Below are 115,343 nucleotides of genomic sequence, written 5' to 3' on the forward strand. Positions count from 1 at the left end.
GCCACTCGCTACGACAAGACCACCGAGTCCTACCAGGCCGCCGTCACCCTCGCCTCGCTCCTGATGTGGGCGTGACATTTGAAGACATCTCCTAGCTCAGCCCCGCGCTCCGGGCGCGTTCGACCACCGGGCCGATGGCCTGGGCCAGCGCCGTCACGTCCTCGCTCGTGGAGGTGTGCCCCAGGGAGAAGCGCAGCGTGCCGCGCGCCAGGTCGGCGGACATGCCCGTGGCCAGCAGGACGTGGCTGGGCTGGGCGACGCCGGCGGTGCAGGCGGAGCCGGTGGAGCAGGCGATGCCCTGGGCGTCCAGGAGGAGCAGCAGGGAGTCGCCCTCGCAGCCGGGGAAGGAGAAGTGCGCGTTGGCGGGCAGCCGGCCGGCCGGGTCCGGGTCGCCGCCGAGGACGGCGTCCGGGGCGGCCGCCCGCACCGCCTTGATCAGGTCGTCGCGCAGCGCGCCGATGTCCCGGGCGAAGTCCGCGCGGTGCGCCACGGCGTGCCGGCCGGCGGCGGCGAAGGCCGCGATGGCGGGGGTGTCGAGGGTGCCGGAGCGGACGTGCCGCTCCTGGCCGCCACCGTGCAGCACCGGCACCGGGGCGTACTCGCGGCCCAGCAGCAGAGCGCCGATGCCGTACGGGCCGCCGATCTTGTGCCCGGAGACCGTCATCGCGGCGAGCCCGGAGGCGGCGAAGTCGACCTCCAGCTGGCCCACCGCCTGCACCGCGTCGGCGTGCAGCGGGATCTCGAACTCCCTTGCCACCTCCGCGAGTTCACGGACCGGCTGGATGGTGCCGATCTCGTTGTTGGCCCACATGACGGTGGCCAGCGCGACATCGGCGGGGTTGCGGACGATCGCCTCGCGCAGCGCCTCGGCGTGCACCCGGCCGTAGGAGTCGACCGGCAGCCACTCGACGCGGGCGCCTTCCTGCTCGGCGAGCCATTCCACGGCGTCGAGGACGGCGTGGTGCTCCACCGGGCTGGCGAGCACCCGGTCGCGGGCCGGGTCGGCCGCCCGGCGCGCCCAGTACAGGCCCTTGACCGCGAGGTTGTCGGCCTCGGTGCCGCCCGCCGTGAAGACGATCTCACTCGGACGTGCGCCGAGCGAGGCGGCGAGGGATTCCCGCGCCTCCTCAACGGTGCGGCGGGCCCGCCGGCCGTCGGCGTGCAGCGAGGACGCATTCCCCGTGACGGTCAGCTGGGCGGTCATCGCCTGCACCGCCTCCGGGAGCATCGGGGTGGTGGCGGCGTGGTCGAGGTAAACCATGGTGCCCCGATTCTACGAGGCACCCCCGGGGCGCACGCCCGGCGCGGGGGCGCATGCCCTTCCGCGGAGCTCGCACCTGCCCTCGACACCGCTGTAAGGAGTGAATACCCTTACGGTCATGACAGAGTGGCTGCTGGATCGCACGTTCCGCACGGCGTCGGGGGACGAGGTGCGGTGGGCCGCCCTCGGGGAGTGGTCGGACGGCGCGCCGCCGGTGGTGCTGCTGCACGGCACGCCGTTCTCGTCGTACGTCTGGCGGGGGATCGCGCGGGCGCTCGCCGCGCACCACCGGGTGTTCGTCTGGGACATGCCCGGCTACGGCGCCTCCGCGCAGCGGGACGGCCAGGACGTCTCGCTCGCCGCGCAGGCCCGGGTGTTCGGCGAGCTGCTGGCGCACTGGGAGCTGGACCGGGAGGCGTCCCGGCCGGCCGTGGTCGCCCATGACTTCGGCGGCTGCGTCGCCCTGCGGGCCCATCTGCTGCACGGCGCGCGGTACGAACGGCTGGCGCTGGTCGACCCCGTGGCCCTGGCGCCCTGGGGCTCGCCCACCTACCGGCTGCTGGGCGCCCACCCCGGCGTCTTCGGGCAGCTGCCGCCCGAGCTGCACCGGGCGCTGGTGCGGGCCTACGTCTCCTCCGCGAGCCGTCCGGGCCTGCCGTCGGACGTCCTCGACCGGCTGGTGGAGCCGTGGTGCACGGACGCGGGCCAACCGGCGTTCTACCGGCAGATCCAGCAGAACGACCAGCGGTTCACCGACGAGATCCAGGGCCGTTACGGCGAACTCGACCTGCCGACGCTGATCTGCTGGGGCGCCGAGGACACCTGGATCCCGGCCGGGAAGGGCCACGAGCTGGCGGCCCGCATCCCCGGTGCCCGGCTGCACCTCATCGAGGGCGCGGGCCACCTCGTCCAGGAGGACGCACCCGCCGAACTCACCGCGGCGCTGGCGGACTTCCTGCGTCCGGGCGGCCCGGCCACGGCGCGAGACGGCGGCTGAGGTCACGGACCGCACCGGCCGCGTCGGCCGCACCGGCCCCCCGCTCCCCCGGCACCGCGGCGGACACCGCCGACTCCAGCTCGGCCCGCAGCCGGCCGAGCTCGGCCCGCCGCACCCGGCTCGTCCGCTCGAAGTCCGCGATGAGGCCGGTGAGTTCCGGGGCCGCACCGCCCCCGCGCGCACTTTTGCGTCACTCTCCGACCTCTCGTACCGGTGGCCACCTGCGGAAAGTCGCTTCCGGAGAGGGCGGCGCGGTATCTCGCGGGCGCGGCCGCGCCGACGTGGCGGATCAGCCCACTCCGAGGGCCCGCGCCAGTTGGCGTGATTGCGCCACCAGCCGGTCCTCCGCGTCCCACACTTCCGCGTCCTCCTCAAGGAACCCGCCGGCCAGATTGCGGGTGGTGATGGCGACCCGCAGCGGCCCGGGGGCCGGGCGGTGCCGGACGTGGACGGTGAGTTCGACGGTGGGGACCCAGCCGGACAGCCCCATCTCGAACGCGGTGGGCGGCAGCGCGTCGACGGTCAGCAGGAGGGACAGCGGGTCGGGGTCCCGGCCGTCGGCGAGCCCGAACCAGGCGCGCATCTCGCCCCGGCCGGACGGTGCGCCGACCGCCCAGCCCGCGGTCGCCGGGTCCAGCCGGAGGTCGAGCCGCTCGGCGATGGCGGTGCTGCCGGGGATGGCCGGGGCCCCGCCGGGGGCACTGTCGGTGCCCAGGCAGTGCTCGTACGGCGGGATGGCGGGCGGCTTGGCCGTCGTGCGGACGTCGTCGGGCAGCGCGCCGAGGTCGCCGTACGCGGCGAGCACCCGCAGCCGCTCGACCTCGCTGCCGTCCTCCTCGAACTGGACGAGGGTCGCGGTCCCGGTCGACATGGTGCGGCCGGTGCGCACCACGTCGGTGCGGATGACGGCCGGGCCGGGAACGGAGGCGGTGAGGTAGTGCGCGGTGACCGACAGCGGGTCGGGGTGCGGCAGGGCGTCGCCGAGGGCGCGGCCCATGAGGGCGAGGAGGTAGCCGCCGTTGACCGCCTGGATGATCGTCCAGCCCGCGGAAAGCTGGGCTTCGTAGATGCCGGTTGCGCGGCGGGTGACCGCGGTGTCGCGGTCGAACTCACTGTTGCCTGAGGTGACCAGAGCCATGGCGGCACGGTACACGGATAAATTACCGACCGGTAGGGTCGGCTTTCCCGGACGCAAGCGGAGAGCGCCGTTCCGGCCCTGCCATGATGACGCCATGCTTCACGTCCTCTACCTGGCCGGCGTCGCGGCCTTCGCGGCGAGCGGGGTGCTGGCCGCCTACCGCGCCAACATGGACCCCTTCGGCGGCCTGGTGCTGGCCTTCGCCGCGTCCATCTCCGGCGGCACGATGCGCGACCTCATCCTCGACCGGCGGCCGCTGTACTGGACGCACGACTGGGTGCTGCTCACCGTGATCATCTGCGTCGGCGTCGGCACCATCGTCTATCTGCGGTTCTGGTCACTGCCCCGGAAATCGCTGCTGGTGGTCGACGCGGTCGGCCTGTCCGTGGTCACCGTGATCGGCGCCCGGGCCGCCATCGCGGCGGGCGCCACCCCGCTCGCCGTGATCATCCTGGCGGTGCTCACCGGCGTCGCCGGCGAGGTCATCCGCGACGTGCTGTGCGGCGAGTTCCCCCCGCTGCTGCTGCGCGAGGACGTCTACGCCATCGCCGCCCTGGCCGGGGCCGGCTGCCTGCTGCTGCTGCACCACCTCGGCGCCCGGCCCACCCCCGCCGCGGCGATCTCGGCGGGGGTGGTGTTCGCCCTGCGCATGGGCGCGGTCTACCTGGGGCTGCACCTGCCGCGCCCCCAGCACCTGCGCCCCCGGCCGGGCCGCCGGCCGGACGCCGACTGACCCGCCCGGTACCGGCGGCCTACTTGGCGGACAGCGCCGGCTTGCTCTCCGTGTACAGCCAGGTGTCGAAGAAGTCCCCCAGCTTCTGCCCGGAGACCTTCTCGGCCAGCGCGACGAACTGGGCGGTCTCCGCGTTGCCGTAGCGGTGGGCCGCGGTCCAGGCCGGCAGCAGCTTGAAGAACGCCGTGTCACCGATGCGCTCGCGGAGCGCCTGGAGAGTCATCGCACCCCGCGTGTAGACCGCGCCGGAGAACATCGTGTCGCGCTGCGGGTCGGCGATCTTCTGCTTCCAGAAGCCGTCGTCGGCGGGGATCGCGTCGTACGCCTTGCGGAAGGAATCGTGCGCGCTGACCGTGCCGCGGTGCTCGTTCCACAGCCACTGCGCGTAGCTGGCGAAGCCCTCGTTGAGCCAGATGTCCTTCCACTGCCGGACCGACACCGAGTCGCCGAACCACTGGTGGGCCAGCTCGTGGACGATCGTGGACTCGCTGCGCACCGCCGAGTAGACCGGCTTGGACTGCACCTCCAGCGAGAAGCCGGCCTGCGGCATGTCGTCGACGATCGCGCCGGTCTCCTCGAACGGGTACTTCCCGAAGACCTTCGACCAGTAGTCGGTGGCCTCCGAGGTGATGCCGTACACGTCCACCTTGCCGGTCGGCAGGGTCGGGTCGGTGGCCACGTAGACCGGGATGCCGCCGGGGGTGGTGCCGGTACGGACGTCGAACTTCCCGATGGTGGCGGTGGCGAGGTAGGTCGCCATCGGGCGGGACTCGCGCCAGTGGGCGTACGCGCGGCCGTGCGCCTCCCCGGAGGCGATCAGCCGGCCGTTGGAGACCCCGGTCAGGCCCTTGGGGGCGTCGATGCGGATGTCGTACGTCGCCTTGTCGCTCGGGTGGTCGCTGGAGGGGAACCACGTCGAGGCCGCGTTCGGCTCGCAGGCGACGAACACCCCGTCCTTGGTCTTCATCCAGCCGTAGTCCGAGCCGAACACGATCGGGCCGCTCAGCGGCTTGGGGACGCCGTGGTAGGCGACGGTGACGGTGAACTTCCCGCCGCGGCGCAGCGGGAAGGACGGGTGGACGGTTATCTCGTCGCCGGATCTCGCGAAGTGCGCCCGCCGGCCGTTCACCCGCACCGAGTCGACGGTCAGCTTCTGCAGGTCGAGGTCGAAGGCGGAGAGGCTCTGGGTGGCCCGGGCGGTGAGCGTGGTGCGGCCGTCGAGCCGGCCGCTGTCGGGGTGGTAGCTGACGCCGAGGTCGTAGTGCAGGGCGTCGAAACCGCCGTTGCCCAGTTCGGGGAAGTACGGGTCGCCGGCGCCGGGTGCGCCGGGGGTCGCCGCGGGAGCGGCGGCGATGGTGGCGGCCGAGGCCACCGCGGTGGCCAGGGCCAGCCAGCGGGAGGTGCGGCGCGCGGAGCGGGAGAGTGCCATGAGCCATCCCTTCGGACACACGGATGAAGGCCGATCGAAGATCGAACAACCGTGCTGACTCTGCACCCTCCCGCCGCGTTCCACCCGCGACTTTGCCAAGTCGTCAGGTGTTACTGATCACTTGATGCCTTACCGGCCGGCCCGCCGGCCGCCGCGGGCGGCGCGTTCTCCGCGTTCTCCGGGTGGTGGCAGGCCACTTGGTGCCCGGTCCGCAGCGCGACCAGCGGCGGCTCAGTGGTGGCGCACACCTCGGTCGCCTTCCAGCAGCGAGTCCGGAACCGGCAGCCGGAGGGCGGGTTGATCGGCGAGGGCACATCGCCCTTGAGCAGGATCCGGTCCCGCTGGGTGCGCCGCTTGGGGTCGGGCACCGGCACCGCGGACAGCAGCGCCTTGGTGTACGGGTGCATCGGCGTCTCGTAGAGCGAGGTGCGGTCGGCCAGCTCCACGATCTTGCCGAGGTACATCACCGCGATCCGGTCCGAGACGTGCCGGATGACCGAGAGGTCGTGGGCGATGATGACGTAGGTCAGGCCCAGCTCCTCCTGGAGGTCGTCCATCAGGTTGACGACCTGCGCCTGGATCGACACGTCCAGCGCGGAGACCGGCTCGTCGGCGACCACCAGCTTCGGCTTGAGCGCCAGCGCCCGGGCGATGCCGATGCGCTGCCGCTGCCCGCCGGAGAACTCGTGCGGATAGCGGTTGTAGTGCTCGGGGCTCAGGCCCACCAGCTCCAGCAGCCGCTGCACCTCCTTCTTCACCCCGCCCTCCGGCTCGACGCCCTGGAGACGGAAGGGGGTGGAGACGATGCCGCCGATGGTGTGCCGCGGGTTCAGCGAACCGTACGGGTCCTGGAAGATCATCTGGACGTCGCGGCGCATCGGCCGCAGCCGGCCCGTCGACAGATGGGTGATGTCGGTGCCCTGGAACTCGATCGAGCCGCCGGTGGGCTCATCGAGCCGGGTGATCAGCCGGCCCATCGTCGACTTGCCGCAGCCGGACTCGCCGACGACGCCGAGTGTCTCCCCCGGCCGTACGTCGAAGTCGATGCCGTCGACCGCCTGCACCGCGCCGACCTGCCGCTTGAGCAGGCCCTTGGTGATCGGGAAGTGCCGCACCAGCCCGCGCACCCGCAGCAGCGGCTCGGCGTCGTCCCCGGACCCGGCCGGTGCCGCGTCCGCCGACTTCTGGAGCGGGATCGTGGTGTTCTCGTCGTCAGTCGTCTCGGTCACAGCTTCGGCGCAATCTCTTCGGTCCAGATACGCTTCCGCTCCTCCGGCGCCATGTGGCAGGCGGAGAAGTGCCCGCCGCCCGCCTCGCGCAGCTCGGGGCGGACCGTACGGGTGAGGTTGTCCTTCGGGACGTCCGCGTACGGGCAGCGGGGGTTGAAGGCACAGCCGGACGGGACGTTGATCAGGCTGGGCGGGGAGCCCTTGACCGGGATCAGCCGCTCGGTCTGCTCCCGGTCGATGCGCGGCATGGAGCCGAGCAGCCCCCAGGTGTAGGGGTGCTGGGGCTCGTAGAAGACCTTCTCGGCCGGGCCGCGCTCGACGCACCGGCCGCCGTACATCACCAGCAGGTCGTCGGCGAGCTCGGCGACCACGCCCAGGTCGTGGGTGATGATGATGACCGCCGAGCCGAACTCCTTCTGCAGATCGCGGATCAGGTCCAGGATCTGCGCCTGCACGGTGACGTCCAGGGCGGTGGTCGGCTCGTCCGCGATGAGCAGCTCGGGGTTGTTGACCAGCGCCATCGCGATCATCGCGCGCTGGCGCATACCGCCGGAGAACTGGTGCGGATGGTCGTCGACCCGCTTGTCGGGCTGCGGGATGCCGACCCGGTCGAGCATCTCGACCGCCCGCTTGCGCGCGGTCTTCTTGTCCACGTCGTGGTGGACGCGGTAGGCCTCCATGATCTGCTTGCCGACCGAGTAGAACGGGTGCAGCGCGGACAGCGGGTCCTGGAAGATCATCGCCATCTCGCGGCCGCGCAGCCGGCGCACCTCGTCCGGGTCGGCGGAGACCAGCTCCTTGCCGTCCAGCCAGATCTCGCCGGACATCCGGACCTTGCTGCGCTGCTGGCGCGAGGCGCGGTGCAGGCCCATGACGGCGAGCGAGGTCACCGACTTGCCGGAGCCGGACTCGCCGACGATGCCGAGCGTCTTGCCCTTCTCCAGGCTGAAGGTCAGCCCGTCGACGGACTTCACCACGCCGTCGTCGGTGGGGAAGTGCACCTTCAGGTCGCGTACGTCGAGGAAGGCGGACGTCTGCGGTGCCGTTTTCTCGGTGGCCGCCGCGGTGGCGGTCCTGTCCTCGGAGGAGTCGGTCACGAGAGCCTCACCCGCGGGTCGACGGCGGCGTACAGAACGTCCACCACCAGGTTGCAAATGACGATGAAGAACGCGGCGAGCAGGGTGACGCCGAGGATGTTCGGCAGGTCGTTGGCGTTGATCGCCTCGACGGCGAAGGCGCCGACTCCCTTGAGCGAGAAGACCTGTTCGGTGATGAGCGCGCCGCCGAGCAGCAGGCCGAGGTCCATGCCGAAGACGGTGATGATCGGGGTGAGCGCGGCGCGCAGACCGTGCCGGACGACCACCTTGCGCTCGTGCAGGCCCTTGGCGCGGGCCGTGCGGATGAAGTCCTCGGCCAGCGTCTCCAGCATGCCGGCCCGGGTGAGCCGGGCGTAGAGCGCGGAGTAGAGGAAGGCCAGGGTGACCCAGGGCAGCACCAGGGTGCGGGCCCACAGGAACGGGTTGTCCAGCAGCGGTACGTAGTCGCTGCGTTCGAAGATCGGCCACTGGTAGGTGAACAGGGCCAGGGCCAGGGCGCCGGTGAAGAACATCGGGAGCGAGACGCCGGCCAGCGCCACGCCCATCGCCGCACGGTCGAAGAACGAACCGGGGCGCAGCGCGGAGAGCACGCCGGTGGCGACGCCGGAGACGACCCACAGCACGGCCGCGCCGGCCGCGAGCGAGAGGGTCACCGGGAGCCGGGACTGGATCTCCGGCCAGACCTCGATGTGCGTCTTGAACGAGTAGCCGAAGCACGGCACGTGGCACTTGGCCGCTTCCGGGCCGAACTTGTAGTCGACGCCGACGAAGATGCCCTTGAGGAAGTCCCAGTACTGCTCGTACACGGGCTTGTCCAGGCCGAGGTTCTTCTTCACCGCGGCGATGTCCGCGGCCGTGGGGGCCTTTCCGATGTACTGCTGGGCAAGCTGGTCGGTGCTCTGCCCGGCCAGTTTCGGCAGCAGGAAGAAGATGCCGAAAGTGACCGCGCTGACGATCAGCAGCAGGATCACTGCGCTGATCAACCTGCGGATGATGTACGAGAACACGGGGATGCGGCGTCGGCGCCGCGGGCCGGCCGGAACCGGCCCGCGGACACCAATGCCTTCACCTGCCTTCCAGGGCTGCTACTTCTTGACGCCGATGTTGAGGTAGTCGTACTGACCGCTGAAGGCCGAGGTGGACACCAGGTTGGTGGCCTTCGGCGAGCGGTACATCAGGACCTTGAAGTAGGTGAGCGGGACCAGCGCCGCCTGCTCCATCGTCTTCTTGTCGATCTCGGCGTACGCCTTCTCGCGGGCCGCCTTGTCGGTGTTGGCGATGGCCGTCTCGAGCAGCTTGTTGATCTCCGGGTCGTCCAGCTCGGACAGGTTGGTGTTGCCGGACTTGCTGATCGCCTTGCCGTTCAGGATCTGCTGCAGGTAGCCGTAGCCGGTGGGGAAGTCCGAGCCCCACTGCATCATGATCAGGCCGACGTTGTTCTTCTTGTTGAACTCCGGCACACCGGCGTAGTCCGAGAAGTACTTGCTCGTCGGGTACGACTGGATCTTGGCGGTGACGCCGATCTTCTTGAGCGACTCGATGACCGAGGTGGCCGCGTCGACCTCGTCCTGGCGGTCGTTGCGGGCCAGGATCGTGGTCGTGGCCTTGCCGGCGCCGCACTTGTCCCAGTGCTTCTTGGCCTCGGCCAGGTCGAGCTTGTCGCCGTCGTACTTCTGCGGGTACAGGTCGTACTTCTGGTAGCCGGCGATGTCGGTCGGCAGGACCGTGGAGGCCAGCTCACCGCGGATCGGGCCGCCGAGCGCGGTCTGCACGGCCTTCTTGTCGATCGCGTACTCGACCGCCTTGCGGCATTCGAGGTTGTCGAACGGCTTCACCTTGGTGTTGATCGCCGTGTAGACGAGGCGCTGGCCGAGCGCGTTGTCGGTGTTGGCCTTCTCGTCGGCGTTGGTCAGCAGCTGGGCCTGCGTCTGGCCGTCCACACCGCGGCCGGCCAGGTCGACCAGGGTGTTGCCGGACTGGAGGTCCTTGTCGATCGTCGACTGGGCGACCTTCAGGTTCAGCACGATCTTGTCCGGGAGCTGCTTGCGCAGCGGGTCGGTCTTCGCCGACCACTGCGGGTTGCGGACCAGGGTGAGCTGCTTGCCCTCCTGGTAGCTCTGGAACTTGTACGAGCCGGTGGACAGCACGGACTTCTGGTAGTCCGAGCCCTTGTCCTTGGCCTGCGGGACCGGCGCGGTCTGCGGGGCGCTGACCAGGTAGTCGAACTCGGCGAACGGCTTCTTGAGGTGGAAGACGATCGTCTGGTCGTCGGGGGTCTCGATGGACTTCAGACCGGCCTTGCTCTTGTCCTTGTACGGACCCTTGTAGCCGCCGCCGTCGTTGTCCTTGAGCAACTGCTGGAAGTAGTTCGGGCCGAGCGAGAGCACGTCACGCGCGAAGTTGGAGCGCTCCACGGCGTACTTGACGTCCTGCGAGGTGACGGTGGAACCGTCCTCGTACTTGATGCCCTTGCGGAGCTTGTACGTCCAGGTCTTGCCGCCGTCGCTGGGCTTGCCCATGGACTCGGCGAGGTCCGGGACCAGCTGGTTGCCCTTGGTGCCGGGGCCCGGCTTGAAGGTGGTGAGCGGGCGCGCGTAGAGCCGGCTGAAGTTGTAGATGAAGGCGTAGTAGGTGTTGCCCGGGTCGAACGACTCGGGGGCGTCGCTCATGGCGTAGGTGACTGTGCCGCCCTTGGCGTCCGAGGCGTTGACGACGCCCTTGGTGGCCGCGTTCGCCTCGCCGGAGCCTTCCGAGGAGCCCTTGCCCCCGCTGCAGCCGGCCAGCAAAAGGCCCGCACTGGTGATGGCCGCTATGGTCGCGACCGGAACTGACCTTCGCATGGTGGTCGGTGTCCCCTTCGTTCGGTCTTCGTACGGTCTTCGATCGGTCTTCGTTCGTCGAGAAACGTCACAACACAAAGCGCGGTGGCGGCTGGGGCGGACGCCCGCGGTGCCGTCAGCGGCTGCGCGGGTCCAGCGCGTCCCGCAGACCGTCACCGAGCAGGTTGAAAGCGAGCACGGTGACGAAGATCGCGAGGCCGGGGACGATCATGTACTGGGGGTCGACCTCGTAGTACTTGACCGCCTGGTTGAGCATGCCGCCCCAGGAGGCCTGGGGCGGCTGGATGCCGACGCCCAGGAAGCTCAGCGCGGCCTCGAAGAGGATGTTGGAGGGGATCAGCAGCGTCGAGTAGACGATGATGGGGCCCACCAGGTTGGGCAGCAGCTCCCGGAAGAGGATGAACGGTCCGCGCGCGCCCATGCCCCGGGCGGCGTCCACGAATTCCCGCTCGCGCAGTGACAGCGTCTGCGCGCGCACGATCCGTCCCATGTACGGCCAGTTGAAGAAGCCGATCACGAAGATCAGCACCGAGATGTGCAGCGGCAGGCCGTCCAGGCCGAAGGCGCCGCCCTGCAGCGAGGCGGAGATCGCGATGGCGAACAGCAGCAGCGGGAACGCCAGGAAGACGTCCATCATGCGGCTGATGAAGGCGTCCACCCGCCCGCGGTAGAAACCGGCGATCACGCCGAGCACGGTGCCGATGGCGACCGACAGCAGCGTGGCGCCGAACGCCACGATCAGCGACACCCAGGAGCCCTCCAGCACCCGGGCGAGCAGATCGCGGCCGAACTTGGGGTCCACGCCGAGCAGGTGGTCCCCGCTCATCCCGCCGAAGTCCCCCTTGGGCAGCGTGGTGTTGGGGTCGATCAGCGACTCGTTGGGCGCGTTGGGGTCCAGCCCCAGCAGGGCCTGCAGCGGACGGGAGAGCGCCGCGACGGCGATCAGCAGGATGACAACGATGGCACCGGCCACCGCGACCTTGTCCCGCCGGAAGCGCAGCCATGCGATCTGGCCGAGCGAGCGCCCTTCGATGCGCTTGCTCGACACGCCCTCCAGCACCGCTTCCGGCTGCGCCTCGGCAGCCGCCCCGGTGGTCTCGATCGGTGCGGTCACGGTGCCTTTGACCCCTCTCGGCCGACGGTGGCCGGCCCCTGCCCGCCGCGGTAGCGGCCTGGTTCACGTCAATTGGTGCACTGCGGAGCAAGTCCGGTGATCCTCGCGGGAGTTCACCTTGCGGAAGGAAGTGGTTCACACGACGCCGACCGGAATGTCGCTCGCACATAGGACCGAGGCCCTTGTTGGTTCCGGAGTCTTCATCCCCTTCGCGATCAGTCACCAGCCCTGACAGGGAAAGGATGCGCAACTGTGATGTGCTCCACGGCTTTCCGTTATACGGACACAAGTTCGGGCTGAGCGGAGCCAGGAGCTGCGGGAGAGCACCTCAACCGCAGGGCACACAGGGCGAATTCAACACAAAACCCCTGCCGGAGCGACACGCTCCGACAGGGGAGACCGGCTGTCAGTAAGGACGCGGGTAGCCGTAGCCGTACGAGGGCGCCGGCGGCTGGGCCGGCTGCTGGGTGTAGCCGTCACGGTCGAAGAACGGCCGCGCGGCGGCCCGCATCCACATGGCGACCGGGTCGTACTCGTCGTTCATCGCGACCGTGGAGACCGGCAATCCGTCCGGAACGGCACCGATCGACTGCTGGATCATCAACCGGGCGGAATCCACCGCCTGCGGGCCGGTGTCGTACAGATCCAGACCGATCGCCAGATACGGGGCGCCGAGCGCGGGCTGCACCCAGGCGCGGCGCAACGACCGTACGGCGGGCGTGCGATGGGCGTTCTGCGCCAGCAGGGCGTAGAACTGCGGGATGTCGATGACCGGTTCGGAGATCCGCAGCGGACCGGCGGGCAGCCGGTCGAGCCCGCCGGCGATCCGGCGCAGGTCGAGCCAGGGGATGCCGACCCCGCCGCCGGGAGCGTGCGGATTCAGCCACAGTCCCCAGCGGTCGGGGAAGAGCGCGGCGGCGATCTCCCGGCCGGTGACGACCTCGTGGTCGCGGTTCCAGCCGGAGGCGGCGAGTTCGGGCGCGGAGGTCACGCAGGGCGCGTAACCGAGGCCGTCGACCTCCATGTTGCCGTACTGCGCGTCGGGCGAACCGGCCCGGCCGTGCCAGAGCAGCATCCAGACCTGGCCCGCGGCGAGTGCGTGCAGCAGGGCTTCGTAGGCGTCGTAACGGCCGGGCGAGACCTGCTGCAGCAGCTGCTCCAGCTGTCCGGCCGCCGCCGGCCCCTGATGCGCACCCGCACTCACGTGGTCCGTCCCCTCTCTCGGCAGGGCACGTGTGGGTGCGCCCGCGCGTCATCCAACCAGCTTAGGGCTTGCCGATGGTCCAGGGCCGGAAGGCCGCGGCCTCCGCAACAGCGGCGAACCCTAGGAGTGCTCGCGCGAGTAGAAGGGCCGTACCCGCTCCAGCATCCAGTCGGCGACCGGGTCGCCCTGGGCGAGGTCGAGCATGACGAGCTGTACGGGCCAGGGCACCGGCACCGCGCCGAGGGCCCGCCCCAGGCCCGCGAGCACCACGTCACGGGCCGATCCGTCGTGCAGCGCCCCGGGGACCGTGGCGACCTGGACACCGACGAACAGTGCGGGCGTGTCGCCTTCCACACTGGCCAGGACACGCCGGGCAGTCAGGACAATTCCGACGCCGGAGAACTCCAGTCCGGCGGCGGCCAGGAAGTCCACCGGCTCGTCCTGCCAGTCCGGTTCGAAGAGCCGCACCCGGCCGCCGCTCGGCACGCCGCCGGTGTCCGGTTCCTGACGGCCCGAGCGGCACAATTCGGCCACCGCGGGCGGCGGCACCGGGACGCCGACCGTCCCGTCCGGATTCACCACGATCCCGATCTTCGGCGGCAGCCCGCGGGCGAACTCCCGGGCCGGCGCGACGGTGAAGGACATGTGCGAGCCGACGACCCGCAGGAACTCCTGCTCGGAGCTGTAGACCGGGACGTAGGCCAGCCCGCCGATGTCAACGGTGGGCAGGTCCAGTCCGGCGGTACCCGGGCCCGCACCCTGCGGACCGCCACCGTTGGGCAGCGGCACCCACACCCGGCTGCGGCCCAGGACCTCGACGATCCGGCCGCCGGCGCCGGGATGCCCGACCGAGGCGGCCAGCACCTCTTCCAATTCGTTCGCCGGCCAGGCCAGCTGCGGTATCCCCTGCTCCGGAAAGTTCATCTGCATCCACCCGCGTTCCACACCGCACTCCGCACTTTCTGGCCCATGACCCTAGACGAGAGAAAGCGGTGGCCGCGCCCACCGGACGGGTCGCGCTACGGCGAGCGGCCGCGCGGGCGAAGGCGCGCCGCCGGTCAGCGGAAGGTGAGGGTTTCCAGGGCGCTCGCCGCGCGGCGGTCCAGCAGCACGGCCGAGGCGAATCCCCGCGGCAACCGGGCCGCCTCCGCGCCGCCGACCAGGTGGGACACCGCCCGGCGGTGCCGGGCGAAGGCGTACCCCGACACCCCGCGGCCGCGCGCCCGCTGGCCGGCCCGGGCCACCTCCGGCGCCACGTCGAGCAGGACGAGATGCAGCCCGCGGCCGCCGCGGCCGGCCGCCCGGGCGATCCAGCGGCGCACCCACGCCAGCGTCCCGCAGTCGTGCACCACCACGCTGCGGCCGGAGCGCAGCGCCCGGCCGAGCGCCAGATAGTGCGCGGCCCGGACCAGCGGGCGGTACAGGCCGTAGGGCAGCCGGTGCAGTCGGCCGCTCTCCCAGCGCTCGCGGACGTCCTGGGAGTCGATCCGGTGCACCTCGGCCCCGCCACCGTCCAGCGGCGGTACGACCCGGTGCATCAGGGTGCTCTTGCCGCTGCCGGGCAGGCCGGAGACGACCACCAGGTCACCGGGCGGGAACCGCAGCTCGGCGGCGGTCCGGGCCCGGCCGTCGCCGCGCAGGTCCACCACCCGCGCCGCGCGCCCCGGCCGGACGACCGGGCGGGCCGGGCGCCGGGCCCGGGGTGCGGCGGCGCGGACCGTCACCGGCTCGGCGGCGCCGACCGCCGCCGGCTCTTCGGGTCCGGCCCCCGAAGTGGCCGCGAGTGCCGCGTCCCTCTGCACCGTGATCACCCTTCCCGTCCGGGTTACGGTCCGGCCCGAGGCCGGTTCCCTACCCGCAGAGTGTCAAGAAAAGGTAATGACCATCAAGGTGATTGTCCGATCCGCCCACGTCGGGGACGGTGCGCCGACCGGGCCTCCTGTATTCGGCGATCCCGTGCAATGATGTGCGCGCCACGTGCACATCTCGGTTCACCCGTGCACCGCCAACTCCATACCGGCCGCTTGAATCCGCGCGGGAGAGTCCCCGGCCGCCACGGCGGGGCGCCGAAGGAGCAAGTCCTCCCTTGAATCTCTCAGGCCCCTATACCGCGCGGGCGAGGCAGATCTGAAAAGCGAGTCCGGCCCGGCCCACGGGGCGGCTCCACCCAAGGTGCAAACCGGGCCCGTTCGCGGGCTCCCGGTGAACCTCTCAGGTTCCGATGACAGATGGGGAGAACGTCTTGTCACCCCTGCCTGGGAGCCCAGAACCATGACTGATGCCCCCCGCCGCACGGCGCTCGATGCCACGCATCGGGCACTCGGTGCGACCATGACCGACTTCGCCGGCTGGGACATGCCACTGCGTTACGGCAGCGAGCGCGACGAACACGTCGCGGTCCGCACCCGCGCCGGCCTCTTCGACCTCTCCCACATGGGCGAGATCACCGTCACCGGCCCGCAGGCCGCCGACCTCCTCGACTTCGCCCTGGTCGGCAACATCGGCGGGGTGAAGACCGGCCGCGCCCGGTACACCATGATCTGCAACGCCGAGGGCGGCATCCTCGACGACCTGATCGTTTACCGTCTGGCCGACCAGGAATACATGGTCGTCGCCAATGCCTCCAACGCCCAGGTCGTGCTGGACGCGCTGACCGCCCGGGGCGGCGGCTTCGACGCCGTGGTCCGCGACGACCGGGACGCCTACGCGCTGCTCGCGGTGCAGGGCCCGGAGTCCCCCGGCATCCTCAAGAAGCTGACGGACGCCGATCTGGACGGGCTGAAGTACTACGCCGGCCTGCCCGGCACGGTCGCCGGCGTCGAGGCGCTGATCGCCCGTACCGGCTACACCGGCGAGGACGGCTTCGAGCTGTTCGTCCGGCCGGCCGACGCGGTCGCCCTCTGGGAGGCGCTGACCGAGGCCGGCAAGGACGTGGGCCTGGTGCCGTGCGGGCTGTCCTGCCGGGACACCCTGCGCCTGGAGGCGGGCATGCCGCTGTACGGGCACGAGCTCACCACCGCCACCAACCCGTTCGACGCGGGCCTGGGCCGGGTCGTGAAGTTCGAGAAGACGACCAACAACGGCGACTTCGTCGGCCGCGCCGCGCTGGAGGTGGCCGCCGAACGCGCCGAGGCCGCCCCGCCGCGCAAGCTGGTCGGACTGATCGCCCAGGGCCGCCGGGTCCCGCGCGCGGGCTACCCGGTCGTCTCCGCCGACGGCACGGTGATCGGCGAGGTCACCTCGGGCGCCCCCTCCCCCACGCTCGGCAAGCCGATCGCCATCGCGTACGTCGACGCGGCATACGCCACACCGGGCACCGAGGGTGTCCACGTGGACATCCGTGGAAGCCATGAGCCGTACGAGGTCATCGCGCTGCCCTTCTACAAGCGGCAGAAGTAACGGTTCGTCCCGGCGGACCGGGCGGCGGCGCGCCACCACGCGTCTCACTGTGCAAGACGCTCCCCCCGGACTTCGTCCCGGGAGGTGCCCCCATTCACGATCACACCCTCGCGTACAGGAGAATCGAGCCATGAGCAACCCCCAGCAGCTGCGCTACAGCAAGGAGCACGAGTGGCTGTCGGCCGCCGAGGAAGGCGTCTCGACGGTCGGCATCACGGAGCACGCGGCGAACGCGCTCGGCGACGTCGTCTACGTGCAGCTCCCTGAGGTCGGCTCCACGGTCACGGCGGGCGAGAGCTGCGGTGAGCTGGAGTCGACCAAGTCGGTCAGCGATCTCTACGCGCCCGTGCACGGCGAGATCGTGGAGATCAACGAGGACGTCGTCAACGACCCCTCGCTGGTGAACTCCGCCCCGTTCGAGGGCGGTTGGCTGTTCAAGGTGAAGATCAGCGACGAGCCCGCCGAGCTGCTGTCGGCCGACGAGTACGCCGCGTTCATCACCGGTTGAGCCACCCCGCCCGTTGGAAGTGCTCTGCGCCCTCTGACCCCTCCAGGAAAGACCCATGTCGCTTCTGAACAGCTCCCTGCACGAGCTCGACCCCGACGTCGCCGCGGCCGTCGACGCCGAGCTGCACCGTCAGCAGTCCACCCTCGAAATGATCGCGTCGGAGAACTTCGCCCCCGTCGCCGTCATGGAGGCCCAGGGCTCCGTCCTCACCAACAAGTACGCCGAGGGTTACCCCGGCCGCCGCTACTACGGCGGCTGCGAGCACGTCGATGTCGTCGAGCAGATCGCCATCGACCGCATCAAGGCCCTCTTCGACGCCCCCTACGCCAACGTCCAGCCCCACTCCGGCGCCCAGGCCAACGCCGCCGCCATGTTCGCCCTCCTCAAGCCGGGCGACACCATCCTGGGTCTCAACCTCGCCCACGGCGGGCACCTGACCCACGGCATGAAGATCAACTTCAGCGGCAAGCTCTACAACGTCGTCCCCTACCACGTCGACGAGAAGACCAACCTGGTCGACATGGACGAGGTCGAGCGCCTGGCCAAGGAGCACCGCCCCAAGCTGATCGTCGCCGGCTGGTCGGCCTACCCCCGCCAGCTCGACTTCGCCGCCTTCCGCCGCATCGCCGACGAGGTCGGCGCGTACCTCATGGTCGACATGGCGCACTTCGCGGGCCTCGTGGCGGCCGGGCTGCACCCCTCCCCGGTGCCGCACGCCCACGTGGTGACCACCACCACCCACAAGACCCTCGGCGGCCCCCGCGGCGGCGTCATCCTCTCCGCCACCCCGGAGATCTCCAAGAAGGTCAACTCCGCGGTCTTCCCCGGCCAGCAGGGCGGCCCCCTGGAACACGTCATCGCGGCCAAGGCGGTCTCCTTCAAGGTCGCCGCGTCCGACGAGTTCAAGGAGCGCCAGCAGCGGACCCTGGAAGGCGCCAAGATCCTCGCCGAGCGCCTGGTCCAGGACGACGTCACCGAGCACGGTGTGTCGGTCCTGTCCGGCGGCACCGACGTCCACCTCGTCCTGGTCGACCTGCGCAACAGCCAGCTCGACGGCCAGCAGGCCGAGGACCGCCTCCACGAGGTCGGCATCACCGTCAACCGCAACGCCATCCCCAACGACCCCCGGCCGCCGATGGTGACCTCGGGTCTGCGGATCGGCACCCCGGCCCTGGCCACCCGCGGCTTCACCGCCGACGACTTCCGCGAGGTCGCCGACATCATCGCCGAGGCCCTCAAGCCGGACTACGACGCCGAGGCCCTCAAGGCCCGGGTCACCGCGCTCGCGGAGAAGTACCCGCTGTACCCGTCGCTGTGACGCGTCTCATGCGGTGATCCTCCGGTCCGCCGGCCTCGGCGGACGCGGGCTCAACGGGCCGTGAGCCCGGGGCCGTTGGTCCCGGGCTCGTGGTCCGCATGCCCGGCTTCCCCTCCTCCTTCGTCGATCTCGCGCGCCCTCACAGCGGAACCGGTGATTCACGGTGATTCGCGCGAAATAAGGTGTCAGCGGCATACGCAGCGGCCCTTCAACGGCGAGGGGGCATTTCCACAGCAGGACGGACGACACCACCCCATGGACATGAGCGCGGGCGACCGGAAGGGGCTCAGCCTCTTCGCCCTCATCATGATCGGCATCGGCTCGATCTTCGGCTCCGGCTGGCTCTTCGGCGCCGGTGCCGCCGCACAAGTGGCGGGCCCCGCGGCCCTGGTCGCCTGGGTGATCGGTGCCGTCTTCATCGGCATGATCGCGATGTCCTACGCGGAGGTCGGCGCCGCCTACCCGATCCCCGGCGGAATGGCCCGCTACGGCCACCTCTCGCACGGACCGGTGCTCGGCTTCCTCACCGGCTGGGCGGTGTGGATCGCGACCGCCTCGCTCATCCCGATCGAGTCGATCGCCGCCACCCAGTACATGACGTCCTGGGGCTTCGGCTGGGCGAAGGGGCTGGTCGAACCGGCCGGACACCAGCTCTCGGCGTCCGGCCTGGCCGTGGCGCTGGCCCTGACCGTCGCGCTCTGGCTGACCTGCTACTGGTCGGTGCAGCTGCTGGCCCGCGCCAACACCGCGCTCACCGTGGTGAAGTTCGCCATCCCGGTGCTCGCCGTGGCGGCGCTGGCCGCCTCCGGCTTCCACACCTCGAACTTCACCGCGCAGGGCGGCTTCGCCCCGTACGGCTGGTCGGCCGTGCTCACCGCCGTCACCACCTGCGGCGTGGTCTTCGCCTTCAACGGGTTCCAGGCCGTGGTCAACCTCGGCGGCGCCGCCCGGAACCCGGGCCGGGCCATCCCGGTCGCCCTGGTCGGCGCGCTCGCCCTGGGCCTGGTGATCTACCTGGCGCTCCAGACCGCGTACCTGGGGGCGGTGCCGCCCGGGCAGCTGGCCCGGGCCGGCGGCTGGCAGGGCGTGAACCTGGGCTCGCCCTTCGCCGACCTCGCCAAGCTGCTGATGCTGCACTGGGTGGTCACCATGCTCCAGTTCGGCGCGTTCATCTCGCCGGCCGGCTCCAACATCGCCAACGTGGCCTCGGCCGCGTACATGGTCACCAACCTGGCGGAGACCGGCTTCTTCCCGCGGAAGCTGGCGGCCGTGCACCCCCGGTACGGCACCGCCCGCCCGGCGATGTGGCTCAACCTCGGCTTCTCGGTCCTGTTGCTGCTGACCGTCGGGCGCAGCTGGCAGGCGCTGGCCGGGGTGGTCTCGGCGGCCATGGTCATCTCGTACCTGATCGGCCCGATCGCGGTGGGGGTGCTGCGCCGGACCGCGCCTGAGCTGCCCCGTCCGTTCCGGCTCCCGGCCGCCGGGGTCCTCTGCCCGGTCACCTTCGCCTTCGCGGCCTGCGCCCTGTACTGGTCGAAGTGGCCGGACACCGGCAAGGTGACCGCGCTGACGCTGGTGTCCGTGCCGGTCACGGTGCTGGTGCTGCGCCACCAGGCCGGGTCCCTCGGCGCGGCCCGGCTGCGGCGGCAGTTCGCCCCGGCCTGGTGGATGATCGCCTTCCTGCTCTGGCTGGCCGCACTGTCCGCGCTGGGCAGCCCGGACTTCGGCGGGCACGGCGTCATCCCCGGTGGCCTGGACATCGCCCTGGTCGCGCTCTCCGCGCCGGCCTTCTACTTCTGGGCCGTACGGGCCGGCGTCCGGGCCCGGGCGACCGGCCTGACCGGCCCGCCGACCGCCACCGTGGCCGCCCCGTCACCCGCTGTGCACCCGACACCTCCTGTTACGTCCACCGACCACCGCCCGACGGTTTCCGTCTGACGGCACCGCGCCGGGTCCGCGTTACGCTCGACATCCGGCGCAGAAACGTACCTCTTCGTCCGATAGCTCCACCGTCCACCACGAGCAGACAAGGGAGTCCGCCCCCGTGGCCATCTCCGTCTTCGACCTTTTCTCCATCGGCATAGGTCCCTCCAGCTCCCACACCGTCGGCCCGATGCGCGCCGCCCGGATGTTCGCCGGCCGGCTCAAGAAGGACGGTCTGCTCGCCCGGACGGCCCGCGTCCACGCCGAACTCTTCGGCTCCCTGGGCGCCACCGGCCACGGCCACGGCACCCCCAAGGCCGTCCTGCTCGGCCTGGAGGGCGACTCCCCCCGCACCGTCGACGTCGAAACCGCCGACGACCGGGTCGCGGCGATCAAGGAGTCGGGGCGGATCAGCCTGCTCGGCGCCCACGAGATCGCCTTCGACTTCGACGAGGACCTGGTCCTGCACCGCCGCAAGACCCTGCCGTACCACGCCAACGGCATGACGGTCCGGGCCCACGACGCCGACGGCGCCGAGCTGCTGAGCAAGACGTACTACTCGGTGGGCGGCGGCTTCGTCGTCGACGAGACCGTGCTGGCCGGGGAGGCGGCGGCCGGCGAGAACCCGATCGTGCCGGACGACACGGTCCTGAAGTACCCCTTCCGCACCGGCGACGAGCTGCTGCGGCTGTCCCAGCAGACCGGCCTGTCCATCTCCGCCCTGATGCTGGAGAACGAGAAGGCCTGGCGCACCGAGGACGAGATCCGCGAGGGCCTGCTGGAGATCTGGCGGGTGATGCAGGCCTGCGTGACGCGCGGCATGTCCCGTGAGGGCATCCTGCCGGGCGGCCTGAAGGTCCGCCGGCGGGCGGCCGGCTCGGCCCGCAAGCTGCGCGCCGAGGGCGACGCCACCGCCCGCGCCATGGAGTGGATCACCCTCTACGCGATGGCCGTCAACGAGGAGAACGCCGCCGGCGGCCGGGTCGTGACCGCGCCGACCAACGGCGCCGCCGGCATCATCCCGGCCGTGCTGCACTACTACATCAACTTCGTGCCCGGCGCCGACGAGGACGGCGTGGTGCGCTTCCTGCTCGCCGCCGGCGCCATCGGCATGCTCTTCAAGGAGAACGCCTCCATCTCCGGCGCCGAGGTCGGCTGCCAGGGCGAGGTCGGCTCGGCCTGCTCCATGGCCGCCGGCGGTCTGGCCGAGGTCCTGGGCGGCTCCCCCGAGCAGGTCGAGAACGCCGCCGAGATCGGCATGGAACACAACCTCGGCCTGACCTGCGACCCGGTCGGCGGCCTGGTCCAGATCCCCTGCATCGAGCGCAACGGCATGGCCGCCGTCAAGGCCGTCACCGCCGCCCGCATGGCCCTGCGCGGCGACGGCCGGCACCACGTCTCCCTGGACAAGGTCATCAAGACCATGAAGGACACCGGCGCCGACATGAGCGTCAAGTACAAGGAGACGGCCCGCGGCGGGCTCGCCGTCAACATCATCGAGTGCTGACGGCGAGGGCTGCCTGAAGACGTCGGTCCCGGCGCGCGGTTACCTGCCGATCTCCCAGGCGAAGGGCGGGAGTTCGCGCGCCCGGGAGTAGATCTCCAGGGCGTGCCGGGCCGGGACGAACGGGTGCACGCGGGCGCCTTCGAGGCCGGCCAGCAGGCGCGCGCAGTGGTGTACGCAGCCGGCCACCTCGCGGCCGTGCCGGTCGACGATGGTGGCGGCGTCGTGCGGTCCCTCGCACGGGGTGGGGTCCTTGACGGCGGCGGCCGGGCAGCGGCCGTACGGGGCCCCGGCGACGGTCTCCCGGCCGGCTGCCGGGTGCGGGGACCGGGCGTCGAACGGCTGGTTCATGGCGATCTCCCCCTGGCGGTGCGGTGCGGTGGTGCGTGCCGTGGGCGGTGGCGGGATCCGTACGGTCCCGGCGCCCAGGACAGTGGTGCTCGGCGCGGGCGGCGTCCATGCCGCCTTGGGGAAGACCTGGTCGGATCGTCAGCTATTCGTGACTCCACCCACGACTGGCGTCGCGGGCTTCCTGGGTCGCTGGCTGAGCAGCGTCACAGAGGGCCAGCCCGGCCCTGTGCAGGACGTTCAAGGCGCCCACGTGGTCCGCGTTCGCGACGAACCCGCAGGAGACGCATGCGAACATCGCTTGAGTGGTGCGGTTCTCCTTCGCGACGTGCCCGCATTCGGGGCAGGTGCGGGAGGTGTTGCGGGCGTTCACCGGGATCATGCGGCGAGCGGCACTCTCAGCCTTCTGCGCCAGGATTCCCAGGAAGATTCCCCAACCCGCGTCCAGGATGCTGCGGTGCAAGCCTGCTTTCGCTGCGGCCCCGTTCGGCAGGAAAACGCCGGGCCGGGCGGGGTCGGGCTTGGGCGCGGGTGCGTGGGCGATGCCCGCTGTGTTCAGCTTCTCGTGCACGATCATGTCGTGCTCGGCAACGAGCACGTTCGCGGCTTTGTGGTGATGGTCCAGGCGCTGACGTCGGATTTTGGCGTGCAACTTGGCCACCTTGCGCGCCGCAGCCCGGTGCTTCTTCGTGCGCCGTTTCGTGCGCCTGGGGAACGACGAAAGATGCTGCTGGGCGGCGGCCAGGTCCTCGGCGGACGATGCGAGGAAGCGCGGGTTGTGCACGTGCTCACCGTTCGATGTGGTGAGGAAGTGCGCCGCGCCCATGTCGATGCCGACAATCGACCTGATGGCCGGAAGGGGCTCGGGTGGCACCCTGTCGCAGGCAAGCACCACGTACCAGTGCTTGCCCTCACGCTTGATGCTGATCGTTTTCACCTGCCCACGCACGGGCCGGTGCTGGTGCACGCGGACATGCCCGATGCCTTGAAGGCGAACACGCGTCTGCGCATCGTTCGGGGTGGAGTCCCACCGGCAGCCGTCCCCGTCCTTGGGGAACTCCACCGTGTCGAAGTGGCCGGCGCCCTTGAAACGTGGATATCCGGGCTTCTTACCGGTCTTCACCCGGCGGAAGAACGCGGCGAAGGCCTTGTTCAGTCGCCGCAAGGTCGCCTGCTGGGAGGAGAAGGACCAGCGCCCCTGCCGCTCCGGATCGAACGTCCGGATCTCCTTGAGCTGGGCGGATTGCTGCCCGTACTGGATCGAGGTCCTTGAGCTGTGCCGGTAGGCATCGCGGCGTTCTTGGAGCGCGCCGTTGTAGAGGGAACGGTGATCGGCCAGCATCGCCCGCAAGGCGGCTTCCTGCCGGACGGTCGGCCGAAGGCGGAACTTGTACGCACGTATCATGCGTAACCTCCGCCATCCGTCGGCCAGTTGACCAAAATTTAGCACGTAGGTGCAGGTCACGTTATGTGCGCGGACACCGGTCGGCACGCCACAGGTCAGGATCGGTCCGGGCACTCCGGGCGGCCCAGGGCGCGGAAGGCCGCCGGTTCCAGGAGGAGGGCGAGGGTGAGCCAGGTGGCGGCCAGGAGCCAGCCGCCGACGACGTCGCCGAGCCAGTGGACGCCCAGATAGACCCGGGTGAGGCCGACCCCGGCGGCCCAGAGGGCGAGGACCGCGCACCAGGTGCGGGCGACGGCGGGACCGCAGCGGTGGGCGAGACCCCAGGCGAGCAGGCCGGCCGCGAGCGCGGAGGTGGTGGCGTGGCCGGAGGGGAAGGCGTATCCGGTGGCGTGCCCGGCCCAGTCGACGGCCGGTGGGCGGGCCCGGGCGAGCAGTTCCATCAGGCCGTAGCGGATCGCCTGGCCGACGGCGAGGACGACCACCGTGCAGGTCACGGCCCGGAGGCGGCCGGTCGCGCCGCGGCCGGCCAGCAGTCCGGCGAGGACGGCCATCAGGTAGGGGACGAGGCCGGTGCCGGTGGCGGTCAGGGCGCGCGCCAGGGACCGCACCGGCTCGCCGTGGTGGGCGGCGGCCCAGTGGACGGTGTCCTGTTCGGGGGCGAGCGGGGTGCCGTGCCGTACGGAGACGGTGGTCGCGGCGGCGGCGAAGAGCACCGCACAGACCGCGGCCAGGGCGCGGAGCGCGCCGGTCCCCGGCCGGGGGACGGAGCCGGGGCCCAGTTCCGGCCGCGGTTGCCGGCCCGCCACCGGCTCCCGGTCCGGCCCGGGCCCGGTCCCCGCCTCTCCTCCCGACGCGGTCACCGCGCTGCCACCAGGGGGCGCAACCGGGTCGCGCGGATCCGGGCGACGGCCGGGGCCGCGCGGTCGGCGAGCGGGGTGAGTGCCCAGGCCAGCAGGCCCCCGGTGAGCAGGCCGGCGACGGCGTCGTGCGGGTAGTGGGCCCCGATCCAGACCCGGGAGGCCGCCATCAGGACGGCGGCCGGGACGGCGATCCGGCCGAGCCGCCGGTCGCACAGGAGGAGCGCGACCGCGGCGGCCGCGGCGATGGCGGCGTGGTTGCTGGGGAAGGACCAGTCGCCGGGCCCCGGGCAGCTCTCGACGGTGAAGGTGTGCAGCGTGCGGCACGGCCGCTGCTCGTCGAAGATGCTCTTGACCAGGTCGTTCGCGAGGTAGGCGAGGACGACGGTCAGGGGGGCGGCCAGGGCCGTGGCCATCGCGCCCGGCCCGCGGCGGCGCGCCCGCCACCAGGCGAGCAGCATCAACCCGGCGAAGAGCGCCAGCCCGTAGTCGCTCCAGGCGGCGACGGCGGTGTTCAGGCCGTGCGGGGCGCGGTGCGCGAGACCGGTGATCCAGGTGTAGGCGGTGCCGTCGATCGCGGCTCCGCCGAGGGCGAGGGAGGTCATGGGCGCTGCTCCTCCGGGTCGGCCGTCGCCGGGCGCCGGCGGGCGCGGAGCACCTCCAGGGCGAGCGGGGTCAGCGACACCGCCACCACGAGGGCCACCAGCGGCAGCAGATGGCGGTCGACGTTGGGCACCGACGAGCCCAGTGCGTAGCCGGCGAGGGTGAGGCCGAGTGTCCAGACCACTCCGCCGGTGATCTGCCAGAAGGTGAAGGTGCGGGCGGGCACCCGAAGGGCCCCGGCCAGCGGGTTCAGCACGGTGCGCACGACCGGGACGAAGCGGGCGAGGACGAGGGCCTTGGCGTGGCCGTAGCGGGCGAGGTACTCCTCGGCGCGGGCGGCGCCCTCGTGCAGCTTGCGGGCGCGGCTGCGGGCCAGCAGGGCGCGGCCGCCGCGCCGGCCGAGCCAGTAGCCGGTCTGGGATCCGGCGAGCGTGCCCGCCGCGGCGGCGAGCAGCACCTGGGGCAGGGCGAGGTGCACGGCGCCGCCGGCGCCCGGTGCGCAGAGCAGTCCGGCGGTGAAGAGCAGGGAGTCGCCGGGCAGGAAGAACCCGACGAGCAGTCCGGTCTCGGCGAACAGGACGACGGCGACGCCGAGCGCGCCGAACGCGGCGAGCAGTGAGCCGGCGTCGAGCACGTCGACGGCCTGGCCCATGCCGCTCGCGTCGGCTACCACCTGCGCAAACGCAGCGGCTACGGCCATGTCGGTGGCCCCTTACATAATGGGTTGCGGGCCTGCCGTGCGACCGGCCCGACCGACTACAGTCACGTAGACGGTCTACGGAACTGTAGACGACGAGCAGGTGAAGGGCGTTCCATGTCGGAGACACCACCCGTGCAGCGGCGCCCCTCCGGCGAGCTGGAGGCGAGCGTCCTCGCCGCGCTCTGGGCGGCCGAGGGGCCGCTCAGCCCGGCCGAGGTGCAGAGCGCCCTCGGCGGCCGGCTGGCCCGTACGACCGTCACGACGATCCTGTCCCGGCTGCACGACAAGGGCGCGGTGTCCCGCTCCCGGGCGGGCCGCGGCTTCACGTACTCCCCGATACAGGACTCCGCGGGGCTGACCGCCCGGCGGATGCGCAGCGAGCTCGACAAGCAGCACGACCGCGGCACCGCGCTCGCCCGCTTCGTCTCCCAACTCACCCGCGAGGACGAGCAGTTGCTGCGCTCCCTGCTGGAGGGCGCCGCGGACGGCCCGCAGGGGGCGCCGGGGACCGGCCGCCGGCCCGCCCCGGGGGCCGCCCCGTGATCGTCGCCGTCTGGATCCCGCTGCTGATGCCGCTGCTCGCGGTGCCCGCCGCCCGCCGGCTGGCCGAGTCGCTGCCGCCGCGCGCCGCGGCCTGGCTGCTGACCGGCTGCGCCGCCCTGCTCGCCGGGTGCACGACCGCCGCGCTCGGTCTGCTGGTGGCCGCCGGGGCGCTGCGGCTGCCGCCGGTCGCCGCCCTCGATCATCTCTCCCTCCCGCTGGCCGACGGCGATCCGGCCGTCATGCTCCCCGCCGCCGGGGCCGCCGGCCTCTCGCTCGCCGTCTGCGCCCTCGCCGCCGCGCACCGCGCCCGCCGGCACCGCACCGAGCTGCGCGCGGCCCGGCGCGCCACCGCACCGCACCCGGTCTCCGGCGACCTGTGCGTGCTGCCCGACGCCGCACCCGATGCGTACGCCCTCCCGGGGCGGCCGGGCCGGGTGGTGGTCACCGCCGGGATGCTGCGGGCGCTGTCCGCCGCCGAGCGCGAGGCGCTGTTCGCCCACGAGCGTGCCCATCTCGCCGCCCGGCACCACCTCTTCCTGCTGACCGCCGCGCTCGCCGAGGTCTGCCACCCGCTGCTCCGCGGGCTGCGCGCGCCGCTGGCGTACGCCCTGGAGCGCTGGGCGGACGAAGCGGCCGCCGCCCGGGTCGGCGACCGCCGGGTCACCGCCCGCGCCATCGGCCGCGCCGCCCTGGCCGCCGGCCCGCACGCCCCGGCGCCGCACCGGCCCCGTACGGTCCTCGCCGCGACCACCGGCCCGGTGCCGCGCCGGGTCGCCGCGCTGCTCGGCTCCCAAGCGGCGGCCGGCCGCCCCCGGATACCCACCGGCCTCCGCGGCCGCCGGCTGGTCGCCGCGGCCCTGCTCACCTGCGTCACGTTCTCCGCAGCCGCCGCCCTGGACGCCGCGGCGGACCTCCACGCGTCGGTGGAGGTGGCCCAGGGCGAGACCCACTGAGGGACGGGGGGCTGAGGGACGCGGGTTGACCCGTCGGACCGAGCCACCGGACGGAGCCACCGGGCCGAGCCCCCGGGGCCCACCGGGGCGGCGCACCGGCCACCGGCCATGGGCGACCAGGGCGAGACCCGCTGAGGAACGAGAGCCGAGCGCCGAGCGCTGACCCACCGAACCGAGCCACCGGGCTGAGCCCCCGGGGCTCAGCAGCGCCGAGCGACGAGCGCTGACCCACCGGACCGGACCACCGAACCGCCCACCCGACCGACCCGCCGGACCGAGCCACCGAGCCGAGCGCCGGGGGGCCCACCAGGGCGGCACACCGGCCACCAGCCATGGGCCCAGGACGGGACCCGCAGAGGAACGAGAGCCGAGGACGAGCGCTGACCCACCGGGCCGACCCACCAGCTCACCCACCAGAGCCGGCCCACCGACCACCGCCCACCAGCTCACCCACCAGAGCCGGCCCACCGACCACCGCCCACCAGCCACCGCCCGCGGACCACCGGCCCACCGCCCACCGGCCGCGGGCAGAGAGCAGCGGGCAGCGGACCACCGCCCCCCAGCCGGCTCAGTGGGCGTACCCCCGGCCCACCGTGAAGCCCAGGACGGCTCCGCCGCCGGGGCGGGCGGCTGCGAAGGCGTGGCCGCCGTGGGCGGTGGCGATCTCCCGGACGATGGCGAGGCCGAGCCCGGAGCCGGGGAGTCCGCGGGCGGCCGCCGAGCGGTAGAAGCGGTCGAAGACGCGGGTGAGGTCGGCCTCGGCGATCCCCGGGCCCCGGTCGAGGACCTCGATCCGGGCGCCGGTGACCCGCACCTCGATCGGTTCGGTGCCGCCCGCGTCGAACTTGGCGGCGTTCTCCAGCAGATTGCCGATCGCCCGGTTCAGCGCGGCCGGCCGGCCCCAGGCCACCGCCGGGCGGAGGGTGCGTACGGTGATCTCGCGGCCGGTGCGGCGGCGGGCGGAAGCGGCCGCCTTCTCCGCGACCTCCGCCAGGCTCACCTCCGACAACGGGTCGTCGTCGCGCTGCCCGGCCGCCAGCCCGACCAGCTCGTTGACCAGATCGCTGAGTTCCCGGGCCTCGCCCGCCAGATCGGCGAGCAGCTCCTCGCGGGCGTCCGGCGGCAGGTCGTCGAACCGCTTCAGCAACGAGATGTTGGTCCGCAGCGAGGTCAGCGGGGTGCGCAGCTCGTGCCCGGCGTCCTGGACGAGGCGCTGCTGGTCCTGGACGGCGCTGGCCAGCCGCCCCAGCATGTCGTCGAAGGCCCGCCCCAGCCGGGCCACCTCGTCCCGGCCCGCCACCGGCACCGGCACGTCCAGCCGCCCGTCCTCGGCGACGCTCTCCGCGACCGACGTCAGCCGCACCAGCCGGCCGGTGATCCGGCGCGCCAGCCACCAGCCGACCGTGCCGGCCAGCGCGATGACCACCGCCGCCAGCAGGATGGTGCGCTGCTGCAGCGCCGACAGCAGGTCCTCGGTCTCGCTGAACTTCTGGGCGACCTGCACCGCGCCGCGGCCGCCGCCGAGCGCGACGGTCGCGACGTGGTACTCGTCGTCGCCGAGCTCCGCCTCCCGCTCGGCGTGCCGCCCGGCCTGCGGATCGGTGGCGATCCGCCGCTCGGCGGCACCGGCCGGCAGGGCCGGGCGCCCCAGCTCCACGATCCGGCCGCCGGCGCCCAGGATCTGCACATCGGTGCGGGTCGGCCGGGTCAGGTCGTCGCGCGGCCCGTCGTGGTCCGGGTCGGAGGCCGCGTAGTCGGCCGGCCCGAACTGCTTCTCCTGCACCTGGGTGCGCAGGTCCCGGACGACCTCGGAGAACACCGACCTCTCGTCGACCCGCACCAGGCGCGCCGCCGCGTCGTAGCTGAGGAAGCCCACGAGCACGGTGACCGCGGCAGCACCGGCGGCGAACGCCACCGCGAAGGCGGTCCGCAGACTGGCCGGCCGGCGGGTGCGCAGCCAGGCCGCGCGCCCGTGGTCCCGCCAGGCGCCGGCCCGGGACCGGAACCAGGCCCGCAGCCGGCCGGGCACGTCAGTCCTCCCGCAGGACGTAGCCGACGCCCCGCACCGTGTGGATCAGCGGGCGGCTGCCCGGGACGTCGACCTTGCGCCGCAGGTAGCCGACGTACACCGCGAGGTTCTTGGAACCCGGCCCGAAGTCGTAGCCCCAGATCCGGTCGTAGATCGTCGAGTGGTCCAGGACGATCCCGGCGTTCCGGGCGAGCAGCTCCAGCAGTTCGAACTCGGTGCGGGTCAGCTCCAGCTCGCGGTCCCCGCGCCAGGCGCGGCGCGAGGGCCCGTCGATCCGCAGGTCCGCCGCCTCGACGACCCCGCTGTCCACCGCCCGGACGTCGTACCCGCCGGCCGCCTCCTCGCCGCCCGGCCCGGAAGCCGCCGCGGGAGCGCCACCCGCCCCGGCCGCACCCTCCGTGGTCCGCCGCAGCAGCGCCCGCAGCCGGGCGAAGACCTCCTCGACCTCGAACGGCTTGACCACGTAGTCGTCCGCCCCGGCGTCCAGGCCGGCGATCCGGTCCGCGGTCTCGACCCGGGCGGTCAGCATCAGGATCGGGGTGCGGTCCTGCTCGGCCCGCAGCACCTGGCACACCTGCAGCCCGTCGATGCCCGGCATCATCACGTCCAGCAGGATCACGTCCGGCCGCTCGCGGTGCGCGGCGGCCAGTGCCTGGATGCCGTCGGCGACCGCGGTGACCCGGTAGCCCTCCAGGGTCAGGGCACGCTCCAGGGCGGTGCGGATGGGCCGGTCGTCCTCGGCGAGCAGTACGGAATGGGTCACCCGGCAAGTCTGCCAAGGTCACGGCGGGGCGGCGGCGGGCGGCCGGCCCGGCGGCGGCTTTCTTACCCGGCTCTCACCCACGGTTCTTACCGGCCTCTCACCCCCGCCACGCAGTCGGCTTACCCCTTGCCGACACGGTGGCCCCCGTGCCGGACGGGCCGGCACGGCGGGTCGGGCGCGGTGCGCGACCCGCCGGCCCCACGACGGGGCAGACCTCGGGAAGACACCACTCCGGATGAAGATCACCCTCCTGCTGCACAACGCGTACGCCATCGGCGGCACCATCCGCACCACCTTCAACCTCGCCGCCGCGCTCGCCGGCCGGCCCGGCGTCGACGAGGTCGAGATCGTTTCGATGCTGCGCCACCGCGAGGTCCCCCGGTTCACCCTCGACCCCCGTGTGCGGCTGGTGCCGCTGGTGGACACCCGGGTGGGCAGCGACGACATGGCGGACCCTCGGTTCGGCGAGCCCGCCCAGGACTTCCCGCTCGCCGAGAAGCGGCACCACCAGTACAGCCGGCTCGTCGACGTCCGCGCCGCGGAGTTCCTGCGCGGCACCGACGCCGACGTCCTGATCGGCACCCGCCCCGGCATCAACGTCTACCTGGCCCGCTTCGGCCCCCGTCGCGCGCTGCGGATCGCCCAGGAGCACCTGCGCCACGACGCGCACGGCAAGCGGCTGCGCGCCGAACTCGCCCGGCACTACCGGCACTTGGACGCGCTGGTCACCACCACCGAGGCGGACGCCGCGGTCTACCGCACCCGGATGCCGCTGCCCGGCGTACGGGTCCTGGCGGTGCCCAACATCGTGCCCGCACCGCCCGTCGCGCCCTCCGACGGCACCGCGAAGGTGGTCGCGGCGGCCGGCCGGCTGGTCCGCGGCAAGCGCTTCGACCTGCTGATCGAGGCGTTCTCCGCGGTCTCCGCCAAGCACCCGGACTGGCGGCTGCGGATACACGGCGGCGGTGCCGAACGCGACCGGCTCCAGGGACTGATCGACGGGCTCGGGCTGACCGAACGCGCCGAACTGACCGGACCGCGCTCGCCGATCGAGGCGGAGTTCGCCAAGGCGTCGATCGTGGCCTCCGCCTCGGACGCCGAGTCGTTCGGCATGACCCTCGTCGAGGCGATGCGCTGCGGTGTGCCGGTCGTCAGCACCAACTGCCCGCTGGGGCCGGCCGAGATCATCGACGACGGCACGGACGGCCTGCTGGTGCCGCCCGGCGACGGCCGGGCGCTCGCCACCGGACTGCTCGGCCTCATCGAGGACCCCGTGCGCCGCCGGACGATGGCCGAGGCCGCGCGGGAGAGCGCCCGCCGTTTCGACCCCGAGCCGATCGCCGAGCGCTACCAGCTCCTCTTCCAGGAGCTGCGCGCCACCCGGACCCGCCGCGCGGCGCACCGCACCCTCGGCCGCGTCCGGCGCCGGGCCCGCGCCGTACTGCGCCGCGCGCTGCGCCGCTGACGGGCCGTCTCCTCCCGCACCCGCTCACCGGGACAACATCCTCCGTCCGCCGGTGAACTGGCGGCCCGTGGGGAACGTACGTCCGGTCAGGAAAGGGAAGACTCAGGGAAAGGGCAGACCGAGGACGCGGGGCGCGCACGGACGCCGAACGGGCCCGGCACGGGGACGGCACGGGCCCGGCGGGCACGGAACACGCACGGCACAGCACGGCACTCGTGGCAAGGCAGTTGACGTGTCGAGCAGTTGGCGCTTCGAATCGCAGGTCCGATCGGCAGGAGGCCACTCATGCTGCACGGTGTCGATGTCAGCTCCTACAACACCTCGTATTCCGTCGAGGGGCTGGACTTCGTTTTCGTCAAGGCGACCGAAGGCCGCTCCTACATCAATCCGCACCAGAACTCCCAGGCCGCGAAGGCCCGTAAAGCGGGCTGTGTGGTGGGTTTCTACCACTTCCTGTGGCCGGGCCACATCTCCGCCCAGGCGCGGTATTTCGTGGAGAAATGCGCTTCGGTCCCGGGCGACATCCTGGCCTGCGACTGGGAGCGCACCGGCGACGGGACGGCCGCCAGCAACGCGCAGAAGGACCAGTTCCTGGTCGAGGTGCGGAAGCTCCGCCCCAAGCACCGGGTGATGCTCTACTGCAACCGCGATTTCTGGCTCCACCACGACACCACGTCCTACGTGGCCGACGGCCTGTGGATCGCCGATTACGTCGCCGCCGGTCACCCGCGGATCAAGGCGAAGTGGCGCATCCACCAGTACACCGACCAGCCGCTGGACAAGGACGTCGCGAACTTTTCCAGCCGGACCGCCCTGAAGAAGTGGGCGCACCCGGCATAAAGTTTCCTACGGCACGCGAAAAGCGCGCTCACGGCCACCGTCCGTATGCCGACGACAAGCAGAACGCGACCTCGCGCAACGCTTCGTAGGCGGAAAGACGACAACCGGTGACCGGAGCGCGCCGTGCGTGACCAGGCCCACATTCCCGAAAACGGGATCTCGCACCGAAAACGCCCGCGAGCCCGTACCGGAAACGAACCCGAGCGGAAAAGGAGCAGCCGTGACCGACCCGGCGTCCATGGCCCTGCAGCAGGAGATCGCCCGGGATCTCCAGGTAACCGCGTCCTTCGACGCCGAGCAGGAGATCGAGCGCCGGGTGGCCTTCCTCACGGAGCAGCTGACCTCCTCGGGCCTGCGCTCGCTGGTCCTGGGGATCAGCGGCGGCGTCGACTCGACCACCACCGGGCGGCTGTGCCAGCTCGCCGTGGAGCGGGCCCGGGCCAACGGCTACGAGGCGACGTTCTACGCGATGCGGCTGCCCTACGGCGTCCAGGCGGACGAGAAGGACGCCCAGCGCGCGCTGGAGTTCATCCGCGCCGACCGGGAACTGACCGTCGACGTCCGCCCGGCGAGCGACGCGGCGCTGCAGGCCGCGGTGGACGGCGGGCTGGTCTTCCGCGACGCGCACCACCAGGACTTCGTGCACGGCAACATCAAGGCCCGGCAGCGCATGATCGCGCAGTACGCGGTCGCGGGGGCGCACGACGGACTGGTCGTGGGCACCGACCACGCGGCCGAGGCGGTCTCCGGCTTCTTCACCAAGTTCGGCGACGGCGCGGCCGACGTCGTGCCGCTGACCGGTCTCACCAAGCGCCGGGTGCGCGCGGTGGCGGCGGCCCTGGGTGCCCCGCAGGAGCTGGTCACGAAGGTGCCGACGGCCGACCTGGAGACCCTCGACCCGGGCAAGCCGGACGAGGACGCCCTCGGCGTGAGCTACGACCAGATCGACGACTTCCTCGAAGGCAACCCGGTCCCGACCCCCGCCTTCGAGGCCATCATCCGCCGCTACCGCCTCACCGCCCACAAGCGGGCACTGCCGGTGGCGCCGTAGCCGCGAAGCCGGCGGCCGGACCGGCCGCCGGCGCCCTACCCCGCCCGTCATGCGCCCGCAAGGGGACGGTCACTCTTCCGGTGCTAAATCGTGGGCGTGGGCGGGCATGAATGCGGGCATGGGAAGCCGCGAAGTGCGATCGGAAGATCAACTGTCAGTGGGTCCGCCTACGCTCCAAGGCATGGGTTACGCACACCTGCGCGAACTCCAGACCGCGCTGACCACCGCCTCCGACCTGACCACCGCCCTCCAGTCCGCGCCCAACCGGCACGACGCGGACCAACTCGTCGACGTCCTCCGGCAGGCGCTGACCGCCGCCAGTTCGCTGGGCGCCGAGACCGGGCCGACCGGCTGCGCCCTGCATCCGCACGGCGCGGTCGACCCGCTGTACGGCGACCCGGAGGACCCCCTCCCGCCGGGCTACGGCAAGTGCCTGCTCTGCAACGACCGCCGGCGCCGGGCCGATGCGCACCATCCGCACATACGCCGGTTCGCCCGCCCCCATCCCCGCTGGCGCCGCCCCCTGAGCGCCTGACGCCCGGGGGCGGACGCAGCACGTACCGGCTACCGGCCCGGGGGCGGCGCCTCGCCGCCCCCGTCCTCCGGCCGCTTCTCCGGCCGGAGGGCGATGCGTCCCAGCACCCCGGCGACGACCAGTGCGGCCACGGCGATCAGGACGTAGTCGGGCACGCCGTTCCCGAGCCGGGTCGCCCATTCCTCGACGCGGAATTCGGCGTCGGCGTCGAGGATGCCGGGCAGCGCGCTGGTCCCGTTGAAGCACAGGAAGAGCACGCCGATGCCGAGGAAGAACGCCCCGGACACCACCGAGGTGGTGTGCAGCCGCAGCCGCCCCAGGGTGAACTCCCGGCCGCGCAGCCAGCCGCGGGACCCCAGCCGGAAGCGGTCCCAGAACAGCGCCAGCACGAACAGCGGCAGTGCCATGCCCAGGGCGTAGACGGCCAGCATCGAGGCGCCGTACACCGGTGAGCCGCTGACCGCCGTCACGGTCAGCACCGCGCCGAGGATCGGGCCGGCGCAGAAGCCGGCCAGGCCGTAGACGCAGCCGAGGAGGAAGGTGGTGACCGCCGACCGCGGGGTGATCCGGGCCGCCGCGGCCTGCGCGCGCCGGGAGGCGAAGCCCAGGCCGAGGATCTGCGCGAGCCCCATCGCGATGACCGTCCAGCCGCCGAGGGTGATGAGCAGGTCGCGGTGGCCGTTGAACAGCCGGCTGGCCGCCGTGCTCGCCGCGCCGAGCGGTACGAGCGTGGTGGCCAGCCCCAGGTAGAAGACCCCGGTGCGGGCGAGCAGCCGGCCGGTGCCGGTGAGCGAGTAGGCGAAGAACGCCGGCAGCAGCAGTGCGCTGCAGGGGCTGATCAGCGCCAGCACCCCGCCGAGGAAGGCCGCGAGGTAGCCGATGTCGGTCACTTCCCGGCCCCCGCACCGCCCTTGTGGGCCCGCGCCGCGGCGTCCTCGATCGCCTGCGCGAAGACCTCGGTGGGCTGGGCCCCGGCCACCGGCCGGCCGTTGATCAGGAAGGACGGCGTGGACTGCACTCCGAGCCGGTAGCCCTCGTCCTGGTCCTTCTTCAGCGCCCGGTCGGCGTCCGCGCTCTTCAGGTCGCTGCGGAACGTGTCGAGGTCCGGCACCCCGCTCTCCTCGGCCAGCTCGACGAGCTTGTCCTCGGCCAGCGCCGCGCCCTTGCGGGTCTTGGCGTACAGCAGGTCGTGCAGCTGCCAGAACTTGCCCTGCCGGCCGGCCGCCCAGGAGGCGCGGGCGGCCCGCTCGGAGTCGGCGCCGAAGACCGTGAAGTTGCGGAATTCGATGCGCAGAGTGCCGGCGTCGACGTACTTCTTGATCAGGTCGGGCTGGGTCTCGCGGGTGAAGCGGCCGCAGAACGAGCACTGGTAGTCGGCGTATTCGACCAGGACGACCGGGGCGTCCTTCTTGCCGACGGCCAGCGGGTCGCCGGCCGTGCGCCGGCTGGTCCGCCGGGCGAGGTCGTCGAACATCTTCTGCTCGGCGGGGTCCTCGTCGGGCCGGGTGGCGGCGGCGGTTCCGGGTTCGCCGCCGGCGGCGGTGTCGCGGTCGCCCTCGACGGCCTTGCCGACGGCGACACCGATGGCGACCAATGCCACGACGAGGGCCAGGACCGCGCCGAGGGCGGCCAGTTTGCGGGTGCGGGATGCGTTTGCGGGCATGCGGAAGCTCCTGACGTACGGAGAGGGAAATCGGCCGGGTGGGTGTGGCCGGCGGCCTATATCCGCAGTACGGGCAGGAGCGCGGTGGGGTCGTTGGCGGGGGCGTGGTCCGTCGGCGGACGGGCCAGCGCGAACTGTGCGGGCGCGTCGGCGGCGAGCGGCCCGGGTCCGGCGGTCGGCGCGGGGGCCAGCGGCTCACCGCGGTGCGGGACGGGCAGCGGCGCGGACTCGTCGGGGCCGGGCGCATGCCGGTCGGAGCAGCGCTTCGCCGGGTCGGCGGCGGTCGGCGGGGCGGTCAGCGGGGCGGTCAGCGGGGCGGCCGCCGGCTTTGCGGCGGGCCGCCCGCCGGTCGCGGGCACGGCCGTCGCCACGGCCGCCGACGCTGCCGTACGGCCGGCGGGGGGCACCGCTGCGAGGCCGGTCCGGCACAGCAGCGGACCGAAGGTCACCGCGAGGAGGAGCAGCATCATGCCGGCCGATCGCCGCAGCTGGTGCATGTCCCTCCTCTCCGTACCCGTCGCGCGCATGAACAGCCCATCCTACGGACCGTCACCGCGCGACCGGAGCACCGGCCGGAGAGGGGCCTTCAGCGGTCGCCGACCCGCATCTCGAACCAGGTGGTCTTGCCGCGCGGCAGCAGGTCCACGCCCCACCGGTCGGAGAGCGTGTCGACGAGGAAGAGCCCACGGCCGCTGATGTCCAGGTCATGGACGGGCATGAGACAGGGCAGCCCGCGGGACGGATCGCGTACCTCGATGCGGATCCAGCCACGGCGGCGCAGCATCCGCAGCGCCAGGGTCCGGGCACCGGTGTGGCGTACGGCGTTGCCGACGAGTTCGGAGACCAGCAGTACGGCTTGCTCGGCAAGCTGGGGCGTCAGGGACCACTGTTTCAGGAGGACGGCGGCGGTCAGCCGGCGGGCGATGCCGGCGGACTGCGGACGGGAGGGCAGCCGGACCTCGCCGAGGGTCGGCTCGGCCACCAGGTCGACGGATACCGAAACCGGACTGCCGGGAGCCGGCGCCGGGGTCCGGTCCGCACCCGGGATGCCCCATCGCGCGGCGGCCGCATCGCTCCGCGGCCGCGGCTGCTCCATTCCTTCGAGGCCCGCCATGCCCCCCATCATGGCTGTTACTTGGCGGTCGCGGGGGCGGAACCGACGGAATCCGTTGCCCGGAATCGACGGTTCCAACCCCCGACGGAGACATATGCCAGTGGCATCCGAGGTGTCGGAACCTTGCCGCTGACCTGCGACGACACCGGGCATACGAATGATCGATCCGGTGCGTCAACACGGCTGATTTAAGCGGCAGTTAAGTTTTCAGCGATTCGCCCACACGAGGCATCGGGTCCCGGCCAAACCTCAGGCGTCCCGCCAACAACGGGCGTATCAGAGGAACTTGGCCTTGCCGGGGCCCTCCTCGACGAAGCTGCGCATCCCGATCTCCCGGTCCTCGGTCGCGAACAGCCCGGCGAACCAGTTGCGTTCGACCGTCAGCCCGGTGTCGATGTCGGTCTCCAGTCCGGCGTCGACGGATTCCTTCGCGGCCCGCAGCGCCAGCGCCGGTCCGGCCGCCAGCCGCGCCGCCCAGGCGTGCGCCTGCTCGTAGACCTCGGCGGCCGGGACCACCCGGTCGACCAGTCCGATGGCGAGCGCCTCCTCGGCCTTCACCTGACGGCCGGTGAAGATCAGGTCCTTGGCCTTGGACGGGCCCACCAGCCGCGCCAGCCGCTGGGTGCCGCCGGCGCCCGGGATCAGGCCGAGCAGGATCTCCGGCTGGCCGAGCTTGGCGTTGTCGGCGGCGATCCGGAAGTCGGCGCAGAGCGCCAACTCGCAGCCGCCGCCGAGGGCGTAGCCGGTGACCGCGGCGACCACCGGCTTGGGGATCCGGGCCACGGCGGTGAACGCGTCCTGCAGCGCCTTGGACCGCACGACCATCGCCGCGTGGTCCATGACCTGCATCTCCTTGATGTCCGCGCCGGCCGCGAAGACCTTCTCGCCGCCCCAGACGACGACCGCGCGGACATCGTCGCGGCGGGTGATCTCCTCGGCCAGCTCGCGCAGCCGGTCCTGGGTGGCGATGTCCAGTGCGTTCATCGGCGGACGGTCCAGGCGGATGGTGCCGACACCCTCGGTGACCTCAAGATTCACAGTCATGCCGGAAGGTTAGTACGCGTTAACGGCGGGCGGACCGGTGCGGTCCGTCACAGTGCCCGCACCGGTCACCTTCCGGCCGTCTCCCGCCGCTCCCCGCCTGCTCCCGGCTCCCGGGCTCTCCGGCTCTCGGCTCTCAGCTCTCGGCTCTCCCGCAGGGACCTACTGACCGGCCTTCCACTTCTCCCAGGAGAGGTTCCAGTCGCTGAAGCCGTTGTCCGGCTGGATCGTTTCGTCGTGCGAGTTCTTGACGATGACGACATCGCCGACGAGGGAGTTACGGAAGAACCACGCCGCCGGGGTGGAGCCGTCGCCGCCGCCGCGCTGGTCGAACAGGCCGACACAGCCGTGGCTGGCGTTGCGGGTGCCGAACGTCGGCCCGCCCGACCAGTAGTTGCCGTGGATGAACGTCCCGGAATTGCTCAGCCGCATGGCGTGCGGGACGTCCTTGATGTCGTACTCGCCGCCGAAGCCGACCGTGTCGCCGTTCATCCGCGTCACCACGTGCTTCTCGCTGATCACCATCGTGCCGTTGTACGTCTCGGTGCCCGGCGCGCCGGCGGTGATCGGGACGGTCTTGATCTTCTTGCCGTCGCGGACCACGGTCATCGTCTTCTTCTCGGCGTCGACCGTGCTGACCTGGCTGCGGCCGACGGTGAAGGAGACCTGCTTGGCCTGGGTGCCGTAGACGCCGGGGCGGCCCTCGACGCCGTCGAGGTCGAGCTTGAGGGTGACCTTGGTGCCGGGCGCCCAGTACTTCTCGGGGCGGAAGTCCAGCCGGTCGTTGCCGAACCAGTGGCTCTCGATCGGGACCGACGGGCTGGCGGTGACCTTGATGGCGTCCGCCACCGCCTTGGGGTGGGTGATGCCGCGGGTGAAGCGGAGGGAGACCGGCATCCCGACGCCGACCTGCTGGCCGTTCTCCGGGCTGTACTGGCCGATGAAGGTGTTCTTCGGGACGAGGGTGGTGAACGTCGCGTGCTCGGCGGCCGCCCGGCCCCCGCCGTCCACCGCGACCGCGTCGACGGTGTACTTCGTCGAGGCGCCCAGATGGCCGCTCGGCTGCCACAGCGCGCCGTCGCCGGATATCTTCCCGTCGACCGCATTGCCCTTGCCGTCGGTGACCTTGACGGTCTTGAGCCGTCCCTTCCGGGCGGTCACCTTCAGCGCGCCGCTGGTGGCCACGCCGTCCGCGCCGTCCTTGGGGGCTATCGTCACGGCGGCCTGCGAGGCGGCCTTGGCGCCGCCGGCCCTGCCGGCCGCCTTCCCGTCGTCACCGTCGCCGTCGTCGCCGCCGCACGCGCTCACCAGCATCAGCGTCGCGCCGAGCAGCAACGCGAGCGGTGCGCGACCCCCGCGCGGCCACCGACGCCGGCGCGCCGGCACCCCCGGATTCGGCTGGACGTTCACCACTGGCCCCATTTCCCCTCGCACGGCCCGCACTCCCCCGCGCGCGGACGCGGAAGGGCCGCGCGCCTGGCGTTAGATAACCACACCGCACTGACATGTGAACTCCCCGCGGATGTCACCGTTTAGTCCCAAGTGCGGGGGTGAGCGGGAGCGGACGGCCGGGCGCGTCCGCCGGAGCGGCTCCGGCGCGGTCGCCCTTCGCCGTCGGCGCCGGTCAGTGCAGCGCGGAGCCGGACCGCCACTGCTCCCAGGACAGGTTCCAGCCGCCCAGGCCGTTGTCCGGTGCGACCAGCCGCTCCGGGGAGTTCTGGACGATCACGGTGTCGCCGACGATCGACTGGGCGAAGAACCAGCCGGCCGGGGTGTGCGGGCCGCCGCCCTTGATGTCCTTGAGGCCGACGCAGCCATGGCTGGTGTTGAGGCCGCCGAAGACCTCGGGCCGCGCCCAGTAGTTGCCGTGCAGAAAGGTCCCGGACCTGGTGAGGCGCATGGCGTGCGGCACGTCGGGGATGTCGTACTCGCCGCCGAAACCGACCGTGCCGCCGTCCATCCGCGTCAGCGAGTGCCGCTCCAGGATGACCATCCGTCCGTTGTACGTGGGGTTCTCGGCGTCGCCCGCGGTGACCGGCAGCACCGCGACGGTCCGTCCGTCGCGCCGCACCGTCATGGTGTGCCGCGCGGCATCGATGAAGCTGACCTGGTCCCGGCCCACCCGGTAGTGCACGGTCCGGCGCTGCGTCCCGTAGGCACCGGGTGCGGCCTTCACACCGCGCAGCCGGAGCTCCACCGTGATCCGGGTGCCCGGCCGCCAGCGGTCGCGGGGGCGGAAGTCCAGGCGACGGTGGCCGAACCAGTGGGCGGCGACCTCGACGCGGGGCCGGGCGCTCACCCGGACGGCGCGCTCGACGGCCGCGCGGTCGGCGATCGGGCGGTTGAAGACCATCGAGAAGATCAGGCCGGTGCCGACCGTGGCATCGCCCTGCGGCGAGAACGAGCCGGTGACGTGGTGGACCGGCGGGGCGGTGGTGAAGGTGGTGCGGCGGGCGGCCCGGTGGCCGGCGCCGTCCAGCGCCACCGCGTCGACGGTGTACGTCGTGCCGGGCCGCAAGGGGCCGGTGGCGGGGCGCCAGACCATGCCGTCCGGTGAGATCCGGCCGACCACCAACTGCCGGCCGGCCCCTCCGGTGCGGGTGACGTGCACCCGCTCCAGCCGCCCCTCCGGCACCCGGACCTCGAACCGCCCGTTGGCCCGTACGCCGCGCGCGCCGTTCTCCGGGACGATCCTGATCGCCTCCTCCGGGGAGCGCGGGGCGCCGCCGATGAGGGCCTCGGTGTCCCCGCAGCCGGCCAGTGCCACCGTCCCGGCGAGCCAGGCCGCGACGGCGCGGGCGACGCGGACGCGGACGTACCGGTGGTTCTTCGCTCGTCCCCCTGCACGTTCCTGCTGATGGCCGGTCATATACCGAAGTGTGCGGGATGGTGGGGAGTGACGGGGGTATGTCGCGTGCGGATCCATCCGTTTGTCCCGTCCCGGAGCGGCTCCGGGACGGCGCGCCGAGCCCCCGCGCGCGGAAACGTGCGGCAACGGCCGGTTGCGGGAAGAACAACGGGGAGGGCGGGACGTACGCGCGGCCGGGACTCCGTGCTGGGCACCGCCCGACCGAGCCATGAGCCGCAGGAGGCCGGCACGTGTCGAGCGCACCCGAACAAGAGGCGGTGGCGGACGAACCCCTCGCCCCGCCCGCGGACATCCGCCCCGGCGCCCCCACTCCCCTGGGGGCGCGCCACCGCACCGGCCCCGACGGGGTCGCCGGCACCAACTTCGCCCTGTGGGCCGGTGGCGCCGAGGCCGTGGAGCTGTGCCTGTTCGACGAGGCGGAGCAGGAGACCCGCCATCCCCTGACCGAGCTGACCCACGAGATCTGGCACGGCTTCCTGCCCGGCGTGCGCCCCGGCCAGCGGTACGGCTACCGGGTGCACGGCCGCTGGGACCCCTGGTCCGGCGCCCGCTGGAACCCGGCGAAGCTGCTGCTCGACCCGTACGCCAGGGCCGTCGACGGCGATTTCGGCCACCGTACGGAGCCGGCCGGCCCCGGGGGCGCGCTGCCCGCCCAGCTCTACGGGCACGTCCGCGACTGGCCGGACCAGCACCTCGCCGACACGGTCCGCGACAACCGGGACTCCGCGCCGTTCGTCCCCAAAGGCGTCGTGGTCGGCGGGGACGCCGGTGAGGAGGGCGACGACGAGTGGCGGGACGACCGCCGCCCGAAGACCCCCTGGCCGGATTCGGTCCTCTACGAGCTGCACGTCCGCGGTTTCACGATGCGTCACCCGGGCATTCCGGAGCGGCTGCGCGGCACGTACGCGGGGCTGGCGCACCCGGCCGCGCTGGAGCACCTGGTCCGGCTCGGCGTCACGGCCGTCGAGCTGCTGCCGGTCCACCAGTTCGCCCATGAGGACCACCTGGTGCGCCGGGGGCTGCGCAACTACTGGGGCTACAACTCCATCGGCTATTTCGCACCACACGCGGGCTACGCCGCCACCGGGACCCGCGGGCAGCAGGTCGGCGAGTTCAAGCGGATGGTGCGGGCACTGCACGACGCGGGCATCGAGGTGATCCTCGACGTGGTCTACAACCACACCGCGGAGGCCGGCGAGCTGGGCCCGACGCTCTCCCTGCGGGGCATCGACAACCGCGGCTACTACCGGCTGGCCGGCGACGCCCGCCGCTACGCCGACTACACCGGCTGCGGCAACACCCTGCACGTCGTCCAGCCACACGTGCTGCGGCTGATCACGGACTCCCTGCGCTACTGGGTCACCGAGATGGGCGTGGACGGCTTCCGCTTCGACCTCGCGGCGGCGCTGGCCCGTTCGATGCACGACGTCGACATGCTCTCCCCGTTCCTCGCCGTGATCGCCCAGGACCCCGTGCTGCGCCGGGTCAAGCTGATCGCCGAGCCGTGGGACGTCGGCTCCGGCGGCTATCAGGTGGGCGCCTTCCCACCCCTGTGGACGGAGTGGAACGACCGCTACCGCGACACTGTCCGCGACTTCTGGCGCGGCGCCCAGCACGACGTGCGGGACCTGGGCTACCGGCTCTCCGGCTCCAGCGACCTCTACGCCTGGGGCGGTCGCCGCCCGTACGCGTCGGTCAACTTCATCACCGCGCACGACGGCTTCACCCTGCGCGACCTGGTCACCTACGAGCACAAACGGAACGGCGACAACGGCGAGAACAACCGGGACGGCAACAACGACAACCGGTCCTGGAACTGCGGCGCCGAGGGCGAGACCGACGACCCCGAGGTCACCGCGCTGCGCCACCGCCAGCTGCGGAACTTCCTGACCACCCTGCTGCTGTCGACCGGCGTGCCGATGCTGGTGGCCGGCGACGAGATGGGCCGCACCCAGCACGGCAACAACAACGCCTACTGCCAGGACAACCCGACCAGTTGGCTCGACTGGTCGCTCCTGGACGACCCCCGCTGGCGGCCGCTGGCCGACCTCGCCGCCCGGCTGATCGCGCTGCGCCGCGCCCACCCCGTACTGCGCCGCCGGGCGTTCTTCTCCGGGCGGCCGCACGAGCAGGGCGGGCTGCGCGATCTGGCCTGGTTCACCGCGGACGGGACGGAGATGACCGAACAGGACTGGTACACCCCGGGGGCGACGCTCGGCATGTACCTCTCCGGCAATGACATCTCCCAGCGCGACGAACGGGGCGTCCGGGTCGTCGACGACAGCTTCCTCGCCGTCCTGCACGCCGCCGCCCGCCCCCGCCGGATCACCCTCCCCGGCCCGCCCTGGGCGCAGACCTACGAACTCCTCGTCGACACCGCCCGCGAGGAACAGCCCACCGCCGGCGAACCGCCCTGCCCGGCGGGCGGCACGCTCACGCTGGAGGGCCGGTCCCTGGTGCTGTTCCGGGCGGTGCCGGGCTGAGGCCGGGGCGGTGCGGGCCGGCGCGGGAGCGGGGCGGGGCGGCGCGGCGCGAACTGACGGGTGCCGGCCGCGGCCCGCCGAAATCCGGCTGAGCGATGTCAGTGGTGCGCCTTACGCTCGCGAGTGATGGCCGATACCACGTACGCGACGAACCCGACCGACCCGACGTCCTTGCCCGAGGTGCCCCAACCCTCCGCGGTGCGCTCGCTGTTGCGCCTGTGGCCGTTCGTGCGCCCGGTGCGGGCAAGGCTGTTCACGGCCGCGTTCGTGGCGGTGGTGGCCTCGTGCCTCAGCCTCGTCATCCCGCTGGTGCTCAAGTGGCTGGTGGACGGGCCGATCGCGGCGGGTGACCCGGACGGGGTGTGGCTGGGCGGCGGATACCTGCTGCTGCTCGGGCTCGCCGAGGCGCTGCTGTTCGGGTTCCGGCGCTGGCTGGTGGCGCGCCCGTTGTCCGGGGTGGAGGCGGCGATGCGCGCGGCGCTGTACCGCCGGCTGCAGCGGCTGCCGGTCGCCTTCCACGACCGCTGGCCGTCGGGCCAGCTGCTGTCGCGGGGCACCACCGATCTGCAGATGCTGCGCATGTTCCTCACCTTCCCCCTGACGTTCCTGCTGGTCAACGGCGTGACCATCCTGGTGGGCGGGGTGCTGCTGGTGGCCCAGCGCTGGTCGCTGGGGCTGGTGCTGCTGTCGCCGCTGCTGCCGCTGCTGGTGCTGTGCTCGGTCTTCGAGGCGAAGTACGGGCGGGCGGCCCGCGTCGTCCAGGACCAGATCGGCGATCTGACCACCGTGGTCGAGGAGTCGGTGCTCGGCATCCGGATCATCAAGGGCTTCGGGCGCCACCGCAGCCAGGCCCGGGCCTTCAAGGAGCTGACCGGCCGGCTGCGCGCCTCCGAGCTGCGCAAGGCGCGGCTGCTGGCCTGGATATGGGGGCTGAACACCACCCTCCCGGAATGTGCGCTCGGCGCCGCCCTGGTGCTCGGCGCGGTCCAGGTGGCCGACGGCGCGCTGTCCGCGGGCACGCTCGTCGCGTTCCTGTCGACGGCGCTGGCGCTGCGCTGGCCGGTGGAGTCGATCGGTTTCCTGCTGGCCATGAGCAACGAGGCGGCCACCGCCACCGACCGGTACTTCGAGGTGATGGACGAGCCGGAGGTGAGCGACGCGCCGGAGGCGGGCGGGCCGGAGGTGAGCGACGCGCCGGAGGCGGGCGGGCCGGAGGTGAGCGGCGCACCGCCGGCCGGCGGCGAGCGGTCGAGCGGGGACCGGGCCCGGCCGGTCCCCGGCGGTCTGGTCTTCTCCGGGGTCGGGTTCCACTATCCCGATGCCCCGCCGGACGCCCCGCCCACCCTCCAGGACGTCACCCTGCACATCCGCCCCGGCGAGACGATGGCCCTGGTCGGCGCGACCGGCAGCGGGAAGACCACGCTCACGGCGCTGGTGCCGCGGCTGTACGACCCGACCGCGGGCCGGATCACCCTCGACGGCCGCGATCTGGCGACGATCGGCCGCGACGAGGTCCGTTCGCTGGTCGCGGTGGCCTTCGAGGAGCCCACGCTGTTCTCCGCGACCGCGGCGGAGAACGTCCTGATGGGCGCGGCCGACGCACAGGAGGCCGATCTGCGGCGGGCGTTGCGGGTGGCACAGGCCGACGGGTTCGTCGACGCGCTGCCGCAGGGCGGCGCGACCCCGGTCGGCGAACAGGGCCTGAGCCTGTCCGGCGGACAGCGGCAGCGGCTGGCGCTGGCCCGCGCGGTGGTCGGCCGGCCCCGCTTCCTGATCCTCGACGATCCGCTGTCCGCCCTCGACGTGCACACGGAGGCCCTGGTGGAGGCGGCGCTGCGGCAGGTCCTGGCGACGACCACGGCCCTGGTCGTCGCCCACCGCCCGTCCACGGTCCTGCTCGCCGACCGGGTGGCGCTGCTCTCCGGCGGCCGGATCACCGCCGTCGGCACCCACCACCAACTCCTCCGGGACCACGCCGAATACGCCGCGCTGATGTCCGGCGAGGAAGAGGCCGCCCGATGACCACCACCACGACCGGCCGCCCCTCCGACGCCCCCGAGCCCGGCCCCGAGCCCGGCCCCGGAGCGGCCCAGCAGCCCCCCGCCGACCCGGCCCGCTCCCCGGGGCAGCCGCCGGAGGCCGACGACGCCTTCGAACGGGACCGGCTGCCCGCGCCCGGGAACGCCGCCCGGGCACTCCTCGCCTCCTTATTGGCGCCGCACCGCCGCCGCGTCGGCCTGGTCGCCGTACTGCTGCTCCTCCAGCAGGCAGCCGTGCAGGCCGGTCCGCTGCTGGTCGCCTACGCACTGGACCGGGCGGTGCCGGCGCTGCGCGCGCACGACCACGGGCCGCTGGTCGCCGTGGCGGTCGTGGCCGGTCTGTGCGCCGCGGCGTCCGGCGGGCTGCAGTGGGGCTTCATCCGGGTGTCCGCCCTGGTCAGCCAGGACGTGCTGCTGGACCTGCGGGGCCGGATCTTCCGGCACGGCCAGGCGCTCGGCCTGGACTTCCACGAGCGCTATACGTCCGGCCGGCTGATATCCCGGGCCACCACCGACGTCGAGTCGCTGCGCGAACTCCTCGACGAGGGCATCCAGGAACTGATCACCATCGCCCTGTCGTCGGTCTACATCACCGTGACCCTGCTCTTCCTGGACCCGGGCTTCGGCGTGGCCGCACTCGTCTCCGCCGCCCCGCTGGCGCTCCAGGTGCGCTCGTACCGCCGCCGCTCCCACCGGGTCTACAGCGCCAAGTCGACGGCGATGGCGGGCGTCATCGTGCAGGTCACCGAGACCCTCAACGGCATCCGCCCGGTGCAGGCGTTCCGCCGCGAGCGGTCCAACGACGCGGCCTTCGCCCGGCTCAACCACCGCCACGAGAGGGTCAACGGCGACGCGTTGCTGGAGATGGCCCGCTATGTGGTCCTCTCCCGCCTGGCCGCCAACGTCGCGATCGCCGCGATCGTCCTGTGGGGCGCCTACCGCGTCGCCACGGGCGGACTGGCGCTCGGCGTGCTGGCGGCCGCGGTGCTCTATCTGCGCCGGCTCTACGACCCCATCGACCGCCTCGGCATGTTCCTCAACGCCTATGAGAGCGCCGCCGCTTCGCTGCAGAAGATCGCCGGTCTGCTCGCCCAGCGCCCGTCGGTCCCGGAACCGTCCGCCCCCGCCGGGCTGCCGGCCGTCGCGTCCGGCCGGCCGGGCCGCGAGGTGGCGTTCCGCGGGGTCCGCTTCGCCTACCGGACCGGCGGCGAGGTGCTGCCCCGCTTCGACCTGACCCTCGCGGCGGGTTCGACCGTCGCCGTGGTGGGCGCCACCGGCGCCGGCAAGTCCACCCTCGCCAAGCTGCTGGCCCGCTTCTACGACCCCACCGAGGGCCGGGTCCTGCTCGACGGCGTCGATCTGCGCGAGCTGTCCGCGGCGGAGCTGCGCCGCGCCGTCGTGATGGTCACCCAGGAGGCGTTCCTGTTCTCCGGCACGGTCGCCGACAACATCGCCCTCGGTCGGCCGGACGCCACCCGCGCGGAGATCGAGAGCGCCGCGAAGGCCATCGGTGCCCATGACTTCATCACCGCCCTGCCGGACGGCTACGACACCGACGTGCGCAAGCGCGGCGGCCGGATATCCGCCGGCCAGCGCCAACTCGTCGGCTTCGCCCGGGCACTGCTCGCCGACCCGGCCGTGCTCATCCTCGACGAGGCGACCAGCTCCCTGGACATCCCCGGTGAACGCGCGGTCCAGCGCGCCATGGACACTGTCCTGCAAGGCCGTACGGCCGTGGTCATCGCCCACCGCCTGTCCACCGTCGAGATCGCCGACCGGGTCCTGGTCATGGCCGACGGCCGGATCGTCGAGGACGGCCCGCCGGACCGGCTCATCAAGGACCGCGGCCGGTTCGCCGCCCTGCACCGGGCGTGGCGGGACAGCGTGGGGTAGGCGGCGCGGCGCGGGCGGCCGCGCGCGGACGGACGGGGGGACGTACGGGATGAAGCAGCCGGCGGACGCGCCGCGGAGTGCGGGGCGTTATCTGTGGTGGCTGGTGGCGAGCCAGCGTGGGCGGGTGGCGGCGGGGGCGGCGTACGGGAGCCTGTGGAACGCGGGGCTGATGGTGCCGCCGTACGTGCTCTCCCGGGCGATCGACGAGGGGCTGGCACCGGGGCGGACCGCGGCGCTGGCGGGCTGGGTGGCGGTGCTGCTGGCCGTCGGCGGGCTGAACGCCTGGCTGGGCATGATGCGGCACCGCACGATGACCAGGATCCGGATGGACGCCACGTTCCGTACGGTCCGGGCGGTCATGGCGCAGACCCTGCGGCTGGGCGCGGCGCTGCCCCGGCAGGTGACGGCCGGGGAGGTCGTCACCATCGGGATCGGCGACGTCGCGGTGATCAGCCAGACCCTGACGATGACCGGGCCGGGCGTCGGCGGGGTGCTGGCGTACGGCGTCGTCGCCGTACTGCTGCTGGCCGTCTCGCCGCTGCTCGCCGCCGTGGTGCTGCTGGGCGTACCGCTGCTGGCGGTGGCGGTCGGACCGCTGCTGGGACGGCTGCAGGGCGCGGAGACCCACTACCGCGAGCGGCAGAGCGGACTGGCGGCCCAACTGGGCGATCTGGTGGGCGGGTTGCGGGTGCTCGGCGGGCTGGGCGGCAAGGAGGTGTTCGCGGGCCGCTACCGGCGCGCGTCGCAGGAGCTGTGCCGCGAGGGCTACCGGGTCGGTGCGGTGACGAGCTGGATCCAGGCGCTCGGAGTGGGTCTGCCGATCCTGTTCCTGGCCGCCGTCACCTGGCTCGCGGCCCGGATGGCGGCCCAGGGCGACCTCACCACCGGCGAGTTGGTGGCGGTCTACGGCTATACGGCGGCCTTGGTGGTGCCGGTGTCGGCCTTCATCGAGGGCGGCTACGACCTCACCCGCGGCCTGGTCGCCGCCCGGCGGGTCGTACGGTTCCTGCAACTACGGGCGGACACGGCGGATTCCGGGGACGTCACCAGCGCCGCGGATGCCGTGGCAGCGGACGGCGGGACCGTACCGCCGCGGCGGTCGGCCGGGCCCGAGCGGGTGGCCGTGCTGCGGGATCCGGAGTCGGGCGTCGAGGTGGTGCCCGGGCTGCTGACCGCGCTGGTCGCCGGCCGGCCGGCCGAATCGGCGGCGGTGGTCGACCGCCTGGGCCGGTTCGCCGACTCCGCGGCGGCCTGGGGCGCGGTCCGGCTGGACGAGATCCCGCTGACCCGGGTCCGGACCCGCATCCTGGTCGCGGACAACGAGGCGGACCTGTTCGCCGGCACCCTGCGCGAGGTGGTGAGCGGACGCCGGGACCGTACCGACGCGGCGATCGGCCGGGCCCTGCACACGGCCCTGGCCGAGGACATCGTCCGGGCGCTGCCGGCCGGGCTGGACTCGCCGGTCGCGGCGCAGGGCCGCAACCTCTCCGGCGGGCAGCGGCAGCGGCTGCGCCTGGTACGGGCCCTGCTGGCCGACCCGGAGGTGCTGCTCGCGGTCGAGCCGACCTCGGCCGTGGACGCCCATACCGAGGCGGCGGTCGCGGCCCGGCTGCACGCCGCCCGCACGGGCCGTACGACGGTCGTCACCACCGCCTCCCCGCTGCTGCTCGATCAGGCCGACGTGGTGTGCTTCCTCGTCGACGGCAAGGTCAGCGCGGTCGGCCGGCACCGCCAACTCCTCGACGACGTCCCCGCGTACCGCCGTCTGGTGGCCCGCGACGAGGACGAGGGAGAGGCAGAGGCAGAGGAAGACGACGGGGAAGCGCACGAGGACCAGGACGGAGGGGCCGCGTCATGACGTCATCGGCGGCACACACCACCTCACCCGGCGCGCACGGGCTTCCCGTGGCCGGGCCGGCCGCGACCCGGCGGGCCGCGCTGCGGCTGGTGCGCCGGGACGGCCGGGCATTCGCGCTGATGCTGGTGCTGAACGCGCTGGCGGCCGGCGCCGGGCTGGCCGGTCCGTGGTTGCTGGGGCGGATCGTGGACACGGTCCGGGACGGCGGCGGGGTGGCGGCGGTGGACCGGCTGGCGCTGGTCATCCTGGTGTGCGCGGTGGCCCAGTTGCTGCTGGCACGGCAGGCCCGGTACGTCGGCCACCGCTTCGGGGAACGGGCCGCGGCGCGGATCCGGGAGGGTTACGTCGACCGGGCGCTGGCGCTGCCGGCCGCGGTCGTGGAGCGGGCCGGGACCGGCGATCTGACGGCCCGCGGCACGACGGACGTCACGTCGGTCGGGCGGACGCTGCGGGACGCCGCGCCGGAGGTCTCGGTCGCGGCCGTCCAGGCGCTGTTCCTGCTCGGTGCCGTGGTGGTGGTCGCTCCGCTGCTCGGGCTGTGCACGCTGGGGCTGCTGGGCGGACTGCTGGCGGTCCGCTGGTATCTGCGCCGGGCGCACCGGGCGTACCTCGCGGAGGGCGCGGCGACCTCGGAACTGGCCGAGCTGCTGGCCGCCACCGCCGCGGGAGCCCGGACCGTGGAGGCGCTGGGCCTGCAGGAGCGCCGGTGGGCGGCGGGCGAGCGGGCGATCGAGGAGTGCCGCCGCACGCGGCTGCGGACGCTGTTCCTGCGCAGTGTGCTGCTGCCCGCCGTGGATGTCGGCCATGTCCTGCCGGTGGCCGGTGTGCTGCTGGCCGGCGGGGCCCTGGTGGGGCGGGACGGTGTCGGGCTGGGCGCGGTGGTCGCCGCGGCGCTGTATTTGCGGCAGCTGTCCGAGCCGCTGGACACGGTTCTGCTGTGGCTGGAGCAACTGCAGAGCAGCGGTGCGGCGTTCGCCCGCGTCGAGGGGCTGGGGACGGTGCCGGACGCCCGGGAGGCGGTCGCCGGCGCCGGTCCGGTGCCCGCCGGGGACCGGATCGAGGTCCGTGGCGTGCACTACGCCTACCCCACCGGCGGTGACGGGCCGGCCGGGGCGGCGGACCGGGGTGCCGGGGACGTCCTGCACGGCGTCACCCTCACCGTCCGCCCCGGTGAACGGCTGGCGCTGGTGGGTCCCTCCGGGGCCGGGAAGTCCACGCTGGGGCGGCTGCTGGCCGGCATCGAGGCGCCGCGCCGCGGGTCGGTGACGGTCGGCGGGGTGCCGGTCGCCGGGCTGGATCCGGAGGTGCTGCGGCAGCACGTGGTCCTGGTCACCCAGGAGCACCACGTGTTCCTGGGCAGCGTCCGCGACAACCTCCGGCTGGCCGCGCCCGGTGCCGGGGACGGCGAGCTGCGGGCCGCGCTGGCGGCCGTCGGGGCCGGCTGGGCCGGGGAGCTGCCGGCCGGCCTGGACACCGAGCTGGGTCCGGGCGGTCACCGCCTCGACGGCGCGCAGTCCCAGCAACTGGCGCTGGCCCGGGTGGTGTTGGCCGACCCGCACACGGTGATCCTGGACGAGGCGACGGCGCTGCTCGATCCGCGTACCGCGCGGCACACCGAGCGGGCGCTGGCCGCCGTGCTCGCGGGCCGTACGGTCATCGCCGTCGCGCACCGGCTGCACACCGCGCACGACGCGGACCGGGTCGCCGTCATGGAGGCCGGCCGGCTGGCCGAACTCGGCACCCACGACGAGCTGGTGGCGGCCGGTGGTGCGTATGCGGCGCTCTGGCGCTCCTGGCACGGGGGGCGGCCGTGACGGCGATCACCCCTCGTCCGGATTCCGGACGTCGATTTCGCGCAACGGACGTTTTCCGGCCAATTACTTGAACGGACCCTGACAACCAGCCAGCCGTGGTGGGACTCTTCCCCGCAGTCGCCGCACGGTCCCCACAGCACCACGCCATGCGGCAGCGGGCTTCCCCTGCACGATCCGTTCCACCAGTACGTCGCACCTCTTGCGTACGTCTCCCCCCACACGCTCCAAGTGTTCTGCCTCGATCTGCCCGGACGGCCGTTGGGTCGCCCGGTCCCCCTCGGCCGCACCGTCACGTAGCGGCCACCGCAGAAGGAGTCAGTGTGAGACGCACCCCCCATGGACGCGCCGTCGCGACCGGCGCACTGGTCGCCGTCACCGCGATGCTGGCCGTCGGAGTCCAGGCCGGCACCGGCACGGCGGCCGCCCCGCGGCCCGGCACCGCGCACGCCGTACCCGATCCGGGCGCACTGCCGGCCAAGCTGTCCCCGTCCCAGCGTGCGGAGCTGATACGGGCGGCCGGCGCCACCACCGCCAAGACGGCCCGCGAGCTCAAGCTCGGCGCCAAGGAGAAGCTGGTCGTCAAGGACGTCTCGAAGGACGCCAACGGCACGGTCCACACGCGCTACGAGCGCACCTACGCCGGACTGCCGGTGCTCGGCGGCGACCTCGTCGTGCACGAGAGCAAGGGCGGCACGCTCAAGGGCGTCACCAAGGCCGTCCGTTCGCAGCTGAAGGTCGCGAGCACCACCGCCAAGATCACTCCGGCCGCGGCCGCCGCGAAGGCCGTCTCCGCGGCGAAGACCCTCGGGTCGAAGAAGACCGCTCCGGCAAAGGCGCCCCGCAAGGTGATCTGGGTCGCCGACGGCAAGCCGCGGCTGGCCTTCGAGACCGTGGTCGGCGGGCTGCAGGACGACGGCACGCCCAACCAGCTGCACGTCGTCACGGACGCCACCACCGGCGCCGAGATCTACCGCTACCAGGGCATCGAGACCGGTATCGGCAACAGCGAGTACAGCGGCAAGGTCACCATCGGCACGTCGGGTTCGGCGCCGAACTTCTCGATGACCGACTCCACCCGCGGCAACCACAAGACCTACGACCTCAAGCACGGGTCGTCCGGCACCGGGACGCTGTTCACCGACGCGGACGACACCTGGGGCGACGGTACGCCGCAGAACACCCAGACCGCGGGCGTGGACGCCGCCTACGGCGCCCAGGAGACCTGGGACTACTACAAGAACGTGCACGGCCGCAGCGGCATCAAGGGCGACGGCGTGGGCGCCTACTCCCGCGTTCACTACGGCAACAGCTACGTCAACGCGTTCTGGGACGACGGCTGCTTCTGCATGACCTACGGCGACGGCAGCGGCAACGCGGCCCCGCTGACCGCCCTCGACGTGGCGGGCCACGAGATGTCGCACGGCGTCACCTCGAACACCGCGGGCCTCAACTACAGCGGCGAGTCCGGCGGTCTGAACGAGGCCACCTCGGACATCTTCGGCACGGCCGTGGAGTTCTACGCCAACAACCCGGCCGACCCCGGTGACTACCTCATCGGCGAGAAGATCGACATCAACGGCGACGGCACCCCGCTGCGCTACATGGACAAGCCCAGCAAGGACGGCGCCTCCGCGGACTACTGGTCGAGCGGCGTCGGCAACAAGGACGTGCACTACTCGTCCGGCGTCGCCAACCACTTCTTCTACCTGCTCTCCGAGGGCAGCGGCCCGAAGGACATCGGCGGCGTCCACTACGACAGCCCGACCTTCGACAACCTTCCGGTGCCGGGCATCGGCCGGGCCAACGCCGAGAAGGTGTGGTTCAAGGCGCTCAGCCAGTACATGACCGCCACCACCAACTACGCGGACGCCCGCACCGCCACGCTGAAGGCGGCCGCTGACCTGTTCGGCCAGGGCAGCGCCTCGTACAACACGGTCGCCAACACCTGGGCGGCGGTCAACGTCGGCTCCCGTGTCCCGGACGGCGGCGGGGTCACCGTCACCAACCCGGGCAACCAGACCAGCACCGTCGGCCAGGCCGCGAGCCTGCAGATCAAGGCCACCAGCGGCACCGCGGGCGCGCTGTCGTACGCGGCGAGCGGGCTGCCCTCCGGGCTGTCCATCAACGCGAGCACCGGTCTGATCTCCGGGACGCCGACCACGGCCGGCACGTCCAACGTGACGGTGACGGTCACCGACTCCGCGAAGAAGACCGGAACCACCTCCTTCACCTGGACGGTCAACGCGACCGGCGGCGGCAACGTCTTCGAGAACTCCGCCGATGTGCAGATCCCGGACGCGGGCGCGGCGGTCACCTCGCCGATCAGCGTCAGCCGCAGCGGCAACGCCTCCAGCACGCTGAAGGTCGGCGTGGACATCGTCCACACCTACCGCGGTGACCTGGTCATCGACCTGATCGCCCCGGACGGCACGGCCTACCGGCTGAAGAACTCCAACCCGTACGACTCCGCGGCGAACGTGAACACCACGTACACCGTCAACGCCTCCTCGAAGGCGGCGAGCGGCACCTGGAAGCTGCGCGTCCAGGACGTCTACTCGCAGGACTCCGGTTACATCAACGGCTGGAAGCTGACGTTCTGATCCGGCGAGAGCACTCAGCCGTCACCTTGGTGTGACATAGCCGGGCCGGTCGCCGGGAAGACGGGCAACTGACCTGGTGAGCAGGGAAATTGGGCGTCGTCCCCGGTAATCCGGGGGCGGCGCCCGCCTCCGTTATGCGGACACCGATCACCTCAGTGCGGACGATTTTCGGCCAACCTGTGAACAGGCTCCTGACATGCTCGCGTTCAGCTGGCAGTGTTCCGGACGCGAGTCACACCCGCATCGCTTTGCACCCCCACCACTTGGCAAAGTTGAAGGAGCACGCGTGGCCCCCCACATATCCCGCAAGACCCGTGTGACCGGTGGCGCCCTTGCGGCCGCCGCCCTGCTGGCGGCGGGCATCACCGTCGGTACGGCCGGCGCCTCGCCGGCCCCGGCCCCCCACAAGGACGCCTCCCCCCTCCAGCTCAGCGCCTCGCACCGCGCGGAACTCCTGCGCGACGCGGACGGCACCAAGGCGCAGACCGCGAAGGCCCTCGGCCTCGGCGGTCAGGAGAAGCTGGTCGTCAAGGACGTCATCAAGGACGCCGACGGCACCACCCACACCCGTTACGACCGCACCTTCGCCGGACTTCCGGTGCTGGGCGGTGACCTGGTCGTGCACACCGCCAAGGGCGGCGCGATCAAGTCGACCACCAAGTCGACGCAGAAGAGCATCAAGGTGGCCTCCACCACCGCCAGGATCGCCCCCCAGGCCGCCGCGAAGTCGGCCCAGGGCACCGCGGTGAAGTCGCTCGCCGCCAAGAAGGCCGCCACCGCGCAGACCCCGAAGAAGGTCGTCTGGGCCGCCTCCGGTTCGCCGGTCCTGGCCTACGACACCGTCGTCAAGGGCGTCCAGAAGGACGGCACCCCCAGCCGGCTGCACGTCATCACCGACGCCAACACCGGCAAGAAGCTCTTCCAGTACGACGAGATCCACACCGGCAAGGGCGAGAGCGAGTACAGCGGCAGCGTCGAGCTGGGCACCAAGAAGGAGGGCAGCGGCTTCACCCTGACCGACGACGGTCGCGGTGGCCACAAGACCTCCAACCTGGGGAACAGCGAGTCCGGTGACGGCAAGGCCTTCACGGACGACGACGACGCCTGGGGCACCGGCAAGCCCGACGACCCGCAGACCGCGGCCGTCGACGCCCACTACGGTGCGGCCCTGACCTGGGACTACTACAAGACCGTGCACGGCCGCAGCGGCATCAAGGGCGACGGCAAGGGTGCCTCGTCCCGCGTCCACTACGGCAACAGCTACGTCAACGCCTTCTGGGACGACAGCTGCTTCTGCATGACGTACGGCGACGGCGAGGGCAACAAGAAGCCGCTCACCGCCATCGACGTCGCGGCGCACGAGATGTCGCACGGTGTCACCTCCGCCACCGCCAACCTCACCTACAGCGGTGAGTCCGGCGGCCTCAACGAGGGCACCTCGGACATCTTCGGCACCTCGGTCGAGTTCTACGCCAAGAACGACAAGGACCCGGGCGACTACCTCATCGGCGAGAAGATCGACATCAACGGTGACGGCACCCCGCTGCGCTACATGGACAAGCCGTCCAAGGACGGCCAGTCGAAGGACAACTGGGACTCCAACACCGGCAACCTCGACCCGCACTACTCCTCGGGCGTCGCCAACCACTTCTTCTACCTGCTGTCCGAGGGCAGCGGCCCGAAGGAGATCGGTGGCGTCAAGTACGACAGCCCGACGGCGGACGGCAAGAAGGTCGAGGGCATCGGCCGGGACAAGGCCGAGAAGATCTGGTTCAAGGCCCTGACCGAGTACATGACCTCGAACACCGACTACAAGGCGGCCCGCGAGGCGACCATCAAGGCGGCCACCGACCTGTACAAGGCCGACAGCCCCGAGGTCAAGGGCGTCGAGGCGGCCTGGACCGGCGTCGCCGTCAAGTGACGCGACCGGCCGATGCGCACTGATCGGCCCGGGGTAACGTGACCCCGAAGCGGGCGGTGTCCGGAGACCCTCCGGACACCGCCTTCGCGCGTCCCGGGGCGATCGGCGCGCGCAACGGGGCGGAACGGGGGTCCGGATGGACGAGACGATCAGGGTGCTGCTGGCCGACGACGAGGCCCTGCTGCGGGCCGGGGTGCGCGCGATCCTCGCCACCGCGCCCGGCATCGAGGTGGTCGCGGAGGCCGGCGACGGCCGCGCGGCGGTCGACCTCGCGCTGCGGCACCGCCCCGACGTCTGCCTCCTCGACATCCGCATGCCGCGCCTGGACGGCCTGGCCGCGGCCGCCGAACTCGCCACCGCCCTCCCCGGGACCGCGGTGGTCATGCTGACCACCTTCTCGGAGGACGACCACATCGCCGGCGCGCTCGGCGCGGGCGCCGCCGGCTTCCTGCTCAAGACCGGCGATCCGCGGGAGCTCATCGCCGGGGTCCGGGCCGTCGCGGCGGGCGGCGCCTGCCTCGCCCCGTCCGTCGCCCGGCGGGTCATCTCCCATATGGCACAGGGGCAGTTGGGCCGCGGTACGGCCGCCCGGGCCCGGGTCGCCGAGCTGACCCCACGCGAACGCGAGGTGCTCGGACTGGTCGGCGCCGGGCTGTCCAACGCGGAGATCGCCCGGCGGCTCTTCCTGGTCGAGGGCACCGTCAAGGCGTACGTCAGCGCGGCCCTCGCCCGGCTGGGCGTCAAGAACCGCGTCCAGGCCGCAGTCCTCGCCTACGAGGCCGGCCTGGTCCCCACCTCGTGAGACATCTGCCGTCCCGGGCCGCACCGCGGTCCTGGACGCGGCGCACGGACGCGGGACGGCTGCGCGCCCGGCTCCCCGGCCTCGCACTGTGGCTGCTGCTGTGCGTACCGCCGCTGCTCTACGTCCTCGACGGCCTCTCAGGGCCACAGCGCTGGGCGACCCTGGCCGGCTTCCCGCTGCTCGCGCTGGCCGTGCTCGTCCGCCGGCGGGCACCGCTGGTGGCGGTCGCGGTGCCGGTCGTGCCGAGCCTGGTGCTGTCGGTGCAGCTGTTCACCGGTGCGTACTTCCTCGCCCTGGCCGTGCTCGGTCATCTCGCCGGGGTGCGGGTGGCCCGGGCCCGGCCCGCGCTGTGGTTCTTCACCGGCGTCGCGCTGGCCGGCGTACCGGTGTGCGCGCTGGCCGCCCGCACCCTGTGGCCGTGGTTCACCTTCCTGATGACGCTGCTGCTGAACGTGGTGCTGCCCTGGCTGCTGGGCCGCTACCGCCGCCAGTACGCCCAACTCGTCCGCACCGGCTGGCAGTTGGCCGACCGGATGGAGCGCGAGCAGCAGGCGGTGGCCGACCGCACCCGGCTGCGCGAACGGACCAGGATCGCCGGCGACATGCACGACTCGCTCGGCCACGAGCTGGCGCTGATCGCGCTGCGGGCCGGCGCGCTGGAGCTGGACCCGGAACTGGCCGCGGACCGCCGGGCGGCGGCCGGTGAGCTGCGGGCGGCGGCCGGTGCGGCGACCGAGCGGCTGCGGGAGATCATCGGCGTGCTGCGGACGGACGACGAGGGCGCGCCCCGGCGGTCCGCGGACGAGAGCGTGCCGGAGCTGGTGGCACGCGCCCGGGCGTCGGGGCTGACGGTGACACTGGAGCAGCCCGACGAGGCCGAGCGGCCCGACCGAGCGGAATGGCCCGACGGAGCGGAACGGCCGGGCGGGCCGGAGCAACCGGACGGGACGGAACGGGCCGGCGCGGAACAGGCCGGGGCGGCCGGCCTGCCCGGCATGACCGGACCCGCCGTGCACCGGCTCGTCCAGGAGGCGCTCACCAACGCCGCCAAGCACGCCCCGGGCGCGGCCGTCCGGGTGCGGATCGAGCGGGCGGAGGGGCAGCTTCGGGTCACCGTCACCAACGCCGCGCCGCCGCCCGGCCCCGCCCCGGCGGCGGTCTCCGGCGGCAGCGGACTGGTCGGCCTGGACGAGCGGGTACGGCTGGCGGGCGGCACCCTGCACAGCGGCCCGACCCCCGACGACGGCTTCACCGTCGCCGCCCGGCTCCCCCTCACCGGCGGCCCGCTCACCGGTTCCGACGCCGCACCCCAACCGACCGCCGCCGCCCGGGAGTTGGACCGGGCCCGGCGCCAGGTGCGGCGGCGGCTGCGCCAGACGGTGACCGTCCCGCTCGCGGTGACCGCCGCACTGCTGGTGCTGATGGGCGCCTTCGCCCTGGTCAGCACCGAGTGGACGATCCTGGACCGGGCGAGCTACGACCGGCTGCGCCCGGGCATGCCGCGCACACAGGTGGACGACCTGGTGCCGTTCTTCCACCTGGACGTCCCCCCGGAGGGCACCCCCGCGCCGCCCCACGGCTGGTCCTGCACGTACTACGGCATCGACCCCGACACCACAGCGGCCTACGAGCTGTGCTTCGCCGAGGGCCGTCTGGTCAGGAAGGCCGTGGCCCACCGCCGGGACCGCTGACACCCGGCAGCCCACCACTCCCCCATCCGGGTGTCCCGGGCGACGACCACACCGCGCACGGAGCGCCAACGCCCTTACGTGTCAAGGGAGTTGAGGAGCCCCGCGGGCCACACGCACCTCCCTACCCGCGCGTTTCCCGATATGGCCGATTCCACCCCCTCAGGCGCCCTTGTACGAGATCCCTCCTGGAGAGAGGCTGCGGTGTGGCGCCGACCGGCCGCGGCGCGACACCGGTACTTCCGCACACCGCAACTCCGCTGTGATCACACCTGAGTTGAGGAGGCGAACGCCGATCGTGTCCGCCCAGCTCCGCAGCCGTCCGCACCGAGGTGGCCGGGTGTCCGCGAGGCCGCACCGGGCCCCTGGTGACGTACCAGACGTTCACATTCCGCCCGAGTTCATGTCCGCCGGTCGAGGGAAGGCTCATCGAGTACGCCCCGGCCGGCCGTGTTCTCCGCCAGCCGGGTGAAGCGGACAGGAGCCCCACGCCCGCACCCGGTCCCCTTCCCGTGGAGCGGATACAAAGGACAAAACCCCGCAAAGCGTCACAAGCCCCCAGGTGAGCCCATGATCGGTCGCATCCCTGTTCTGGACATCCGCCCGCAGATCGATTGCGGCCGCCGCCCGGCGAAGGCCGTGGTGGGCGAGACCTTCGAGGTCTCGGCCACGGTCTTCCGCGAAGGCCATGACGCGGTCGCGGCCAATGTGGTGCTGCGCAATCCCGCCGGCCGCTGCGGACCCTGGACACCGATGCAGGAACGGGCGCCCGGCACCGACCGCTGGAGCGCCGAGGTCACCCCGGACATCGAGGGCCGCTGGACCTTCACCGTCGAGGCCTGGTCGGACCCGCTGGCCACCTGGCGCAAGCACGCCGCCGTCAAGATCCCGGCGGGCATCGACACCGAGCTGGTCCTCGCCGAGGGCGCCGAGCTGCACGAGCGGGCGGCCGCCGACGTCCCCAAGAGCGACGGCCGGGAGGCGGTGCTGGCCGCCGTGGACGCCCTGCGCGACCCGAAGCTGCCCGCCGCCACCCGGCTCGCCGCCGCGCTCGCCCCGCAGGTCGTCGAGGCCCTGGGCCGCCACCCGCTGCGCGAACTGCTCACCGTCTCGCGCCCGATGCCGCTGGTCGTCGAGCGCCGCCGGGCCCTGTACGGCTCGTGGTACGAACTCTTCCCGCGCTCCGAGGGCGCCAAGGTCACCCCGAACGGCACGGCCGTCAGCGGCACCCTGCGCACCGCCGCCGAACGCCTCCCGGCGGTGGCCGCCATGGGCTTCGACGTCGTCTACCTCCCGCCCGTCCACCCCATCGGCACGTCCTTCCGCAAGGGCCCCAACAATGCCCTGTCGGCCGGCCCGGACGACGTCGGCTCCCCCTGGGCGATCGGCTCGGCGGCCGGCGGGCACGACGCGCTCCACCCCGACCTGGGCACCTTCGAGGACTTCGAGCACTTCGTGCGCACCGCCCGCGACCTGCGGATGGAGGTCGCCCTGGACTTCGCGCTGCAGTGCTCCCCGGACCACCCCTGGGTCACCCTGCACCCGCAGTGGTTCCACCACCGCTCCGACGGCTCGATCGCGTACGCCGAGAACCCGCCGAAGAAGTACCAGGACATCTATCCGCTCGCCTTCGACGCCGACTTCCGCGGGCTGGTCCGCGAGACCGAGCGGCTGCTGCGCTTCTGGATGGGCAAGGGCGTACGGATCTTCCGGGTGGACAATCCGCACACCAAACCGGTGGCCTTCTGGGAGAAGGTCATCGGCGACATCAACCGCACCGATCCGGACGTGCTCTTCCTCGCCGAGGCGTTCACCCGCCCCGCGATGGTGCACACCCTCGCCCAGATCGGCTTCCAGCAGTCGTACACGTACTTCACCTGGCGCAACACCAAGCAGGAGCTGACCGAGTACCTCACCGAGCTGTCCGGCGGGTCCGCCGCCTATCTGCGGCCCAACTTCTTCGTCAACACCCCGGACATCCTCAACGCCTACCTCCAGGAGGGCGGCCGCCCCGCCTTCGAGATCCGTGCCGTGCTGGCCGCCACCCTGTCCCCCACCTGGGGCGTCTACGCCGGATACGAGCTCTGCGAGTCGACCCCGGTACGCCCCGGCAGCGAGGAGTACCTCGACTCGGAGAAGTACCAACTCAGGCCGCGCGACTGGGACGCGGCGGCGAAGCAGGGGCGTACCATCGCCCCGCTGATCACCGCCCTGAACCGCATCCGCCGCCGGCACCCTGCCCTGCAGCAGCTCCGCAATCTGCACTTCCATCCCGTGGACAACGACGCCGTGCTCGCGTTCTCCAAGCGCGCGGGCCACGGCGCCGGGACGGACACGGTGCTCACGGTGGTCAACCTCGACCCGCACCACACCCACGAGGCGACGGTGTCGTTGGACATGCCGGAACTCGGCCTCGGCCGGCACGAGTCCTTCCCGGTGCGCGACGAGCTCACCGGCGATACCTACCACTGGGGCAGGGACAACTATGTGCGCCTGGAGCCGGGCCGCTCGCTCGCGCCCGCCCATGTGCTGTCGCTGCGACCGTCCTCACCGATCGGAGGGTCACCCAATTGATCGTCAATGAGCCTGTCCCCGACACGTTCGAGGACACCCCGGCCAAGGACCGCGATCCCGACTGGTTCAAACGGGCCGTCTTCTACGAAGTCCTGGTGCGCTCGTTCCAGGACAGCAACGGCGACGGCATCGGTGACCTCAAGGGCCTCACCGCGAAGCTCGACTACCTGCAGTGGCTGGGGGTGGACTGCCTCTGGCTGCCCCCGTTCTTCAAATCGCCGCTGCGGGACGGTGGTTACGACGTCGCCGACTACACCGCGGTGCTCCCCGAATTCGGCGATCTGGCGGACTTCGTGGAATTCGTGGACGCCGCACACCACCGCGGCATGCGGGTCATCATCGACATGGTGATGAACCACACCAGCGACCAGCACCCGTGGTTCCAGGAATCACGCAACGACCCGAACGGCCCCTACGGCGACTATTACGTCTGGGCGGACGACGACAAGCAGTACGCCGACGCCCGGATCATCTTCGTCGACACCGAGGCCTCCAACTGGACCTTCGATCCGGTCCGCAAGCAGTACTACTGGCACCGTTTCTTCTCCCACCAGCCGGACCTCAATTACGAGAACCCGGCGGTCCAGGAGGAGATGATCTCCGCCCTGCGCTTCTGGCTGGACCTGGGCATCGACGGCTTCCGGCTCGACGCGGTGCCGTACCTCTACGCCGAGGAGGGCACCAACTGCGAGAACCTGCCCGCCTCGCACGCCTTCCTCAAGCGGGTCCGCACCGAGATCGACAAGCACTATCCGGACACCGTGCTGCTGGCCGAGGCCAATCAGTGGCCGGAGGACGTCGTCGACTACTTCGGTGATTACGGGGTCGGCGGCGACGAATGCCATATGGCGTTCCATTTCCCGGTCATGCCGCGCATCTTCATGGCGGTGCGCCGCGAATCGCGCTATCCGGTCTCGGAAATCCTCGCCAAGACCCCGGCGATCCCGTCCGGCTGCCAGTGGGGCATCTTCCTGCGCAACCACGACGAGCTGACCCTCGAAATGGTCACGGACGAAGAGCGGGACTACATGTACGCGGAGTACGCCAAGGACCCGCGGATGCGGGCCAACATCGGCATCCGCCGCCGGCTGGCCCCGCTGCTCGACAACGACCGCAACCAGATCGAGCTGTTCACCGCCCTGCTGCTGTCGCTGCCCGGTTCGCCGATCCTCTACTACGGCGACGAGATCGGCATGGGCGACAACATCTGGCTCGGCGACCGCGACGCGGTCCGCACCCCGATGCAGTGGACCCCGGACCGCAACGCCGGGTTCTCCTCCTGCGACCCGGGCCGGCTGTTCCTGCCGACCATCATGGACCCGGTCTACGGCTACCAGGTCACCAACGTCGAGGCCGCGATGAGTTCGCCGTCCTCGCTGCTGCACTGGACCCGCCGGATGATCGAGATCCGCAAGCAGAACCCGGCATTCGGCCTCGGCAGCTACACCGAGCTGTCCTCCACCAACCCGGCGGTGCTGGCCTTCCTGCGGGCCTCGAAGGGCACCGGCGGCGCGGACGACGACCTGGTGCTGTGCGTCCACAACTTCTCCCGCTTCGCCCAGCCGACCGAGCTGGACCTGCGGGCGTTCAGCGGCCGCCATCCGGTGGAACTCATCGGCGGCGTCCGTTTCCCGGCCATCGGGGAACTTCCGTACCTGCTCACCCTCGCGGGCCACGGCTTCTACTGGTTCCGGCTGCGCAGAAACGCCACCTAGTGCCCCGGCCCTGACCGGGCACGGGCACCGAGCACCCCGCCCGTACGCGGCCGTATACCGCGTACGGGCGTTTTTTGACCTTTCGCTCGGGCAGTCTCCTTACTACCGCACGGGCCGGGTGAGCCCTCGGTGGTCCCCGGTTCGAGGGGGACCGCCGCGCAGCGGACACGCGCACCGGCACGACCGCTGCCGCGATCCCGACACCCCCGCCGGGAGGATCTTCACACCCTCCGTCCGGGGGTACCGCCACCGCGCCACCGCACAGTGAAGGCCGTATTCCGGGACACTTTGCCCTACCTGTCGTGTGCCCGGGGAAAGGACGCGACGCCATGTCGGACACCGCCCCGACCCGTGCCACCCGTAACACCCCTGACCACCGTCCGCTCGTCACCGCCCCCGATCTGCTCTCCTCACTGGCACCACTGCTCGCCGAATGGGTTCCCCGCCAGCGCTGGTTCGCCGGCAAGGGACGGCTGCTCACCGGCTTCTCCCTGCTGTCCGCGACCGAGCTGCTGCCGTGCACCGGCGACGGGACCTCGCCCGGTCTGCTGCAGCTGCTGGTCCGGGCCCAGCAGAGCTCCCCGCCGAGCCGCACCCCGGCCGGCGGGGACCGCTACCAGCTGCTGCTCGGGGTGCATCCGGCGCCGCCGCCCCAGCTGGCACCGGCGGTGATCGGCCGGCCCGGCGGCGGCCCGCTGCGCGGCCGGGTGGTCTACGACGCGCTGCTGGACAACCGGCTCTGCGGGCTGCTGCTGGAACGGCTGCGGATCCCCGGGCGACTGGGGGGCCTGCGGTTCTGCCGCGAACCCGACGCGGACATCCCCTCCGGCCTGCCGGCCCGGCCGATCGCCGTCGAGCAGTCCAACTCCTCGATCGTGTACGGGGATTCGTTCATCCTGAAGGTCTTCCGGCGGGTCGAGCCGGGCATCAACCCCGATCTGGAACTGCCCCGGGCACTGGCGGACGCCAAGTGCGCCCGGGTGCCGGCGCCGGCCGCGTGGTTCGAGTCGGCGGTCGCCGAGGAGAACGGCGAGGCGACCACGCTGGGCGTGCTCCAGCCGTTCCTGCCCCGCTCGGCGGACGGCTGGCAGCTGGCGCTCAACGCGCTGGCCGTCCGCGCCGACTTCACCGGCTCGGCCCGGGCGCTCGGGCACGCGACCGCGGAGGTGCACACCGCGCTGGCCCAGACGCTGCCGACCACCGAGCTGCGCCGCCCGCAGCTCGACCTGATCGCGGCGCAGATGATCGAGCGGCTGGAGGCCACCGCCCGGGCCGTCCCCGTGCTCCAGCCCTACCGCGCGCGGCTGCGCACCGCCTTCGACGCGCTGGCCGCCGTCGGGCACGACGGCCGCAGCTGGGCCGCCCAGCGCATCCACGGCGATCTGCACCTGGGCCAGACGCTGCGCTCCGCCGACGAGGGCCGCTGGTCGCTGATCGACTTCGAGGGCGAACCGGCCCGCCCGCTGGCCGAGCGGCGCAAGCTGCAGCCCGCGGTGCGGGACGTCGCGGCGATGCTGCGGTCCTTCGACTACGCGGCGCGCAGCGGGCCGGCCGGCGCGGACCCCTGGGCGCTGGAGTGGGCCCGGCGCACCCGGGCCGCGTACTGCCTGGGCTACGCCGAGGCCGGCGGGCTCGATCCGCGCTCCGCGCCCGAGCTGATGCGGGCCTACGAGACCGACAAGGCGGTCTACGAGGTGCTCTACGAGGCCCGGCACCGTCCCGACTGGCTGTCCGTGCCGATGGCCGCCGTCCGGCGGCTGGCGGCGGGCGGCGAACCGGCCGTGGGCGTGGACGGGACCGGCCCGCCCTGACCCGGCCTCCCTGACCCGACGACGCGATCCCGCCCCGCCCGCCGACGTCCCCGACGCACCGCCGACGCCCCGCCCCCGAGGAGGCCCCGCCCGTGACCGCCGCCCCACCGCCGTCCCGCCCCACCCCTGGCGACCCCCCGTCCACGCCGGACGCGACCGCCGAGAGCGCGACCGGGGCCGCCGCCCCCGGCACCGGGACCGCGGCCCCCGGCAGCCCCGGCGCCCCGGCGTCCGGCACCCGTCCGCCCGCGCCCCGGGAGGCGGCCGCCGGTCCCGCCCGGCCGGCCGGGACCGCGTCCGGAGCGGCGCGGCAGCCCGCGCCTGCCCGGCCGGGCAGCGGCGGCCGCGGAGTACGGGCCGCCACCCCGCTGTCGGACGAGGACCGCGGCCGGCTGCTGGCCGGCGCGCACCACGACCCGCACGCGCTGCTCGGCGCCCACCCGGTGCGCGGCGGGCTGCTCGTCCGTACCCTGCGGCCCTTCGCGAGCGGTGTCACCGTCCTGGCGGACGGGCTGCGCGCCGAACTGCACCCCGAGGGCGACGGGCTGTTCGCCGGTGTGCTGCCGCTGCGCACCGTCCCGGAGTACCAGCTGCTGGTCGACTACGGCGAGAGCGCCGCGACCGTGCACGACCCGTACCGCTTCCTGCCCGCGCTGGGCGAACTCGACCTGCACCTGTTCGGCGAGGGCCGGCACGAGCAGCTCTGGCAGGCGCTGGGCGCCCACGTCATGGACCACCAGGGCGTGACCGGCACCCGCTTCACCGTGTGGGCGCCCAACGCGCAGGGCGTCCGCGTCGTCGGCAACTTCAACTACTGGGACGGCACCGGCCACCCGATGCGGTCACTGGGGTCCTGTGGTGTCTGGGAGCTGTTCCTGCCGGGCCTCGGCGAGGGGGAGCTGTACAAGTTCGAGATCACCCGGCCGGACGGCTCGCGGACGGTACGGGCCGACCCGATGGCCCGGCGGACCGAGTGCCCGCCCGCCACCGCCTCGGTCGTGCACACCTCACGGCACCGCTGGCAGGACGACGACTGGATGGCGCACCGCGGCCGACGCCCGGTCCACCAGGCGCCGTTCTCCGTCTACGAGGTGCACCTGGCGTCCTGGCGCCCCGGCCTCACCTACCGGCAGCTCGCCGCGCAGCTGCCCGCCTACGTCAAGGACCTGGGCTTCACCCACGTCGAGTTCATGCCGGTCGCCGAGCACCCCTTCGGCGGTTCCTGGGGCTACCAGGTGACCGGCTTCTACGCGCCGACGGCCAGGATGGGCACGCCCGACGACTTCAAGTTCCTGATCGACGCCCTGCACCGGGCGGGCATCGGCGTGCTGATGGACTGGGTGCCGGCGCACTTCCCGCGCGACGACTGGGCGCTGGCGGAGTTCGACGGGCGGCCGCTGTACGAGCCGCAGGACCCGTCCCGGGCCGCGCACCCCGACTGGGGCACCCTGGAGTTCGACTACGGCCGCACCGAGGTCCGTAATTTCCTGGTGGCCAACGCGGTGTACTGGTGCGAGGAGTTCCACATCGACGGGCTGCGGGTGGACGCGGTCGCCTCGATGCTCTACCTGGACTACTCCCGCGAGGACGGCGGCTGGACCCCGAACGTCAACGGCGGCCGGGAGAACCTCGACGCGGTCGCCTTCCTCCAGGAGATGAACGCCACGGTCTACCGGCGCTGCCCCGGCGTCGTCACCATCGCCGAGGAGTCCACCGCCTGGGACGGCGTCACCCGGGCCACCCACCACGTCGGGCCCGGCGGCTTCGGCGGTCTGGGCTTCGGCCTGAAGTGGAACATGGGCTGGATGCACGACTCGCTCGGTTACGTCTCCAAGGAGCCGGTGCACCGCAAGTACCACCACGGCGAGATGACCTTCTCGATGATCTACGCCTACTCCGAGAACTACGTGCTGCCGATCTCGCACGACGAGGTGGTGCACGGCAAGCAGGCGCTGGTGTCGAAGATGCCCGGGGACTGGTGGCAGCAGCGCGCCAACCACCGGGCCTACCTGGGCTTCATGTGGGCCCACCCGGGCAAGCAACTCCTCTTCATGGGACAGGAGTTCGCGCAGGGCGCGGAGTGGGCGGAGAGCCACGGCCCGGACTGGTGGCTGCTCGACCCGTCGTACGAGGCCGAGCCGGACCACCGGGGCGTGCGCGATCTGGTCCGGGACCTGAACCGGCACTACGTCGCGACCCCGGCGCTGTGGGAGCGGGACACCGAACCGGCCGGTTTCCAGTGGATCGACGGGGACGCGAGCGAGGACAACGTCTTCTCGTTCCTCCGCTTCGCCGCCGACGGTGCCCCGCTGGTGTCGGTCACCAACTTCTCGCCGGTGGTCCGGCACGCGTACCGGACCGGCGTCCCGGACGACGTCCCGGCCTGGCGCGAGGTGCTCAACACCGACGCGCCGCGCTACGGCGGCAGCGGCGTGGCCAACCCCGATCCGGTGAAGACCGAAACCGTCCCCTGGAACGGGCGGACCAGCTCCGTCTCGCTGGTGCTGCCGCCGCTGGCCACGATCTGGCTCCGGCCGGCGTAGGCATTCCTGCCGACCGCCGAAGGGCGGACGCCGCGACCGGCGTCCGCCCTTCTCGCCTTCTGGGGGTCAGACCGTGGCGGACTCCTTCGGACCGCCGTCCCGGGGGCTCGCGATGACGGCGGGCGGCGCCGGTTCCGCGGCCGGGCCGTGCGCGTCGACGGACAGCGTCTTCTCGTCGAACGGGACCCGGCCGGCCAGCACCTCGGCCGCCCGGGACTTGTCGATCTCCTTGGTCCAGGTGCCGATGAGCACGGTGGCGACCGCGTTGCCCGCGAAGTTGGTCAGCGCCCGGGCCTCGCTCATGAAGCGGTCGATGCCGACGATCAGGCCGACGCCGTCGACCAGTTCGGGGCGGTGCGACTGCAGCCCGCCGGCCAGCGTGGCCAGGCCCGCGCCGGTGACCCCGGCGGCCCCCTTGGATGCGATGATCATGAAGACCAGCAGCGAGACCTGCTGTCCGAGCGAGAGCGGCTTGCCCATCGCCTCGGCCACGAACAGCGAGGACATCGTCAGGTAGATCGCGGTGCCGTCGAGGTTGAAGCTGTAGCCGGTCGGGACGGTGATGCCGACCACCGGCTTGCTGACGCCCAGGTGCTCCATCTTCGCGATCAGCCGGGGCAGCGCCGACTCCGAGGAGGACGTCGACAGGATCAGCAGGAACTCCCGGGCGAGGTACTTCAGCAGCAGGAAGATGTTGATCCCGGCGACCAGCCGGAGCAGCGCGCCGAGCACCACGATCACGAAGAGCAGACAGGTGAGGTAGAAGCCGGCCATGATGATGGCCAGCGACTTCAGCGCGTCCAGGCCGGTCTCGCCGACCACCGCCGCGATCGCGCCGAAGGCACCCACCGGCGCCGCCCACATGATCATGGCCAGGACCCGGAAGACCAGCTTCTGCAGGTGCCCGACGCCGCGCAGCACCGGCTCGCCCGCCGAGCCCAGCGCCTGCAGCGCGAAGCCGACCAGCAGCGCCACCAGCAGGGTCTGCAGCACCTCGCCCTGGGTGAAGGCCGAGACCAGCGTCTTGGGGATCATGCCGAGCAGGAAGTCGGGCAGCGATTCGGCGCTGCCCGAGGTCTGTGCGTGGCCCGCGTGCCGTACGGACTCGGTCAGGTGCAGCCCGGACCCGGGCTCCAGGACGTTCCCGACGACCAGGCCGATGGCCAGCGCGACGGTGGACATCACCATGAAGTAGCCGAGGGCCAGTCCGCCCACCGCTCCGACCTTGGCGGCCTTACGGACCGAGCCGACGCCCAGCACGATGGTGCAGAAGATGACCGGCGAGATCATCATCTTGATCAGGTTCACGAACCCGGTACCGAGCGGCTTGAGCTCGACGGCGACACCGGGGGCTGCGAAGCCCACGATGATGCCGAGGAGCACCGCCCCGATCACGGCGATGTAGAGGAAGTGGGTCCGGTCCCGCTTCACCGGCGCGGCTTCCTCGGTGGTCCCCCCGGACGGTGGGGTCTGTGCAGCCACGGCTGCCTCCTGACGGTCTACGGTCCTGCGCCTGGTCTGCGGCTCCGGCGCTCAACGAGTCCCGGTGACTATGCAGGGCCGGTGTGGCGCCCGTCACCCTTACGTGCATTTCGTTCACGCAAAAGTGACCCGGCAGACTGTTCCGTATGCGACTCCCCCGATCCCGCGGGCCCCGGTGGCCCGGCCGGCTGCGCGGTCCGCGCAGTCTGGCCGGCCAGCTCTTCGCCATGCAGGTGGTGCTGGTCGCGGCGGTCGTCGTGGGCTGCGCCGTGTTCGCGTATCTCAGTGCCGGGCGGCAGGCGGAGGAGACGGCGCGGCGGCAGGCGACCGCCGCGGCCACCGCCGTGGCCGACTCCCCGGCCGTGGTGGCGGCGGCCCGCACCAAGGACCCGACGGCCGCGCTCCAGCCGTACGCCGAGCGGCTGCGGCGGGACGCGGGGGTGGACTTCGTGGTGGTGATGGCTCCGGACGGGACCCGCTGGACGCATCCGCAGCCGTCCGCGATCGGCGGGAAGTACCTGGGGCACATCGGTCCGGCGCTGCACGGCCGGATCTTCCCGGAGACGCACATGGGGGTGCTCGGCCCGTCCGTGCGGGTGGTCGCCCCGGTCCGCGATCCGCGGGCCGGCGGCCGGATCACCGCGCTGGTCAGCTCGGGGATCACGATCAAGACGATCAGCCGGCAGCTGCGCGAGCAGGTGCTCGCGGTGGTCGGGGTGGCCGCGGCGGCGCTGGTGCTGGGCGGTGCGGGCACGTATGTGATCAACGCCCGGCTGCGCCGGCACACCCACGGCATGAACGCCCAGGAGCTCGGCCGGATGCACGACTACCACCAGGCGGCGCTGCACGCCGTGCGCGAGGGGCTGCTGATGCTGGACGGGCGGCGCAGGGTCGCGCTGATCAACGACGGCGGGCGGGAACTGCTGGGCCTCTCCGGGGACGCGGTGGGCCGGGCGGTGACCGAGCTCGGACTGCCGGAGCCGCTGACCGAGGCACTGCTGGCGTCCGGGCCGCGGGTCGACGAGCTGCATCTGACCCGCGACCGGGTGCTGGTGGTCAACTCCGCGCCGGTCTCCGGCGGCGAGCAGCGCGGCAGCGTCGTCACCCTGCGGGACCACACCGAACTGCAGGCCCTCTCCGGCGAGTTGGACTCGGTGCGGGGCTTCGCGGAAGCACTGCGTTCGCAGGCGCACGAGGCCGCCAACCGGCTGCACACGGTGGTCTCACTGATCGAGCTGGGCCGGGCCGAGGAGGCGGTCACGTTCGCCACCGCCGAGCTGGAACTGGCGCAGGCGCTGACCGACCAGGTCGTCGGGGCGGTCGCCGAGCCGGTGCTGGCCGCACTGCTGCTGGGCAAGGCCGCCCAGGCCAACGAGCGCGGGGTGGAGCTGACGCTGACGCCGGACAGCCGGATCGACGACGGGGTGCTGCCGCCCGGGCTGCCGGCCCGGGACCTGGTGACGGTGCTGGGCAACCTCCTCGACAACGCCATCGACGCCGCGGCCCCGGGCCCGGAGCACGCCCCGGCCGAACCGCCGCAGGTGCGGGTCAGCGCCCGCGCGGACGGCGGCGAGCTGCTGCTGCGGGTGGCGGACAACGGGCCGGGGGTGGCCGCGGAGGCCGCCGAGGAGATCTTCCGGCGGGGCTGGAGCACCAAGCAGGGCGCGGCCGGCCGCGGGCTGGGGCTGGCCCTGGTGCGGCAGGCGGTGCGGCGCAACGGCGGCACCGTGGCCCTGGACCGGGCGGCCGAGGGCGGCGCGCGATTCACCGTACGGCTGCCGCTGCGGACCGGGACGACGGCATGATGCGGACAGGCGGGCCGGCCGGCCCGGCCGAGGGAGGTGGGCGGCGGTGAGACCCTCCGACATCCGGGTGCTGGTCGTCGAGGACGATCCGGTGGCCGCCGATGCGCACGCGCTGTACGTCGGGCGGGTGCCCGGCTTCACCGTGTCCGGCACCGCGCACTCCATGGGCGACGCCCGCCGCCACCTCGACCAGCACCCGGTCGATCTGCTGCTGCTGGACCTGTACCTGCCCGACGGGCACGGGCTGCAGCTGGTGCGGACGCTGCGCGCGGCCGGGCACGGCGCCGACATCATCGCGGTCACCTCGGCCCGCGATCTGACGATGGTCCGGGAGGGCGTCTCGCTGGGGGTGGTGCAGTACGTGCTGAAGCCGTTCACCTTCGCCACGCTGCGGGACCGGCTCACCCGGTACGCCGAGTTCCGCGCCACCAGCGGGGAGGCCAGCGGACAGGACGAGGTGGACCGGGCGATCGCCGCGCTGCGCGCCCCGCGGCCGGCCGCGCTGCCCAAGGGGCTGACCGCGGCCACCCTGCGGGCGGTGACCGATGTGCTGCGGGCCGCCGAGCGCGGGCTGACCGCGGCCGAGGCCGCCGCCGACGTGGGCATTTCCCGGATCACCGCGCGCCGCTATCTGGAGCATCTGGTGGACGGCGGCCGGGCGGTCCGCGCGCCGCAGTACGGCCAGGTCGGCCGGCCCGAATTGCGCTACCGCTGGTCGGGCCATTGACCCACTGTGACCGGTGACTTACGTTCAGCGGGCAGCACCCCATGGTGAGTTGACAGTGAGTTGACCGTGGTCCCGCAGGAGGTCTGCCGTGCGCCCCACCGCTCCGCTGATTCTGCTCGCCGCCGCCGTCGTGGCCGCCGGGACGCTCACCGGCTGCGGCAGCGGGTCCGGGAGCGACAAGGACACCGTCAAGGTCGCCTTCATCAAGGACACCAACGCCAAGGTCACGGTCCGGGACGACTACATCCGCCTGGTGGCCCGGAAGTTCGAGAAGAACAACCCGGGCAAGAAGGTCCGGCTGATCCCGATCCAGGCGTCGGAGAACGACTATTACGCCAAGATCGAGCAGATGATGCGCTCCCCCAGGACCGCCCCCGACCTGGTCTACGAGGACACCTTCCTGGTCAACTCCGACATCAAGGCGGGGCTGTTGCGGCCGCTGGACGCCCAGGTGAGGGCCTGGGCCGACTGGCGGCAGTTCGAGCCGGCCGCGAAGGCCGCGGCCCGCGGGCAGGACGGGAAGACGTACGGCGTCCCGGACGGTACGGACACCCGCGGGCTGTGGTTCAACAAGAAGATCTTCCGCCGGGCCGGGCTGCCGGCGAACTGGCGGCCGAGGACCTGGGACGAGGTGCTGGCCGCGGCCCGGACGGTCAAGGAGAAGGTCCCCGGGGTGATCCCGCTGAACGTCTTCACCGGCAAGGGCGCGGGCGAGGCGGCCGTGATGCAGGGCTTCGAGATGCTGCTGTACGGCACGGGGCAGGACCCGCTGTACGACCCGGCGGCCAGGAAGTGGGTCACCGGCAGCAAGGGCTTCCGGGACAGCCTGGCCTTCATCGACACCGTCTACAAGGAGAAGCTCGGCCCCGACGTCTCCGACGCGCTCAGCCCCAACATCCAGACCAATGTGGCCGCCGAGCTGCTCCCCGAGGAGAAGCTGGCGATCGACCTGGACGGCTCGTGGCTGGGCCAGCAGTGGCAGAAGACCGGCGGCGGCAACCCCTGGCCGCAGTGGTCGACGACGCTGGGCCAGGCGCCGTTCCCCACGCAGCACGGTGACCCGCCGGGCAGGGTGAGCCTGGCCGGCGGCTGGACCTGGTCGATACCGCAGCGGGCCCAACAGCCCGACCTGGCATGGAAGTTGATCCAGACCTTCCAGTCGAGGGCGAACGCCCTGGAGTGGTGCGTACGGGGCGCGCAGATCTCCGTACGGAAGGACGTCGCGGCCGATCCGCGCTATCTGAAGTCCGTCCCCGGCATCGGCTTCTTCACCTCGCTGGTGAAGGTCAGCCACTTCCGTCCCGCGCTGCCCGAGTACCCGAAGGTCGCGGCGGCGATCGGGGAGGCGATGGAGGCGGTCACCGCCGACGACTCCTCCCCGGCCGGGGCGGCCAAGGACTACGACGAGGGCCTCGGTGCGCTCGTGGACGGCCGGACCGTCGCCCGGCCGTGACCGGCACCGTCGCCGGCAGCCGGGCCGCCGCCCCCGCCCGCAGCCCGCGGGCCGTCCCGGTGCGCACCCGGCTGCTGCGCTGGTCGCCGCTGCTCCCGGCCACCGTCCTGCTGCTGCTCTTCCTGGCCGGCCCGATCGCGTACTGCGTCTACCTCGCCTTCACCGACACCCAGCTGACCGGCCAGGAGTCGGCGTCCTTCGTGGGCCTGGCCAACTTCCGGCGGGCGTTCGGCGATCCGGGGTTCCGCAACGCGGTGGTGCTGACGCTGGTGTTCACGGTGGTCTCCTCGATCCTCGGGCAGAACACCCTCGGTCTGGCGCTGGCCGGTCTGATGCGGCGCGCCTCACGTCCCGTGCGGGTGCTGACCGGCGCCGTGGTGATCACCGCCTGGGTACTCCCGGAGATCGTCGCCGGTTTCCTGCTGTACACGTTCTTCGAGCGGCGCGGCACCCTGAACGCAGTGCTCTCCTGGCTCCATCTGCCCACCCAGAACTGGCTGTTCACGCTGCCGATCCTGGCGGTGTCGTTCGCCAACGTCTGGCGCGGTACGGCGTTCTCGATGCTGATCTACTCCGCGGCGCTGTCCGCGATCCCGCCGGAGGTCACCGAGTCCGCCGAGGTGGACGGCGCGGGCGGGCTGCGCCGGCTGTGGCACATCACGCTGCCGATGATCCGCCGTTCCATCGGCACGAACCTGATGCTCAACACCCTGCAGACGCTCTCCGTCTTCGGGCTGATCTGGGCGATGACCCGGGGCGGCCCGGGCAACCGCAGCCGGACGCTGCCGGTGTTCATGTACGACCAGGCGTTCCTGAAGTCGCTGATCGGCTACGGCACCGCGGTGGCGCTGTTGTTGCTGCTGGTGGGCGCGGTGTTCGCGGCCGGCTGGCTGCGCCTGATGCGCGAGGAGGTCTGACGCCGTGCCGCTGCCGCTTCCCCGGCGGGTCGTCCGCCGGCTGGCCGCCGACGCCGGGCTGCTGGCCGTCGCGGTGGCGTTCGCCGTTCCGCTGCTGTGGCTGGTGCTGGCGTCGCTGGACGCGCACGCCACGCTGCGGGTGCGGCCGCCCACCTCCCCGACGCTGGGGAACTTCTCGGCGGTGCTGACCGACGAGATCACCTTCACGCCGATGCTCAACAGCCTGCTGATCTGCGGCGGCGCCACCCTGCTCACCGTGGTCTGCGCGGCGCTGGCCGCCTATCCGCTGTCCCGCTTCCGCTCCCGCTTCGCCCGCCCGTACCTGCTGACCATCCTGTTCTCGACGTGCCTGCCGATCACCGCGGTGATGGTGCCGGTGTACGGGCTGTTCGTGCAGATCAATCTGATCGACACCCGCTACGGCACCGCGCTGTTCCTGGCCGCGGCCCAACTCCCGTTCGCCGTCTGGCTGATGAAGAACTTCATGGACGGGGTGCCGCGGGCCCTGGAGGAGGCGGCGTGGACGGACGGCGCGTCCTGGCGGCAGACCCTGCTGCGGGTGATCCTGCCGCTGATGGGGCCCGGACTCGCGGTGGTCGCCATTTACACCTTCATCATGATGTGGGGCAATTTCTTCGTGCCGTTCATGCTGCTGCTCTCCCCCGAGCAACTGCCCGCGTCGGTCAGCATTTTCAATTTCTTCGGCAATTACGGGGCCATCGCGTTCGGTGAACTCGCGGCATTCTCCCTCCTTTACTCGACACCCGTCGTGCTGCTGTACGTCCTCATTTCCCGGCGACTCGGCGGGGGTTTCGCGCTGGGCGGCGCCGTGAAGGGGTAGTGAAGGAGCGGTGGGCCGGTCGGCGCTGGTGAGCGACCGATCGGCCGGAAATCTTCACGCCCCGGCCGACAAAAACCGACCGGCTCGGAGGTTCCTACGACTTTCATCCTTGGGTTTCCACACGATAGGTGCGAAGCCACATCGTCACTTACCGTGTGCCGGTGAACACGCACGCCGGGGAGCCGCGCAGGCCCCCTTTCGACGCCACCGCCGCCCGCCGGCTCCGCGAGGCCCTCGGCATGACCCCTGCCCATGTCGCCTACGGAATTCGCGCCGCTTATGGAATTCCGGTGTCCCCGGCCACGGTGGCGTCCTGGGAATTGGGGGAAAGCGCTCCTACGGAATCCGAACTGACCGCCCTCGCCGGTGCCCTGTGGTGTGCGCCGGGCGAACTGCTGGGTGCCCCCGGCACCCTGCGCGAGTACCGCCTCGCGGCCGGCCTCGCACCGGACGCGCTCGCCCTGCGGATCGGCATGGACCCGGCCGCGTACGAACGTCTGGAGGCGGGCGGGAGGTGGGGCGGCACCGAGCGGCAGGCCGCCGCGCTGGTCGAGGCGCTGGACCTGCCGCTGCCCGCGCTGCTCCGCTTCACCGGCCAGGACGCCAGGCTCGCCGAGCTGCTGACCAGCGCCGCCACCACCCGCTGGCAGGCGTACGTCCGGCCGGTCGGCAAGCTCGTCCCGCTGCCCAAGCAGCGGATCCAGGAGGTCCTGCAGGCGCTGCACGCCGACTACCAGGCGTCGATGGCGGCCACGCTCAACTGGGGCGGCGGCGACGGGACCGGGGAGTCGGGCGAGGCGGGGCGCGCCTTCCTCGACGACATCCTGGCCGAGTTCTGGGCCCGGGCCGGCGAGCTGCCCTGACCGCACACGGCCGCGGGCCGGTGAGGCGCGCGGCCCCGGGGCCGGCGGCGCCCGGGCGACCCTGAGGGATCCCGTCGCTCCCAGGTCGTACGGCCGTCCCCCCAGAGGAGGACACCGGAGGCCGACATCACTCTTCCGATCGGCCCGGCTTTCGGTCCCTGGGGCCGACGACCGCGGTGACCTGCGCCTTCGAGAATGGGGAGGTCGCATTTCCCGTCCCCTTTCCAGGAGTCCCCGTGTCCCACCCGGCCGCCGTCCCGGGCCTGCCCGGCTCGTTCGCACCCACCCGCACCACCGGCGCCGTCGCCGCCCGCGCCACCGACCTGAGCAAGGTCTACGGCCACGGGGAGACCCGGGTGGTGGCGCTGGACTCCGTCTCCGTGGAGTTCGGCAAGGCCCGGTTCACCGCGATCATGGGCCCCTCCGGCTCCGGCAAGTCCACGCTGATGCACTGCATGGCGGGCCTGGACAAGATCTCCGGCGGTTCGGCCCGGATCGGGGACGTCGAGCTGGGCTCGCTCAACGACAAGCAGCTGACCCGGCTCCGCCGCGACAAGATCGGCTTCATCTTCCAGGCGTTCAACCTGCTGCCCACGCTCACCGCGCTGGAGAACATCACCCTCCCGATGGACATCGCGGGCCGCAAGCCCGACCGGGAGTGGGTCAGCGCGGTCATCGAGACCGTCGGGCTGGGCGGGCGGCTGGCGCACCGGCCGGCCCAGCTCTCCGGCGGCCAGCAGCAGCGGGTCGCGGTGGCCCGGGCACTGGCCGCCCGGCCGGAGATCATCTTCGCCGACGAGCCGACCGGCAACCTCGACTCCCGCTCCGGCGCCGAGGTGCTGGGCTTCCTGCGCGAGTCGGTGCGGGCGATGGAGCAGACCGTGGTGATGGTCACCCACGACCCGGTCGCGGCCGGCTATGCGGACCGGGTGGTCTTCCTGGCCGACGGCCGGATCGTCGAGGAGCTGCACGACCCGACCGCGGACGCGGTGCTCGACCGCATGCGGCTGTTCGACGCCAAGGGCCGGACCAGCTGACCGAGGGCCGGACGAGCCGACGCGGCCCCGCCCGCCCCCTTACGTATCCCGAGCCCCCGGACCCAGGACTGACACCACCACCATGCTGCGAACCGCACTGCGCAACGTCCTTGCGCACAAAGCCCGTTTGCTGATGACCGCCCTCGCGGTACTGCTCGGCGTCGCCTTCGTCGCCGGCACCCTGATCTTCAGCGACACCGTCGGCGAGGCCGTCAAGAACGCCTCCGCCAAGAACCTCAAGGACGTGGCCGTCTCCGTCCAGGCCATCGACGACGCCCCCGAAGGCCCCGGTGCCGCCGACGCCGCCAAGGACGGCAAGCGGGCCACCGCCCTCGACGACCGGCTGGCGGACCGGATCCGCGCGCTGCCGGGCGTGGCCGCGGTACGGCCGGACGTCACCGGCCAGGCCACCCTCGCCGGCCGCGACGACCAGCCGGTCGGCAACGGCTGGCAGAACCGCGCGGTCAACTACCGCCCGGGCAAGGACGGCACCGACCCCCGCTACCCGCTCGTACGGGGCCGCGGCCCGGCGAACGGCGGCGAGATCGCGCTGGCCGAGTCCACCGCCGAGGCGGCCGGGGTCACGCTCGGCGACACCGTACGGTTCGCCACCGACGGGCCGCTGCTGAAGAAGAAGCTGGTCGGCATCGTGCGCAGCGACGACCCGCAGGTGACCGCGGGCGGCAGCCTGGCGCTCTTCGACACCGCCACCGCACAGCGGCTCTATCTGCACCCCGGCCAGTTCGACGAGCTGGTCGTGTCGGCGACGCCCGGCACCGACCAGCAGGCCCTGACCGCCAAGGTCCGTGAGCTGCTGCCGAAGGGCCGCGCCCAGGCGACCAGCGGCAGCACCCTCGCCGCCGAGCAGGCCAAGATGATCGCCCAGCAGAACAGCGCACTGAGCAAGACCCTGCTGACCTTCGCCGGAATCGCCCTGTTCGTCGGGGTGTTCATCATCGCCAACACCTTCACCATGCTGATCTCGCAGCGCAGCCGGGAGATCGCGCTGCTGCGCGCGGTGGGTGCCTCGCGGCGCCAGGTGGTGCGCTCGGTGCTCGCCGAGGCGGCGCTGCTGGGCCTGATCTCCTCGGTCGTCGGCTTCGCGCTGGGGCTGGGGATCGCGGTGGGCCTGCGGGCGGTGCTGAACGCCAACGGCGCGGGCTTCCCCGACGGCCCGGTCGTCATCGCCCCCAACACCGTGCTGGCCGCGCTGGCCGTGGGCGTCGTGGTGACCGTGCTCGCCGCCTGGCTGCCGTCCCGCAAGGCGGCCCGGATCGCGCCGGTGGAGGCGCTGACCACCGTCGAGGCGCCGCCCGCGCCGCGCAGTCTGGTCGTCCGCAACATCCTCGGTCTGCTGCTCACCGGCCTGGGCGTGGCGGTGATGCTGTACGTCTCCACCCTGAAGAGCGGCGACGACCTGCCGATCGCGATGGCCGGTTCGGCGCTGACGCTGACCGGCGTGATCGTGCTGGCGCCGCTGCTGTCCCGGCCGCTGGTCTCGCTGGCCGGGCTGGTCACCACCCGGCTGTTCGGGGTCGCCGGGAAGCTGGCCAAGGAGAACGCGCTGCGCAATCCGCGCCGTACCGCGGCGACCGGGTCCGCGCTGATGATCGGGCTCACCCTGATCACCGGCATGACCGTGGTGGGCCACTCCGCGCAGCTCGGCATGGACAAGATGGCGGCCGACGGGCTGACCGCGGACTACCGGGTCAACACCTCGACGTTCGTCGGTCTGGACCCCGAGCTGTCGAAGAAGGTGGCGAAGGTCCCGGGCGTCGAGGCGACGGCGCCGCTGCGCGGCACGGGCTTCAGCACCGACAGCGGCGGGGGCGACTTCGTCTACCTCCGCGGCACCGACCTCAGCCAGATCGACAAGGTCACCCGGCTCACGTTCACCGAGGGCTCGCTGGACGCCGTCCGGGCCGGCGGGATCGCGGTCTCGCAGACGGACGCCAAGGGGCGCGGCTGGCACGCCGGCGACACGGTGAGCGCCCGGTTCGGCGAAGAGGACGCCAAGAAGCGGCCGACCCGGCTGAAGGTCGCCGCCGTCTATCGGGACAACGAGATGCTCGGGGAGTCCTTCGCCGATGTCTCGCTGGTCGACCCGCACCTGTCCCGCGTGAAGAACGACGACCTGCTGGTGAAGGCGGCGGACGGCGCGTCCCCCGCGCTGACCAAGGAGATCCGGCACGCGCTCGGCGACAGCCCGCTGCTGAAGGTCCAGACCCGCGACGACCTGCGCAAGGAGAACGCCGGCCAGATCGACACCGTCGTCAACATGGTCTACGGACTGCTGGGCATGGCCGTGATCATCGCGGTCGTCGGTGTGGTCAACACCCTGGCGATGTCGGTGTTCGAGCGGACCCGGGAGATCGGGCTGCTGCGGGCGATCGGCCTGGCGCGGACCGGCATCAAGCAGATGGTGCGGCTGGAGTCGGTGGTCATCTCGCTGTTCGGCGCGGTGCTCGGCATCGGGGTCGGGATCTTCCTGGCCTGGGCCGGCGGCAGCCTGGTCGGCTCGTCGTTCCCGACGTACGAGATGGTGCTGCCCTGGGGCAGGCTGGCGCTGTTCGTGCTGATCGCGCTGGTGGTCGGGGTGCTGGCGGCGCTGTGGCCGGCCCGCCGGGCGGCCCGGCTGAACATGCTGGAGGCGATCGGCGCCGAGTGAGGCGGTCCACGCACGGCGGCGCGCCTTCCCCTGCCGGGGGAGGCGCGCCGCCGTGTTCACGTTCGCCGCCGTGTGGGGCCCGCCGCCGTACGGGGCGGGGCCGGCTCAGAAGACCGACTCGGCCTCGTCCATCCGCCACCCCGGCACGGTCTTGAGCTCGGTGATCGCGTCGGCCAGCGGCACCATCGTGATGTCCGTGCCGCGCAGTGCGGTCATCCTGCCGAAGTCACCGCGGTGCGCGGCCTCGACGGCGTGCCAGCCGAAGCGGGTGGCGAGCACCCGGTCGTAGGCGGTCGGGGTGCCGCCGCGCTGGACGTGACCGAGGATGACCGGCCGGGCCTCCTTGCCGAGGCGGTGCTCCAGCTCGCGGGCGAGGGCGGTGCCGATGCCCTGGAAGCGCTCGTGGCCGAACTGGTCGATGGCGCCCTTGCCGTAGTCCATGGAGCCCGGCGCCGGGTGTGCGCCCTCGGCGACGCAGATGACCGCGAACTTCTTGCCGCGGGCGAACCGCTCCTCGACCATCGCGCACAGGTCGGCCGGGTCGAAGGGGCGCTCGGGCAGGCAGATGGCGTGCGCGCCGCCGGCCATCCCGGACTCCAGCGCGATCCAGCCGGCGTGCCGGCCCATCACCTCGACGACCATGACCCGCTGGTGGGACTCCGCGGTGGTCTTGAGGCGGTCGATGGCCTCGGTCGCGACGCCGACGGCGGTGTCGAAGCCGAAGGTGCGGTCGGTGGAGGAGATGTCGTTGTCGATGGTCTTGGGGACGCCGACGACCGGCAGTCCGGCGTCCGACAGCATCCGGGCCGCGGTGAGGGTGCCCTCGCCGCCGATCGGGATCAGGACGTCGATGCCGTAGTCCTTGGAGTGGTCCTTGGCGTCCTCGCAGGCCTCTTGCAGCCGGGCGCGCTCCAGCCGGGAGGAGCCGAGGATGGTGCCGCCGCGGGCGAGGATGCCGCTGACCGCCTCCAGGTCCAGCTTGCGGAAGCGGCCGTCGAGCAGGCCGGCGAAGCCGTCCTCAAAACCTATGACCTCGTCGCCGTGGCCGGTGAGGGCGCGGTGGACGACGGAGCGGATCACAGCGTTCAGGCCAGGGCAGTCGCCGCCTGCGGTGAGGACTCCGATACGCATCGTGCTGTGTCTCCTGTGCTCGCTGTGGGTTCCTGAGCCGGTCCGATTGTTTCACGGGCCCGACGGGTCCCGGCCGCACACATCGACCCCACCCCTACTGTCCCCGCCCGGCCCCCTCAAGGGAAACTGGAGGGGCGACGTAGCCACACGCGCAGGTATTGTCAAGAGGGGCAAGCCCACCATAACGGCCAATTTTGACCTTGCGACCAACGGAATGGATCGGAGTGCACGCGTGACGCGCAGCGTATACGTGACCGGTATCGACCACGGCGACGGCCGCCAGGTCGTCGAGCTGGGAGTCATGGAACTCCTGACCCGCCACGTCGACCGGGTGGGGGTCTTCCGCCCGCTGGTCCACGACGGACCGGACCGCCTCTTCGACCTGCTGCGGGCCCGCTACCGGCTCGCCCAGGCCCCCGGGACCGTATACGGCATGGGCTACGACGAGGCCGCCGCGCTCCAGGCCGAGCGCGGCACCGACGAGCTGGTCTCCCACCTCGTCGACCGCTTCCACGCGGTGGCCCGCGACTACGAGTACGTCCTGGTCCTCGGCTCGGACTACGCCGACACCAGCCTGCCCGACGAGCTGAGCCTGAACGCCCGGCTCGCCAACGAGTTCGGCGCCTCGCTGATCGCCGTCGTCGGCGGCCAGGGCCAGGAGGCCGAGTCGGTCCGCGCCGAGGCCCGCAACGCCTACCGCGCCTTCCAGTCACTGGGCTGCGACGTGGTCTCCGTGATCGTCAACCGGGTGGCCCCCGAGCTGCGCGAGGCGGTCGTCGAGCGGCTCGCCGCCCGGCTGCCGGTGCCCTGCTACGCGCTCCCCGAGGACGGCTCGCTCTCCGCGCCGACCGTCGGCCAGATCGTGCACACCCTCGGCGCCGAGATACTCCTGGGCGACGACTCCGGCCTGGCCCGGGACGCCCGCGACTTCGTCTTCGGCGGCGCCATGCTGCCGACCTTCCTGCCCGCCCTCACCCCCGGCTGCCTCGTGGTGACCCCCGGGGACCGGGCCGACCTGGTCATCGGCTCGCTCGCCGCGCACAGCGCCGGGGCCCCGCCGATCGCCGGCGTGCTGCTCACCCTCGACGAACGGCCCGGCCCCGACATCATGGCGCTGGCCGGCCGGCTCGCCCCCGGCACCCCGGTGGTCTCCGTACCGGGCGGCTCCTTCCCGACCGCCGCCGAGCTGTTCGCCATCGAGGGCAAGCTCAACGCCGCCTCGCCGCGCAAGGCGGAGACCGCGCTGGGCCTCTTCGAGCGGCACGTGGACACCGTCGAGCTGACCAACCGGATCTCGGTGGCCCGCTCCGGCCGGGTCACCCCGATGATGTTCGAGCACGAGCTGATCGAGCGCTCCCGGTCCGCCCGCCGCCGGGTCGTCCTCCCCGAGGGCACCGAGGAGCGGGTGCTGCGCGCCGCCGACGTGCTGCTGCGCCGCGACGTGTGCGACCTGACGCTGCTGGGCGAGGAGGAGGCGATCCGCAAGCGCGCCGCCGACCTGGCCATCGACCTGGCGGACGCCCAGATCATCGACCCGCAGACCTCCGAGCTGCGCGAGCGGTTCGCCGAGCTGTACGCGAAGGCGCGCGCCCACAAGGGCGTCAGCTACGAGCTGGCCTACGACGTGGTCGCCGACGTCTCCTACTTCGGCACGCTGATGGTCCAGGAGGGCCTGGCCGACGGCATGGTCTCCGGCGCGGTGCACTCCACCGCGGCGACCATCCGCCCGGCCTTCGAGGTCATCAAGACCAAGCCGAACGCGCAGATCGTCTCGTCGGTGTTCTTCATGTGCCTGGCCGACCGGGTGCTGGTCTACGGCGACTGCGCGGTCAACCCGGACCCGAACGCCGAGCAGCTGGCCGACATCGCCATCCAGTCGGCCACCACCGCGGCCCAGTTCGGCGTCGAGCCGCGGATCGCGATGCTGTCGTACTCCACCGGCACCTCCGGCTCCGGCGCGGACGTCGACAAGGTCCGCAAGGCCACCGAGCTGGTCCGCGAGCTCCGCCCGGACCTCAAGGTCGAGGGACCGATCCAGTACGACGCGGCGGTGGACGCGGCGGTCGCGCGGACCAAGCTGCCGGACTCCGACGTGGCCGGCAAGGCGACCGTGCTGATCTTCCCGGACCTCAACACCGGCAACAACACCTACAAGGCCGTGCAGCGCTCGGCCGGTGCGGTCGCCGTCGGCCCGGTCCTGCAGGGTCTGCGCAAGCCGGTCAACGACCTCTCGCGCGGTGCGCTGGTGCAGGACATCGTCAACACCGTCGCCATCACCGCCATCCAGGCGCAGGGTGCCCGGCCCGGCGCCGGCCCCACCGCCTGAACCGCCGAACCCCTTCCCGCAACCCACCGGAAAGCACCAGATGTCTGCCACTGCCACCCGCGTCCTCGTCCTCAACTCCGGCTCGTCGTCGGTGAAGTACCAGCTGCTCGACATGGGCGCGGAGCCGGACGGCGGCTCCGCCGCGGGCACCCGGCTCGCCGTCGGGCTCGTCGAGCGGATCGGCGAGGAGAGCTCGCGCCTGGTGCACACCCCGCTGGCGGCCGGCGGTGAGAAGCGGGAGACCGAGGGCGCGATAGCCGACCACGACGCCGCGCTGAAGGCCGTCGCCGCGGAGCTGGCCGCCGACGGCCTCGGCCTGGACTCCCCCGAGCTGGCCGCGATCGGGCACCGGGTGGTGCACGGCGGGCTGAAGTTCACCGCGCCGACCGTGATCGACGACGCGGTCCTGGCGGAGATCGAGCGGCTGGTGCCGGTCGCCCCGCTGCACAACCCGGCGAACATCACCGGCATCAGGACCGCCCGGGCGCTCCGCCCCGACCTGCCGCAGGTCGCCGTCTTCGACACCGCCTTCCACACCACGATGCCGGAGCACGCGGCCCGTTACGCCATCGACGTGGCGACCGCCGACGCCCACCGCATCCGCCGGTACGGCTTCCACGGCACCTCGCACGCGTACGTCTCCCGCAAGACCGCCGAGCTGCTGGGCAAGGACCCCTCCGAGGTCAACGTCATCGTGCTGCACCTGGGCAACGGCGCCTCCGCCTCGGCGGTGGCCGGCGGCCGCTGCGTGGACACCTCGATGGGCCTGACGCCGCTGGAGGGCCTGGTCATGGGCACCCGGTCCGGCGACATCGACCCGGCGGTGACCTTCCACCTCAAGCGGGTGGCGGGGATGTCGACGGACGAGATCGACGCGCTGCTCAACAAGAAGAGCGGGCTGGTCGGGCTGTGCGGCGACAACGACATGCGGGAGATCCGCCGCCGGATCGACGAGGGCGACGAGCGGGCCCGGCTCGCCTTCGACATCTACATCCACCGGCTGAAGAAGTACATCGGCGCCTACAGCGCGGTGCTCGGCAAGGTCGACGCGGTGGCCTTCACCGCGGGCGTCGGGGAGAACGCCGCCCCGGTGCGCGAGGCCGCCGTCGCCGGTCTGGAGGAGATGGGCCTGGCCGTGGACGCCACGCTGAACGCCGTACGCTCCGGCGAGCCGCGGCTGATCTCGCCCGACTACGCCCGGGTCGCGGTCGCCGTGGTGCCCACCGACGAGGAACTGGAGATCGCCCAGCAGACATACGCCCTGGTCAACGCCTAGACGTTGGTGTTTTCGCCTACCGGAATATTCCGCTCTGAAACAAACCGATAGGATCCAAGCCATGCGCCGTTCCAAAATCGTCTGCACCCTGGGCCCCGCCGTCGACTCCTTCGAGCAGCTGAAGACGCTGATCGAGGCCGGTATGAATGTGGCCCGTTTCAACATGAGCCACGGGACCCACTCGGAGCACGAGGAGCGGTACCACCGACTCCGCAAGGCCCAGGAGGAGACCGGCCGCGCCATCGGCGTGCTGGCCGACCTCCAGGGACCCAAGATCCGTCTGGAGACCTTCGCCGACGGCCCGGTGGAGCTGGTGCGCGGCGACGAGTTCGTCATCACCACCGAGGACGTCCCCGGCGACAAGACCATCTGCGGCACGACCTACAAGGGCCTGCCCGGTGACGTCTCCAAGGGCGACCCGGTCCTGATCAACGACGGCAACGTCGCGCTGCAGGTCGTCGAGGTCGACGGCCCGCAGGTGCGCACCATCGTCATCGAGGGCGGGGTCATCTCCGACCACAAGGGCATCAACCTGCCCGGCGCCGCGGTGAACGTCCCCGCACTGTCCGAGAAGGACATCGAGGACCTGAAGTTCGCCCTGAAGATGGGCTGCGACATGGTCGCGCTGTCCTTCGTCCGGGACGCCAAGGACGTGCAGGACGTGCACCGCGTCATGGACCAGGTGGGCCGCCGGGTGCCGGTCATCGCCAAGGTGGAGAAGCCGCAGGCGGTGGCCAACATGGAGGAGGTCGTGATGGCCTTCGACGCCGTCATGGTCGCCCGTGGTGACCTGGCGGTGGAGTACCCGCTGGAGAAGGTCCCGATGGTGCAGAAGCGCCTGGTGGAGCTGTGCCGCCGGAACGCCAAGCCGGTGATCGTCGCGACCCAGATGATGGAGTCGATGATCACCAACTCCCGGCCGACCCGCGCCGAGGCGTCCGACGTCGCCAACGCCATCCTCGACGGCGCCGACGCGGTCATGCTCTCCGCGGAGTCCTCGGTCGGCCAGTACCCGATCGAGACCGTCAAGACGATGTCGAAGATCGTCGAGGCGGCCGAGGAGGAGCTGCTCTCCAAGGGCCTGCAGCCGCTGGTGCCCGGCAAGAAGCCGCGTACGCAGGGTGGTTCGGTGGCCCGGGCGGCCGCCGAGATGGCCGACTTCCTCAACGGCAAGGCGCTGGTGGCCTTCACCAAGTCCGGTGACACCGCCCGCCGGCTGTCCCGCTACCGCGCGGTCCAGCCGATCCTGGCCTTCACCACCGACGTCTCCACCCGCAACCAGCTCACGCTCAGCTGGGGCGTGGACAGCTTCGTGGTGGAGCACGTCAATAACACCGACGCCATGGTCGACCTGGTGGACGCCGAGCTGCTCAAGCTCCAGCGCTACAGCGAGGGCGACACCATGATCATCACCGCCGGTTCGCCCCCCGGCGTCCCCGGCACCACCAACATGGTCCGGGTGCACCACCTCGGCGGCGGACGCGGCTGACGCTCCCGTACGGCGAAACGGCGGTGGGCCGCCCCTCTCGGAGGGGCGGCCCACCGCCGTTTCCGCGGCTCCCGGAAAGTTCCGGCCGGGTGGTGTGCCCGGTCAGTCCTCGATGGACACGTTCATGCCCGGGACGGTGAGGTTGCCGCCGAACTGGCCCGCCTGGTCGAGCTTCACCTTGGTGAAGTACGCGTAGGAGATGTTCAGCGGCGGCGGGTGCTCCGGATCGAAGACGATCGGGATCAGTCCGAAGAGGTTGGCCTGCAGCCGCTCGGTGTACATGGTCACCTTGCCGCCGCGGATCGTGGACTTGGAGTGGGGCGTCGACCGGACGTGGTAGTGCTTGCCGGACGCCTTGTCGTCCACGATCTGGTGCAGGTCGCCGATGTCCACGCTGTCCGCGGTGAACTTCAGGGCCTGCTTGGTGTGGCCGCTCTGCGTGGTGACGTTGACGACGCCCTCGTAGTCGAGGCCGCGCAGGGTCAGACCGCTGGACTCCAGGTGCCAGGGGTCGTCGGGCAGGGTGACGGGCGTCTGCTCGTCCTTGCCCTTCTGCTTGTTCTCGACGACGCAGGGGTACGACTGCTTGCCGTCGGCGTCCTTGCCGTCCAGACCGCCGCCGGGCAGGGCGTTGTCGGCCGTGCCCACCGCGCCGTGCACGGTGTCGTTGACCGTCTTCGACCCGTTCTTGGGGTCAGCGGCCCTCTTGGCGCCGTCCGTGAGGCCGTCGACGGTGTCCTTGACCGGGTTGGTGGCCTTGTCGGTGGCGGACGCGGTGTCCTTGGCCGCGTCGCCGGACGTGGACTCCTTCGACGCCGAGGCCGACGACGAGGGGGACGGAGTCGTGCTCGGCGAGGCGGACGCCTTGTCGTCGTCCGACGAGCCCCCGCCGAGGAGACCGCCGAGCGCGTCGCCGATCCCGCCCAGCAGACCCCCGTCGTCCTTCTTCTCCTCGGAGGCCGACGGCGACGGGGTCGCGGAGCCCGAGGGCTCGTCGGTCTTCGAGGCGGAGCCGGACGGCGTGGCCTCGGGTGTCTTGTCCGCCTGCTTGCCGGCCGAGGGCGACGGCGAGACGGAGGGCTTGGCGGACGGCGTGCTGTCGTCCTTCGCCGATCCGCCGGCCTTCTTGTCCTTCGCGCCGTCCTTGGCCTTCTTGCCGTCCTGTCCGTCCACCTTGTCCGGAGCAGTGACGCACGGCCCGTCCTTGAAGGGGCTCTTGGGCGGCGCCGGCTTGGCGATCGCCATCTGGGGCGTCAGCCCCATGCCCATGAGGACGGCGGACGGCATGGCGGCGATCGCGATCGCCTTGCCCGCGGGCACGTGGAGCCGAGTCAGCAGCGGCTTTTTCGGCGCCGCGTGCCTCGGCCCGGTTCTCGCCCCGGCGGCTGCGTTCTCCTCATGCAGCTCGTCACCCGGCACGGTGCCTCCCGTTCGTTTCATTGATCGGGCTCGTTCCTGACAGGTCGTCCAGTCCGTTGCCCGACCCGCGGGCGGGATCCGTCGCGACCACCGGCCCGGCGACGTTGCGGACCGGCTCGCCCGCGTCGTCCCCGCTCTTCTCCGGTGCGCCCGGTGCCCAGGCGACGCCCAGGCCACCGCCGATCAGCCCCATCAGGAAGCCGACCACGAGACCGCCGAAGTTCGAGACGACGATGGAGACCAGGGCCAGCAGGATCGCCGCCACACCGGCGAAGACCCGCGAGGCCGGCTGGAACCACATGGTCAGCCCGAGCACGACCAGCAGAACGCCGATGATCAGCGAGCCGGCGCCGGCGGTGGTGGACATGCGGACGGTCAGGGAACCGATCGTGAGGTTCGCGTAAGGGATGTACATGATCGGCAGACCGGCCAGCAGGGTCAGCAACCCGCCCCAGAACGGGCGGTGTCCGCGCCACTCCCGGAACGAAATCCGCTTCCGGCCGACGGAATCGATCAGCCGTGGTCGCGTTTCGGCGCTCATGTCGTACAGCTCCTCGGGACTGGCAAATCGGTGGTTCTGAGCTGAGATGTCTACCAAGCGCTACCCGGCGTACGGGCACGGGGAACGGCGTGGGCCACCGCACTGGCGTGAGGCCCCGCGCCCGTACGCTCAGTGCGTCAGTAGCACTCGTTCTTGCCCTTGGCGACACTCATCTTCAGGCCGCTGAGCTTGAAGGTGCCGGCCGTCGTGGCCCACGCCGTCTGCTTGACGTGGGTGAGCACGGCCGAGTCGGCCTCCTGGGCGAACGAGCCCGGGTCGGTCTTGTCGCCCTTCTGAATGCCGGGGCCCTTGGACGTCGATCCCGCAGCAACACCGATGTTGATGTTGTTGAAGGTCGCGTCCGCGTCCAGCTGATCGAGGTCGATGTAGAGGTTCTTCGCCTCCACCGGCGTGCTGCCACCACCGGCCGACAGCTTCAGCGACACATCGCCGAAGACCGGGACCGGAACGACCACCGACTGGCACAGGTTCTTGATCTTGGCGTTGGAGAACGCCGAGACCGCCACCGGGACAGCCTTGCCGCCCTTCTGGGCGTCAATGGCTCCGTACTGAACGAAGCCGGTGCCGTCCAGACGGTCCGTCGTGACCTTGAACTGCTGGCCGGACACGCTGAACGACGCCGCAAGGGCACCCTGCGACAGGGCGACGCCGATCGCGGCGGTCGCCGCCACGCTCGGCACCATGACAACGGCGAACCGCTTCCATCTGGTCCCGCCACGAGCCAGGGACTCCATGACTTTCCTCCTTCTCGGACGTACATCTCCGGTATCTGCCGCCCGAGTTGGGACGGCGGTACCTGGGATGGGAGAAGTGCTACGTCCTCGGGAAGGAGAGCGCCCGTTCTCGGAGGCACATCGTGTTCCGAATACCGGCGATCACCCCCGAGCGACAACCACTGGCCACGCTCTCGCGCAACCTCCTGGGACAGGCTCCGCCGAAGGGCAGAGACCCCCCTGTCCACGGCCGGCGCCACTGCCGCCGACCACTCGGTGGGGACCCAAGTGCCCCGTCGCGCCGACCGGATGCCGGGCTGCGGGAATGGACCGAGCGTGGCCGATCGTGGTCCATTCACGGCCCGTGCACAAGGGGCTCGTTACTTGCGGGTAACGGGCTGATAACCACGCGACGACCGACCGACACCGGCCCGACACATACGGTCGCCACTCACCGCGAAGAGACATCGCGCAATTGCGGACACAGTGCCGCAAGGGGGTCACTCTGACTTACTCCAAGTAACAGCGGCCACGTTTACCAAGTTTAGGTAAAACGTGGCCGCTGCTTCGTTTGTTTGGTCAACGCCTGGAGGTCGTACAGGTCAGAAGCGGACGCCTGGTCAGAAGCGGACGCCTCGTAGGACAGTGGGTCAGAACAGCACCCGGGCGAGCGCGGTGCGCGCCGCCGTCACCCGCGGATCCTCCGCGCCGATGACCTCGAACAGTTCCAGCAGCCGGAGCCGCGCGGCCTCCCGGTCGTCCCCGGCGGTCCGCTTCACCGTCTGGACCAGCCGGCCGAAGGCGTCCTCGACATGCCCGCCGACCAGGTCCAGGTCCGCGGCGCGGATCTGCGCCGGCACGTCGGCCGGGTTGTCCGCGGCCTCCTTGCGCACGACCTGCGGATCGAGGTCCTGCACCCGCTGCAGGAGTTCGGCCTGCGCGAGGCCGAGCTTGGCCTCCGGGTTGGCCGGATCGTCGGACAGGACGTTCTTGTACGCCTGGACGGCACCGCCCAGATCACCGGCGTCCAGCGCCTGGCTGGCGGCCTCCAGCAGCGCGTCGTACGGACCCGGCGCGGGCGCGGGGGCCTCTTGCCTGGCCGCGGCCTGCGCGTCGACCTGGGCGCCGACGATGCCGAACTGCTGCTCGGCGGCCTGCACCAGTTGGTCCAGCACCTGCCGGATCTGTGCCTCCGGGGCCGCGCCCTGGAACAGCGGGATCGGCTGCCCGGCGACCACCGCGAAGACCGCCGGGATGCCCTGCACCCCGAACTGCTGGAACAGCATCTGGTTGGCGTCGACGTCGATCTTCGCCAGGACGAACGCACCGGCGTACTCGTTCGCGAGGCGCTCCAGCAGCGGACCCAGCTGCTTGCACGGCTCGCACCACTCGGCCCAGAAGTCGATGACCACCGGGACCTCGGTGGAGCGCTGCAGGACGTCCTGCTGGAACCCGGCCTCGTCGACGTCGTACACCAGGCGGGCCCCGCCGGCCGGCGCCCGGCCCGTACGGGCGGCCTCGGCGCGCGCCTGCTCGGCCTTCTGCTTCGCTTCCCCGGCCGCCTTCACCGCTGCGAGGTCGACGACTCCGCTCATGGACATATTGCGTGGCTGCATGGGTCCATCCTCCCCCCTGGGCGGCCCGTTCCGGAAAGCGATCCGGAAAGCGGTGCGGTCGGTCGACGTGGTCAGCGTGTCCGGCTGCCGGAGCGCCGGGGTGGTACTCGGTGGTGCGGTCGGCCTCAAGGGCCGTACAAGGCCTCGGGTCCCCACCCAGGCCGGTGGTTGTCGCTCAGGACGGATCCGCACCCGGAGGAGGGATGCCAGTCTTACGCTACGGGTCGTAGCGTAACTCGCCGTCGCCCCTGCGCGACAACCGGTTCCGGCCCCGTGCTCCGTGATCTCCCTCACGAGGCGCCCCGCCCCGGCCCGTACTGGCCGGTATGGTCGCCCGCATGCACCACTCCGCCAGCCCGAGGAAGGGCCGCACGGGCCGCCCGCGCAGCGTCGAGACCGACCACGCGATCCTCAGCGCCACCCGTGCCGCCCTCGTCGACCTCGGCTGGGGAGGGCTGACCATGAGCGCGGTGGCGGCCCGCGCCGGAGTCGCCAAAACGACGCTCTACCGCCGCTGGGCCAACAAGAACGAGCTCGTCGTGGACGCCGTGGCGGTCCTCTTCGACGAGCTCGAACTCCCCGACCGGGGCTCTTTGCAGGCGGACATCGAGGGCGTGGTGCTGCAGTTCGGCGCGCTGCTGGCCCGGCCCGAGACCAAGACGGCCCTGATGGCCGTGGTCGCCGAGTCCACCACCGACGAGGCGCTGCACGAACGGATCCGCTCGGCCATCGTCGACCGCCAGAAGCGCCTGGTCCTGCTGGGCCGGGCGCGGGCCCAGGAACGCGGCGAACTGCCCGCCGACACCCCCGGCGAGGACGGCGCGCGGACCGCCGCCCGCACCATGGACCTGATCTTCGACGTGATCGCCGGCGCGATCGTGCACCGCACCCTGGTCAGCGGCGAACCGGTGGACGCCGACTGGGGCCGGGACTTCACCGCCCTCTTCCTCGGCGGGCTGGCCGGCCTGGACGGCCGGCCCGGCCAGGCCGAACAGGCCGCCGGGCCCGGGCACCGCATGGAGACGGATCAGACCTGATAGCGGTCGGCCGCGAAGAGGTGCAGATGCTCGGCGACCCACGCCGAGGTCCGCTTCAGCCCCTCCTCCAGCGAGACCTCCGGCTGCCACCCGGACCACTCGCGCGCCCGGGAGTTGTCCGAAAGCAGCCGCTCCACCTCGCTGCCGGAGGGCCGCAGCCGCGCCGGATCGACCACCACCTCCGCCTCCCGCCCCGAGGCCGCGATCAGCGCCTCGGCGAGCGCACCGATCGCGATCTCCCGCCCGGTCCCGAGATTGACCACCTGCCCCAGCGCCCGGTCGCAGTCGGCCAGCGCCAGGAACCCGGCCGCGGTGTCCGTGACGTAGGTGAAGTCCCGGGTCGGGGTGAGCGAACCGAGCTTGACCTCCCGGGCGCCCGCGTGCAGTTGGGCCAGGATCGTGGGGATCACGGCCCGCGCGGACTGCCGGGGCCCATAGGTGTTGAACGGCCGCACCACCGTCACCGGCAGCTCGAAGGCGTGCCAGTGCGACAGCGCCATCATGTCCGCGCCGATCTTCGAGGCGGAGTACGGCGACTGCGGCTGCAGCGGGTGGTCCTCGGCGATCGGCGCGGTCCGCGCGGTCCCGTAGACCTCGCTCGTGGAGGTGTGCACCAGCCGCCGCACCGCGTGCCGCCGGCAGGCCTCCGCCACGTTCTCCGTGCCCACCACATTGGTCTGCACGTACGCGCCCGGCGAGTCGTAGCTGTACGGGATCCCGATCAGCGCGGCCAGATGGAAGACCGTGTCGCAGCCGGCGACCGCGTCCGCCACCCGGCCCGCGTCCCGTACGTCCCCCGCGACCATCTCCACCGGCCCGCCCGGCGTCAGATGGCGCGCCAGATGGCCCTTCTCCGCGTACGGCTTGTAGTGGACAAAGGCGCGTACCTCGGCGCCGGCTTCCACGAGCAGATCGACCAGGGTGGAACCGATGAACCCCTCGGCCCCGGTGACCAGGACCCGCCGCCCGGCCCACTGCCGTCCGTTGTTGCCGGGGCTGTTGCTGTTGTTCATGCCGTCTCCTTCAGGTGAGTGCTCAGGTGGTGGGGGTGGTGGCCGGCCAGCGAAAGGGCCTTGGCGGCCAGCAGGTCCGCGGCGCGCGCATGGGTGCCGGGGTCGGCGGCCGCGCCCATCGCGGCCAGTCGGGCGGGGTCCGTCAGCAGCGGGGTGACCAGCGCGTCCAGCCGCTCCGCCGTGGTCTCGGCGTCGGGCAGCAGCACCGCGGCGCCGTCGTCGGAGAGCACCCGTGCGTTGTGCGTCTGGTGGTCGCCGGGCGCATGCGGATACGGCACGAGCACCGCCGGCATCCCGATCGTGGCCAGCTCGGCGACGGTCGCCGAACCGGCCCGGCACACCACGAGGTCCGCCGCGGCGTACGCGAGGTCCATCCGGTCCAGGTAGGGCACGGCCTCGGCGACCGCCGCCCCGCCGTTCGCCGCCAGCAGGGCCCGGGTCTCCTCCAGGGCCGCGGGGCCGGTCTTGATCAGCATCCGCAGATCGGTGTGCGCCCGGTACCGGGCGGCGAGCCCCACCGCCGCCGCCGTCAGCCGGGCCGCGCCCAGACTGCCGCCGTTGACCAGCAGCAACCGGGCCCCGTCCGGGACACCCAGCGCCCGCCGGGCGGCCGGCCGCAGCGCCGTACGGTCCAGCCCGGCGAGCGGGCCCACCAGTGGCATCCCGACCGTCTCGGCGCGCTCCCCGCCCGCCAGGTGCGGCCGGCTGCGGTCGAAGGCGAGGGCGAGGTGCGGGGTCAGGCGGGCCGCGAACCGGTTCGCCCGGCCGGGCACCGCGTTGGATTCGTGGATCAGGCTGGGCAGCCCGGCCAGCCGCGCCCCGACGATCACCGGGGCGCTCGGATAGCCGCCCATCCCGACCGCCACCTGGGCGCCCTGCTCCTTGAGGATCGTCCGGACCTGGGCTCCCGAGCGCAGCAGCGCGGCCGGCAGCAGATAACGTCGGGCGCCGAGCGAGCGGTCGAAGGGGATCATGTCGACGGTGTGCAGCCGGTACCCGGCCTGCGGGATCAGCCGGGTCTCCAGCCCGCGTTCGGTCCCGACGAACGAGATCACGGCATCGGGCACGGCCCTGCGGAGCGCGTCGGCGAGGGCGAGGCCGGGGTAGATGTGACCGCCGGTGCCACCCGCCCCGATCACGACAGAGAGTGGTGTGCGCATGGCCGCCACGCTCGCCATGTGCCCTAAGAAGCTTCTAAGAGAGGTGTTTGGCAGCCTATGTCCATGCCGCCGTCCACTCCCGGGCCCGCCCCGGTCCCCAAGATCCTCGTCGTCGACGACGAACCGGAGGTGCGTGCCGCCGTGGAGGACGGCCTGTCCGTGGAGGGCTACGCGGTCCGCGGCGCCGCCGACGGCCTGGCCGCGCTCTCGGAGGTCGCCGCCTGGCAGCCGGACGCCATCGTCCTGGACGTGATGATGCCGGTGCTGGACGGGCTCGCGGTCTGCCGGCGGCTGCGCGCGCTGGACGACCGCACGCCCATCCTCGTACTGACCGCGCTGGACTCGGTCAGCGAACGCGTCGACGGGCTGGACGCCGGCGCCGACGACTACCTGGTCAAGCCCTTCGCGCTGGACGAACTGCTGGCCCGGCTACGGGCCCTGCTGCGCCGGGCGGCGTCCCCCGCCGTCGAGGACACCCGGCTCTCCTTCGACGACCTGGTCGTCGACCCGGTCAGCCGCAGCGGCCACCGCGCGGGCCGCCCGCTGGAGTTCAGCCGTACCGAATGGGCGCTGCTGGAACTGCTCCTGCTGCACCCGGGCCAGGTGCTGCCCCGCGAGATGATCCTGGAGCGCGTCTGGGGCCGCGACTTCGGCCCGGACTCCAACTCCCTTGCCGTGTACGTCGGTTACCTCCGCCGCAAACTGGAGGCCGGCGGCGAGCCCCGCCTGGTCCACACCGTGCACGGCATCGGCTACCGCCTGAGCCTCCCGGAGAACCGATGAGCGGGGAACGCGGGGAGTACGGGGAGTACGGGGAACGAGGGGCGGCGCGGGGGCCGGGGGACACGGACGGCACCCAGGGGCCAACAGATCCGGACGGCTCCCAGGATTCGGGCACTCAGGAGACGGCTCCCTGGCGGCGCCACCACTACCCCCTCCGCACCCGGCTCGCCCTGGCCGCCTCGGCCGCGGTCGCCCTGGTCGCGGTCGGTGTCTGCGCCGCCGCCTTCATGATCATCAGCTACCAGATGACCCGCCAGCTCGACCTCAACCTCGCCCAGACGGCCACCCAGAAGATCCACGAGACCCGCGACTGGGGCCCGACCGTGAGCGACGCCTCCTGCCGCTACCAGGCCGTGCCCTGCTTCCAGATCGTCCCCGCCGACCCGGCGAAGGACCCGCGCGGCGGCTACCGCGTCCTGCCGGTCTCCGACGCCACCCGCAAGGTCGCGGCCGGCCGGCACGCGCCGTACTACCGCGACCTGACGGTCGACGGGCAGCCCGTCCGGATGTACACCGCGCCGCGCCCCGGCGGGCACGAGGCGCTCCAGGTGGCGCTCCGCTCGGACACCGTCGAACGCGGCGTACGGCACGCCGCCTGGGCACTGTCCGCCGTCGGCGGCGCCGGCATCCTGCTGGCCGCCGCGCTCGGCTACGCGGTCTCCCGGGCGGGCCTCGCGCCGGTCGCCCGCCTCACCGCGACCGCGGAACGCATCGCCGCCACCCGCGACCCCCGCCACCGCATCGCGCTCCCGGCCGGCCCGACCGCCCGCGAGGACGAACTCACCCGCCTCGCCGCCACCTTCAACACCATGCTCACGGCTCTGGAACAGTCCGTCACCGCCCAGCGCCGCCTGGTCGCCGACGCCTCCCACGAACTACGCACGCCACTGACCGCGCTCCGCACCAACGCCGAACTGCTCGCCCGCGCCGGCCGCCTGACCGACGCCCAGCGCGACCGCGCCTCGGCGGCCCTGAACCGGCAGCTGCGCGAGGTCACCACCCTCGTCAACGACCTCATCGAACTCGCCCGGGACGAGGAGCCCCAGCCGCTGGTCGAACAGGTCCGCCCGGCCGCCCTCCTGGAACACGCGGTGGCCACCGCCCGCGAACACTGGCCGGAGACCACCTTCACCCTCCGCATCACCCCCGAAGCGGCCCCGGTCACCACCCCCGGCGTCCCTTCCCGCCTGACCCGACTGCTCTCCAACCTTCTCGACAACGCGGCCAAGTTCTCCCCACCGGGCGGACCGGTGGAGGCCGAACTCGACTGCGCTGCCGGTGAATTGAACCTGACGGTCCGCGACCACGGCCCGGGCATCGCCCCCGAAGACCTCCCCCACGTCTTCGACCGCTTCTACCGCGCCCACGCCGCCCGCGCCCTCCCCGGCTCGGGCCTGGGCCTCGCCATGGCCCGCCAGATCGCCCACGCCCACGCCGCCGACCTCACGGCGGAACAGGCCCCGGGCGGCGGCGCACTGTTCCGGCTGCGGATGCCGGTGCCGTCCCCCTGAGGTCGGCTACCGAGGCCGGTACGTGGCGCCGACCCCGTCCGCCTCCGCCTCCACGGCCTTCTCCTCGACCCTTGCCCGCACCGCCTGCCGGTCCTCCGGCGCCATCGCCCGCCAGCTCTCCCGCATCCCGGCGAGCCCATCGGTGAGCGCCCGGTAGCCGGACGGGTCGTCGAGCACGTCCTTGAGCTCAAGGCGTCCGCCGAGCAGCTTGCGTGCGAGGTGCTGCGCCTCGGCCGGAGCCGACGCGTTGTCCCGTACGGCCCGAAGGGACCTGGTGAGGTGCTCGTTCTGCTCCTCGGCGAGGTCCCGGTCCTCGACGGGATAGTCCCGCTCGCCGGGGTTGGTGAAGCCGTTGCCGTTGCTCATGGACGTGTTTCCTTTCAGCCGAAGGCGCTACGGGCCCGCTCGGCCTCGGCCTGGCCGCTCTCGGTGGTGGGGGCGGGGGGTGGGGTGGGAGTGGCGGCGGTACGGGATGAGGCGGCGCCGTCGCCCTCGGAGGAGGCGGTGGACTCACCCGTCCCGGAGGAGGTCGTGGAGCCACCCGCCCCGGAGGAGGCGGTCGAGCTGCCGGACCCGGACGACCCGGAACCCTCCCCGGACGAAGAGCCGGAGCCTCCCTCGGCCGAGGAGCCGGAACCGCCTTCGGACGCGCCGCCCTCGGTCGAGCTCTCGCCCTCGGCCGCCGGTTCCTTGTCCTTGTAGCGGACGCCGTGGAGTTCCCTGACTCCCTTGGCCGTCTCCTCGCGTCCGTCCCAGATCTGCTTGCCACCCTCGGCGAAGTCGCCCTGCGCGACCTTCCCGATGCCCTGACCCATGTGGTACAGGCCCGTACCGGCTTGACTAAGGTCCTTGACCTTGTCCCCGGCGAGACCGAGCCCCTTGCCGTCGAGATTCACCAGGGGCTTCAGCCCCGCCTTGCGGGCTTCCGCCCAGTCGAACCCGTCCTGCGCCCCGAAATGGCTCTTGATGCCCTGGGTCGCGATGTTCCCCCCAAGCCCCTTGGCCGCGTCCTTGGCGAAGTCCATGGCGAGTTCCTTCAGCATCTCGCCGACCTTCTTCTCCACCTTCTGGGCCAGGGCGTCCTTCACGGCCTGGACGATCTTCTGCTTCGCCTCGGTGATGATCCGGCGGACGAGGACCCGGGTCGTCACCGTGGCCGCGGCCGCACCGGCCTCGGAGGCACCCAGGGTGACCGGGGCCGCGGCCTGGGCCGCGACGAACTCGATGGCCAGTGCGATGAGTTGGGCGATCACCGCGATCTTCATCACGAGGACGATGGTGGCGACCACCTGCAGCACGATGGCGAGGGCGTCCGCGGCGTCGGCGGCCTCTTCCAAGAAGCCGCCGTCACCGCCGAACTTCTTCCAGGTGTTGTCGAATGCCTCGATGGCCTCACCGGAATTGGCGCCGTGCACGGCGTTGGAGGCAGTGACGCCCTGCGATTGGTACTGGCGGGCGGCCGCGGCGAAATTGCTCCAGCCTTCCGCGGCTTCCCGCATTTTGTCCTCGTCGACATTGGGCCATTGGAAACCCAGCAGATCGAGGATCCAGTCGAGCTCGGTCGGCAGCGTGATGGCCACGGTGAGGTGTCCCCCGAGAAACAGTGTGCGTGGGTGCGGGTGTACGGATAGGCAGGCGGAGCCGGCGGGGCGTCAGGGTGCCATGCCAGGGCTTCAGCCAGCGAAGTGCGGCCGCTGCGCCGCGTATTTGGCAAGGTGGTCGTGCTGATCCTGCTCGGTGGAGTCGTAGTGCGCGGCCATGGCTTCGAGCTTGTTGCCGATCTTGGTGATCTCCTCACCGAGGTGCGGCATGGAGTCGCAGAGCCCCTCGGCCACCGGCGCGTAGAAATTGTTGAACATGTCGAGGAAGTCGTCCTTCCCCCACGCCTCCGCGGGATCACCGCCGCACGCGGCTTTCAGCTTCTTGGCGGCCTCACCGACCCCGGAGCCGATTTCCCGGAAAACGCCGCCCTGCGTTTTCAGAACGGCCGGATCGACGTCATAACCGGCACCTGCCATGACTCCCCCTCGAAATGGCATTGACTTGCGAGCGCAAAGAACGCATTAACCGTAACGTACGGTATCCAGGGCTCGCGACCACCCGCGTGGGGGACCGGTGAAGATCCCTTTCGCATCCGGTGCAACCGCCGCCGCCCCCCTGAGAGTTACGTCATCCGCCGCGGCTCCGCCGGCAACCACGAAAGGGAATATCCGTAATGTTCCGTCTTCAGGCCCCACCTGCCGTAAAGCGCCTTCTGTGGCGGTTCGTTCCGGTGCTCGCAATTCTTGCTTTCCTTGCCATCGGCGCACTGTCCGCCCGGTCGGCATTGGCCTCTGCCGGCGCCATAGGAAAGCCCGGACACTTTGTCGTTTCGCAGTGCACCTCGATTTATCACCACTCCCGCCACGGTCATTCCTACACCGACTACGCCTGCACCGGGACCTTTCGCCCGGACGCCGGAAACTCGAATGACCCCCGAGCGGAAATGAGCTCCCTGGACGATCCCGTACCCGCGGGTGTCGAACTCCCGGCCCAGCTGACCGGCGGACACGACGCCGAGCTGGTCAATACCACCCAGGCCCTGCAGTCGTTCGTCGAAGCGTTCGCCTGCCTGCTCCCGGTGGCGTTGGCCCTGCTCGTGCTGCTCACCGACCTCATCAACAGCGGCCGCGGATTCCGTGAGACCTGGCGCGGAACGAAGGGCACCACAACCCGTGCGGTCGTCCTCGGCATCGTGGCACTGTCCGCCGTGGGCATGCTCGTCGTCAGCCCGCTCTTGGCCCTCGCACTTCGGAACTGAACCGCCCCAGCGTCCGAGCCTCCTCCCCCTCAGAAAGGTCACGTTCGTCATGTCCAAGTCCCTCCGCATGTACGGCAAGTTGTCGCCGGGTGGTTTCTGGTCCCGCGTGGCGGTCTCCGTCATTGCCCTGTTGACCGTTGCCCTGTGTGTCGTCAGGGGGCTGGCCGCCGCAGGCGTCACGGGCACGCACGGCACCTTCACCGTGAAGGAATGTGAGTCCCACCATTCCCGCACCGCCAGCTATTCGGGCCGCAGTGAATCCGGCTGCACGGGAAGCTTCCGCGGGGACGACAGCAGCCTCGTCGACAAGGCCTTCCTGCCCACTGAGATCCATTACGGCGCCGGTACCCGGCTCTCCGCCCAGTCGAATCAGGACAGCATCCTTCTTGCATTGCTGTCATCGGACTACGTTCTCGCCGGCGGCAGCGAGGCCGCCGGGGACTTCTCCGGCGCCTTCCTGGCTCTCCTGATCGCTGCCCCCGCTCTCCTCTACGGGTTCCTGACGGGTGGCACGCGCGGCACCTTCCGCGAGAAGCGCGAGGCCTGGCGCGCCGTCAAAGGCACCCGGACCCACACCGCCGTCGTGTCCACCGCCGCGGTCGCCCTCTTCGGGGTCGTCGTGGTCGGTCCGGTGCTCGGGCTCGTACTGACGCGTTGAGCCGGCCGACAGCGGTCGTCGGCCGGCTCAGCGGGAACGGAAAAGTGGGTCAGGGCGAGAAAGGTCCGCTCAGAACCCCGCCGGCTCCGTGTAGATGCCCCACTCGTCGCGCAGGGCGCCGCAGATTTCGCCCAGGGTGGCCTCGGCGCGTACCGCGTCGAGCATCGGCTCGATCATGTTGCTGCCGTCCCGAGCGGCGGCCAGCAGCGCCTTGAGGGAGGCGGACACCCGGGCGTCGTCGCGGGCGGCCTTGCGGGCGGCGAGGACGCGGACCTGTTCGCGTTCGACTTCGTGGCTGACCCGGAGAATTTCCAGGTCGCCGGTGACCGAACCTTCGTGGCAATTGACGCCCACGACCTTCTTGTCGCCCTTTTCCAGCGCCTGCTGGTAACGGAAGGCGGATTCGGCGATTTCGCCGGTGAACCAGCCGTCCTCGATGCCACGCAGAATTCCGGAGGTCATCGGACCGATGGGGTGCTGCCCGTCGGGATGCGCCCGCAGGCCCCGTTCCTTGATCTGGTCGAAGATCTTCTCCGCGTCCGCCTCGATGCGGTCCGTCAGCTGCTCGATGAACCACGAACCGCCCAGCGGATCCGCCACATTGGCGACCCCGGTCTCCTCCATCAGCACCTGCTGCGTACGCAGCGCGATTTCCGCGGCCTGCTCACTCGGCAGCGCGAGGGTTTCGTCCAGCGCGTTGGTGTGCAGGGAGTTGGTGCCGCCCAGCACCGCCGCCAACGCCTCGACGGCGGTCCGTACGACGTTGTTGTACGGCTGCTGTGCGGTCAGCGAAACACCGGCCGTCTGGGTGTGGAAGCGCAGCCACTGCGCCTTTTCGCTCGTAGCGCCGTACACCTCACGCATCCAGCGGGCCCAGATCCGGCGGGCCGCACGGAATTTGGCGATTTCCTCGAAGAAGTCGAGATGCGCGTCGAAGAAGAACGAGAGACCCGGCGCGAAGGTGTTGACGTCCAGGCCGCGGCTGAGCCCCAGTTCGACGTACCCGAAACCGTCCGCGAGGGTGTACGCCAGCTCCTGCGCGGCCGTCGCCCCGGCTTCGCGGATGTGATAGCCGGACACCGAGAGCGGCTTGTACGCGGGAATGCCGTGCGCGCAGTGCTCCATCAGGTCGCCGATGAGGCGCAGATGCGGCTCCGGCTGGAAGAGCCATTCCTTCTGGGCGATGTACTCCTTGAAGATGTCGGTCTGGAGGGTCCCGTTGAGCACCCCCGGATCGACGCCCTGCCGCTCGGCGGCGACGAGGTACATGCAGAAGACCGGCACGGCCGGGCCGCTGATCGTCATCGACGTCGTGACGTCGCCGAGCGGGATGTCCTTGAAGAGGACCTCCATGTCGGCGGCGGAGTCGATGGCCACACCGCAGTGGCCGACCTCTCCGAGCGAGCGCGGGTCGTCGGAGTCCCGTCCCATGAGCGTCGGCATGTCGAAGGCGACCGAGAGCCCGCCCCCGCCGTTGCCGAGGATCATCTTGTAGCGCTCGTTCGTCTGCTCGGCGTTGCCGAAGCCCGCGAACTGGCGGATGGTCCAGGTGCGGCCGCGGTAGCCGGTCGGGTACAGGCCACGGGTGAAGGGGTACTCGCCCGGCCATCCGATCCGCTCGAAGCCCTCGACGGAATCCCCGGGCCGGGGCCCGTACACCGGCTCGACGGGATCGCCCGAGAGCGTGCTGAAGTCCGCGTCCCGCTTGCGTGCGGCGTCATACCGGGCCTGCCAGCGACGGCGGCCTTCCTCGATCGCGTCAGCGTCCATACGATCGAATTTACTAGGACGTCCTAGTACTTGTCGACGGGAGTGGCCTTCGAGTCGCGGTGGTCACACGCCGTAGCGGGGTGGCGGGGCGAGGGCGCCGGGCGCTGACCGCGGCCCAGGCCTGGCGCGGGGCTGGGGGTGGGGCCGGGGCTGGCGCGGGGCCGGGGCGGGGGTGGCGCGAGGCTGCCCGGGGCTGGCGCGGGGCCGGGGCGGGGAAGCGGGAACGCGAAAACGCGCCCGTGCCGGTGAGGGACGGGCGCGTGACGGAGGACGGCGGACGGAGCGGGGTCAGGCCTTGACCGGCTCCGCCGCGTTCTCGGCGAGCAGCGGCTCGACCTCGCGCACCACCTGGCGCTCGACGAAGAACGCCGCGGTCGGGATCGTGCCGGAGACCAGCAGCCACAGGAGCTTGCCGAACGGCCACCGGGCCTTGGAGCCCAGATCGAAGGCGAAGATCAGGTAGATGATGTAGAGCACGCCGTGTACCTGGGCGACGACCAGGGTGAGGTCCTTGCCGATCCCGAAACCGTACTTGGCGATCATGCAGGCGCAGAGCGCCAGCAGCATCACGGCCGTGACGTAGGCCATTACCCGATAGCGGGTCAGCACGCTGGATTTCATGGATACGAGCGTAACCGCCCGGAAAATCCCCGCGGACGCGGGGAGCACGCAAGTGCCCGGGGCCGGGTGCGGAACCCTCGCGGACCCGCCCCGCGGAAGCCGGGCACAAGCATGCTGACCTGCAGGGACCCTGCCCCGCAGGCTCAGCTCCCGTCCTTGAAGTCCTCGGCCGCGACCCGCAGCGGGCGCAGCATCGCGAAGATCTCCGCGCACTCCTCGTCGTCGTACGCGCCGAGTCCGAAATCCATCGCCATCAGGTCCCGGGTCGCGGAGTCGCAGACCTCGCGGCCCTTGTCCGTGATGGAGGCGAGGGTGCCCCGCCCGTCGTTCGGGTTGGGCCGCTTGGCGACCAGGCCGGACTTCACCAGCCGGTCGACGGTGTTCGTCACCGAGGTCGGATGCACCATGAGCCGCTCGCCGATCTTGGACATCGGCAGCTCACCGGCCTTGGAGAAGGTCAGCAGCACCAGCGCCTCATAGCGGGCGAAGGTCAGCCCGTACGGCTTGACCACCGCGTCCACCTCGGACAGCAGGATCTGATGGGCGCGCATGATCGACGTGATCGCGCCCATCGACGGCACGGCTCCCCACCTCTGGCGCCACAGTTCGTCGGCGCGCGCGATGGGATCGAAAGCAAGGCTGAGCGGCTTCGGCACGTCTCCGACCCTACCCGGCGGTCATATTGTGGTCAGCCTTGTCTCAGTTTTCGGTCTCACTCAGCGGTCGCGGGAGAGCGGTCCCGCGCGCCGGGGGTCCGTCCGGGCGGCCCGGCGCGGTCCGCCGGTGGTCGGCTTGGGCGGTCCGGGGCGGTCAGTCGATGGTCGGCTTGGGCGGTCCGGGGGGTCCCTCGGTGGCCGCCGGGGGGGACGGTCCATCGGTGGTCGGCTTGGGCGGTCCGGGGCGGTCCGTCGGTGGTCGGCTTGGGCGGCCCGTCGGTGGTCGCCCGGGGGCAGTCCGTCGATGGTCGGCTTGGGCGGTCCCTCGGTGGTCGCCCGGGGGCGGTCCGTCGATGGTCGGCTTGGACGGTCCGGGGCAGTCCGTCGATGCTCGGCTTGGGCGGCCCGGGGCGGTCCGCCGGACCTCGCGGATCACGGCGAGGACGCAGAGCGCACCGAGCGCCCCCGCCGCCGGCATCACGGCCCGCAGCGGCGCGTACTCCGCCGCGAGACCGGCCGCGCCCATCGCCAGGCCCATCGCCGTCATCCGCCCCGCCTGCACCACTGTCATCCCCTGCCCCAGCAACTCCTCGGGGACCGCGGCGACGAACCACCGGTCCACCCCGAAGTTGTACGAGATGCCGGTGCCGGTCAGTACGAGGAGCAGCACCGCCCAGCCCAGCGAGGGCTGCGCGGCGAAGCCGAGGGACGGCAGGACGGCGAAGACCCCCATGGGGAAGGTGAGCCGGGACCGGGTCCGCGGCCCCAGGAGCGAGCCGACCAGGCTCTCCGCCACCACGGCGCCGATCGGCATGCTGCACATCAGCAGACCCGCACCGCCCGGGCCGGCGCCGAGCTGGTCGGCGTAGGGGACGAGCAGCGCCTCGGGGATGACCACGAAGGCCGGCGGCAGCCAGGTCAGGAGCAGCAGCGCGCGCACCCTGCGGTCCGCCAGCAGCCGCCGTACGCCGCCCAGGGAGGCACCCACCAGGGCCCCGCGCCCGTCCGCCGGGCCGCCGCCGTCCCGGGCCGGGCGGGCCCGGGTGCCGAGGCGCAGCAGCAGCGCCGAAGCGAGGAAGGTGAGGCCCGTGAGGGCGAGCACCGCCCGGGGCGTCACCACGGCCACCAGCAGCCCGCCGACGCCGAAGCCCACCAGTTGGGCACTCTGGTTCACGATGCGGATCACCGACCGGCCCAGCACGAACGGATCGCCCTCGCCGAGGATGTCGCCGAGCGTGGCGGCCCGGGTCCCGGCGAAGACCGGGGCGATGGCGGCGATCAGGCAGCGCAGGACGAGCAGCACGGCCACCGGTGTGCCCGACAGGACCATCCCGGCCGCCGCCGGCGCGCACAGCAGATCGCAGACCACCAGCACCCGGCGGGCCGGGTACCGGTCGGCGACGGCGGACAGCAGCGTCCCGCCGAGAACGTACGGCAGCAGCCCGAGCGCGAAGGTCAGCGCGCTCAACAGCGGGGAGTCGGTGCGCCGGAAGACCAGCACGGACAGCGCGATCTCGCAGACGACCACGCCGAGGGAGGACAGCAGGTGCGCGGCGAAGACCGCACGGAATTCCGACACGGCGAAGACGGAACGGTAGCGCGCCGGACGCCCTGGAGGAACGAGGCTGCTGCGGTCCTCGGGGCCGTTTTTGGGGCCGTCCTTGGGGTCCTCCTCGGGGCCGTCCTTGGGACTCTGCTCGGGACGGTCCTTGGGGCCCGGCTCGGGACCGTTCTCGGGGGCCTCCCCGGGACTCTCCTTGAGGCCCTCCCAGGGACTGTCCTTGGGGGCCTTCCCCGGACTGTCCTTGGGGCTCTGCTCGGGACCGCCCTTGGGGCCCTGCTCCGGGCGTGCGGGAGTACGGCCCGGCGGAACGGGCCCGGTGGTCGGGGACATGGCGGCAGCCTGCCGCGCGCCGCCCCCGCCCCGTAGTCTTTCGGCCCCAGCCGAATCCCGAACCCAGCCGAATCCCGGGCCCATGCCGGACCCCGGCCCCGTGCCGGGTCCCGGCCCCGTGCCGAAGCCCGGCCTCATGCCGAATCCCGGGGAGGTCCCGCGGTCATGCCGCTGCATCTGCACTTCGGCGCCGACGACCTGCTGCGCATCCGGTTCGCCATCTCGCCGCTGTGCGAGACGCACGAGGCGGTACGGACCCTGCGCCGCACCGACCGGCACGGCTACCACGCGCCGTGGTTACGGCGGATGCGCACGACGCTGGCCGGCCTGGACCTGACACAGCTGTGGCTGTTCATGCCGGCCTCGCCACCGGGCTACACCCCGGACTTCCTGGGCCGGCCCCCGGACACCCCGACGACCGGGTTCGACGAGGAACTGGCGCGGCTGCGGGCCACCGACCCGGAGCTGGCCCGGGCCGAGATGGCCAAGTCGCTGGCGTGCACGCCCCGTGGGGCCGAGTCCGCGCGCGGCCGGGCGGCACTGGCGGATCCGGCCCGCGCCGTGCAGGAGCTGGCCGACGCCACCGAACGGGCCTGGCATGCGCTGCTCGCCCCGGACTGGCCCCGGCTGCGGGCCCTGCTGGAGGCCGAAATCGCCTACCGTTCACGCCAGTTGGCGGACGGCGGGCTACGGCGGCTGTTCGCCGATCTGCATCCGCGGCTCACGTGGTCGGGCGACACCCTCACGGTCCGGACCCGCACCGACTTCCTGCAGAGCCAGGACCTGAACGGCCGCGGGGTGCTGCTGCTGCCCAGCGTCTTCGCCTGGCCGGACGTGGTGAGCGGCTTCGATCCGCCGTGGCAGCCCACCGTCATCTACCCGGCGCGCGGGATCGGCGGTCTGTGGGCCGAACCGGACGCCGGACCGGCACTGGCCCGGCTGCTGGGACCGAAGCGGGCGGCCGTACTGGCCGCACTCGACGCGCCGTCCTCCACAACGGCGCTGGCCCGCCGCCTCGGCCTCGCCCCGTCCTCCGTCTCGGCCCACCTCTCCGTCCTCCGCGCCGCCGGCCTCCTGACGTCCCGCCGCCACGGCCACGAGGTGCTATATGAGCAGACGCCACTAGGTCTGGCGCTGCTCGGGTAGCCCCCACGTACCTGGCCGTCCCGCCGCGGGTGTCGCTCGCCGTTGCGCTTTGCGGCGCCCCCGCACGTACTCGTCTGCTGCGCCGCGGGGCTCGCTCGCCGTTGCGCCTGCGGCGGGCTGGGTGGGTGTTGGGTGCGGTGACGGACCTCCGGGGCCGGTGTTTGGGACTGCTGACGCTTTACGTCCCAAACACCGGCCTCTCCGGCCCCTCCCCTCCCGTTGGGGGAGTGTGCAGGTGAGTGGGGGCGCGCGTCGTACCGCGTACACCTGACGTCGCCGATCAGCGGGAATGCCGCCCTCGCCCGTTGGGTTGTGGCCCCGCAGGGGGCCCTCGCGACCCTTACGGGATCTGTTCGACCAACCCCTACGGGTCCGCAAGCCCCCTTGTACCCCAACGCCCACCCCCACCGCCCTCTTCCCACTCCCCCAACGGGAGGGGACAGACCGGAGGACGAAGTCTGTAGGGCTGGCACCGCACCCAACACCCACCCAGCCCGCCGCAGGCGCAACGGCGAACAACACCCGCGGCGCAGCAGACAGCTACGTGCGCGGCGCCGCAAAGCGCGCAACGGCGAGAAGCCCCGCGGCCCAGGTACGTGCGGGGCGCCGCAAAGCGCAACGACGAGCAAGCCCCACGGCGGGAAAGCCAGGTACGTGGGCGGCACCGCAAAGCGCAGCGGAACGTGGGAAGTCAGCCCTCGGAGAGGTGGCGTTCCACCGTTGCCACCTTCGACGTCAGACCGTCCGTGACGCCGGGGCGGATGTCCGCCTTGAGGACCAGCGAGACCCGACCGGCGCGTGCCTCGACGGCCGCGACGGCTCGTTTGACGACGTCCATGACCTCGTCCCACTCGCCCTCGATGGACGTGAACATCGCGTCCGTCCGGTTCGGCAGGCCGGACTCGCGGACCACGCGGACCGCGTCGGCGACGTACGCGCCGACGTCCTCGCCGACGCCCAGCGGGCTCACCGAGAAAGCGACGATCATGCGTTGACGATCCCTTCCTTGCGGGCGCGGGCGGCGATCACGCCGGCCTCCTCCTCGCGCTTGAGCACCCTGTCCCCGTAGAGGCCGCCGAACGGGATGATCGCCAGCAGGAAGAAGAACGCGACGCGCTTGAAGGGCCACTTGGTGCGGTTCCACACGTCCAGCAGCAGCACCACATAGGTGATGAACAGCAGGCCGTGGATCAGGCCGAGCGGCATCACCAGGGCGTCGTAGTCGAAGGCGAGCCGGAAACCGGTGCCGAAGATCAGCAGCGCGGGGAACGAGATGGCCTCCGGAACGGAGGCCAGGCGCAGGCGGTGCAGGGCGGCGGCGGTCTTGATGTCCACGAGAACCTCGTTCGGGTGGCGGGGGGGAGGAGCTGCAGGCTTGTGCAAGGGTTCACAAGCGTCGCCCCATTGTTACAGCCGCGCCCGCGATCCCCGCGCCGGGGGGACGTGAGCCGGGCCACCCCGGGCCCGCGCCAGACCCGCCTGAGCCGGACCCGCGTGAGCGGAACCACCCCGGGCCTGAGCGGACCCGCGTGAGCCGAACCACCCCGGCCCTGAGCCGGACGCCCGGGCGCCTCAACCGAACCACCCCGAACCACCCCGACCCAACAGCGGCCCCGCAGCCGCCCAGCAGAAAAAAACCGACAGCGGTCCCCGCCCCACCCCACCCCCAGGAAGACCCCCGGGTCATATCAGGGCGCAATCCGGGCCATGTCAGGGGCAAAGACCCTGCCCCGCGCGGCCGGTGGCCGTTACCGTCTGACGCGTGGCTCAGTTTCGGCTCCAGGGGAGCAAGGTGCTCGCCGTCGACATGACGGGCGATGCCGTCAAGGCGAAAAACGGGGCGATGGTCGCGTACGACGGCCAGATGTCCTTCAAGAAGATGACCGGCGGTGGCGAGGGTCTGCGCGGCATGGTCACCCGGCGGCTCACGGGTGAGCAGATGGCCGTGATGGAGGTGAAAGGCCACGGCACCTGCTATTTTGCCGACCGCGCCAGCGAGATCAATCTCGTGCAGCTGCACGGCGAGAAGCTGCACGTGGAGGCCAGCAATCTGCTCTGCACGGACGCGGCGCTGCGCACCGGCACGACGTTCACCGGTCTGCGCGGCGCCTCCCAGGGCAACGGCCTGTTCACCACCACCGTCGAGGGCAGCGGCCAGGCGGCGATCACCTCGGACGGTCCCGCGGTGGTGCTGCGGGTCACCAAGCAGTACCCGCTCCAGGTCGACCCGGGCGCCTATGTGGCGCACACCGGCGATCTGAAGCAGCACTTCCAGTCGGGCGTGAATTTCCGCACGTTCATGGGGGAGGGCTCGGGCGAGGCGTTCCAGATCCGCTTCGAGGGCGAGGGTCTGGTCTACGTCCAGCCCAGCGAGCGGAACACCGTGGGCGGTGAGGTTTGATGCCGTTCACTGCGCTCAACTCCCGCATGGTGCAGGCCACGATCACGCCCGGGCAGCGGATGTTCAGCCAGCGCGGGGCGATGCTCGCGTACCGCGGGGAGGTCGCGTTCACCCCGAACATCCAGGGTGGTCAGGGCGGTATCGGCTCGATGATCGGGCGGCGGATCGCCGGTGAGGCGACCCCGCTGATGACCGTGGAAGGAAGCGGCACCGTGATGTTCGGCCACGGCGGTCATCACGTCCACGTCGTGGACCTGACGGGCGAGACGCTCTACGTCGAGGCCGACCGGCTGCTGGCCTTCGACGGCTCGCTCCAGCAGGGCACGATGTTCCTGGGCGCGCAGGGCGGTGTGATGGGCATGGTCCGCGGTCAGGTCACCGGCCAGGGCCTGTTCACGACGACGCTCTCGGGCGTCGGTTCGGCCGCGGTGATGGCCCACGGCGGCGTGCTGGAGCTGCCGATCACCCCGCAGCGCCCGGTGCACGTCGATCCCCAGGCGTACGTCGCGCACCGCGGCGAGGTCCGCAACAAACTGTCCACCGCGCTCGGCTGGCGCGACATGGTCGGCCGCGGCTCGGGCGAGGCCTTCCAGCTGGAGCTGTCGGGCCAGGGCACCGTCTACGTCCAGGCCTCGGAGGAGAAGCTGTGACCGGTCCCGTTGTCCACGACGTCGCCTCGCTCCCCGCCGATGACAACGTCAATCCGTACGCCTTCAGCGTCGATCTGGACGGTCAGTGGTTCCTGCAGAAGGGGAAGATGATCGCCTACTACGGGCAGATCGACTTCCAGGGCATCGGACACGGCCGGCTGGACCGGCTGATCGCCGGAAGTTTCCATTCGCCACTGCACGCCGCGGACTGGGTCGTCGCCGAGGGCCGGGGAAAGATGCTGCTCGCGGACCGTGCCTTCGACGTGAATTCCTATGACCTCGATGAGGGCAACCTCACTATTCGCTCGGGCAATCTGCTCGCGTTTCAGCCATCTCTGTCGTTGAAGCAGTCGATCATCCCGGGCTTCCTCACGCTGATCGGGACGGGGAAGTTCGTGGCCGCGTCCAACGGGCCGGTGGTCTTCATGGAGCCGCCGATCCGGGTGGACCCGCAGGCGCTCGTCGGCTGGGCCGACTGCCCGTCGCCGTGCCACCACTACGACCACCAGTACCTGCGCGGATTCCTCGGCGGGCTGCGTGCGCACACCGGTATCGGAGGGGCCTCGGGCGAGGAGCACCAGTTCGAGTTCGTGGGGGCCGGCACGGTCCTGCTGCAGTCGACGGAGCAGTTGATGCCGGAGCTGGCGACCGGCGCGGTCCCGGTGGAGGAGGGCGTTCCGGGCGGTGGCGGACACGTTCCGCAAAGTGGCTCACAACTGCCCCAGCTGCCCGGCAACCTCGGGAGCCTCCAGCGCCGCTTCGGGCTGTGAGCGGTAGTCTGCGGACGGTGACCTCGAACGTCTGACCCACATCCGGCCCCGGCCGGTCGTCGTCACCTCAACGGGGATTAATTCACTATTCAACTTTTAACAGGTAGAATTCTTCCATGACGACCGACAGCGACACTCCCTGGCTGACCGACCAGGAGCAGCGTGCCTGGCGCACCCATCTGGACGTCAGCAGACTGCTGATGCACCAACTGGAGCGCGATCTGCAACCGTTCGGCCTGACGAACAACGATTACGAGATCCTTGTCAACCTCTCCGAGGCCGAGGACCACCGGCTCCGGATGAGCGACCTGGCCGCCAGCACCCTGCAGTCCAAGAGCCGTCTCTCCCACCAGATCACCCGGATGGAGAACGCCGGCCTGGTACGCCGCGAGAGTTGCGAATCGGACCGCCGTGGCCTCTACGCCGTGCTGACGGAGGAGGGCTGGGACACCATGCGCCGGGTCGCCCCGCACCATGTCGCCTCGGTCCGCAAGCACTTCATCGACCTCTTCGCCGCCGAGGACCTCCAGGCGCTGCGGGCCTCGCTCACCCCGGTGGCCGAACACCTCCGCGCCCAGCGCGGCACGATCTGACCGCCCGGCCGCGGCCCCGCCCCGGGGCCGCGGCCGCCCCGGTTCAGCCGGCCGCCGGCAGCCGCAGCTCGAAGACCGCCCGGTCCCGTACGCCCAGCGTGCCGCCGTGCCGGACCGCCACGTCCCGTGCGATGGACAGTCCCAGCCCCGCCCCGCCGTCGTCCCGCGCCCGCGCGTCGTCGAGCCGGACGAACCGCTCGAAGATCCGCTCCCGGTCCGCCTCCGGCACCCCGGGCCCGTCGTCCTCGACCCGCAGCACCGCCCACTCCCCCGCGCGCACCACCGCGACCCGCACCTCGCCGGCCGCATGCCGCTGCGCATTGTCCAGCAGGTTCCCCAGCACCCGCCCCAACTGGCCGCGCGAACCGGCCACTTCGACGCCCGCCAGCTCACCGGTGCCGACCGGAATCCGGTCCCCGGCCCGCTGTGAGAGCTCCTCCCGCACCAGCGCCGCGAGGTCCACCCGGGCCGCGGCCGGCCGCTCCCCCGCGTCCAGCCGCGCCAGCAGCAACAGGTCCGCCGCCAGCCGCTGCAGCCGCACGGTGTCCGCCACCGCGCCCGGCACGTCCAGCAACTCGGGGTGCGCCACCCCCACTTCCAGCTGGGTGCGCAGGCTGGCGATCGGACTGCGCAACTCGTGCGAGGCATCCGCGACGAACCGCCGCTGCCGCTCCACGCTCGTCTCCAACGCGGCCAGCGTCTCGTTGGTGGTGCGCGCCAGCCGGCCGATCTCGTCCCGGGACGACGGCACCGGCACCCGCCGGCTCAGATCCGTACTGGCCGTGATCGCCGCCATCTCCGACCGGATGCCCTCCACCGGCCGCAGCGCCCGCCGGGTGACCAGCCAGGTCACCCCCGCCACCACCACGAGCAGCAGCGGCAGCCCGATCAGCATGGCGGTCCGCACCGAGCCGACCGCGGCCCGCTCCGGTGCCAGCGCCGACCCCGCCCGCACCACGGCCTTCTCGCCCCGGCCGTCCTCGGCCTCGACCACCGCGAACCGGTAGGCCGCCACCGTCCCGTCGACGTCGGCGGTCCCGTCCCGGTGGTGCACGTCCTCGTCGACCTCGCCGGGCCGCAGCCCGCCCCGGTCGTCGTCCCCGTCATCGTCGTCATCGACACCCGACCGGCCGAAGCCCGCGCCCCCACCGCCCGCCGCCGCTGCGCCCTTGACCGGCCGGCCGTCGACGGCCCGTACGTCCTCGCCGGCCGCCAGCACCCGCCCGTCCTCGTCGGTGACCACCACCGGATGGTCCTCGCCGTCCGGCAGATCGAGCTTCGGGTACGCCGTGCCGGTGGCGATCTGCGCGGCCACCTCGCGCGCCGCGACCTCCGCCTGCAGCCCGGCCTGGTCCCGCAGATTGCCGCGCAGCACCAGCAGCACGGCCGTACCGGCCGCGATCAGCGCCAGCGCCACCACCACGGTCGCACCGGCCGCCGCCCGGGCCCGTACCGACCCCAGGACCCGGCCCGCCGCCCTACGCACCGGCCACCAGCCGGTAGCCCGCGCCGCGCACCGTCACGATGTGCCCGGCGCCGAGCTTGCGCCGCAGCGCGCTCACATACACCTCGATGATGTTGACGTCGCCGTCGTAGGCGAAGTCCCACACGTGCTCCAGGATCTCCGCCTTGGACACCACCTCCCCCGCCCGCAGGGCGAGTTGCTCCAGTACGGCGAACTCCTTCGCGGTCAGCGCGACCTCGGTACCGTCCCGCTCGACCCGGCGCGCCCCCTGGTCGACGGCGAGCGCCCCCACCCGCAGCACCGGCGCGGCGCTCCGCCCCCGCCGCCGCAGCAGCGCCTTCACCCGGGCCACCAGCACCACGTACGAGAACGGCTTGGTCAGGTAGTCGTCGGCGCCGGTGTCCAGCCCCTCGGCCTCGTCGTACTCGCCGTCCTTCGCGGTCAGCATCAGGATCGGCACCTCGTTCCCGGCCGCCCGCAGCGCGGCACAGACGCGGTAGCCGTTCATGCCGGGCAGCATGATGTCCAGCACGACCAGGTCGTAGATGCCCTCGCCGGCACGGTGCAGCCCTTCGAGGCCGTCGTGCACCACGTCGACCGCGTATCCCTCGGCCCGCAGGCCCCTGGCCAGCGACAAGGCCAGCCGCTGCTCGTCCTCCACGATCAACAGGCGCATACGGGCCAGCCTGCCATCCGGAACCTGAAGAGCCCTTCAGCCGGCTTCAGCCGGGCTTCAGGTGCGTTCGGCCACTGTGACGGCACAGCATTCGCCACTACGGAGGAGAGCACATGAAGCGCCACCTCGTCATCGCCACCGCCGCCGCGGCCGCCCTGTTGGCGGGCGGTACGGTCACCGCCGTCGCGGTGAGCGGCAACGGCGCACCGGCCACGGCACCGGCGGCCGACCACGCCCGCCAGGACACCGAGGACCTCCGCGAGGCCGGTGCCGCCCGGGTGACCGCTCCGCAGGCCGCGGCCGCCGCCCTGAAGGCCGTCCCGGGCAAGGTCTCCGGCCTGGACCTCGACCAGGACCGCCCGGGCCTGGTCTGGGACGCGGACGTCCTGGGCAAGGACGGAAAGTGGCACGAGGTCACCCTCGACGCACGGACGGCACGGGTGCTGAACCAGCACGTCGACCGCGAGAACGACGACGATCACGCGCAGCAGCGCGCCGCCCTGAAGAACGCCCGCACGGACGCCGCCACCGCCGCCCGCAAGGCCGCCGCGGGGCACGGCACGGTCACCTCCGTCGAACTCGACGACGACCACCGCACCAAGGCCGCCTGGGAGGTCGAGACCATCACCAAGGACGGCACCGAGCACAAGCTCCTCATCGACCCGCACACCGGCACCCTGAGCACCGCCCCGGCACACGACGACAACGACGGCGGGGACGACTGAGCGACCCGCGGGCGGCGGCCCCCGACCTCCGCCCCCACTCACCCGCACACTCCCCCAACGGGAGGGGACGGGCCGGAGGGGCCGGTGTTGGGACGTAAAGCGCCAGCAGTCCCCAACACCGGCCCCGCAGGCCCGTCACCGCACCCACAACAAACCCGGCCCGCCGCAGGCGCAACGGCGAGACCACCCGCGGCGGGAAAGACAGCTACGTGCGGGGCGCCGCAAAGCGCGCTACGGCGACCAAGCCCCCCGGCGGGAAAGACAGCCACGTACGCGGCGCCGCAAAGCGCAACGACGACCAAGCCCCGCGGCGGGAAAGCCAACTACGTGGGAAGCCCGGCGTCAGCCCCCGTTCGTGACGCCGTCCACCAACTCGTCCGCCGCCCGGTACGGATCCGTCTCGCCGGCCACTATCCGCTCGGCCAGCGCCTCCAGCCGGCGGTCGCCGCTCAGGTCACCGATCCGCTCGCGCAGCGCCGTGACCGCGATCGTCTCGACCTCATGGGCGGCCCGGGCGCGGCGCCGTTCGGCCAGGACGCCGTGCTCCTCCATCCAGGCCCGGTGCTTCTCCAGCGCTTCGACGACCTCGTCGACGCCTTCGGAGCGGGCGGCGACCGTCTTCACGATGGGCGGCCGCCAGTCCCCGGGCGCCCGGGATTCGCCGAGGCCCAGCATGTGGTTGAGCTCCCGGGCGGTGGCGTCGGCGCCGTCCCGGTCGGCCTTGTTGACCACGTAGACGTCGCCGATCTCCAGGATTCCGGCCTTGGCGGCCTGGATGCCGTCGCCCATGCCCGGCGCGAGCAGCACCACGGAGGTGTCCGCCTGGGAGGCGATCTCCACCTCGGACTGGCCGACCCCGACCGTCTCGACGAGGATCACGTCGCAGCCGGCCCCGTCGAGGACCCGGATGGCCTGCGGAGCGGCCCAGGCCAGTCCGCCCAGATGGCCGCGGGTGGCCATCGAGCGGATGTAGACGCCGGGGTCGGAGGCGTGTTCGCTCATCCGGACCCGGTCGCCGAGCAGCGCGCCGCCGGAGAACGGCGAGGACGGGTCGACGGCGAGCACGCCGACCCGCTTGCCCGTCCTGCGGTACGCGGTGACCAGGGCCGAGGTGGTGGTGGACTTGCCCACGCCGGGTGAGCCGGTCAGCCCGACCACGTAGGCGTTGCCGGTGAGCGGCGCCAGTTCCGCCATCACCTCGCGCAGTTCCGGCGCCGCCCCCTCCACGAGGGAGATCAGCCGGGCCACCGCCCGCGGCCGGCCCTGCCGTGCCTGTTCCACCAGCTGGGGGACGTCCACCATCGCTGCTCGGCTCCTTCGGCTCGCTGGTACCCCACTCGGCAGCCCGTACGCACGCGCGTACGGGCTGTCGCTTACTTACCCGGTACGCGGATGATCAGCGCGTCGCCCTGACCGCCGCCACCGCACAGCGCGGCCGCGCCGGTCCCGCCGCCGCGCCGGCGCAGTTCCAGGGCCAGGTGCAGCACGATGCGGGCACCGGACATCCCGATCGGGTGACCCAGGGCAATCGCGCCGCCGTTGACATTCACCTTTTCCGGGGAGACCCCCAGATCCTTCATTGACTGCACGGCGACCGCCGCGAACGCCTCGTTGATCTCGATCAGGTCGAGGTCGGCGACGGTCAGGCCCTCCTTGCCCAGGGCGTGGTTGATGGCGTTGGACGGCTGGGACTGCAGCGAGTTGTCGGGGCCGGCGACATTGCCGTGCGCGCCGATCTCCGCGATCCATTCCAGGCCGAGTTCCTGGGCCTTGGCCTTGCTCATCACGACGACGGCGGCCGCGCCGTCCGAGATCTGCGAGGACGTGCCGGCGGTGATCGTGCCGTCCTTGGCGAACGCCGGGCGCAGCTTGGCCAGCGACTCCGCGGTGGTCTCCGCCCGGATGCCCTCGTCCTTGCTGAAGAGGACCGGGTCGCCCTTGCGCTGCGGGATCTCCACGGGGGTGATCTCGGCCTCGAAGAGCCCGTTCTTCTGGGCGGCGGCGGCCCGCTGGTGCGAGGCCGCGGCGATCTCGTCCTGCTCCGGACGGGCGATTCCCAGCCGGGTGTTGTGCTTCTCGGTCGACTCGCCCATGGCGATGCCCTCGAACGAGTCGGTCAGGCCGTCGTGGGCCATCGCGTCGAGCATCTCGACGGCGCCGTACTTGTAGCCCTCCCGGGACTTGGGGAGGAGGTGCGGCGCGTTGCTCATGGACTCCTGGCCGCCGGCGACGACGACGTCGAACTCACCCGCACGGATCAGCTGGTCGGCCAGCGCGATCGCGTCCAGTCCGGAGAGGCACACCTTGTTGACGGTGAGCGCGGGGACGTTCATGGGGATGCCGGCCTTGACGGCTGCCTGGCGCGCCGGGATCTGCCCCGCCCCGGCCTGCAGCACCTGGCCCATGATCACGTACTGCACCTGGTCACCGCCGATGCCCGCCCGGTCCAGCGCCGCCTTGATGGCGAAGCCGCCCAGATCGGCGCCCGAGAAGGTCCGCAGGGATCCGAGGAGCCGCCCCATGGGGGTGCGGGCTCCCGCCACGATTACTGAGGTGGTGCCGTTCGTGCCGTTGGTTTCAGACATGCGATGCGGCCTTCCTTTGCAGGGAAGTTAACGAGGGTTCCCGTCAATGTACTGAGCGGTACCCGTCGGGTCACCGGCCAGCAGGTGTGATCGCGCGCACGTTGCGTAACCAGCCGTGAGAGGGGTGCACTGGAACCATGCTGACGCGAATCGACCACATCGGGATCGCCTGTTTCGACCTCGACAAGACTGTCGAGTTCTACCGTGCCACGTACGGCTTCGAGGTGTTCCACACCGAGGTCAACGAGGAGCAGGGTGTCCGGGAGGCCATGCTGAAGATCAACGAGACCTCGGACGGCGGGGCCTCCTACCTCCAGCTCCTGGAGCCCACCCGCGAGGACTCCGCGGTGGGCAAATGGCTGGCCAAGAACGGCGAGGGCGTCCACCACATCGCCTTCGGCACCGCGGACGTCGACGGTGATTCCGACGCCATCCGCGGCAAGGGCGTCCGGGTGCTCTACGACGAGCCCCGGACGGGTTCGATGGGCTCGCGGATCACCTTCCTGCACCCCAAGGACTGCCACGGCGTGCTCACCGAACTCGTCACCGCCGCACCCCCCGCCACCACGGACCACTGACCTTCACGTTCCCCGGCCGGTAGAGTGCAGCTTCGGCCGGGGTACGGGAGTGGGGCTCGGTCCATACTCTGCCGATGATCTGACACCATTTCTTCGGAGAAGGGTCAGCTCCAACGGGTGCCAGTCGAGTACGACGTGACGTGTACGGGACGAGCACCGCAGGACCGGAGCCGGCCGCCACCATGACCAGGGGACGGATGGGACCGCGCAGTGCGGGGCAACGAGCGCCAGGAGCGTAAGTGGGCTGAGGACGACCACCTCTCGCAGTTCGAAGCCGAGATGGAGCGGCTGAAGACCGAGCGGGACAAGGCCGTCCAGCACGCCGACGACCTCGGCTACCAGGTCGAGGTGCTGCGCGCCAAGCTGCACGAGGCGCGTCGCAATCTCGCGACCCGTCCTGCCTACGACAACGTCAGCCACCAGGCCGAACAACTGCTGCGCAATGCGCAGATCCAGGCCGATCAGCTGCGGTCGGACGCCGAGCGGGAGCTGCGCGAGGCACGGGCGCAGACCCAGCGGCTGCTGCAGGAGCAGGCCGAGCGGCAGGCCCGGCTGGAGGCCGAGCTGCACGCCGAGGCGGTCAGCCGCCGCCAGCGGCTCGACGAGGAGCTCAACGAGCGCCGGCAGACCGTCGAATCGCACGTCAACGAGAACGTCGCCTGGGCCGAACAGCTGCGCGCCCGCACCGAGTCGCAGGCCCGCCGGCTGATGGAGGAGTCCCGGGCGGAGGCCGAAGCGGCCCTGGCGTCCGCGCGCGCCGAGGCCCAGCGGCTGATCGAGCAGTCCCGGGCCAGGCTCGGTTCGGAGGCCGAAGCGGCCCGCGCCGAGGCCGAAGCCCTGCTGCGCCGGGCCCGCACGGACGCCGAGCGGCTGCTGACCGCCGCGTCCAACCAGGCCCAGGAGGCCACGGATCAGGCCGAGCAGCTGCGCACCACGGCCGGCACGGAGTCGGAGGAGGCGCGCCGTCAAGCCATCGAGCTGACCCGTACCGCCGAGGCCCGGCTGCAGGAGGCGGACACGGCGCTGCGCGAGGCACGCGCCGAGGCCGAGAAGCTGGTCGAGGAGGCGCAGCAGAGCGCCGGGAAGCGGCTGTCGGCCGCCGAGTCGGAGAACGAACAGCGCACCCGCACGGCCAAGGCGGAGATCGCCCGGCTGGTCGGCGAGGCCACCAAGGAGGCCGAGGCGCTCAAGGCCGAGGCCGAGCAACTGCGCGCCGACGCCCGTACGGAGACCGAGCGGCTGCTCGCCGAGGCGCAGGAGGCCGCCCGGTCGAAGGCGGCGGAGGACTCCGCGGCGCAGCTGGCGAAGGCCG

96 protein-coding genes and 1 riboswitch (1 of these 97 running past the window's edge) are annotated in these 115,343 nt (G+C 72.0%); of the genes, 50 read left to right on the forward strand and 46 right to left on the reverse strand.

Features of this window, described 5'->3' with window-relative positions; all coding sequences use genetic code 11:
- Window positions 1-91: 91 nt before the first annotated feature.
- On the reverse strand, window positions 92-1,261 hold the full coding sequence (locus AB0E02_RS21560) for a cysteine desulfurase family protein (RefSeq protein WP_362141674.1): 1,170 nt from the start codon (window positions 1,259-1,261) through the stop codon (window positions 92-94).
- A gap of 118 nt (window positions 1,262-1,379) precedes the next feature.
- On the opposite strand from AB0E02_RS21560, the gene AB0E02_RS21565 reads away from it, so the two are divergent.
- Window positions 1,380-2,258, forward strand: coding sequence for an alpha/beta fold hydrolase (locus tag AB0E02_RS21565; protein ID WP_362141676.1), 879 nt, complete (start codon window positions 1,380-1,382; stop codon window positions 2,256-2,258).
- A gap of 289 nt (window positions 2,259-2,547) precedes the next feature.
- Here AB0E02_RS21565 and AB0E02_RS21570 read toward each other — a convergent pair whose 3' ends face one another.
- Window positions 2,548-3,396 (reverse strand): thioesterase family protein, encoded by an 849-nt coding sequence (locus AB0E02_RS21570; RefSeq protein ID WP_362141678.1) that lies wholly within the window; start codon window positions 3,394-3,396, stop codon window positions 2,548-2,550.
- A 94-nt stretch (window positions 3,397-3,490) separates the two neighbouring features.
- Between AB0E02_RS21570 and AB0E02_RS21575 the strand changes: the two genes are divergently transcribed.
- Complete coding sequence (locus tag AB0E02_RS21575) at window positions 3,491-4,129, forward strand: trimeric intracellular cation channel family protein (RefSeq protein ID WP_362141680.1); 639 nt, start codon at window positions 3,491-3,493, stop codon at window positions 4,127-4,129.
- A gap of 19 nt (window positions 4,130-4,148) precedes the next feature.
- On the opposite strand, the gene AB0E02_RS21580 is transcribed toward AB0E02_RS21575, so the two are convergent.
- The 9 genes from AB0E02_RS21580 to AB0E02_RS21620 all read right to left on the reverse strand — a co-directional run bounded on the left by AB0E02_RS21580 (window position 4,149) and on the right by AB0E02_RS21620 (window position 14,766).
- The gene (locus AB0E02_RS21580) at window positions 4,149-5,558 is read right to left on the reverse strand and encodes a M1 family metallopeptidase (protein ID WP_362141682.1); all 1,410 of its coding nucleotides are present in this window, start codon (window positions 5,556-5,558) and stop codon (window positions 4,149-4,151) included.
- Window positions 5,559-5,668: 110 nt separating this feature from the next.
- Entirely contained in the window at window positions 5,669-6,754 is a 1,086-nt protein-coding gene (locus tag AB0E02_RS21585) for a dipeptide ABC transporter ATP-binding protein (RefSeq protein WP_362141839.1), read from the reverse strand.
- A gap of 29 nt (window positions 6,755-6,783) precedes the next feature.
- Window positions 6,784-7,884, reverse strand: coding sequence for an ABC transporter ATP-binding protein (locus tag AB0E02_RS21590; protein ID WP_362141684.1), 1,101 nt, complete (start codon window positions 7,882-7,884; stop codon window positions 6,784-6,786).
- On the reverse strand, window positions 7,881-8,891 hold the full coding sequence (locus AB0E02_RS21595) for an ABC transporter permease (protein ID WP_362141685.1): 1,011 nt from the start codon (window positions 8,889-8,891) through the stop codon (window positions 7,881-7,883). The genes AB0E02_RS21590 and AB0E02_RS21595 overlap by 4 nt, the downstream gene beginning before the upstream one ends.
- Window positions 8,892-8,969: 78 nt before the next feature.
- The gene (locus AB0E02_RS21600) at window positions 8,970-10,724 is read right to left on the reverse strand and encodes an ABC transporter substrate-binding protein (RefSeq protein WP_362141687.1); all 1,755 of its coding nucleotides are present in this window, start codon (window positions 10,722-10,724) and stop codon (window positions 8,970-8,972) included.
- A 115-nt stretch (window positions 10,725-10,839) separates the two neighbouring features.
- Entirely contained in the window at window positions 10,840-11,838 is a 999-nt protein-coding gene (locus AB0E02_RS21605; RefSeq protein ID WP_362141689.1) for an ABC transporter permease, read from the reverse strand.
- A 406-nt stretch (window positions 11,839-12,244) separates the two neighbouring features.
- Entirely contained in the window at window positions 12,245-13,042 is a 798-nt protein-coding gene (locus AB0E02_RS21610) for an enhanced serine sensitivity protein SseB C-terminal domain-containing protein (RefSeq protein ID WP_201811116.1), read from the reverse strand.
- Between the two features lie 120 nt (window positions 13,043-13,162).
- A complete protein-coding gene (locus tag AB0E02_RS21615; RefSeq protein WP_362141691.1) occupies window positions 13,163-13,966 on the reverse strand; it encodes an enhanced serine sensitivity protein SseB in 804 nt (267 codons plus the stop codon).
- A gap of 134 nt (window positions 13,967-14,100) precedes the next feature.
- Window positions 14,101-14,766, reverse strand: coding sequence for an AAA family ATPase (locus tag AB0E02_RS21620; protein ID WP_362141841.1), 666 nt, complete (start codon window positions 14,764-14,766; stop codon window positions 14,101-14,103).
- Window positions 14,767-15,067: 301 nt separating this feature from the next.
- Window positions 15,068-15,163: riboswitch (glycine riboswitch) on the forward strand.
- A gap of 150 nt (window positions 15,164-15,313) precedes the next feature.
- Between AB0E02_RS21620 and gcvT the strand changes: the two genes are divergently transcribed.
- From gcvT to AB0E02_RS21645, 5 genes are all read left to right on the forward strand, one after another.
- Complete coding sequence (gcvT, locus tag AB0E02_RS21625; protein ID WP_362141693.1) at window positions 15,314-16,441, forward strand: glycine cleavage system aminomethyltransferase GcvT; 1,128 nt, start codon at window positions 15,314-15,316, stop codon at window positions 16,439-16,441.
- Window positions 16,442-16,571: 130 nt separating this feature from the next.
- Window positions 16,572-16,949 (forward strand): glycine cleavage system protein GcvH, encoded by a 378-nt coding sequence (gcvH, locus tag AB0E02_RS21630; protein ID WP_030412406.1) that lies wholly within the window; start codon window positions 16,572-16,574, stop codon window positions 16,947-16,949.
- 55 nt (window positions 16,950-17,004) lie between these two features.
- Complete coding sequence (glyA, locus tag AB0E02_RS21635) at window positions 17,005-18,267, forward strand: serine hydroxymethyltransferase (RefSeq protein ID WP_362141695.1); 1,263 nt, start codon at window positions 17,005-17,007, stop codon at window positions 18,265-18,267.
- A gap of 255 nt (window positions 18,268-18,522) precedes the next feature.
- Window positions 18,523-20,205 (forward strand): APC family permease, encoded by a 1,683-nt coding sequence (locus AB0E02_RS21640; RefSeq protein WP_362141696.1) that lies wholly within the window; start codon window positions 18,523-18,525, stop codon window positions 20,203-20,205.
- A 106-nt stretch (window positions 20,206-20,311) separates the two neighbouring features.
- Entirely contained in the window at window positions 20,312-21,697 is a 1,386-nt protein-coding gene (locus tag AB0E02_RS21645) for an L-serine ammonia-lyase (RefSeq protein ID WP_362141698.1), read from the forward strand.
- Window positions 21,698-21,736: 39 nt separating this feature from the next.
- Here the strand turns inward: AB0E02_RS21645 and AB0E02_RS21650 are convergent, their stop codons facing one another.
- From AB0E02_RS21650 to AB0E02_RS21670, 5 genes are all read right to left on the reverse strand, one after another.
- A complete protein-coding gene (locus AB0E02_RS21650) occupies window positions 21,737-22,045 on the reverse strand; it encodes a hypothetical protein (RefSeq protein ID WP_362141700.1) in 309 nt (102 codons plus the stop codon).
- Between the two features lie 142 nt (window positions 22,046-22,187).
- Window positions 22,188-23,447 carry a transposase gene (locus AB0E02_RS21655; protein WP_362141702.1) on the reverse strand — a complete coding sequence of 420 codons (1,260 nt, stop codon included), beginning with the start codon at window positions 23,445-23,447 and terminating at the stop codon, window positions 22,188-22,190.
- A 95-nt stretch (window positions 23,448-23,542) separates the two neighbouring features.
- On the reverse strand, window positions 23,543-24,307 hold the full coding sequence (locus AB0E02_RS21660; protein ID WP_362141704.1) for a phosphatase PAP2 family protein: 765 nt from the start codon (window positions 24,305-24,307) through the stop codon (window positions 23,543-23,545).
- Window positions 24,304-24,909, reverse strand: coding sequence for a phosphatase PAP2 family protein (locus AB0E02_RS21665; protein WP_362141706.1), 606 nt, complete (start codon window positions 24,907-24,909; stop codon window positions 24,304-24,306). Before AB0E02_RS21665 ends, AB0E02_RS21660 begins: the two co-directional genes overlap by 4 nt.
- Complete coding sequence (locus AB0E02_RS21670) at window positions 24,906-25,607, reverse strand: DedA family protein (RefSeq protein WP_362141708.1); 702 nt, start codon at window positions 25,605-25,607, stop codon at window positions 24,906-24,908. Before AB0E02_RS21670 ends, AB0E02_RS21665 begins: the two co-directional genes overlap by 4 nt.
- 114 nt (window positions 25,608-25,721) lie before the next feature.
- On the opposite strand from AB0E02_RS21670, the gene AB0E02_RS21675 reads away from it, so the two are divergent.
- Both AB0E02_RS21675 and AB0E02_RS21680 read left to right on the forward strand, forming a co-directional pair.
- Window positions 25,722-26,150 carry a BlaI/MecI/CopY family transcriptional regulator gene (locus AB0E02_RS21675; protein ID WP_362141710.1) on the forward strand — a complete coding sequence of 143 codons (429 nt, stop codon included), beginning with the start codon at window positions 25,722-25,724 and terminating at the stop codon, window positions 26,148-26,150.
- A complete protein-coding gene (locus tag AB0E02_RS21680; protein WP_362141712.1) occupies window positions 26,147-27,103 on the forward strand; it encodes a M56 family metallopeptidase in 957 nt (318 codons plus the stop codon). Before AB0E02_RS21675 ends, AB0E02_RS21680 begins: the two co-directional genes overlap by 4 nt.
- A 568-nt stretch (window positions 27,104-27,671) precedes the next feature.
- Here AB0E02_RS21680 and AB0E02_RS21685 read toward each other — a convergent pair.
- Both AB0E02_RS21685 and AB0E02_RS21690 read right to left on the reverse strand, forming a co-directional pair.
- Window positions 27,672-29,060: an ATP-binding protein gene (locus tag AB0E02_RS21685; protein ID WP_362141843.1), complete on the reverse strand. Its 1,389-nt coding sequence runs from the start codon at window positions 29,058-29,060 to the stop codon at window positions 27,672-27,674.
- A 73-nt stretch (window positions 29,061-29,133) separates the two neighbouring features.
- Window positions 29,134-29,895, reverse strand: coding sequence for a response regulator transcription factor (locus AB0E02_RS21690; RefSeq protein ID WP_362141714.1), 762 nt, complete (start codon window positions 29,893-29,895; stop codon window positions 29,134-29,136).
- A 235-nt stretch (window positions 29,896-30,130) separates the two neighbouring features.
- Between AB0E02_RS21690 and AB0E02_RS21695 the strand changes: the two genes are divergently transcribed.
- From AB0E02_RS21695 to AB0E02_RS21710, 4 genes are all read left to right on the forward strand, one after another.
- Window positions 30,131-31,360, forward strand: a complete 1,230-nt coding sequence (locus AB0E02_RS21695; RefSeq protein ID WP_362141716.1) for a glycosyltransferase family 4 protein — start codon at window positions 30,131-30,133, stop codon at window positions 31,358-31,360.
- A gap of 285 nt (window positions 31,361-31,645) precedes the next feature.
- Window positions 31,646-32,200 (forward strand): GH25 family lysozyme, encoded by a 555-nt coding sequence (locus AB0E02_RS21700; RefSeq protein WP_362141718.1) that lies wholly within the window; start codon window positions 31,646-31,648, stop codon window positions 32,198-32,200.
- Window positions 32,201-32,420: 220 nt separating this feature from the next.
- Window positions 32,421-33,251 (forward strand): ammonia-dependent NAD(+) synthetase, encoded by an 831-nt coding sequence (gene nadE / locus AB0E02_RS21705; RefSeq protein ID WP_362141720.1) that lies wholly within the window; start codon window positions 32,421-32,423, stop codon window positions 33,249-33,251.
- A gap of 181 nt (window positions 33,252-33,432) precedes the next feature.
- Window positions 33,433-33,786, forward strand: coding sequence for a hypothetical protein (locus AB0E02_RS21710; protein ID WP_030799666.1), 354 nt, complete (start codon window positions 33,433-33,435; stop codon window positions 33,784-33,786).
- Between the two features lie 29 nt (window positions 33,787-33,815).
- On the opposite strand, the gene AB0E02_RS21715 is transcribed toward AB0E02_RS21710, so the two are convergent.
- The 7 genes from AB0E02_RS21715 to AB0E02_RS21745 all read right to left on the reverse strand — a co-directional run bounded on the left by AB0E02_RS21715 (window position 33,816) and on the right by AB0E02_RS21745 (window position 40,473).
- Window positions 33,816-34,676 (reverse strand): cytochrome c biogenesis CcdA family protein, encoded by an 861-nt coding sequence (locus tag AB0E02_RS21715; protein ID WP_030412422.1) that lies wholly within the window; start codon window positions 34,674-34,676, stop codon window positions 33,816-33,818.
- On the reverse strand, window positions 34,673-35,449 hold the full coding sequence (locus AB0E02_RS21720; protein ID WP_362141723.1) for a thioredoxin domain-containing protein: 777 nt from the start codon (window positions 35,447-35,449) through the stop codon (window positions 34,673-34,675). Before AB0E02_RS21720 ends, AB0E02_RS21715 begins: the two co-directional genes overlap by 4 nt.
- A 56-nt stretch (window positions 35,450-35,505) precedes the next feature.
- Window positions 35,506-35,946: a hypothetical protein gene (locus tag AB0E02_RS21725; protein WP_362141725.1), complete on the reverse strand. Its 441-nt coding sequence runs from the start codon at window positions 35,944-35,946 to the stop codon at window positions 35,506-35,508.
- Between the two features lie 89 nt (window positions 35,947-36,035).
- Window positions 36,036-36,563, reverse strand: a complete 528-nt coding sequence (locus tag AB0E02_RS21730; RefSeq protein ID WP_351537220.1) for an ATP-binding protein — start codon at window positions 36,561-36,563, stop codon at window positions 36,036-36,038.
- 276 nt (window positions 36,564-36,839) lie between these two features.
- Window positions 36,840-37,607 (reverse strand): enoyl-CoA hydratase-related protein, encoded by a 768-nt coding sequence (locus AB0E02_RS21735; RefSeq protein WP_030799678.1) that lies wholly within the window; start codon window positions 37,605-37,607, stop codon window positions 36,840-36,842.
- 159 nt (window positions 37,608-37,766) lie between these two features.
- The gene (locus AB0E02_RS21740; protein ID WP_362141728.1) at window positions 37,767-39,014 is read right to left on the reverse strand and encodes an Ig-like domain-containing protein; all 1,248 of its coding nucleotides are present in this window, start codon (window positions 39,012-39,014) and stop codon (window positions 37,767-37,769) included.
- A gap of 214 nt (window positions 39,015-39,228) precedes the next feature.
- The gene (locus tag AB0E02_RS21745) at window positions 39,229-40,473 is read right to left on the reverse strand and encodes an Ig-like domain-containing protein (RefSeq protein ID WP_362141730.1); all 1,245 of its coding nucleotides are present in this window, start codon (window positions 40,471-40,473) and stop codon (window positions 39,229-39,231) included.
- A 230-nt stretch (window positions 40,474-40,703) separates the two neighbouring features.
- Between AB0E02_RS21745 and glgX the strand changes: the two genes are divergently transcribed.
- The 13 genes from glgX (at window position 40,704) to glgB (ending at window position 66,214) form a co-directional block, all read left to right on the forward strand.
- Entirely contained in the window at window positions 40,704-42,956 is a 2,253-nt protein-coding gene (gene glgX / locus AB0E02_RS21750) for a glycogen debranching protein GlgX (RefSeq protein WP_362141732.1), read from the forward strand.
- Between the two features lie 126 nt (window positions 42,957-43,082).
- Window positions 43,083-44,978, forward strand: coding sequence for an ABC transporter ATP-binding protein (locus AB0E02_RS21755; RefSeq protein WP_362141734.1), 1,896 nt, complete (start codon window positions 43,083-43,085; stop codon window positions 44,976-44,978).
- Window positions 44,975-46,888, forward strand: coding sequence for an ABC transporter ATP-binding protein (locus AB0E02_RS21760; protein WP_362141736.1), 1,914 nt, complete (start codon window positions 44,975-44,977; stop codon window positions 46,886-46,888). The genes AB0E02_RS21755 and AB0E02_RS21760 overlap by 4 nt, the downstream gene beginning before the upstream one ends.
- Window positions 46,889-46,937: 49 nt before the next feature.
- On the forward strand, window positions 46,938-48,746 hold the full coding sequence (locus AB0E02_RS21765) for an ABC transporter ATP-binding protein (protein ID WP_362141738.1): 1,809 nt from the start codon (window positions 46,938-46,940) through the stop codon (window positions 48,744-48,746).
- Window positions 48,743-50,560, forward strand: coding sequence for an ABC transporter ATP-binding protein (locus AB0E02_RS21770; RefSeq protein WP_362141740.1), 1,818 nt, complete (start codon window positions 48,743-48,745; stop codon window positions 50,558-50,560). The genes AB0E02_RS21765 and AB0E02_RS21770 overlap by 4 nt, the downstream gene beginning before the upstream one ends.
- Before the next feature lie 320 nt (window positions 50,561-50,880).
- On the forward strand, window positions 50,881-53,160 hold the full coding sequence (locus tag AB0E02_RS21775; protein ID WP_362141742.1) for a M4 family metallopeptidase: 2,280 nt from the start codon (window positions 50,881-50,883) through the stop codon (window positions 53,158-53,160).
- A gap of 286 nt (window positions 53,161-53,446) precedes the next feature.
- Window positions 53,447-55,081, forward strand: coding sequence for a M4 family metallopeptidase (locus AB0E02_RS21780; RefSeq protein WP_362141743.1), 1,635 nt, complete (start codon window positions 53,447-53,449; stop codon window positions 55,079-55,081).
- A gap of 136 nt (window positions 55,082-55,217) precedes the next feature.
- A complete protein-coding gene (locus tag AB0E02_RS21785) occupies window positions 55,218-55,883 on the forward strand; it encodes a response regulator transcription factor (protein WP_362141745.1) in 666 nt (221 codons plus the stop codon).
- Window positions 55,880-57,574 (forward strand): histidine kinase, encoded by a 1,695-nt coding sequence (locus tag AB0E02_RS21790; protein ID WP_362141746.1) that lies wholly within the window; start codon window positions 55,880-55,882, stop codon window positions 57,572-57,574. Before AB0E02_RS21785 ends, AB0E02_RS21790 begins: the two co-directional genes overlap by 4 nt.
- Before the next feature lie 567 nt (window positions 57,575-58,141).
- Window positions 58,142-60,145 (forward strand): alpha-1,4-glucan--maltose-1-phosphate maltosyltransferase, encoded by a 2,004-nt coding sequence (locus tag AB0E02_RS21795; RefSeq protein WP_362141748.1) that lies wholly within the window; start codon window positions 58,142-58,144, stop codon window positions 60,143-60,145.
- A complete protein-coding gene (treS, locus tag AB0E02_RS21800; RefSeq protein ID WP_362141750.1) occupies window positions 60,142-61,860 on the forward strand; it encodes a maltose alpha-D-glucosyltransferase in 1,719 nt (572 codons plus the stop codon). Before AB0E02_RS21795 ends, treS begins: the two co-directional genes overlap by 4 nt.
- 329 nt (window positions 61,861-62,189) lie before the next feature.
- Window positions 62,190-63,671, forward strand: coding sequence for a maltokinase (locus AB0E02_RS21805; protein ID WP_362141752.1), 1,482 nt, complete (start codon window positions 62,190-62,192; stop codon window positions 63,669-63,671).
- Between the two features lie 92 nt (window positions 63,672-63,763).
- A complete protein-coding gene (glgB, locus tag AB0E02_RS21810) occupies window positions 63,764-66,214 on the forward strand; it encodes a 1,4-alpha-glucan branching enzyme (RefSeq protein ID WP_362141754.1) in 2,451 nt (816 codons plus the stop codon).
- A gap of 66 nt (window positions 66,215-66,280) precedes the next feature.
- Here the strand turns inward: glgB and AB0E02_RS21815 are convergent, their stop codons facing one another.
- Complete coding sequence (locus AB0E02_RS21815; protein ID WP_362141756.1) at window positions 66,281-67,696, reverse strand: cation:dicarboxylase symporter family transporter; 1,416 nt, start codon at window positions 67,694-67,696, stop codon at window positions 66,281-66,283.
- A 146-nt stretch (window positions 67,697-67,842) separates the two neighbouring features.
- Here AB0E02_RS21815 and AB0E02_RS21820 point away from each other — a divergent pair, with 146 nt between their 5' ends.
- The 8 genes from AB0E02_RS21820 to AB0E02_RS21855 all read left to right on the forward strand — a co-directional run bounded on the left by AB0E02_RS21820 (window position 67,843) and on the right by AB0E02_RS21855 (window position 78,007).
- Window positions 67,843-69,501: a sensor histidine kinase gene (locus AB0E02_RS21820; protein ID WP_362141758.1), complete on the forward strand. Its 1,659-nt coding sequence runs from the start codon at window positions 67,843-67,845 to the stop codon at window positions 69,499-69,501.
- A gap of 46 nt (window positions 69,502-69,547) precedes the next feature.
- Window positions 69,548-70,228 carry a response regulator gene (locus tag AB0E02_RS21825; protein ID WP_030811718.1) on the forward strand — a complete coding sequence of 227 codons (681 nt, stop codon included), beginning with the start codon at window positions 69,548-69,550 and terminating at the stop codon, window positions 70,226-70,228.
- Window positions 70,229-70,316: 88 nt separating this feature from the next.
- On the forward strand, window positions 70,317-71,681 hold the full coding sequence (locus AB0E02_RS21830) for an extracellular solute-binding protein (protein WP_362141760.1): 1,365 nt from the start codon (window positions 70,317-70,319) through the stop codon (window positions 71,679-71,681).
- A gap of 59 nt (window positions 71,682-71,740) precedes the next feature.
- Entirely contained in the window at window positions 71,741-72,598 is an 858-nt protein-coding gene (locus tag AB0E02_RS21835) for a sugar ABC transporter permease (protein WP_362141845.1), read from the forward strand.
- Between the two features lie 4 nt (window positions 72,599-72,602).
- Window positions 72,603-73,439, forward strand: coding sequence for a carbohydrate ABC transporter permease (locus AB0E02_RS21840; RefSeq protein WP_030415652.1), 837 nt, complete (start codon window positions 72,603-72,605; stop codon window positions 73,437-73,439).
- Window positions 73,440-73,594: 155 nt separating this feature from the next.
- Window positions 73,595-74,302, forward strand: coding sequence for a helix-turn-helix transcriptional regulator (locus tag AB0E02_RS21845; protein ID WP_362141763.1), 708 nt, complete (start codon window positions 73,595-73,597; stop codon window positions 74,300-74,302).
- Between the two features lie 236 nt (window positions 74,303-74,538).
- Entirely contained in the window at window positions 74,539-75,339 is an 801-nt protein-coding gene (locus tag AB0E02_RS21850; protein ID WP_362141765.1) for an ABC transporter ATP-binding protein, read from the forward strand.
- Between the two features lie 82 nt (window positions 75,340-75,421).
- The gene (locus tag AB0E02_RS21855; protein ID WP_362141767.1) at window positions 75,422-78,007 is read left to right on the forward strand and encodes an FtsX-like permease family protein; all 2,586 of its coding nucleotides are present in this window, start codon (window positions 75,422-75,424) and stop codon (window positions 78,005-78,007) included.
- Between the two features lie 105 nt (window positions 78,008-78,112).
- On the opposite strand, the gene AB0E02_RS21860 is transcribed toward AB0E02_RS21855, so the two are convergent.
- Window positions 78,113-79,138 carry an ATP-dependent 6-phosphofructokinase gene (locus AB0E02_RS21860; protein WP_362141769.1) on the reverse strand — a complete coding sequence of 342 codons (1,026 nt, stop codon included), beginning with the start codon at window positions 79,136-79,138 and terminating at the stop codon, window positions 78,113-78,115.
- A gap of 232 nt (window positions 79,139-79,370) precedes the next feature.
- On the opposite strand from AB0E02_RS21860, the gene pta reads away from it, so the two are divergent.
- The 3 genes from pta (at window position 79,371) to pyk (ending at window position 84,229) form a co-directional block, all read left to right on the forward strand.
- Window positions 79,371-81,464, forward strand: a complete 2,094-nt coding sequence (pta, locus tag AB0E02_RS21865; protein WP_362141771.1) for a phosphate acetyltransferase — start codon at window positions 79,371-79,373, stop codon at window positions 81,462-81,464.
- A gap of 40 nt (window positions 81,465-81,504) precedes the next feature.
- Window positions 81,505-82,740, forward strand: coding sequence for an acetate kinase (locus AB0E02_RS21870; protein ID WP_362141773.1), 1,236 nt, complete (start codon window positions 81,505-81,507; stop codon window positions 82,738-82,740).
- 61 nt (window positions 82,741-82,801) lie between these two features.
- Complete coding sequence (pyk, locus tag AB0E02_RS21875) at window positions 82,802-84,229, forward strand: pyruvate kinase (RefSeq protein WP_362141775.1); 1,428 nt, start codon at window positions 82,802-82,804, stop codon at window positions 84,227-84,229.
- Window positions 84,230-84,331: 102 nt separating this feature from the next.
- On the opposite strand, the gene AB0E02_RS21880 is transcribed toward pyk, so the two are convergent.
- From AB0E02_RS21880 to AB0E02_RS21895, 4 genes are all read right to left on the reverse strand, one after another.
- Window positions 84,332-85,549 carry a hypothetical protein gene (locus AB0E02_RS21880; RefSeq protein WP_362141777.1) on the reverse strand — a complete coding sequence of 406 codons (1,218 nt, stop codon included), beginning with the start codon at window positions 85,547-85,549 and terminating at the stop codon, window positions 84,332-84,334.
- An 88-nt stretch (window positions 85,550-85,637) separates the two neighbouring features.
- Window positions 85,638-86,189 carry a DUF6114 domain-containing protein gene (locus tag AB0E02_RS21885; RefSeq protein ID WP_362141779.1) on the reverse strand — a complete coding sequence of 184 codons (552 nt, stop codon included), beginning with the start codon at window positions 86,187-86,189 and terminating at the stop codon, window positions 85,638-85,640.
- A 137-nt stretch (window positions 86,190-86,326) separates the two neighbouring features.
- Window positions 86,327-86,944: a DUF6230 family protein gene (locus AB0E02_RS21890; RefSeq protein WP_030415642.1), complete on the reverse strand. Its 618-nt coding sequence runs from the start codon at window positions 86,942-86,944 to the stop codon at window positions 86,327-86,329.
- A 629-nt stretch (window positions 86,945-87,573) separates the two neighbouring features.
- Window positions 87,574-88,539, reverse strand: coding sequence for a tetratricopeptide repeat protein (locus AB0E02_RS21895; RefSeq protein ID WP_362141782.1), 966 nt, complete (start codon window positions 88,537-88,539; stop codon window positions 87,574-87,576).
- Between the two features lie 338 nt (window positions 88,540-88,877).
- Between AB0E02_RS21895 and AB0E02_RS21900 the strand changes: the two genes are divergently transcribed.
- Window positions 88,878-89,576 (forward strand): TetR/AcrR family transcriptional regulator, encoded by a 699-nt coding sequence (locus AB0E02_RS21900; RefSeq protein ID WP_362141784.1) that lies wholly within the window; start codon window positions 88,878-88,880, stop codon window positions 89,574-89,576.
- Here the strand turns inward: AB0E02_RS21900 and AB0E02_RS21905 are convergent.
- Entirely contained in the window at window positions 89,567-90,589 is a 1,023-nt protein-coding gene (locus AB0E02_RS21905) for an SDR family NAD(P)-dependent oxidoreductase (protein ID WP_362141786.1), read from the reverse strand. The genes AB0E02_RS21900 and AB0E02_RS21905 overlap by 10 nt on opposite strands.
- Window positions 90,586-91,749, reverse strand: a complete 1,164-nt coding sequence (locus AB0E02_RS21910) for a UDP-N-acetylglucosamine--N-acetylmuramyl-(pentapeptide) pyrophosphoryl-undecaprenol N-acetylglucosamine transferase (RefSeq protein WP_362141788.1) — start codon at window positions 91,747-91,749, stop codon at window positions 90,586-90,588. Before AB0E02_RS21910 ends, AB0E02_RS21905 begins: the two co-directional genes overlap by 4 nt.
- Window positions 91,750-91,806: 57 nt before the next feature.
- Here AB0E02_RS21910 and AB0E02_RS21915 point away from each other — a divergent pair, with 57 nt between their 5' ends.
- Together AB0E02_RS21915 and AB0E02_RS21920 are read left to right on the forward strand one after the other, a co-directional pair.
- Window positions 91,807-92,532: a response regulator transcription factor gene (locus AB0E02_RS21915; protein WP_362141790.1), complete on the forward strand. Its 726-nt coding sequence runs from the start codon at window positions 91,807-91,809 to the stop codon at window positions 92,530-92,532.
- The gene (locus tag AB0E02_RS21920) at window positions 92,529-94,043 is read left to right on the forward strand and encodes a HAMP domain-containing sensor histidine kinase (protein WP_362141792.1); all 1,515 of its coding nucleotides are present in this window, start codon (window positions 92,529-92,531) and stop codon (window positions 94,041-94,043) included. Before AB0E02_RS21915 ends, AB0E02_RS21920 begins: the two co-directional genes overlap by 4 nt.
- 6 nt (window positions 94,044-94,049) lie before the next feature.
- On the opposite strand, the gene AB0E02_RS21925 is transcribed toward AB0E02_RS21920, so the two are convergent.
- The 3 genes from AB0E02_RS21925 to AB0E02_RS21935 form a co-directional block, all read right to left on the reverse strand.
- On the reverse strand, window positions 94,050-94,409 hold the full coding sequence (locus tag AB0E02_RS21925; protein WP_362141794.1) for a hypothetical protein: 360 nt from the start codon (window positions 94,407-94,409) through the stop codon (window positions 94,050-94,052).
- Between the two features lie 14 nt (window positions 94,410-94,423).
- Entirely contained in the window at window positions 94,424-95,623 is a 1,200-nt protein-coding gene (locus tag AB0E02_RS21930) for a hypothetical protein (RefSeq protein WP_362141796.1), read from the reverse strand.
- A gap of 93 nt (window positions 95,624-95,716) precedes the next feature.
- Complete coding sequence (locus AB0E02_RS21935; protein ID WP_362141798.1) at window positions 95,717-96,061, reverse strand: hypothetical protein; 345 nt, start codon at window positions 96,059-96,061, stop codon at window positions 95,717-95,719.
- A 467-nt stretch (window positions 96,062-96,528) separates the two neighbouring features.
- Between AB0E02_RS21935 and AB0E02_RS21940 the strand changes: the two genes are divergently transcribed.
- On the forward strand, window positions 96,529-96,843 hold the full coding sequence (locus AB0E02_RS21940) for a hypothetical protein (protein ID WP_362141800.1): 315 nt from the start codon (window positions 96,529-96,531) through the stop codon (window positions 96,841-96,843).
- A 67-nt stretch (window positions 96,844-96,910) separates the two neighbouring features.
- Window positions 96,911-97,501 (forward strand): hypothetical protein, encoded by a 591-nt coding sequence (locus tag AB0E02_RS21945; protein ID WP_362141802.1) that lies wholly within the window; start codon window positions 96,911-96,913, stop codon window positions 97,499-97,501.
- 69 nt (window positions 97,502-97,570) lie between these two features.
- On the opposite strand, the gene AB0E02_RS21950 is transcribed toward AB0E02_RS21945, so the two are convergent.
- From AB0E02_RS21950 to AB0E02_RS21965, 4 genes are all read right to left on the reverse strand, one after another.
- On the reverse strand, window positions 97,571-99,271 hold the full coding sequence (locus AB0E02_RS21950; protein ID WP_362141804.1) for a methylmalonyl-CoA mutase family protein: 1,701 nt from the start codon (window positions 99,269-99,271) through the stop codon (window positions 97,571-97,573).
- Window positions 99,272-99,559: 288 nt separating this feature from the next.
- Complete coding sequence (locus AB0E02_RS21955; protein WP_030417254.1) at window positions 99,560-99,892, reverse strand: DUF3817 domain-containing protein; 333 nt, start codon at window positions 99,890-99,892, stop codon at window positions 99,560-99,562.
- Window positions 99,893-100,035: 143 nt separating this feature from the next.
- Window positions 100,036-100,548, reverse strand: coding sequence for a MarR family transcriptional regulator (locus tag AB0E02_RS21960; RefSeq protein WP_362141807.1), 513 nt, complete (start codon window positions 100,546-100,548; stop codon window positions 100,036-100,038).
- 154 nt (window positions 100,549-100,702) lie between these two features.
- Complete coding sequence (locus AB0E02_RS21965) at window positions 100,703-102,442, reverse strand: MFS transporter (protein WP_362141809.1); 1,740 nt, start codon at window positions 102,440-102,442, stop codon at window positions 100,703-100,705.
- Window positions 102,443-102,607: 165 nt separating this feature from the next.
- Between AB0E02_RS21965 and AB0E02_RS21970 the strand changes: the two genes are divergently transcribed.
- Window positions 102,608-103,588 (forward strand): DUF5937 family protein, encoded by a 981-nt coding sequence (locus AB0E02_RS21970; protein WP_362141811.1) that lies wholly within the window; start codon window positions 102,608-102,610, stop codon window positions 103,586-103,588.
- A 691-nt stretch (window positions 103,589-104,279) separates the two neighbouring features.
- Here AB0E02_RS21970 and AB0E02_RS21975 read toward each other — a convergent pair.
- Together AB0E02_RS21975 and AB0E02_RS21980 are read right to left on the reverse strand one after the other, a co-directional pair.
- Entirely contained in the window at window positions 104,280-104,576 is a 297-nt protein-coding gene (locus AB0E02_RS21975; protein WP_362141813.1) for an MTH1187 family thiamine-binding protein, read from the reverse strand.
- Complete coding sequence (locus AB0E02_RS21980) at window positions 104,573-104,923, reverse strand: DUF3817 domain-containing protein (protein WP_030414102.1); 351 nt, start codon at window positions 104,921-104,923, stop codon at window positions 104,573-104,575. The genes AB0E02_RS21975 and AB0E02_RS21980 overlap by 4 nt, the downstream gene beginning before the upstream one ends.
- A gap of 427 nt (window positions 104,924-105,350) precedes the next feature.
- On the opposite strand from AB0E02_RS21980, the gene AB0E02_RS21985 reads away from it, so the two are divergent.
- The 4 genes from AB0E02_RS21985 (at window position 105,351) to AB0E02_RS22000 (ending at window position 108,002) form a co-directional block, all read left to right on the forward strand.
- Window positions 105,351-105,989, forward strand: a complete 639-nt coding sequence (locus tag AB0E02_RS21985) for an AIM24 family protein (RefSeq protein WP_362141816.1) — start codon at window positions 105,351-105,353, stop codon at window positions 105,987-105,989.
- A complete protein-coding gene (locus tag AB0E02_RS21990) occupies window positions 105,989-106,639 on the forward strand; it encodes an AIM24 family protein (RefSeq protein WP_362141818.1) in 651 nt (216 codons plus the stop codon). The genes AB0E02_RS21985 and AB0E02_RS21990 overlap by 1 nt, the downstream gene beginning before the upstream one ends.
- Window positions 106,636-107,409, forward strand: a complete 774-nt coding sequence (locus AB0E02_RS21995; RefSeq protein ID WP_030414105.1) for an AIM24 family protein — start codon at window positions 106,636-106,638, stop codon at window positions 107,407-107,409. Before AB0E02_RS21990 ends, AB0E02_RS21995 begins: the two co-directional genes overlap by 4 nt.
- 116 nt (window positions 107,410-107,525) lie before the next feature.
- A complete protein-coding gene (locus AB0E02_RS22000; protein WP_362141821.1) occupies window positions 107,526-108,002 on the forward strand; it encodes a MarR family transcriptional regulator in 477 nt (158 codons plus the stop codon).
- A 43-nt stretch (window positions 108,003-108,045) separates the two neighbouring features.
- Here AB0E02_RS22000 and AB0E02_RS22005 read toward each other — a convergent pair whose 3' ends face one another.
- Window positions 108,046-109,464 (reverse strand): HAMP domain-containing sensor histidine kinase, encoded by a 1,419-nt coding sequence (locus AB0E02_RS22005; protein WP_362141847.1) that lies wholly within the window; start codon window positions 109,462-109,464, stop codon window positions 108,046-108,048.
- Between the two features lie 16 nt (window positions 109,465-109,480).
- Window positions 109,481-110,143 (reverse strand): response regulator transcription factor, encoded by a 663-nt coding sequence (locus AB0E02_RS22010; RefSeq protein ID WP_362141823.1) that lies wholly within the window; start codon window positions 110,141-110,143, stop codon window positions 109,481-109,483.
- A 113-nt stretch (window positions 110,144-110,256) separates the two neighbouring features.
- On the opposite strand from AB0E02_RS22010, the gene AB0E02_RS22015 reads away from it, so the two are divergent.
- Window positions 110,257-110,868 (forward strand): PepSY domain-containing protein, encoded by a 612-nt coding sequence (locus tag AB0E02_RS22015; protein ID WP_362141825.1) that lies wholly within the window; start codon window positions 110,257-110,259, stop codon window positions 110,866-110,868.
- A 342-nt stretch (window positions 110,869-111,210) separates the two neighbouring features.
- Here AB0E02_RS22015 and meaB read toward each other — a convergent pair whose 3' ends face one another.
- Window positions 111,211-112,170, reverse strand: coding sequence for a methylmalonyl Co-A mutase-associated GTPase MeaB (gene meaB, locus AB0E02_RS22020; protein ID WP_362141827.1), 960 nt, complete (start codon window positions 112,168-112,170; stop codon window positions 111,211-111,213).
- Window positions 112,171-112,241: 71 nt separating this feature from the next.
- A complete protein-coding gene (locus AB0E02_RS22025) occupies window positions 112,242-113,453 on the reverse strand; it encodes an acetyl-CoA C-acetyltransferase (RefSeq protein WP_362141829.1) in 1,212 nt (403 codons plus the stop codon).
- Between the two features lie 137 nt (window positions 113,454-113,590).
- On the opposite strand from AB0E02_RS22025, the gene mce reads away from it, so the two are divergent.
- The gene (gene mce / locus AB0E02_RS22030; RefSeq protein WP_030815440.1) at window positions 113,591-114,031 is read left to right on the forward strand and encodes a methylmalonyl-CoA epimerase; all 441 of its coding nucleotides are present in this window, start codon (window positions 113,591-113,593) and stop codon (window positions 114,029-114,031) included.
- A 210-nt stretch (window positions 114,032-114,241) separates the two neighbouring features.
- Window positions 114,242-115,343: the beginning of a polarized growth protein Scy gene (gene scy / locus AB0E02_RS22035; protein WP_362141832.1), read on the forward strand. The gene runs 3,161 nt beyond the window's last position; 1,102 of the gene's 4,263 nt are visible here — the first part of the coding sequence; its start codon is at window positions 114,242-114,244; its stop codon lies off the right edge, out of view.

Source organism: Streptomyces sp. NPDC048196 (assembly GCF_040652715.1).
Lineage (GTDB): Bacteria > Actinomycetota > Actinomycetes > Streptomycetales > Streptomycetaceae > Streptomyces > Streptomyces siderophoricus.

What these genes read in the sequence shown, in the direction of transcription:
- AB0E02_RS21670 (WP_362141708.1), bottom strand. Translation starts at nt 25,607, where the DNA reads ATGGCCGTAGCCGCTGCGTTTGCGCAGGTGGTAGCCGACGCGAGCGGC.
- AB0E02_RS21910 (WP_362141788.1), bottom strand. Translation starts at nt 91,749, where the DNA reads ATGCGCACACCACTCTCTGTCGTGATCGGGGCGGGTGGCACCGGCGGT.
- AB0E02_RS21900 (WP_362141784.1), top strand. Translation starts at nt 88,878, where the DNA reads ATGCACCACTCCGCCAGCCCGAGGAAGGGCCGCACGGGCCGCCCGCGC.
- AB0E02_RS21975 (WP_362141813.1), bottom strand. Translation starts at nt 104,576, where the DNA reads ATGATCGTCGCTTTCTCGGTGAGCCCGCTGGGCGTCGGCGAGGACGTC.
- AB0E02_RS21795 (WP_362141748.1), top strand. Translation starts at nt 58,142, where the DNA reads ATGATCGGTCGCATCCCTGTTCTGGACATCCGCCCGCAGATCGATTGC.
- AB0E02_RS21560 (WP_362141674.1), bottom strand. Translation starts at nt 1,261, where the DNA reads ATGGTTTACCTCGACCACGCCGCCACCACCCCGATGCTCCCGGAGGCG.
- AB0E02_RS21675 (WP_362141710.1), top strand. Translation starts at nt 25,722, where the DNA reads ATGTCGGAGACACCACCCGTGCAGCGGCGCCCCTCCGGCGAGCTGGAG.
- AB0E02_RS21565 (WP_362141676.1), top strand. Translation starts at nt 1,380, where the DNA reads ATGACAGAGTGGCTGCTGGATCGCACGTTCCGCACGGCGTCGGGGGAC.
- AB0E02_RS21600 (WP_362141687.1), bottom strand. Translation starts at nt 10,724, where the DNA reads ATGCGAAGGTCAGTTCCGGTCGCGACCATAGCGGCCATCACCAGTGCG.
- AB0E02_RS21965 (WP_362141809.1), bottom strand. Translation starts at nt 102,442, where the DNA reads ATGTCCCCGACCACCGGGCCCGTTCCGCCGGGCCGTACTCCCGCACGC.
- AB0E02_RS21940 (WP_362141800.1), top strand. Translation starts at nt 96,529, where the DNA reads ATGAGCTCCCTGGACGATCCCGTACCCGCGGGTGTCGAACTCCCGGCC.
- meaB (WP_362141827.1), bottom strand. Translation starts at nt 112,170, where the DNA reads ATGGTGGACGTCCCCCAGCTGGTGGAACAGGCACGGCAGGGCCGGCCG.
- AB0E02_RS21655 (WP_362141702.1), bottom strand. Translation starts at nt 23,447, where the DNA reads ATGATACGTGCGTACAAGTTCCGCCTTCGGCCGACCGTCCGGCAGGAA.
- AB0E02_RS21915 (WP_362141790.1), top strand. Translation starts at nt 91,807, where the DNA reads ATGTCCATGCCGCCGTCCACTCCCGGGCCCGCCCCGGTCCCCAAGATC.
- AB0E02_RS21820 (WP_362141758.1), top strand. Translation starts at nt 67,843, where the DNA reads ATGCGACTCCCCCGATCCCGCGGGCCCCGGTGGCCCGGCCGGCTGCGC.
- AB0E02_RS22015 (WP_362141825.1), top strand. Translation starts at nt 110,257, where the DNA reads ATGAAGCGCCACCTCGTCATCGCCACCGCCGCCGCGGCCGCCCTGTTG.
- AB0E02_RS21890 (WP_030415642.1), bottom strand. Translation starts at nt 86,944, where the DNA reads ATGGAGTCCCTGGCTCGTGGCGGGACCAGATGGAAGCGGTTCGCCGTT.
- AB0E02_RS21895 (WP_362141782.1), bottom strand. Translation starts at nt 88,539, where the DNA reads ATGCAGCCACGCAATATGTCCATGAGCGGAGTCGTCGACCTCGCAGCG.
- pyk (WP_362141775.1), top strand. Translation starts at nt 82,802, where the DNA reads ATGCGCCGTTCCAAAATCGTCTGCACCCTGGGCCCCGCCGTCGACTCC.
- AB0E02_RS21950 (WP_362141804.1), bottom strand. Translation starts at nt 99,271, where the DNA reads ATGGACGCTGACGCGATCGAGGAAGGCCGCCGTCGCTGGCAGGCCCGG.
- AB0E02_RS21860 (WP_362141769.1), bottom strand. Translation starts at nt 79,138, where the DNA reads ATGCGTATCGGAGTCCTCACCGCAGGCGGCGACTGCCCTGGCCTGAAC.
- AB0E02_RS21755 (WP_362141734.1), top strand. Translation starts at nt 43,083, where the DNA reads ATGGCCGATACCACGTACGCGACGAACCCGACCGACCCGACGTCCTTG.
- AB0E02_RS21925 (WP_362141794.1), bottom strand. Translation starts at nt 94,409, where the DNA reads ATGAGCAACGGCAACGGCTTCACCAACCCCGGCGAGCGGGACTATCCC.
- AB0E02_RS21710 (WP_030799666.1), top strand. Translation starts at nt 33,433, where the DNA reads ATGGGTTACGCACACCTGCGCGAACTCCAGACCGCGCTGACCACCGCC.
- AB0E02_RS21700 (WP_362141718.1), top strand. Translation starts at nt 31,646, where the DNA reads ATGCTGCACGGTGTCGATGTCAGCTCCTACAACACCTCGTATTCCGTC.
- AB0E02_RS21785 (WP_362141745.1), top strand. Translation starts at nt 55,218, where the DNA reads ATGGACGAGACGATCAGGGTGCTGCTGGCCGACGACGAGGCCCTGCTG.
- glyA (WP_362141695.1), top strand. Translation starts at nt 17,005, where the DNA reads ATGTCGCTTCTGAACAGCTCCCTGCACGAGCTCGACCCCGACGTCGCC.
- AB0E02_RS21730 (WP_351537220.1), bottom strand. Translation starts at nt 36,563, where the DNA reads ATGGCGGGCCTCGAAGGAATGGAGCAGCCGCGGCCGCGGAGCGATGCG.
- AB0E02_RS21695 (WP_362141716.1), top strand. Translation starts at nt 30,131, where the DNA reads ATGAAGATCACCCTCCTGCTGCACAACGCGTACGCCATCGGCGGCACC.
- AB0E02_RS21760 (WP_362141736.1), top strand. Translation starts at nt 44,975, where the DNA reads ATGACCACCACCACGACCGGCCGCCCCTCCGACGCCCCCGAGCCCGGC.
- mce (WP_030815440.1), top strand. Translation starts at nt 113,591, where the DNA reads ATGCTGACGCGAATCGACCACATCGGGATCGCCTGTTTCGACCTCGAC.
- AB0E02_RS21955 (WP_030417254.1), bottom strand. Translation starts at nt 99,892, where the DNA reads ATGAAATCCAGCGTGCTGACCCGCTATCGGGTAATGGCCTACGTCACG.
- AB0E02_RS21905 (WP_362141786.1), bottom strand. Translation starts at nt 90,589, where the DNA reads ATGAACAACAGCAACAGCCCCGGCAACAACGGACGGCAGTGGGCCGGG.
- AB0E02_RS21650 (WP_362141700.1), bottom strand. Translation starts at nt 22,045, where the DNA reads ATGAACCAGCCGTTCGACGCCCGGTCCCCGCACCCGGCAGCCGGCCGG.
- AB0E02_RS22000 (WP_362141821.1), top strand. Translation starts at nt 107,526, where the DNA reads ATGACGACCGACAGCGACACTCCCTGGCTGACCGACCAGGAGCAGCGT.
- AB0E02_RS21870 (WP_362141773.1), top strand. Translation starts at nt 81,505, where the DNA reads ATGTCTGCCACTGCCACCCGCGTCCTCGTCCTCAACTCCGGCTCGTCG.
- AB0E02_RS21935 (WP_362141798.1), bottom strand. Translation starts at nt 96,061, where the DNA reads ATGGCAGGTGCCGGTTATGACGTCGATCCGGCCGTTCTGAAAACGCAG.
- AB0E02_RS21990 (WP_362141818.1), top strand. Translation starts at nt 105,989, where the DNA reads ATGCCGTTCACTGCGCTCAACTCCCGCATGGTGCAGGCCACGATCACG.
- AB0E02_RS21735 (WP_030799678.1), bottom strand. Translation starts at nt 37,607, where the DNA reads ATGACTGTGAATCTTGAGGTCACCGAGGGTGTCGGCACCATCCGCCTG.
- AB0E02_RS21570 (WP_362141678.1), bottom strand. Translation starts at nt 3,396, where the DNA reads ATGGCTCTGGTCACCTCAGGCAACAGTGAGTTCGACCGCGACACCGCG.
- AB0E02_RS21855 (WP_362141767.1), top strand. Translation starts at nt 75,422, where the DNA reads ATGCTGCGAACCGCACTGCGCAACGTCCTTGCGCACAAAGCCCGTTTG.
- AB0E02_RS21640 (WP_362141696.1), top strand. Translation starts at nt 18,523, where the DNA reads ATGGACATGAGCGCGGGCGACCGGAAGGGGCTCAGCCTCTTCGCCCTC.
- AB0E02_RS21720 (WP_362141723.1), bottom strand. Translation starts at nt 35,449, where the DNA reads ATGCCCGCAAACGCATCCCGCACCCGCAAACTGGCCGCCCTCGGCGCG.
- AB0E02_RS22025 (WP_362141829.1), bottom strand. Translation starts at nt 113,453, where the DNA reads ATGTCTGAAACCAACGGCACGAACGGCACCACCTCAGTAATCGTGGCG.
- AB0E02_RS21920 (WP_362141792.1), top strand. Translation starts at nt 92,529, where the DNA reads ATGAGCGGGGAACGCGGGGAGTACGGGGAGTACGGGGAACGAGGGGCG.
- AB0E02_RS21805 (WP_362141752.1), top strand. Translation starts at nt 62,190, where the DNA reads ATGTCGGACACCGCCCCGACCCGTGCCACCCGTAACACCCCTGACCAC.
- AB0E02_RS21745 (WP_362141730.1), bottom strand. Translation starts at nt 40,473, where the DNA reads ATGACCGGCCATCAGCAGGAACGTGCAGGGGGACGAGCGAAGAACCAC.
- AB0E02_RS21945 (WP_362141802.1), top strand. Translation starts at nt 96,911, where the DNA reads ATGTACGGCAAGTTGTCGCCGGGTGGTTTCTGGTCCCGCGTGGCGGTC.
- gcvT (WP_362141693.1), top strand. Translation starts at nt 15,314, where the DNA reads ATGACTGATGCCCCCCGCCGCACGGCGCTCGATGCCACGCATCGGGCA.
- AB0E02_RS21665 (WP_362141706.1), bottom strand. Translation starts at nt 24,909, where the DNA reads ATGACCTCCCTCGCCCTCGGCGGAGCCGCGATCGACGGCACCGCCTAC.
- AB0E02_RS21725 (WP_362141725.1), bottom strand. Translation starts at nt 35,946, where the DNA reads ATGCACCAGCTGCGGCGATCGGCCGGCATGATGCTGCTCCTCCTCGCG.
- AB0E02_RS21580 (WP_362141682.1), bottom strand. Translation starts at nt 5,558, where the DNA reads ATGGCACTCTCCCGCTCCGCGCGCCGCACCTCCCGCTGGCTGGCCCTG.
- AB0E02_RS22010 (WP_362141823.1), bottom strand. Translation starts at nt 110,143, where the DNA reads ATGCGCCTGTTGATCGTGGAGGACGAGCAGCGGCTGGCCTTGTCGCTG.
- AB0E02_RS21765 (WP_362141738.1), top strand. Translation starts at nt 46,938, where the DNA reads ATGAAGCAGCCGGCGGACGCGCCGCGGAGTGCGGGGCGTTATCTGTGG.
- AB0E02_RS21970 (WP_362141811.1), top strand. Translation starts at nt 102,608, where the DNA reads ATGCCGCTGCATCTGCACTTCGGCGCCGACGACCTGCTGCGCATCCGG.
- AB0E02_RS21575 (WP_362141680.1), top strand. Translation starts at nt 3,491, where the DNA reads ATGCTTCACGTCCTCTACCTGGCCGGCGTCGCGGCCTTCGCGGCGAGC.
- AB0E02_RS21615 (WP_362141691.1), bottom strand. Translation starts at nt 13,966, where the DNA reads ATGAACTTTCCGGAGCAGGGGATACCGCAGCTGGCCTGGCCGGCGAAC.
- AB0E02_RS21770 (WP_362141740.1), top strand. Translation starts at nt 48,743, where the DNA reads ATGACGTCATCGGCGGCACACACCACCTCACCCGGCGCGCACGGGCTT.
- AB0E02_RS21885 (WP_362141779.1), bottom strand. Translation starts at nt 86,189, where the DNA reads ATGAGCGCCGAAACGCGACCACGGCTGATCGATTCCGTCGGCCGGAAG.
- gcvH (WP_030412406.1), top strand. Translation starts at nt 16,572, where the DNA reads ATGAGCAACCCCCAGCAGCTGCGCTACAGCAAGGAGCACGAGTGGCTG.